Source organism: Pseudomonas sp. NFPP12, from assembly GCF_900103205.1.
Lineage (GTDB): Bacteria > Pseudomonadota > Gammaproteobacteria > Pseudomonadales > Pseudomonadaceae > Aquipseudomonas > Aquipseudomonas protegens.
This window is the reverse complement of the sequence record NZ_FMWW01000001.1, coordinates 1,586,299-1,695,424: the sequence shown is the minus strand read 5'-3', so window position 1 is coordinate 1,695,424 and position 109,126 is coordinate 1,586,299. Positions and strand designations below refer to the sequence as shown.

Annotated in this window: 115 protein-coding genes (1 of these 115 cut by a window edge); 53 read left to right on the top strand and 62 right to left on the bottom strand. The window is 64.4% G+C overall.

The genetic code is table 11. The annotated features are described in order from the left end of the window. Positions 1–128: 128 nt before the first annotated feature. The 3 genes from BLS75_RS07415 to BLS75_RS07405 all read left to right on the top strand — a co-directional run bounded on the left by BLS75_RS07415 (position 129) and on the right by BLS75_RS07405 (position 1,721). Positions 129–764, top strand: a complete 636-nt coding sequence (locus BLS75_RS07415) for a hypothetical protein (protein WP_176876722.1) — start codon at positions 129–131, stop codon at positions 762–764. After that, positions 761–1,159: a hypothetical protein gene (locus tag BLS75_RS07410; RefSeq protein WP_072452415.1), complete on the top strand. Its 399-nt coding sequence runs from the start codon at positions 761–763 to the stop codon at positions 1,157–1,159. Before BLS75_RS07415 ends, BLS75_RS07410 begins: the two co-directional genes overlap by 4 nt. A 202-nt stretch (positions 1,160–1,361) precedes the next feature. After that, complete coding sequence (locus tag BLS75_RS07405) at positions 1,362–1,721, top strand: hypothetical protein (RefSeq protein ID WP_072452414.1); 360 nt, start codon at positions 1,362–1,364, stop codon at positions 1,719–1,721. Between the two features lie 134 nt (positions 1,722–1,855). Here BLS75_RS07405 and BLS75_RS07400 read toward each other — a convergent pair whose 3' ends face one another. Further along, positions 1,856–3,376 carry a 2OG-Fe(II) oxygenase gene (locus tag BLS75_RS07400; RefSeq protein ID WP_072452413.1) on the bottom strand — a complete coding sequence of 507 codons (1,521 nt, stop codon included), beginning with the start codon at positions 3,374–3,376 and terminating at the stop codon, positions 1,856–1,858. Between the two features lie 105 nt (positions 3,377–3,481). Between BLS75_RS07400 and BLS75_RS07395 the strand changes: the two genes are divergently transcribed. Together BLS75_RS07395 and BLS75_RS07390 are read left to right on the top strand one after the other, a co-directional pair. Then, on the top strand, positions 3,482–4,090 hold the full coding sequence (locus tag BLS75_RS07395) for a TetR family transcriptional regulator (protein WP_072452412.1): 609 nt from the start codon (positions 3,482–3,484) through the stop codon (positions 4,088–4,090). Then, positions 4,087–4,773, top strand: coding sequence for an HD domain-containing protein (locus tag BLS75_RS07390; RefSeq protein ID WP_072452411.1), 687 nt, complete (start codon positions 4,087–4,089; stop codon positions 4,771–4,773). Before BLS75_RS07395 ends, BLS75_RS07390 begins: the two co-directional genes overlap by 4 nt. Before the next feature lie 102 nt (positions 4,774–4,875). Here BLS75_RS07390 and BLS75_RS07385 read toward each other — a convergent pair whose 3' ends face one another. From BLS75_RS07385 to cysD, 7 genes are all read right to left on the bottom strand, one after another. Further along, positions 4,876–5,121: a hypothetical protein gene (locus tag BLS75_RS07385; protein WP_143031421.1), complete on the bottom strand. Its 246-nt coding sequence runs from the start codon at positions 5,119–5,121 to the stop codon at positions 4,876–4,878. Positions 5,122–5,241: 120 nt separating this feature from the next. Further along, positions 5,242–6,033, bottom strand: coding sequence for an SDR family oxidoreductase (locus BLS75_RS07380; RefSeq protein WP_072452409.1), 792 nt, complete (start codon positions 6,031–6,033; stop codon positions 5,242–5,244). A gap of 40 nt (positions 6,034–6,073) precedes the next feature. Further along, complete coding sequence (locus BLS75_RS07375) at positions 6,074–6,541, bottom strand: SRPBCC domain-containing protein (protein WP_072452408.1); 468 nt, start codon at positions 6,539–6,541, stop codon at positions 6,074–6,076. Between the two features lie 16 nt (positions 6,542–6,557). Further along, positions 6,558–7,745, bottom strand: a complete 1,188-nt coding sequence (locus BLS75_RS07370; protein ID WP_072452407.1) for a sulfotransferase family protein — start codon at positions 7,743–7,745, stop codon at positions 6,558–6,560. Next, positions 7,742–8,854, bottom strand: coding sequence for a DUF1214 domain-containing protein (locus BLS75_RS07365; protein WP_072452406.1), 1,113 nt, complete (start codon positions 8,852–8,854; stop codon positions 7,742–7,744). Before BLS75_RS07365 ends, BLS75_RS07370 begins: the two co-directional genes overlap by 4 nt. 162 nt (positions 8,855–9,016) lie before the next feature. Next, complete coding sequence (cysN, locus tag BLS75_RS07360; protein WP_072452405.1) at positions 9,017–10,927, bottom strand: sulfate adenylyltransferase subunit CysN; 1,911 nt, start codon at positions 10,925–10,927, stop codon at positions 9,017–9,019. Beyond that, positions 10,927–11,913 carry a sulfate adenylyltransferase subunit CysD gene (gene cysD / locus BLS75_RS32500; RefSeq protein WP_204378520.1) on the bottom strand — a complete coding sequence of 329 codons (987 nt, stop codon included), beginning with the start codon at positions 11,911–11,913 and terminating at the stop codon, positions 10,927–10,929. Before cysD ends, cysN begins: the two co-directional genes overlap by 1 nt. A gap of 1,040 nt (positions 11,914–12,953) precedes the next feature. Between cysD and cysQ the strand changes: the two genes are divergently transcribed. Next, entirely contained in the window at positions 12,954–13,718 is a 765-nt protein-coding gene (gene cysQ / locus BLS75_RS07350) for a 3'(2'),5'-bisphosphate nucleotidase CysQ (RefSeq protein ID WP_204378518.1), read from the top strand. Between the two features lie 184 nt (positions 13,719–13,902). Here cysQ and BLS75_RS07345 read toward each other — a convergent pair whose 3' ends face one another. From BLS75_RS07345 to BLS75_RS07320, 5 genes are all read right to left on the bottom strand, one after another. Further along, complete coding sequence (locus tag BLS75_RS07345; RefSeq protein ID WP_047285775.1) at positions 13,903–14,667, bottom strand: amino acid ABC transporter ATP-binding protein; 765 nt, start codon at positions 14,665–14,667, stop codon at positions 13,903–13,905. Next, positions 14,664–15,323: an amino acid ABC transporter permease gene (locus BLS75_RS07340; RefSeq protein ID WP_011060658.1), complete on the bottom strand. Its 660-nt coding sequence runs from the start codon at positions 15,321–15,323 to the stop codon at positions 14,664–14,666. The genes BLS75_RS07345 and BLS75_RS07340 overlap by 4 nt, the downstream gene beginning before the upstream one ends. Before the next feature lie 9 nt (positions 15,324–15,332). Continuing rightward, positions 15,333–15,980 (bottom strand): amino acid ABC transporter permease, encoded by a 648-nt coding sequence (locus tag BLS75_RS07335; RefSeq protein ID WP_072452402.1) that lies wholly within the window; start codon positions 15,978–15,980, stop codon positions 15,333–15,335. Positions 15,981–16,043: 63 nt separating this feature from the next. Further along, positions 16,044–16,832: an ABC transporter substrate-binding protein gene (locus tag BLS75_RS07330; protein ID WP_011060660.1), complete on the bottom strand. Its 789-nt coding sequence runs from the start codon at positions 16,830–16,832 to the stop codon at positions 16,044–16,046. A gap of 188 nt (positions 16,833–17,020) precedes the next feature. After that, positions 17,021–20,068: an aminotransferase class III-fold pyridoxal phosphate-dependent enzyme gene (locus BLS75_RS07320; protein WP_072452401.1), complete on the bottom strand. Its 3,048-nt coding sequence runs from the start codon at positions 20,066–20,068 to the stop codon at positions 17,021–17,023. A gap of 139 nt (positions 20,069–20,207) precedes the next feature. Between BLS75_RS07320 and BLS75_RS07315 the strand changes: the two genes are divergently transcribed. The 5 genes from BLS75_RS07315 (at position 20,208) to BLS75_RS07295 (ending at position 26,344) form a co-directional block, all read left to right on the top strand. After that, positions 20,208–20,648: an Lrp/AsnC family transcriptional regulator gene (locus BLS75_RS07315; protein ID WP_072452400.1), complete on the top strand. Its 441-nt coding sequence runs from the start codon at positions 20,208–20,210 to the stop codon at positions 20,646–20,648. A gap of 68 nt (positions 20,649–20,716) precedes the next feature. Next, positions 20,717–21,223 carry a sigma-70 family RNA polymerase sigma factor gene (locus BLS75_RS07310; protein WP_011060663.1) on the top strand — a complete coding sequence of 169 codons (507 nt, stop codon included), beginning with the start codon at positions 20,717–20,719 and terminating at the stop codon, positions 21,221–21,223. Next, positions 21,220–22,185: a FecR domain-containing protein gene (locus tag BLS75_RS07305; RefSeq protein ID WP_053157719.1), complete on the top strand. Its 966-nt coding sequence runs from the start codon at positions 21,220–21,222 to the stop codon at positions 22,183–22,185. The genes BLS75_RS07310 and BLS75_RS07305 overlap by 4 nt, the downstream gene beginning before the upstream one ends. 97 nt (positions 22,186–22,282) lie before the next feature. Further along, positions 22,283–25,117: a TonB-dependent receptor gene (locus BLS75_RS07300; RefSeq protein ID WP_072452399.1), complete on the top strand. Its 2,835-nt coding sequence runs from the start codon at positions 22,283–22,285 to the stop codon at positions 25,115–25,117. 183 nt (positions 25,118–25,300) lie between these two features. After that, positions 25,301–26,344: a hypothetical protein gene (locus BLS75_RS07295; RefSeq protein ID WP_072452398.1), complete on the top strand. Its 1,044-nt coding sequence runs from the start codon at positions 25,301–25,303 to the stop codon at positions 26,342–26,344. Between the two features lie 51 nt (positions 26,345–26,395). Here BLS75_RS07295 and BLS75_RS07290 read toward each other — a convergent pair whose 3' ends face one another. The 3 genes from BLS75_RS07290 to BLS75_RS32035 are packed head-to-tail and all read right to left on the bottom strand — an operon-like array spanning position 26,396 to position 27,481. Then, complete coding sequence (locus BLS75_RS07290) at positions 26,396–26,878, bottom strand: HIT family protein (protein WP_072452467.1); 483 nt, start codon at positions 26,876–26,878, stop codon at positions 26,396–26,398. Positions 26,879–26,892: 14 nt separating this feature from the next. Next, a complete protein-coding gene (locus BLS75_RS07285; protein WP_019095014.1) occupies positions 26,893–27,108 on the bottom strand; it encodes a hypothetical protein in 216 nt (71 codons plus the stop codon). Positions 27,109–27,160: 52 nt separating this feature from the next. Then, a complete protein-coding gene (locus tag BLS75_RS32035; RefSeq protein ID WP_143031420.1) occupies positions 27,161–27,481 on the bottom strand; it encodes a hypothetical protein in 321 nt (106 codons plus the stop codon). Positions 27,482–27,669: 188 nt separating this feature from the next. Here BLS75_RS32035 and BLS75_RS07280 point away from each other — a divergent pair, with 188 nt between their 5' ends. Next, entirely contained in the window at positions 27,670–28,362 is a 693-nt protein-coding gene (locus BLS75_RS07280; protein WP_338109286.1) for a tRNA (adenine(22)-N(1))-methyltransferase, read from the top strand. A gap of 75 nt (positions 28,363–28,437) precedes the next feature. On the opposite strand, the gene BLS75_RS07275 is transcribed toward BLS75_RS07280, so the two are convergent. Beyond that, a complete protein-coding gene (locus tag BLS75_RS07275) occupies positions 28,438–28,920 on the bottom strand; it encodes a GNAT family N-acetyltransferase (RefSeq protein WP_072452397.1) in 483 nt (160 codons plus the stop codon). A gap of 213 nt (positions 28,921–29,133) precedes the next feature. On the opposite strand from BLS75_RS07275, the gene BLS75_RS07270 reads away from it, so the two are divergent. Next, on the top strand, positions 29,134–29,985 hold the full coding sequence (locus tag BLS75_RS07270) for a hypothetical protein (RefSeq protein WP_072452396.1): 852 nt from the start codon (positions 29,134–29,136) through the stop codon (positions 29,983–29,985). Between the two features lie 113 nt (positions 29,986–30,098). Next, positions 30,099–30,524 (top strand): GNAT family N-acetyltransferase, encoded by a 426-nt coding sequence (locus BLS75_RS07265; protein WP_072452395.1) that lies wholly within the window; start codon positions 30,099–30,101, stop codon positions 30,522–30,524. 63 nt (positions 30,525–30,587) lie between these two features. Here BLS75_RS07265 and BLS75_RS07260 read toward each other — a convergent pair whose 3' ends face one another. Beyond that, positions 30,588–31,019: a hypothetical protein gene (locus BLS75_RS07260; RefSeq protein WP_015635144.1), complete on the bottom strand. Its 432-nt coding sequence runs from the start codon at positions 31,017–31,019 to the stop codon at positions 30,588–30,590. A 233-nt stretch (positions 31,020–31,252) separates the two neighbouring features. Here BLS75_RS07260 and BLS75_RS07255 point away from each other — a divergent pair, with 233 nt between their 5' ends. Further along, positions 31,253–32,203: an AraC family transcriptional regulator gene (locus tag BLS75_RS07255; RefSeq protein WP_072452465.1), complete on the top strand. Its 951-nt coding sequence runs from the start codon at positions 31,253–31,255 to the stop codon at positions 32,201–32,203. 356 nt (positions 32,204–32,559) lie between these two features. Further along, on the top strand, positions 32,560–33,492 hold the full coding sequence (locus BLS75_RS07250; protein WP_072452394.1) for an alpha/beta hydrolase: 933 nt from the start codon (positions 32,560–32,562) through the stop codon (positions 33,490–33,492). 131 nt (positions 33,493–33,623) lie between these two features. Here BLS75_RS07250 and BLS75_RS32030 read toward each other — a convergent pair whose 3' ends face one another. Continuing rightward, entirely contained in the window at positions 33,624–33,770 is a 147-nt protein-coding gene (locus BLS75_RS32030) for an MFS transporter (protein WP_139187205.1), read from the bottom strand. 116 nt (positions 33,771–33,886) lie between these two features. On the opposite strand from BLS75_RS32030, the gene BLS75_RS32565 reads away from it, so the two are divergent. The 4 genes from BLS75_RS32565 (at position 33,887) to BLS75_RS07230 (ending at position 35,937) form a co-directional block, all read left to right on the top strand. Further along, positions 33,887–34,057 carry a winged helix-turn-helix transcriptional regulator gene (locus BLS75_RS32565; RefSeq protein ID WP_170866309.1) on the top strand — a complete coding sequence of 57 codons (171 nt, stop codon included), beginning with the start codon at positions 33,887–33,889 and terminating at the stop codon, positions 34,055–34,057. A 56-nt stretch (positions 34,058–34,113) separates the two neighbouring features. Then, entirely contained in the window at positions 34,114–34,413 is a 300-nt protein-coding gene (locus tag BLS75_RS07240; protein WP_011060681.1) for a barstar family protein, read from the top strand. Positions 34,414–34,497: 84 nt separating this feature from the next. Beyond that, the gene (locus BLS75_RS07235) at positions 34,498–35,349 is read left to right on the top strand and encodes an EcsC family protein (RefSeq protein WP_072452393.1); all 852 of its coding nucleotides are present in this window, start codon (positions 34,498–34,500) and stop codon (positions 35,347–35,349) included. A gap of 12 nt (positions 35,350–35,361) precedes the next feature. Continuing rightward, a complete protein-coding gene (locus BLS75_RS07230) occupies positions 35,362–35,937 on the top strand; it encodes a GNAT family N-acetyltransferase (protein ID WP_065363706.1) in 576 nt (191 codons plus the stop codon). 34 nt (positions 35,938–35,971) lie between these two features. Here BLS75_RS07230 and BLS75_RS07225 read toward each other — a convergent pair whose 3' ends face one another. The 3 genes from BLS75_RS07225 to BLS75_RS07215 are packed head-to-tail and all read right to left on the bottom strand — an operon-like array spanning position 35,972 to position 37,148. Next, positions 35,972–36,406 carry a hypothetical protein gene (locus tag BLS75_RS07225; protein ID WP_072452392.1) on the bottom strand — a complete coding sequence of 145 codons (435 nt, stop codon included), beginning with the start codon at positions 36,404–36,406 and terminating at the stop codon, positions 35,972–35,974. Positions 36,407–36,410: 4 nt separating this feature from the next. Further along, positions 36,411–36,740, bottom strand: a complete 330-nt coding sequence (locus BLS75_RS07220) for a cyclic-phosphate processing receiver domain-containing protein (RefSeq protein WP_072442378.1) — start codon at positions 36,738–36,740, stop codon at positions 36,411–36,413. 27 nt (positions 36,741–36,767) lie between these two features. Then, the gene (locus BLS75_RS07215; RefSeq protein ID WP_041752167.1) at positions 36,768–37,148 is read right to left on the bottom strand and encodes a hypothetical protein; all 381 of its coding nucleotides are present in this window, start codon (positions 37,146–37,148) and stop codon (positions 36,768–36,770) included. A gap of 434 nt (positions 37,149–37,582) precedes the next feature. Here BLS75_RS07215 and BLS75_RS07210 point away from each other — a divergent pair, with 434 nt between their 5' ends. From BLS75_RS07210 to BLS75_RS07200, 3 genes are read left to right on the top strand one after another with little or no spacing between them, the layout of a single operon-like run. Further along, positions 37,583–38,371: a hypothetical protein gene (locus BLS75_RS07210; protein ID WP_072452391.1), complete on the top strand. Its 789-nt coding sequence runs from the start codon at positions 37,583–37,585 to the stop codon at positions 38,369–38,371. Between the two features lie 26 nt (positions 38,372–38,397). After that, a complete protein-coding gene (locus BLS75_RS07205; protein WP_072452390.1) occupies positions 38,398–39,027 on the top strand; it encodes a DMP19 family protein in 630 nt (209 codons plus the stop codon). Between the two features lie 57 nt (positions 39,028–39,084). Next, positions 39,085–39,531: an NUDIX hydrolase gene (locus tag BLS75_RS07200; protein WP_176876720.1), complete on the top strand. Its 447-nt coding sequence runs from the start codon at positions 39,085–39,087 to the stop codon at positions 39,529–39,531. A 58-nt stretch (positions 39,532–39,589) separates the two neighbouring features. On the opposite strand, the gene BLS75_RS07195 is transcribed toward BLS75_RS07200, so the two are convergent. The 3 genes from BLS75_RS07195 to BLS75_RS07185 form a co-directional block, all read right to left on the bottom strand. Continuing rightward, the gene (locus tag BLS75_RS07195) at positions 39,590–42,061 is read right to left on the bottom strand and encodes a TonB-dependent siderophore receptor (protein ID WP_072452388.1); all 2,472 of its coding nucleotides are present in this window, start codon (positions 42,059–42,061) and stop codon (positions 39,590–39,592) included. A 68-nt stretch (positions 42,062–42,129) separates the two neighbouring features. Next, complete coding sequence (locus BLS75_RS07190) at positions 42,130–43,104, bottom strand: FecR family protein (protein ID WP_072452387.1); 975 nt, start codon at positions 43,102–43,104, stop codon at positions 42,130–42,132. Then, the gene (locus BLS75_RS07185; RefSeq protein ID WP_011060692.1) at positions 43,097–43,630 is read right to left on the bottom strand and encodes an RNA polymerase sigma factor; all 534 of its coding nucleotides are present in this window, start codon (positions 43,628–43,630) and stop codon (positions 43,097–43,099) included. The genes BLS75_RS07190 and BLS75_RS07185 overlap by 8 nt, the downstream gene beginning before the upstream one ends. Positions 43,631–43,932: 302 nt before the next feature. Between BLS75_RS07185 and BLS75_RS07180 the strand changes: the two genes are divergently transcribed. Further along, on the top strand, positions 43,933–44,556 hold the full coding sequence (locus BLS75_RS07180) for a cell wall hydrolase (RefSeq protein ID WP_072452386.1): 624 nt from the start codon (positions 43,933–43,935) through the stop codon (positions 44,554–44,556). On the opposite strand, the gene BLS75_RS07175 is transcribed toward BLS75_RS07180, so the two are convergent. Continuing rightward, positions 44,553–44,918 carry a hypothetical protein gene (locus tag BLS75_RS07175; protein WP_072452385.1) on the bottom strand — a complete coding sequence of 122 codons (366 nt, stop codon included), beginning with the start codon at positions 44,916–44,918 and terminating at the stop codon, positions 44,553–44,555. The genes BLS75_RS07180 and BLS75_RS07175 overlap by 4 nt on opposite strands. Positions 44,919–44,949: 31 nt before the next feature. Next, positions 44,950–45,351: a GFA family protein gene (locus tag BLS75_RS07170; RefSeq protein WP_072452384.1), complete on the bottom strand. Its 402-nt coding sequence runs from the start codon at positions 45,349–45,351 to the stop codon at positions 44,950–44,952. A gap of 117 nt (positions 45,352–45,468) precedes the next feature. On the opposite strand from BLS75_RS07170, the gene BLS75_RS07165 reads away from it, so the two are divergent. Continuing rightward, complete coding sequence (locus tag BLS75_RS07165; protein WP_072452383.1) at positions 45,469–46,026, top strand: hypothetical protein; 558 nt, start codon at positions 45,469–45,471, stop codon at positions 46,024–46,026. A gap of 38 nt (positions 46,027–46,064) precedes the next feature. Continuing rightward, on the top strand, positions 46,065–46,526 hold the full coding sequence (locus tag BLS75_RS07160) for a methyltransferase family protein (protein WP_072452382.1): 462 nt from the start codon (positions 46,065–46,067) through the stop codon (positions 46,524–46,526). A 13-nt stretch (positions 46,527–46,539) separates the two neighbouring features. Here the strand turns inward: BLS75_RS07160 and BLS75_RS07155 are convergent, their stop codons facing one another. Next, positions 46,540–46,977: a hypothetical protein gene (locus BLS75_RS07155; RefSeq protein WP_019094994.1), complete on the bottom strand. Its 438-nt coding sequence runs from the start codon at positions 46,975–46,977 to the stop codon at positions 46,540–46,542. A 187-nt stretch (positions 46,978–47,164) separates the two neighbouring features. Here BLS75_RS07155 and BLS75_RS07150 point away from each other — a divergent pair, with 187 nt between their 5' ends. Next, a complete protein-coding gene (locus BLS75_RS07150) occupies positions 47,165–47,695 on the top strand; it encodes a DUF1993 domain-containing protein (RefSeq protein ID WP_072452381.1) in 531 nt (176 codons plus the stop codon). A 73-nt stretch (positions 47,696–47,768) separates the two neighbouring features. Here BLS75_RS07150 and yfcF read toward each other — a convergent pair whose 3' ends face one another. Continuing rightward, the gene (gene yfcF / locus BLS75_RS07145; protein ID WP_072452380.1) at positions 47,769–48,401 is read right to left on the bottom strand and encodes a glutathione transferase; all 633 of its coding nucleotides are present in this window, start codon (positions 48,399–48,401) and stop codon (positions 47,769–47,771) included. 419 nt (positions 48,402–48,820) lie between these two features. Between yfcF and BLS75_RS07140 the strand changes: the two genes are divergently transcribed. Both BLS75_RS07140 and metE read left to right on the top strand, forming a co-directional pair. Further along, a complete protein-coding gene (locus tag BLS75_RS07140; RefSeq protein ID WP_015635164.1) occupies positions 48,821–49,150 on the top strand; it encodes a hypothetical protein in 330 nt (109 codons plus the stop codon). Between the two features lie 213 nt (positions 49,151–49,363). Beyond that, a complete protein-coding gene (metE, locus tag BLS75_RS07135) occupies positions 49,364–51,652 on the top strand; it encodes a 5-methyltetrahydropteroyltriglutamate--homocysteine S-methyltransferase (protein WP_072452379.1) in 2,289 nt (762 codons plus the stop codon). Between the two features lie 413 nt (positions 51,653–52,065). Here metE and BLS75_RS07130 read toward each other — a convergent pair whose 3' ends face one another. Beyond that, complete coding sequence (locus tag BLS75_RS07130; RefSeq protein WP_015635166.1) at positions 52,066–52,962, bottom strand: DMT family transporter; 897 nt, start codon at positions 52,960–52,962, stop codon at positions 52,066–52,068. Between the two features lie 107 nt (positions 52,963–53,069). Here BLS75_RS07130 and BLS75_RS07125 point away from each other — a divergent pair, with 107 nt between their 5' ends. Further along, positions 53,070–54,404, top strand: a complete 1,335-nt coding sequence (locus BLS75_RS07125) for an aminotransferase-like domain-containing protein (protein WP_072452378.1) — start codon at positions 53,070–53,072, stop codon at positions 54,402–54,404. A gap of 11 nt (positions 54,405–54,415) precedes the next feature. On the opposite strand, the gene BLS75_RS07120 is transcribed toward BLS75_RS07125, so the two are convergent. The 5 genes from BLS75_RS07120 to BLS75_RS07100 form a co-directional block, all read right to left on the bottom strand. Next, on the bottom strand, positions 54,416–56,044 hold the full coding sequence (locus BLS75_RS07120; protein ID WP_011060705.1) for a methyl-accepting chemotaxis protein: 1,629 nt from the start codon (positions 56,042–56,044) through the stop codon (positions 54,416–54,418). A 246-nt stretch (positions 56,045–56,290) separates the two neighbouring features. Continuing rightward, a complete protein-coding gene (locus BLS75_RS07115; protein WP_072452377.1) occupies positions 56,291–57,172 on the bottom strand; it encodes an alpha/beta fold hydrolase in 882 nt (293 codons plus the stop codon). Between the two features lie 87 nt (positions 57,173–57,259). After that, positions 57,260–57,781 (bottom strand): alpha-ketoglutarate-dependent dioxygenase AlkB family protein, encoded by a 522-nt coding sequence (locus BLS75_RS07110; protein WP_015635171.1) that lies wholly within the window; start codon positions 57,779–57,781, stop codon positions 57,260–57,262. A 54-nt stretch (positions 57,782–57,835) separates the two neighbouring features. Continuing rightward, on the bottom strand, positions 57,836–58,153 hold the full coding sequence (locus BLS75_RS07105) for a hypothetical protein (RefSeq protein ID WP_072452376.1): 318 nt from the start codon (positions 58,151–58,153) through the stop codon (positions 57,836–57,838). A 107-nt stretch (positions 58,154–58,260) separates the two neighbouring features. After that, positions 58,261–58,986 (bottom strand): murein L,D-transpeptidase catalytic domain family protein, encoded by a 726-nt coding sequence (locus BLS75_RS07100; protein WP_072452375.1) that lies wholly within the window; start codon positions 58,984–58,986, stop codon positions 58,261–58,263. A gap of 153 nt (positions 58,987–59,139) precedes the next feature. Here BLS75_RS07100 and BLS75_RS07095 point away from each other — a divergent pair, with 153 nt between their 5' ends. Next, the gene (locus tag BLS75_RS07095) at positions 59,140–60,708 is read left to right on the top strand and encodes a L,D-transpeptidase family protein (RefSeq protein WP_072452374.1); all 1,569 of its coding nucleotides are present in this window, start codon (positions 59,140–59,142) and stop codon (positions 60,706–60,708) included. Positions 60,709–60,746: 38 nt separating this feature from the next. Here the strand turns inward: BLS75_RS07095 and BLS75_RS07090 are convergent, their stop codons facing one another. Next, entirely contained in the window at positions 60,747–61,673 is a 927-nt protein-coding gene (locus BLS75_RS07090) for a LysR family transcriptional regulator (protein WP_072452373.1), read from the bottom strand. A gap of 153 nt (positions 61,674–61,826) precedes the next feature. On the opposite strand from BLS75_RS07090, the gene speB reads away from it, so the two are divergent. The 4 genes from speB to betA all read left to right on the top strand — a co-directional run bounded on the left by speB (position 61,827) and on the right by betA (position 67,800). Next, positions 61,827–62,804, top strand: a complete 978-nt coding sequence (gene speB / locus BLS75_RS07085; RefSeq protein WP_072452372.1) for an agmatinase — start codon at positions 61,827–61,829, stop codon at positions 62,802–62,804. Between the two features lie 86 nt (positions 62,805–62,890). After that, entirely contained in the window at positions 62,891–64,399 is a 1,509-nt protein-coding gene (locus BLS75_RS07080; RefSeq protein ID WP_072452371.1) for an aldehyde dehydrogenase family protein, read from the top strand. A gap of 138 nt (positions 64,400–64,537) precedes the next feature. Continuing rightward, positions 64,538–66,106: a purine-cytosine permease family protein gene (locus tag BLS75_RS07075; protein WP_072452370.1), complete on the top strand. Its 1,569-nt coding sequence runs from the start codon at positions 64,538–64,540 to the stop codon at positions 66,104–66,106. A 2-nt stretch (positions 66,107–66,108) separates the two neighbouring features. Beyond that, positions 66,109–67,800, top strand: a complete 1,692-nt coding sequence (betA, locus tag BLS75_RS07070) for a choline dehydrogenase (protein ID WP_065364709.1) — start codon at positions 66,109–66,111, stop codon at positions 67,798–67,800. 67 nt (positions 67,801–67,867) lie between these two features. Here the strand turns inward: betA and BLS75_RS07065 are convergent, their stop codons facing one another. Continuing rightward, a complete protein-coding gene (locus tag BLS75_RS07065) occupies positions 67,868–69,745 on the bottom strand; it encodes an amidohydrolase (RefSeq protein WP_072452369.1) in 1,878 nt (625 codons plus the stop codon). Positions 69,746–69,859: 114 nt separating this feature from the next. Here BLS75_RS07065 and BLS75_RS07060 point away from each other — a divergent pair, with 114 nt between their 5' ends. Beyond that, on the top strand, positions 69,860–70,231 hold the full coding sequence (locus tag BLS75_RS07060; RefSeq protein ID WP_072452368.1) for a hypothetical protein: 372 nt from the start codon (positions 69,860–69,862) through the stop codon (positions 70,229–70,231). 3 nt (positions 70,232–70,234) lie between these two features. Beyond that, positions 70,235–70,417 carry a DUF1289 domain-containing protein gene (locus BLS75_RS07055; RefSeq protein ID WP_072452367.1) on the top strand — a complete coding sequence of 61 codons (183 nt, stop codon included), beginning with the start codon at positions 70,235–70,237 and terminating at the stop codon, positions 70,415–70,417. A gap of 51 nt (positions 70,418–70,468) precedes the next feature. On the opposite strand, the gene BLS75_RS07050 is transcribed toward BLS75_RS07055, so the two are convergent. From BLS75_RS07050 to BLS75_RS07040, 3 genes are all read right to left on the bottom strand, one after another. Then, positions 70,469–71,110 carry a LysE family translocator gene (locus tag BLS75_RS07050; RefSeq protein WP_072452366.1) on the bottom strand — a complete coding sequence of 214 codons (642 nt, stop codon included), beginning with the start codon at positions 71,108–71,110 and terminating at the stop codon, positions 70,469–70,471. Positions 71,111–71,249: 139 nt separating this feature from the next. Beyond that, positions 71,250–71,801, bottom strand: a complete 552-nt coding sequence (locus BLS75_RS07045) for a hypothetical protein (RefSeq protein WP_072452365.1) — start codon at positions 71,799–71,801, stop codon at positions 71,250–71,252. A 67-nt stretch (positions 71,802–71,868) separates the two neighbouring features. Continuing rightward, positions 71,869–72,627 (bottom strand): hypothetical protein, encoded by a 759-nt coding sequence (locus BLS75_RS07040; protein ID WP_072452364.1) that lies wholly within the window; start codon positions 72,625–72,627, stop codon positions 71,869–71,871. 323 nt (positions 72,628–72,950) lie between these two features. Here BLS75_RS07040 and BLS75_RS07035 point away from each other — a divergent pair, with 323 nt between their 5' ends. Further along, positions 72,951–73,625, top strand: a complete 675-nt coding sequence (locus BLS75_RS07035) for an ATPase (protein ID WP_072452363.1) — start codon at positions 72,951–72,953, stop codon at positions 73,623–73,625. A gap of 89 nt (positions 73,626–73,714) precedes the next feature. Here BLS75_RS07035 and BLS75_RS07030 read toward each other — a convergent pair whose 3' ends face one another. The 5 genes from BLS75_RS07030 to BLS75_RS07010 all read right to left on the bottom strand — a co-directional run bounded on the left by BLS75_RS07030 (position 73,715) and on the right by BLS75_RS07010 (position 78,076). Next, positions 73,715–73,933 (bottom strand): hypothetical protein, encoded by a 219-nt coding sequence (locus BLS75_RS07030; protein WP_235436975.1) that lies wholly within the window; start codon positions 73,931–73,933, stop codon positions 73,715–73,717. A gap of 196 nt (positions 73,934–74,129) precedes the next feature. Beyond that, positions 74,130–75,182, bottom strand: coding sequence for an NAD(P)-dependent alcohol dehydrogenase (locus BLS75_RS07025; protein ID WP_042941187.1), 1,053 nt, complete (start codon positions 75,180–75,182; stop codon positions 74,130–74,132). A 213-nt stretch (positions 75,183–75,395) separates the two neighbouring features. Continuing rightward, positions 75,396–76,241: a CAP domain-containing protein gene (locus BLS75_RS07020; protein ID WP_169893752.1), complete on the bottom strand. Its 846-nt coding sequence runs from the start codon at positions 76,239–76,241 to the stop codon at positions 75,396–75,398. Positions 76,242–76,341: 100 nt separating this feature from the next. Beyond that, complete coding sequence (locus BLS75_RS07015; protein ID WP_072452362.1) at positions 76,342–77,037, bottom strand: YwqG family protein; 696 nt, start codon at positions 77,035–77,037, stop codon at positions 76,342–76,344. 79 nt (positions 77,038–77,116) lie between these two features. Beyond that, positions 77,117–78,076: a GlxA family transcriptional regulator gene (locus tag BLS75_RS07010; RefSeq protein ID WP_072452361.1), complete on the bottom strand. Its 960-nt coding sequence runs from the start codon at positions 78,074–78,076 to the stop codon at positions 77,117–77,119. 98 nt (positions 78,077–78,174) lie between these two features. Between BLS75_RS07010 and BLS75_RS07005 the strand changes: the two genes are divergently transcribed. Further along, on the top strand, positions 78,175–78,630 hold the full coding sequence (locus BLS75_RS07005; protein WP_176876718.1) for a tautomerase family protein: 456 nt from the start codon (positions 78,175–78,177) through the stop codon (positions 78,628–78,630). Positions 78,631–78,657: 27 nt separating this feature from the next. On the opposite strand, the gene BLS75_RS07000 is transcribed toward BLS75_RS07005, so the two are convergent. Together BLS75_RS07000 and BLS75_RS06995 are read right to left on the bottom strand one after the other, a co-directional pair. Continuing rightward, entirely contained in the window at positions 78,658–79,152 is a 495-nt protein-coding gene (locus BLS75_RS07000; protein WP_011060723.1) for a PaaI family thioesterase, read from the bottom strand. Positions 79,153–79,256: 104 nt separating this feature from the next. Next, positions 79,257–79,898 carry a hypothetical protein gene (locus tag BLS75_RS06995; RefSeq protein WP_072452359.1) on the bottom strand — a complete coding sequence of 214 codons (642 nt, stop codon included), beginning with the start codon at positions 79,896–79,898 and terminating at the stop codon, positions 79,257–79,259. A gap of 665 nt (positions 79,899–80,563) precedes the next feature. On the opposite strand from BLS75_RS06995, the gene mqo reads away from it, so the two are divergent. From mqo to BLS75_RS06980, 3 genes are all read left to right on the top strand, one after another. After that, entirely contained in the window at positions 80,564–82,201 is a 1,638-nt protein-coding gene (gene mqo, locus BLS75_RS06990) for a malate dehydrogenase (quinone) (RefSeq protein ID WP_011060725.1), read from the top strand. Positions 82,202–82,455: 254 nt separating this feature from the next. Continuing rightward, positions 82,456–83,178: a GNAT family N-acetyltransferase gene (locus BLS75_RS06985; protein ID WP_072452358.1), complete on the top strand. Its 723-nt coding sequence runs from the start codon at positions 82,456–82,458 to the stop codon at positions 83,176–83,178. A 67-nt stretch (positions 83,179–83,245) separates the two neighbouring features. Then, entirely contained in the window at positions 83,246–84,028 is a 783-nt protein-coding gene (locus BLS75_RS06980) for a DeoR/GlpR family DNA-binding transcription regulator (protein WP_072452357.1), read from the top strand. A gap of 116 nt (positions 84,029–84,144) precedes the next feature. On the opposite strand, the gene BLS75_RS06975 is transcribed toward BLS75_RS06980, so the two are convergent. The 5 genes from BLS75_RS06975 to BLS75_RS06955 form a co-directional block, all read right to left on the bottom strand. Further along, positions 84,145–84,942 carry a nucleotidyltransferase domain-containing protein gene (locus BLS75_RS06975; protein WP_072452356.1) on the bottom strand — a complete coding sequence of 266 codons (798 nt, stop codon included), beginning with the start codon at positions 84,940–84,942 and terminating at the stop codon, positions 84,145–84,147. 87 nt (positions 84,943–85,029) lie between these two features. Then, entirely contained in the window at positions 85,030–86,358 is a 1,329-nt protein-coding gene (locus BLS75_RS06970; RefSeq protein WP_072452355.1) for an MFS transporter, read from the bottom strand. 154 nt (positions 86,359–86,512) lie between these two features. Continuing rightward, positions 86,513–87,706 (bottom strand): L-2-hydroxyglutarate oxidase, encoded by a 1,194-nt coding sequence (gene lhgO / locus BLS75_RS06965; protein ID WP_072452354.1) that lies wholly within the window; start codon positions 87,704–87,706, stop codon positions 86,513–86,515. A 115-nt stretch (positions 87,707–87,821) separates the two neighbouring features. After that, a complete protein-coding gene (locus tag BLS75_RS06960) occupies positions 87,822–88,532 on the bottom strand; it encodes a FadR/GntR family transcriptional regulator (RefSeq protein ID WP_072452353.1) in 711 nt (236 codons plus the stop codon). 111 nt (positions 88,533–88,643) lie between these two features. Continuing rightward, the gene (locus BLS75_RS06955; RefSeq protein ID WP_072452352.1) at positions 88,644–89,171 is read right to left on the bottom strand and encodes a GNAT family N-acetyltransferase; all 528 of its coding nucleotides are present in this window, start codon (positions 89,169–89,171) and stop codon (positions 88,644–88,646) included. A gap of 123 nt (positions 89,172–89,294) precedes the next feature. Here BLS75_RS06955 and BLS75_RS06950 point away from each other — a divergent pair, with 123 nt between their 5' ends. Further along, a complete protein-coding gene (locus BLS75_RS06950) occupies positions 89,295–90,188 on the top strand; it encodes a LysR family transcriptional regulator (RefSeq protein WP_072452351.1) in 894 nt (297 codons plus the stop codon). Between the two features lie 4 nt (positions 90,189–90,192). On the opposite strand, the gene BLS75_RS06945 is transcribed toward BLS75_RS06950, so the two are convergent. Together BLS75_RS06945 and BLS75_RS06940 are read right to left on the bottom strand one after the other, a co-directional pair. Next, the gene (locus BLS75_RS06945) at positions 90,193–90,807 is read right to left on the bottom strand and encodes a LysE family translocator (RefSeq protein ID WP_072452350.1); all 615 of its coding nucleotides are present in this window, start codon (positions 90,805–90,807) and stop codon (positions 90,193–90,195) included. A gap of 123 nt (positions 90,808–90,930) precedes the next feature. Beyond that, positions 90,931–91,800: a LysR family transcriptional regulator gene (locus tag BLS75_RS06940; protein ID WP_072452349.1), complete on the bottom strand. Its 870-nt coding sequence runs from the start codon at positions 91,798–91,800 to the stop codon at positions 90,931–90,933. Positions 91,801–91,937: 137 nt separating this feature from the next. Here BLS75_RS06940 and BLS75_RS06935 point away from each other — a divergent pair, with 137 nt between their 5' ends. From BLS75_RS06935 to BLS75_RS06915, 5 genes are all read left to right on the top strand, one after another. Then, complete coding sequence (locus BLS75_RS06935; RefSeq protein ID WP_053150799.1) at positions 91,938–92,996, top strand: agmatine deiminase family protein; 1,059 nt, start codon at positions 91,938–91,940, stop codon at positions 92,994–92,996. After that, positions 92,993–93,901: an N-carbamoylputrescine amidase gene (gene aguB / locus BLS75_RS06930; RefSeq protein ID WP_072452463.1), complete on the top strand. Its 909-nt coding sequence runs from the start codon at positions 92,993–92,995 to the stop codon at positions 93,899–93,901. The genes BLS75_RS06935 and aguB overlap by 4 nt, the downstream gene beginning before the upstream one ends. Positions 93,902–93,944: 43 nt before the next feature. Beyond that, on the top strand, positions 93,945–95,024 hold the full coding sequence (locus BLS75_RS06925; RefSeq protein WP_072452462.1) for an extracellular solute-binding protein: 1,080 nt from the start codon (positions 93,945–93,947) through the stop codon (positions 95,022–95,024). 127 nt (positions 95,025–95,151) lie between these two features. Continuing rightward, on the top strand, positions 95,152–96,270 hold the full coding sequence (locus tag BLS75_RS06920) for an agmatine deiminase family protein (protein WP_072452348.1): 1,119 nt from the start codon (positions 95,152–95,154) through the stop codon (positions 96,268–96,270). 129 nt (positions 96,271–96,399) lie between these two features. After that, positions 96,400–96,858, top strand: coding sequence for a GNAT family N-acetyltransferase (locus BLS75_RS06915; RefSeq protein WP_072452347.1), 459 nt, complete (start codon positions 96,400–96,402; stop codon positions 96,856–96,858). Between the two features lie 55 nt (positions 96,859–96,913). On the opposite strand, the gene BLS75_RS06910 is transcribed toward BLS75_RS06915, so the two are convergent. Next, positions 96,914–97,855 carry a class I SAM-dependent methyltransferase gene (locus BLS75_RS06910; protein WP_011060737.1) on the bottom strand — a complete coding sequence of 314 codons (942 nt, stop codon included), beginning with the start codon at positions 97,853–97,855 and terminating at the stop codon, positions 96,914–96,916. 241 nt (positions 97,856–98,096) lie between these two features. Further along, positions 98,097–99,032, bottom strand: a complete 936-nt coding sequence (locus BLS75_RS06905; RefSeq protein ID WP_072452345.1) for an ankyrin repeat domain-containing protein — start codon at positions 99,030–99,032, stop codon at positions 98,097–98,099. Positions 99,033–99,317: 285 nt separating this feature from the next. Here BLS75_RS06905 and BLS75_RS06900 point away from each other — a divergent pair, with 285 nt between their 5' ends. Together BLS75_RS06900 and BLS75_RS06895 are read left to right on the top strand one after the other, a co-directional pair. After that, positions 99,318–100,301 (top strand): acrylyl-CoA reductase (NADPH), encoded by a 984-nt coding sequence (locus BLS75_RS06900; protein ID WP_072452344.1) that lies wholly within the window; start codon positions 99,318–99,320, stop codon positions 100,299–100,301. A gap of 133 nt (positions 100,302–100,434) precedes the next feature. After that, positions 100,435–101,790: an MATE family efflux transporter gene (locus BLS75_RS06895; protein ID WP_011060739.1), complete on the top strand. Its 1,356-nt coding sequence runs from the start codon at positions 100,435–100,437 to the stop codon at positions 101,788–101,790. Between the two features lie 9 nt (positions 101,791–101,799). Here BLS75_RS06895 and BLS75_RS06890 read toward each other — a convergent pair whose 3' ends face one another. Both BLS75_RS06890 and BLS75_RS06885 read right to left on the bottom strand, forming a co-directional pair. Then, a complete protein-coding gene (locus BLS75_RS06890; protein WP_011060740.1) occupies positions 101,800–102,129 on the bottom strand; it encodes a DUF2834 domain-containing protein in 330 nt (109 codons plus the stop codon). Between the two features lie 14 nt (positions 102,130–102,143). Next, on the bottom strand, positions 102,144–102,545 hold the full coding sequence (locus BLS75_RS06885; RefSeq protein WP_072452343.1) for a DUF6713 family protein: 402 nt from the start codon (positions 102,543–102,545) through the stop codon (positions 102,144–102,146). 144 nt (positions 102,546–102,689) lie between these two features. On the opposite strand from BLS75_RS06885, the gene BLS75_RS06880 reads away from it, so the two are divergent. Both BLS75_RS06880 and BLS75_RS06875 read left to right on the top strand, forming a co-directional pair. Next, positions 102,690–103,142, top strand: a complete 453-nt coding sequence (locus BLS75_RS06880) for a GNAT family N-acetyltransferase (RefSeq protein WP_072452342.1) — start codon at positions 102,690–102,692, stop codon at positions 103,140–103,142. Positions 103,143–103,148: 6 nt separating this feature from the next. After that, positions 103,149–104,000: a helix-turn-helix domain-containing protein gene (locus BLS75_RS06875; RefSeq protein ID WP_072452341.1), complete on the top strand. Its 852-nt coding sequence runs from the start codon at positions 103,149–103,151 to the stop codon at positions 103,998–104,000. On the opposite strand, the gene BLS75_RS06870 is transcribed toward BLS75_RS06875, so the two are convergent. Both BLS75_RS06870 and BLS75_RS06865 read right to left on the bottom strand, forming a co-directional pair. After that, entirely contained in the window at positions 103,997–104,665 is a 669-nt protein-coding gene (locus BLS75_RS06870) for a TetR/AcrR family transcriptional regulator (protein WP_072452340.1), read from the bottom strand. The genes BLS75_RS06875 and BLS75_RS06870 overlap by 4 nt on opposite strands. A 224-nt stretch (positions 104,666–104,889) precedes the next feature. After that, a complete protein-coding gene (locus BLS75_RS06865) occupies positions 104,890–105,264 on the bottom strand; it encodes a DUF2784 domain-containing protein (RefSeq protein WP_011060745.1) in 375 nt (124 codons plus the stop codon). A gap of 205 nt (positions 105,265–105,469) precedes the next feature. Here BLS75_RS06865 and BLS75_RS06860 point away from each other — a divergent pair, with 205 nt between their 5' ends. Further along, positions 105,470–106,498, top strand: coding sequence for a hypothetical protein (locus BLS75_RS06860; protein WP_239690645.1), 1,029 nt, complete (start codon positions 105,470–105,472; stop codon positions 106,496–106,498). A 15-nt stretch (positions 106,499–106,513) separates the two neighbouring features. Here BLS75_RS06860 and BLS75_RS06855 read toward each other — a convergent pair whose 3' ends face one another. Both BLS75_RS06855 and BLS75_RS06850 read right to left on the bottom strand, forming a co-directional pair. Further along, a complete protein-coding gene (locus tag BLS75_RS06855) occupies positions 106,514–108,277 on the bottom strand; it encodes an FAD-dependent oxidoreductase (RefSeq protein WP_065363751.1) in 1,764 nt (587 codons plus the stop codon). A gap of 119 nt (positions 108,278–108,396) precedes the next feature. Further along, positions 108,397–109,126 carry the end of an ankyrin repeat domain-containing protein gene (locus BLS75_RS06850; protein WP_072452338.1) on the bottom strand. Its footprint extends 1,481 nt past the window's final position, so 730 of the gene's 2,211 nt are visible here — the last part of the coding sequence; its start codon lies off the right edge, out of view; it ends in the stop codon at positions 108,397–108,399.

Genomic DNA, 109,126 nt, shown 5'->3' with positions numbered 1-109,126 from the left:
CCAAGGGTAAAAATGCAACTGACAGCGCGCTCATCATTGACGCCATGGACTTGCTGTAGCCCTTTGCCTCCCAGGGATCGACCGCGCTGGGCATCGGTGCCGCGATCTTCGCCAAGAACCTGGAGGACGTGAAAGCTTCGCTGCGGGATATCGAGAACCTGCATAAACGCACCTTCGAGCAACACGGGCATTTGCGTTCTGCCGAGTTTTTTGCCGAGCGCAAAAGGTTGCTGGCGCAGTTGGATGCTCGGCTGACTGCCTTTACCCGCAAGGGGATCGGCTTTCCCGAACATCCCAAGTTGAAAACCGCACTGGGGATTTCCAGTCGCAGTCTGGTGCATCACTGGAAACTGGCTGGGGCACCGGGGCAGATACCGGGGTATGCGACACACGTACAGGGCGTGGCAAGGGCATCTGCGTATGTGAAGTACGCGGGCTGGCTAGGTATTGGGTTGGGAGGTGGCGCTTCCTATATGAAGGTTCAGGACGTATGTACGGCGGGAGATAGGGAGGCTTGTGAACGGGTGACACTGACTGAAAGTGGCAGCTTCCTGGGAACCGTGGGTGGTGGGGCCGCCGCCGCCACTTTTTTATCCGGTGCGGCTGCCGGAACTTTATGTGTGGCTTTGGGAGTGCCCACAGGAGGTATGGCTACCTTTATATGTGGACTTGTAGTTGTAGGAGGTGGTTCTTTTGCGGCTGGCGCTGTCGGTGGAACTTTAGGCGAGTTTTCCGGTGAGCTGATTTATAAGGGAAGCAGATGAATTCGATTGATTTTATTGAAGCCGCTCTAGGTATCGCATCTGGATCGATTATTCTGGGGCTGTTTGTCTGGATTGGAGTGTGTCTGCAGCTGGCATATACCCGAATGGATGAGATGCTGGAGTTGCTGAAGAATTGCCCGGCAATTATGACTCACACTCCACTTATGCAGGGCGGGCCCTTTGGCAGATTATTGTTAGTAGGGCGAATATCCGGAGTTGTTACGTTTCCAAGGATCTATCTTAAATCTGGCGGGGTTAGCATTGATGATTTGAGCAAGATGCCTACGCCGCTTAAGAGAAAGCTAGCAGTATTGCAGTGGAGTGTGATCTGGTTGTTAGTGGGGATGTTGGTATGTGCTGCCGGTATAAAGCTGATAAAGCTTTGTGGCGGCTGAAGCATTGTGTCGACACCAGGGAGCGGTTGAGTAATGGCTAGAAGTGATCCGTCCCTGAGCTTGTAAGCAGATAGCTAAGAACGACTATTCATCACAGATGGCAATGACCCGCAGATGGCTGCCCCTGCGCATCGTGCAGCTCGGGCACCGTCGATGTTGGTTAGAATGGCGTGTTGAAGTCCATTGCTCGCAAGGGAGCCCAATGAGCACTGAAAAGCCAGAGCTTTTGTTCATCCTTCAAAGGTTTCTAGATAAGGTTTATGAGAAGGCTTCGAAAAACCAGAGTGGTTTACTCAGAAGAAACCATGGCCATTACACATACGCGAATGAAATGCTCTTCGTCTACGTGACCATTTTCCCTAAAGAGGTTGAGCTTGTTTTTGAGGGCAGGCAGGTAGGTAACGGGGTTTTTAGTGTTGCTTTGGATATGTGCATGTCCAGTGGAGAAGTACTGGCTGGCGACCTGCTGTCTCTGAACGGGAGATGCGAGGAGATCAGCGCGGCATTGGCCTCGCAAGAAGATTGGGTATTGACCCTGTTGTTAAAGTGCTTGGGCAACTGAGTCTTTTTTCGAGAGCGCGGACACCGCAGGCGTTCCGGTTTGCCGGTACGCGAGCGCCGAGTTTATGCAGTGACCGCTCCTGGGCGAAAACGGACCCGGCCGCTAGGCAGGTGGCCCGGATGCCGCTGCCCGCCTCAACGCTGGACCGGGTCGCCATGCACCATGATCCGGCCGTCATATCCACAGCTGATCCAGCGCCCGGCGCCGGTGGGGAGTACATCGGTTGCAAAGTTGTCGTGTGAGCCGATGCTCACCCCTTGCCGTGAGGGCAGGTTCCAGCGCTTGACGAATCCGTCCTCGCCGCAGGTCAGCAGCATGTGTCGCGCCTCGAAGCGCACGCGCCGCACAGGCCCGTCATGAGCGGCAAGGCAATCCAGGAGCGCGAGCATCGGTTCGGTCGCTAGCAGGTGCACCGCGCCGTCGAGATCACCAGCGGCCAAGGTGACGCTGCCATCGGCGTCGATCCAGCTCGCCAGCGTCCTCAGGGGGCGGCCCAGATCGAGCACTCGTACGCAGTTCCGCTCCTCGGGTTGCCACAGCCTGACGGTTCCGTCCTCCGATGCGGTGGCGAAACCACCGTTGGCCGTAGGCGCGATCGCCCAGACCCAGCAGGCGTGGGCCTGACGCTTGTCCGTGGCACCTGTCGCCAGGTTCCAGACTGTCACGCGACCGTCAGCAGCCCCGGTCACGAGGCGGTCAGCGCCTAACCTTGCCGAGGACAGGACGGCCGAATCCGATGTGCCGACCAACCTTGACTTGCCGGTCGCCAAGGACCAATGCCGGATCGTACGATCCCGCGAGTGAGAAACAAGCTCGCCAGGCGCCACGTCCACCAGACCCAGAATGGATTGTGTATGTCCGTCAAGCTGGCCCAGGCACCGGCCCTCGCGATCCCACAGCCGGATGGTTGCGTCACGCCCGGCGCTTGCCAATCCCCTGTCGCCAAGGTCGGCAAGCGCCCATACGTAACCGCGGTGGCCCGGCTGGAAGGGGCCGTCGACGTGCAAGGATTGCTGTGGCTCGTACATCAGGTCACTGCGCATGACGTATTTTTGGCCAGCGTCCACTAAGGCGCCGGCGTGCCAGAGTGTGTGGTCGAATACGATCAGGCTGCCCTTTCGCGGGCGCAGCCTGAGCGTGGAATCCCGGTTCGACATGGCTGCGGACCGTCCCTCGAAGAACACGGTCTCTCCGCCGCTGAATGCATCGTCGTTAAGATAAATCATGAAAGTCAGGCGTGACTGTTGGTGCTGGCGATGGTGTACACCATCCTGATGGGCGCGGAACTGGGTGCCGGGCCGGTAGCGGCAGAAGCGCAGCCGCTCATTGATGCCGACCGGACGCCAGCCGTCCTCATCGATCACCGTCCCGAGCCTCGGCAACCGCAAGGCGCAGTGCTTCAAGCGTTCGAATAGCCGCCCGGCCAGAGCAGGGTCGTCTGCCACGATCCGGTCATTATCGCGGTAGGAGGACGGGTAGTCAGACCCTGCGCTGGCGAACCCGCACTGCTCCGTGGCTTCTATCAACGCTTCGCACTCGCTGGCCGAAAGAAACCCGTGGACCAGGACACACCGCACCTTGTCACCCAGCGGTAGCTCGACCGAGGCTGACGTAGCAGTGGCCCCCGCCATCAGTTTTTCAGCGAAGGAATTCATCGTGATCTCCAAAGTTGGTCTGATAACCAATATTTGGAAAGCTAGGGTGTGGCGGGGTCGATGTCAATGCTAAGCTGGTCGCGCAACCAACATTGGAAAGGTGACATGGCACGGCGCTCGAACACTGATGAAAGACGCGGCCAGATCGTGGCGGCACTCCAGGCCGTCATGGCCAAGGCCGGCTACGCTGGCGCAACCGTAGCGGCCATCGCCCGGCATGCGGAGCTAGCGCCTGGCCTCGTGCACTACCACTTCAAGGACAAGCGCGAGATCTTGGTGGCACTGGTCGACTCACTGGCCGGCTACGCCCATCAGCGCTACGAGTCCCGGGCCGCTGCGGCCGAGACGGCCGAGCAAAGGCTTCAGGCCTACATTGCAGCACACCTTGCCTACGGTTCGGACGCGCAGCCCGATGCGGTCGCGGCATGGGTGATGATCGGCGAGCAGTCGGCCCACGACCCAGACGTGCGTGAGGTCTATCAGGCCGTGCTAGCGGCGCAGATGAAGCTTCTCAAGGGCCTGCTCCGGCAGCGGTTCGCCGAACGCGGACGCCGCGCCCGAGGGCTCGACGCGCTGGTGGCGGGCATTACCTGCTTTATCCAGGGGGCGTTCACGCTGTCCACTACGGCGCGGTCACTGCTGCCGACGGCTTTTGCCGCACCGACGTTGATCGCCTGGGTCGAGCGGTACATTGATGGGGAGGAGGAGCGATGAGGGGAACGCCAGAAGGGCGCAACCTCTTTCCGGCCGGCGCGCACGGCGCCCCCGAGGTGCTTGATGGTGTGGATTTCGCCGCCTGGGCTCGCCTCTGGGCGGAGCTTGGCGCCGGCTGCCCGCCGCGAGCAACCTATGAAGAGCTCCTTCGACGCTACCGCGAGCCCCATCGTGCGTACCACAACGGCCAGCATTTGCAGGAATGCCTCCAGGTGCGCCGGCTCATCAACGCAGCCTGCCATGCCCCCGCTGAGGTCGACCTCGCACTCTGGTTTCATGACGCCATATACGACCCTCTTCGCAGCGACAACGAGCTGCGCAGTGCGCAATGGCTGGACGACGTGGCACGCGATAGCGGCCTGGGCGATGAAACCCGACGCAGGCTTTACGGCCTGATCATGGTGACGCGGCACGACGGCGCTCCAGCGTCGGTAGACGAGGCCGTGTTGGTGGACACGGATCTGGCGATCCTTGGGGCATCGGCCGCGCGGTTTGAGGAGTACGACCGCCAAGTCCGTCGCGAGTACCGATATGTACCGCTGTTTGTGTACCGCCGAAAGCGGCGCCAGGTCCTGGAGGGCTTCCTGGCACGCGGGCGTATCTATACGACCGCACCCTATTTCGATGCATTTGAACAGCAAGCCCGCGTCAATCTTGCAAGCGCCATCGACCGCCTCGGCTGAGGTACGGACCCCAGTGGGAGGCGGGAATTTCGCCTTTGCAGGTGCCTGGCCATTCTGCAGTTCAAGCCGTCACCGCAAACAGATGACGGGGCATAGCGGGCCCTAAAAAAACTGGTTACAGGTCACACAGGCTGCGTCCGGGAAAAGTGCGCCATGATCGGTTGTGCCACCTTCGGGAAGCATTCCTCCTTTATCAATCCGATCCTGGACGTTCCAGATGTACCTGAGCTCATCCCGGCCGGCGCGGGAGTCGTGAACCTTCAGGCGTTGGTGCAGCGTTTTTTCGGGTTTCTTGATGATTTTTCCTGTGTGCCAGCCATAGGGGACGAGCGGGTAGGGCGCTGCCATCGTCAAATGTGCCACTCCGGACGCCAGCCATGCCGACGGCCCTGTGGATGGGCCGTGCATGGTCGCGCTGTGGCCGATCCGGCCCTTACGGAAAAAGCCCAGGCGTTCGGCCAGAGGCCCTCAGTGGGGCAGGAAGTGGCCTCCGTTGACATCCAGCTGTGCGCCGGTAATGGCCTTGGCGTAGTCGCTGGCCAGATACAGCGCCGCCATGGCGCAGTCGTGGTCCTCGGGGATTTTGCGCAACGCAATCTGCTGCGCGACCTGGTCGATCAGCGACGCTATCGGGACGCCGAGGCGCTTGGCTTCGCCCTCGAAGTAGCCGATCACCGGTGCGCCCCACATCCAGCCCATGAAGGTGGAGTTGACGCGGATGCCAAACGGGCCGAGGTCCTGGGCCAGGTACTGCACGGCGGTTTTCAATGCACCCTTGGAGACGGCATAGCCGGACTCCAGCTGGTTGGGAGTGCGGGTGGCCATGGTGTTGATCATGACGATGCTGCCCGACTTCTGTTGTTTCATCTGTGGCAGCACGGCCTGGGTCATGTGCATGGTGCCGAACAGGTTGACGTCCATGGTCTTGCGCCAGTCGTCCATTGACGACTCGGAGGAGCTGCCCCATGCGCCATGGGCGTAGGCCGAGTTGATCAATACGTCGATCTGGCCGAAGTGCTCGACCGTCAGCTCGGCGAGTGCCTGGCACTGTTCGGCCAGGGCGATGTCGGTGGGGACTTTCAGCACCGGAGTACTGTAGCCGGCGTCGCGGACGGCCTTTTCAGCCTGGTCCAGTTTGCCAGGGGTGCGGGTGGCCAACACCACGGCCTGCGCCTGATATTGCGCGGCACGCACGGCCAGTTTGATGCCCAGGCCAGGGCCAATGCCTGAAATGATGACGACTTTGTCTTTCAGCAACATGGCAACTACCTTCTTGTTGTTTTGCTCATGAATGGGGCTTTCAGGTGCGGCTGGCGTGCAGTTCTTCGGCACGTCGCTTCAGATCCAGGGCCATCTGGTCGAAGCCGACTTTTACCCAGGCTCCGTGTTCACGCATGATCGTGTCCTGGTTCAGGCCAAGGAAAATGTCAGTGGTGAAGTAGCTGCAGCGATTGGCGTCGAGTGCTTCGATGTATTGATCGCGGCGAGCGGCGTCCATGTTTTCCGGGACCGGGCGCTGCTCCCAGGACAGCAGTCGTTCCGGCTCGCAGGCCACCAGGTATTCGTTGACCGGGACGGTGCCGTCGGTACCGGGGATACGGACCTGCATATGCACTGGAGCGCCCAGCTGCAGGCTGCAGATAATGCTCGGACAAAAGCTGTTCCACTCGTGGTACTTGTCCAGGTCGATCAGCACCTCCCAGACCACACGGGCAGGGGCGTTAATTTCCACCTTGTGGGATGTCACGATGTTTGCGGCTTTGGCCATGGTTCCTCCGGCGAGGTCAGTGGTTGGCGTTCAAATGACGGGCGCGATATGCCTGATAGTCCTCGGTCATCTGTGCTTCATTCAGACCGAAACGTTCCAGGCTGTAGTCGTGGCTGGCGCGCTTTTCCCGTCGGTTCTGCGATAGCCAGGCCTGTGCGTCGGTGCGCGCCTTGTCGGTGAACGGCAGGTTGGCGAAGGCGTAGATCCGCTCCAGAACCTGCATCGGCTGGTTCACGGTGTCGGCGAAGTTGATATCGAGGAAGCGCTCGGCCGCATGTTGCTCGCGAACCTGCATGGTGTGACGGATGCCCCGCGCCATGCGGCTGTTCCACTGGTCGCCAGCGTTCTTCGGGTCCGGGTTGTCGCTGTACATCTGCCACAAGGTGTACGCCATGCTGGCCATCGAGGGAATTGTCTGCGCCGGTTCGCGGTGGGTCAGGATCACCTGCGCGTCCGGGAAGACATCCAGCAGCAGGTCCAGAGTGTGCAGGTGTTGCGGGGCCTTGAGCAGCCAGCGTTGACCGGCGGGTTCGCCGCGCTGTTCTTTTTGCCACTGCAGAAACTGCAGCATTTTTTTCAACTGGGTGTAGACCGGTCGCTGATCCTGGCGATCCAGCCAACGGGTATAGCTGGGCACGTTGACGTAGGCGTCCATGGCGCACATGAACGAGTGTTCCATGAGCATGAACTCTTCGTCGCAGAGCATCGCGTCCAGCGGGTGGATGGCGAGAATCTGGGGAATAACCCGAGCCATCAGCTCGACCTCGGCCTTGGCCCGGGCGATGCGGGTGGCCGGCTCCGCCAGGGTTTCGTCCGCCAGGGGGGCCGGAAAACGGGTCTCCCACCAGGCCGCCGAATAGAAGCGCCGATCAACCGCCAGGGTGCGTTGCAGCAGGGTGGTGCCGGTGCGCGGCAGGCCGACGATGACCAGCGGATCGTCGATCGGTATCTGGGTGATTTGCGGATAGCGGCTCAGGTAATCCTCGATCAGCAAACGGTTGACCAGTTGCCCCACCAGTCTTTCCTGGAGCAGATACTGGCCGGCCTGTGACAGCTCGGCTTCACTGGCCAGGGCATCGAGCAGCACCTGCAACGACTCGCGATAGTTGTCCTCGCCAAAATTGCGCAGGCCATGGGTGCGGGCGCTGGCGGTGCTCAGCAGGTTGTCGACGCTCAACTCTTCAATCGGCGAATGCGCGTTCATAGGGCCTCCGTGACGTCCGCCAGGTTGACTACCTGGGTGGTTGGATGGCATTGCTCTTGGGCGCCGACCCAGCGCAGGCACAGGGTGCCCTGGCGGATGCCGGCGGTTTGCAGCCAGTTGTTCACCCCCGGGTCTTGCTCGCTCAGGACCAGGGTCACGCCGCCGTCAGCGTCGTGTTGCGCCTGGTGCTTGTTGAGGCAAATCTGGTGGTAGCGGTAGTCCAGCGACTCCATCCAGTAGTTGTTGATCTGCAAGTTCCAGAAGTCGCACTCCGGAACCTTGTCGATGTGGATGACCAATGCCTGGTCCTCGGCCAGCGCCCAATGCGAGTGGTAGTAGAAAATGTTCGGGTCACCGCCCACGGACTGACACAGCGCCTGGTTGGCCGGTGGCAATTGATTGCTGTGCGGCAGGTAGCTTTGGCTCCAGTCGGCGAACAACCGGGCGGTGTTCTCGACGAAACTGGAGACCCGCGCCAGGCCTTGCTGGAAGGTCGCCGGGTCGAGGGCTTGCGGCTTGGCATCGCTGCCGATGCGCTCGACGCTCAGTTTGGCCGGCACTTCGCTGCGGCGGTCGAGAAAAGTCTGGCGCACGATCAGCGCGTTGCTGGCGTCTTCCATTTTTAGCCAGTTACCCGGTTGTGGCTCACGGCTGAGGATGATTTCGAAGTGCCCCTGGGCATCGATCTCTAGCTGGCTGGCGTCGATGAAACCGGTCTGGATCAGGGTGCCATCGGTTTCATAACCGCCTTTCTGGGTACCGAAGCTCAGGTAGGCGACACTGCCGCGCTGACCCTTGATGCGGTATTCCAGCGTGCCGTCCAGGCGCGAATATTCGTAGAGATTATCGGGGTTGTCGGCGCCGATCTTCGCGGTCTCGTGGGAGGTCTTGAAGAAACTCGGGAACGCCGGGTCGGCAAACTCGATGTGCATTTCCAGGCCGATACGCAGCAGGCGAGTGAGGTAGCGGAAACCTTCGGCGCGGGTAGCCGCATCGGCGGGCGCTTCAGGGCGCAGGATCTGTTCGCCGCAACGCTTGAGATGGTCGCAGAAGGTGGCCCAGGTCTGGCCAGTTAGCAGGTGTTGTTCGTCAATCGAGCTGATGGTCATTGTTAGACTCTCTTGAGCAGGTGGAACCCGGACCGTGGGCGCCCTCGCAGGGCGCTCGCGACGGATTCATCGGCCCCCGACAGGGGCTCGGCTTTACTCGTCCCGGGCTCTGTGGGAGTACCCGAGGCGATCGTTAAACGCCCGGCGAGCCGGGCGCCATGGCTATTGCTCAGCGATGATGCCGCGCTCGGTCAGTACCCTGATGATGCGATCCACGGCCTTCTCCGGCGTCAGCGTGCAGGTCTCGATATGGATGTCCGGCTTATCCGGCACTTCGTAGGGTGAGTCGATGCCGGTGAAGTTCTTCAGTTCGCCACGGCGGACTTTCTTGTACAGGCCCTTCGGGTCGCGCTCCTCGGCCACCGACAACGGCGTGTCGACGAAGATCTCGATGAACTCGCCCTCCTGCAGCAGGCCGCGCGCCATTTCGCGCTCGGAACGAAATGGCGAAATGAACGCGGTCAACACGATCAGCCCGGCGTCGACCAACAGCTTCGAGACCTCGGCCACCCGGCGGATGTTTTCCACACGATCGGCATCGGTGAAGCCCAGGTCGCGATTGAGCCCGTGACGCACGTTGTCGCCGTCGAGCAGATAAGTGCTGCGACCGCGAGCATAGAGACGGGTTTCCAACAGGTTGGCGATGGCCGACTTGCCGGCGCCGGACAAGCCGGTGAACCACAGCAGCACCGGTTGCTGGCCCAACTGTTCGGCGCGGGATTTCTTGTTCACGTCCACGTGCTGCATGTGGATGTTCTGCGAGCGGCGCAGAGAGAACTCGATCAGGCCCGCGCCTACGGTGGCATTGGTCAGGCGGTTGATGAGGATGAAACTGCCGGTCTCGCGGTTGTCCTTGTAGGCATCGAAAGCGATCGGCTGGCTGGTGAACAGGTTGCACACGCCGATTTCGTTCAGCGCCAGTTCCTTGGCAGCCAAGTGCTCCATGGTGTTGACGTTGACCTTGTACTTGGGCGCCGACAAGGTCACCGGCAACGTCTTGCCACCGATCTTCATCAGGTAGGGCCGACCGGCGAGCATGGGCTGCTCGTGCATCCAGATCAGGCTGACCTGGAACTGGTCGGCGACGCTGGTCGGATCTTCGGCGCTCGATAGCACATCGCCGCGGCTGCAATCGACTTCGTCGCTCAGGGTCAGGGTGATCGACTGTCCGGCCACGGCTTGTTGCAAGTCACCGTCGAGGGTGACGATGCGCGAGATATGGCTCTGTTGTCCGCCCGGCAACACACGCACGCGGTCGCCGGGACGAATCACGCCGCTGGCGATGGTCCCGGTGAAACCCCGGAAATCCAGATTGGGCCGGTTGACCCACTGCACCGGCATGCGGAAGGCCAGCTTCTGTTGGCGCGCCTCGTCGATCTCGACGGTTTCCAGGAAGCCCATCAACGTGGTGCCGCGGTACCACGGCATGTGCTCACTCTTTTCGGTGATGTTGTCACCGCGCAGCGCCGACATCGGAATCGCGGTGAAGTCCTGCAGATCGATCTGCCTGGCGAAGGCGCGATAGTCATCGACGATGCTGTTGAAGACTTTCTCCGAGTAGTCCATCAAGTCCATCTTGTTGACGGCCAGCACCACTTTGCGAATGCCGATCAGCGAGGCCAGAAAGCTGTGGCGCCGGGACTGGGTCAGCACGCCGCGCCGGGCATCGATCATCACCACGGCGACATCGGCGGTGGAGGCGCCGGTCACCATGTTGCGGGTGTACTGCTCATGGCCAGGGGTGTCGGCGACAATGAATTTGCGTCGCCCGGTGGAGAAGAAACGATAGGCCACGTCGATGGTGATGCCTTGTTCGCGTTCGGCGGCCAGGCCATCCACCAACAGGGCGAAGTCCAGTTCGCCACCCTGGGTGCCGTCTTTTTTCGAGTCGGCTTCCAGGGCTTCCATCTGGTCTTCGAACAGCATCTTCGAATCAAAGAGCAGGCGCCCGATCAGCGTGCTCTTGCCATCGTCGACACTGCCGCAGGTGATGAAACGCAGCAGGCTCTTGTGCTCGTGGGCCTTGAGGTACTGCTCGATATCCTCGGCGATCAGCTCGGATACATGTGCCATCAGAAATACCCCTCTTGTTTTTTCTTCTCCATCGATGCAGACGCGTCGTGGTCGATCATTCGCCCCTGACGCTCGGATGTGCGGGTCAGCAGCATTTCCTGAATGATCTTGGGCAGGGTGTCGGCATCGGACTCGACGGCGCCGGTGAGGGGGTAGCAGCCCAGGGTACGGAAGCGCACGTTGCGGATCATCGGCACTTCGCCGGGGTTGAGCGGCATGCGCTCGTCGTCGACCATGATCAGCATGCCGTCGCGCTCGACCACCGGGCGCGGCGCGGCGAAGTACAGGGGCACGATCGGAATGTTTTCCAGGTGGATGTACTGCCAGATGTCCAGCTCGGTCCAGTTGGACAGTGGGAACACGCGGATCGACTCGCCTTTGTGCTTGCGCGTGTTGTACAGGTGCCAGAGTTCCGGGCGCTGGTTCTTCGGGTCCCAGCGATGCTGGTCGGAGCGGAAGGAAAAGATCCGCTCCTTGGCCCGGGATTTCTCCTCGTCACGGCGGGCGCCGCCAAAGGCCGCGTCGAAGCCGTAATGGTCCAGTGCCTGTTTCAGACCTTCGGTCTTCATGATGTCGGTGTGGATCTGTGACCCGTGCTTGAACGGGCTGATCCCCATTTCAATGCCCTCGGGGTTAATGTGGGTCATCAGCTCGACCTTGAGTTTGGCCACCATCTGATCGCGGAAGCGATACATCTCCTGGAACTTCCAGGTGGTGTCCACATGCAACAAAGGGAAGGGCGGCCTGGCCGGGTAGAAGGCTTTCATCGCCAGGTGCAGCATGACCGCGCTGTCCTTGCCGACGGAGTAAAGCATCACCGGGTTGTCGGATTCGGCGACGACTTCACGCATCGCCTGGATGCTTTCGGCTTCCAGCCTCTGTAAGTGGGTAAGCGTCATGGAGGTGTCCTTCGCTTTTTGTTGTTGTCGTTTATCAACGTACAACTGGCGCGGTTCGGACTTATGCGCGACTTGATGTTTTAACATCAGGCGCAACATCTGCAGCATGGGGTCGCTGGGGCGGGCGAGTGGGGCGGCGGTCGGGAGGGCCAGAGCACCGCGCGCGGCCTGCCGGTTGACGTGGGCTGCCAGCTCGCGGGCGCCCTTGAGCATGTCGTTGGCTTCAGGCAGATGGAACAGATGAAAGCATTCGTTGCGTTCGCCGGCCCAGCTGATGAAGGTCGCGGCACGCTGCCAGTGCATGCCCGAGAGCAGGGCGAAGACCTTGCGCTTGGCGCTGCGGTAGAGGCGGTCGAAGAACTCTTCCAGATGGGGGGCGCGTAGCTTGCCCTCATAGGGCAGCCAGAGCACCTTGCCGCGATTGCTCACCGCTCGCAGCAGGCCATGACGGAGTTTGCCCGGGTCGTTGCGTGCACCGTAGTCGTCGATCCAGTAGATCTCGCCGTTCTGCGCGCGGGCCTGATCGAGGATGTGGCGGTAAGTGTCGCGGTACCAGCGCTGCACCGCTGCCGGGGCATTGGCGACACGTTTGGCCGGACGCTCGGCATTCAACTGCCAGCGTTGCAGGTAATGGGCGGTGGTTCGGTCTGGCAGATCGATCCCGTGCAGGCGCCTTACCAGCGCCTGCGTGGCCTCCAGTTGCCACAGCAGGCACGGCAAGTCGTGGCGTTCCGGCGGCGTGCTGACCAACAGCCGGTAGATGCTTTTCTCCTGCTCCGCCGAAAGGCTCCGGCCTTCGCCCTCCTTGCGCCCGCGCTTACGCACGGGCACGGCATCCCAGCCGCCGGCCTGCCACGCCTTGTAAGCGGCGATGATGGTCGGTGAAGACAGGCCGGTGTCCTGACGGATGACCTTGAGCGTACTGCCGGCAATGCGCAGTTGCACGGCACGCAGGCGCAGGCGGTTGATCTGGAGAACGGACAACTGATTGCCGCGGGACACGGGAACTCCTGTCAAACATCCATTTGCTGAGTGGCGATGAAGCGGACGTCTGTACTGTTCCCTGATTCGAAAAGCGGCGCATAGGCCGAACGGACCATACGTAGAGTAAAAACAGGAGCACTCCCATGAACGCGTCAATGACCGTCCTGCTCGAAGATGTCATCGACATTGCTCGCGAAGCGGGCGAGCTGGTGATGCAGGTGTATCGCTCGGATTTCGAGGTGCGCGGCAAGCTCGATGCTTCCCCGGTGACCGAGGCCGATGAGCGCGCCGAAGCCTTGATTCTGCGGGCGCTGGCAGCGCTTACACCGCACATTCCGGTGATCTCCGAAGAGGCCGCCACGGCCGGCCAGGTGCCTGAAATCGGTCAACGTTTCTGGCTGGTGGACCCACTCGACGGGACCCGGGAATTCATTCATCGCAACGGCGAGTTCACCGTCAATATCGCGCTGATCGACAATGGCGAGCCGGTGCTGGGCGTGGTTTTGGCGCCTGCGTTGGAGCGATTGTTCGCCGGGGGGAGGGGGTGCGGCGCCTTTGTCGAACAGGCCGGGCGGCGTCAACCTATCGAATGCCGGGCTGTCTCGGAAGACGGCCTGGACATTGTCGCCAGCCGCTCCCATGGCGATGCCGAGGCGCTGGAAAAATTTCTCGAGCGACGCAAAGTACGCTCACTGAAAAATGCCGGCTCATCCCTGAAGATTTGCCTGGTGGCCGCCGGCGAGGCAGACCTTTATCCACGCCTGGGACGCACCATGGAGTGGGATATCGCCGCGGGTCATGCGGTGCTGCTGGCCGCCGGTGGAGAGATCTGCACCTTGGCCGGCGATGTGCTGCGTTATGGCAAGGCGGGTCTGGACAACCCGCATTTCTACGCTCGCGGGCTGTAGCGCCAAGAGCCCGGTATCGGTCCGACTTGCCACTCCAGGCGCTGGGCCTCGATGCCCTGATTGGCCTGGGCCAGGGCGTCGAGGCCTGATGGTGCCTGGCGGCCAGCAACTCGTTCATCTGCGCCAGTTTGAACCCCACCGACTGGGTGCAGGACAATCTCCGACAGGGATAAGCGCCACCTCTCTATGCGTGCAAATGCTTTTTCAGGAACGACCGGGTTCGTTCGTGAGTGGGGTTTTGCAGGATCTCTTGTGGCGCGCCTTCCTCGACCACCACGCCACCGTCCATGAAGATGATCCGGTCCGCCACTTCGCCGGCAAAGCGCATTTCATGGGTGACGATCAACATGGTCATGTGTTCGGCGGCGAGTTGCTTCATGACCTGGTTGACCTCTTCCACCAGCTCGGGGTCCAGCGCCGAGGTGGCTTCATCGAACAGCATGACCTTGGGGCGCATCGCCAGGGCCCTGGCAATGGCCACGCGCTGTTTCTGCCCGCCGGACAGGCGAGAAGGGTACTCGTCGAACTTGTTGGCCAGGCCGACTTTCGACAGGTACTCCATGGCCAGCTCGCGAGCGGCTGGCCGGGTCAGCCCTTTGAGCTTGATCGGGCCGAGGGCGATGTTTTCATGCACGGTCAGGTGCGGGAACAGGTTGAAGTGCTGGAACACCATGCCCATCTGCTGGCGCACGCTGTTGATGTGCTGTTCGAAGGCTCGACCTTTCAAGGGCCGGTTGACGTGTTCGCCTTCCAGCCAGATCTCCCCCTCGTTCAGCACTTCCAGGTGGTTGATCGAGCGCAGCAGGGTGCTTTTGCCCGAACCACTGGGGCCGATGATGGCGATGATCTGCCCGCGCGAGACAGACAGATCGATGCCTTTGAGCACTTCAAGTGCGCCATACGCCTTGCGCGCGCCCTTGACTTCAACCATGAGCTTTTCGGTGGTCATCGTGACATCTCTACCTTGGTTTCAAGAAGGTGCAGGCCGGCTTCCAGGACAAGATTGACCGCGTAATAAATCACCGCGACGGCCAGATAGAACTCGAACGGGCTGTAGGTCTCGCTCACGGCGCGCTGGGCGCTGTAGACCAGTTCGGCAATGCCGATGATCGACACCAGGGAGGTGTCCTTGAGCAGCACGATCAGGTTGTTGCCCAGGGGCGCCAGGGTACTGCGCAGGGCTTGCGGCACAATCACGTAGCGCTGAGCCTGGCTGCGGCTCAGGCCAATGGAGCGCGCGCCTTCAATCTGCCCCGGATCGACCGACAGGACCCCGGCACGAATGACGTCGGCGTTGTAGACGGCGAAGTGCAGGCTCAGGCCGATGATGCCAGCCATCAATGCCGGGATATCGATCCCCACTTGCACCAGGCCGTAATAGATCAGGTACAGCTGAAGCAGCAGGGGCGTGCCCATCAGCAGCCAGGTCATGAAGCGTATGGGAAGGGATACCAGTTTGGGGGTGTAGAGCACGATAAGGGCGAAGGCTATGCCCGCCATCAGGCTCAATACGCTGGAGCAGAGGAACAAGACGATGGTCCACCAGAGTCCGGTTGCCAGCAGCTCGGAATAGGGGGTGAGGATACTGAGATCGAGGCTTTGCATTGACGCGTCTCACTTTGCCGCGAAGCGTTTGTCGAGGTGGTCAACCAGCAATCTGACCGTATAGACCATGGCGATATACAAAATGGCCGACACCATGAAGATCTCGAATGGCTTGTAGGTGGAGCTGATAAAGCGCTGCGCTGTATAGGAGAGTTCCACCACCGAGATGGTCGACACCAGGGCCGAGCCCTTGAACAGCGCGACCGCATTGACCCCCAGTGGCCTGATCATCAGCTTGGCGGTTTGCGGCAGGGTGATCAGCCACAGGGTCTGGCCCTTGCCGAAACCGATTGAGCGGGCCGCTTCGACCTGGCCGGGATCGACGTTGCTGATGGCGCCGCGAATGGATTCGGCCATATAGGCCGCGATGTTCAGGCCCAGGCCGATGACGCCAGCGGAAAACGGCTCCAGCTCAAGGCCGATCTGCGGGCCGCCAAAGTAGAGGAGGAAGAGTTGGACCAGGCAGGGCGTGCCGCGAAAAACGCTGATGTAGACCCTGGCCAGGCAGCGAAGCAGGAAAAAGCCGGACAGCCGGGCCGCCACCAGCACGATGGCGACCAGCAGGCCCAGCAGCAGTGCCAGTAGCGAAACGTGCACCGTGACCCAGGCCGCCTCCAGAAAAAACGGCAGGGTGCGCTGTATGAGTGTCAGATCCATGGGCAGGCTCGAAAAGGTCAGGTTGACCGGCCCGACCCCAGGTCGAGCCAGGCTGAAGAGGAGTCAGCGAATGTCCTTGCCGATCCACTTCATCGAGATCTTTTCGTAGCTGCCATCGGCGAGCATGTCGTTCAGTGCCTGCTGCATCGCCGCCTTGAGCTCGGGGTTGTTCTTGCGCAGCGCAATGCCCATGCCTTCAACCCCACCGTCACTGTCGGGTGGCGTGATGATGCGCACTTTCTGCCCGGTTTCCTTGACGGCCACCAGTACCGGAACGCTGTCCATCACCAGCGCGTCGAGGCGCCCGGCTTCCAGGTCGACCAGCATCTCGGGAAGCCCTTTGTAGGTCTTGACCTTCAGGTTGCCGCGCGCCCTGGCCCATTTGTCGTGGGCATCGCCGAGGGTGACGCCCACCGTCACATCCTTCAGGTCAGCCAGGCTGTTGATCGGCGAGTCCTCCTTCACCACGATGGTGCGGCCGGCGTGGTAGTAGGGGCCGACGAAATCCACGGCCCTCAGGCGTTCAGGGGTGATGGTCATGGAGGCGATGATGGCGTCGTATTTTTTGGCCAGGAGCCCGGCAATGATCCCGTCGAAGGGCGTGGTGACAATGCTGACCTTCACCCCAAGCCGCTGGGCCAGGGCTTCGCTGATGGAGGCGTCGAAGCCGACGATCTGGTTCTGCTCGTTGGCAAAGCTGAAGGGCGAGTATTGCCCGCTCATGGCGATGCGGATTTCTCTGGATTCCCGGATCGATTGCAAGTCATCAGCCTGAGCGGCTGCGGGGCAGAGGAGCGCCGCGGCGGCGACGGTGGATGCGGCAAGCAGACCCTTGAGCGTTCTGGTTAGCATGGGATGGCACCTTTGAAGAATTATTATTTTTTGTTGTGGGCTCTTCACCCTGGCCTCGGGAAAAGCTTTGCACAGGTCATTGCGCAAAGCACCCGGCAAGGTGTCCGCGTGCCGGACACATTGCCGGAGTTGGCCGACACTATGTCGGCCAGCCCGGTTTGGGGCGCTGCGGCCTCGATCCTGATGCTCTAGCGCAGTGCCGCCTTGAAGCTTTCGTCCAGGACCTCAAGCAGGAAGTCGGCGTTCTTCTGGCTGAAAATCATCGAGGGGCGCATTTTCAGTACGTTGTCGTAGGGGCCTTCGGTGCCGATCAGAATGCCGCGCTCCCGGGCACCATCGGCGACCTTCCTGGCCAGTTGCGTAGCCGGAGCCTTGCTCTGGCGATCGGTGACCAGTTCAATCCCGAGGAACAGCCCCAGGCCGCGTACGTCGCCAATGGCATCGTAGCGCTGCTGCAGCGTGCGAAAGCCATCGAGCAAGTAGTTGCCCACCGTCAGTGCGTTGAGTTTCAGGTTGTCGCGTTCAATCACATCGAGAACGCTGAGCCCCACGGCACAGGAAACCGGGTTGCCGGCGAAGGTGTTGAAGTACTCCATGCCATTGTTGAAGCTGTCGGCGATCTCGCGGGTGGTCACCACTGCCGACATCGGGTGCCCGTTGCCAATGGGTTTGCCCATGGACACCGCATCGGGCACCACGCCCTGGGTTTCAAAGGCCCACCAGTGGCTGCCCACTCGACCAAAGCCGACCTGGACTTCATCGGCCAGGCACAGGCCGCCCTCGGCACGCACCATTGCATAGACTTCCTGCAAGTAGTTTTCCGGGAAAAACAGTTGCCCGGCGACGCTGGGAATGGACTCCGCGAGAAAGAACGCCGGGGCCCGGCCCTGCTTGCGCATGCTATCGATCTGCTCGGCGACACTTTGCGCGAAACGCTTGCCCAGCTCCTCGAACGGCCAGTGATCCGCAGCGCGGTAGGTATCCGGCACCGCCGCCTCGAATACGTGTTCTGCACGGCCTTTGCCGGCCTTGCGCTTGTACTTGTAGGGGCTGAGGTCGATCAGCTCCTGGGTGGTGCCGTGGTAGGCCCAGTCCAGCACGATGGCATCGTTGCGCCCGGTGTGATTGCGCGCCATGCGCAGCATCAGGCTATTGGCTTCGCTGCCCGAACAGCCGAAGGAGGCCACCGCCAGGCCTTCGGGCAAGGTCGCGGTGAGCCGCTCGGCGTACTCCACGATGTTGTCGTGCAGGTAGCGGGTGTTGGTGTTCAGGCGTGAAGCCTGGCGCGCCAGGGCCTGCACCACGTCGGGATGGGAGTGGCCCAGGTGGCAGACGTTGTTGAAGCAGTCCAGGTAGGCCCGGCCAAAGTTGTCTATCAACCAGACCCCATCACCGCGTACGAACTTGATCGGGTCCGAGTAGGAAATCGACAAGTTGGGCAGCAGCAGTTGTTTACGCTTGGCCACGATCTCTGCTTTGCTTCTGCCTTCCTGGTTGTAGGTTTCCGCAGGGATTCCGGCCAGGGTCGATGCATCCGGGAACAGGTCGGCCCACACCTCAAGGTAGGCGCGCTCACCGACGCCGATGAACTCGCTCGCTTGCAGCTGGGTATCGGTGGACATCTGGAAGTGCACATGGGGCAGCCAGCCGCCGTTTTCCGTGTCCTCGCCCATGTGGCCCACCAGGGCACCCGCCTCAAGACGGTCCCCGGGCTTGAGGCGGGTCAGCGCTTCGTGGGCCATGTGCCCCCACAGGGTCAGGAACGGCGGGCAGCCCTCAGGCGAATGCTCAAGCATGATCAAGCCGCCATAGCCCAGCGGTTCACGCTCGACCTCGACGCTGCGCACTACGCCGGCAAGCGGTGTGTACAGCGGCGTTCCGGCCGGCATGATCAAGTCGACGCCCAGGTGAATGATCCGACGTTGCCCTGCAATGAAGCGCGATTCAAATGCCGCATCGGTGTAGATGGTCCGTTCTTCGCCCCAGGGGCCGATGCCCAGTGGCACTTGATGTTCAGCCGCAAAATCGTTCCACCATTTCGCCGCCTCTGCCGGACGCTGCTCGGCGGAGGCGACCGTCAGCACATGGGCGGCATCGGCGAACGGCACAATGGCCTTGTTCAGGGTCGCCGCCGCCGGATGCACGATGTCCGCGAAGGCGTGGCGGTTTTCATCCACCCAGCGGCGAACCGCCCCGGCACCTTCTATCGCGTCATAGCCGCAGGCCTTGCGCAGGATCGCCGTCGCCAGGCGCGGGTTCATGCGGTCCATTTTTTCCAGCAGGCGCCAGGCCGGGGCTTCGCTGATGGCCAGGTAAGGATTGTCCTGGGTCTGCTCGTGGCGCGAGGCCGACAAGGTGACGCTGATGACCAGGCGCATGGCGATCAGGTTGAACAGCACGTCCAGTTCTTGCGGCTGCAGCGGGTAGCGCTCGTGGAAGCCGGCGGTGAGGGCGGCGGCCGCGCCGATGGGGTCCTCCATGTCGAGAATGGAGTAGGCGCAGGTGATGGCGACTTCGGCAATCAGCACCGTATGCACGGCATCGCCAAAGTCGATGATGCCCGAGACCTGCTGATGAGTCTGCGGGTCGACGAGGATGTTCCAGTCATTGCCGTCATTGTGAATGACCTGCGTGCGCAACCGCGCAAGCCTGGGTTGCACGGTGTTTTCGAACGCGGAAATGAAGCGCTCCAGAATGGCTCGTCGGCCAGGGTCCTTGACGAAATGCAGGCGCGATCTGGAGCGCGCGGCGTGCCGCAGGTCCCAGTCCAGGTCGCGCACCGCACCGGGATGCATGAAGCCCTGCAACGCACGATCCATGTCGGCGAACGATTGGCCCAGGCTGCGCATGAGGGCGAAGGTGCGCTTGACCTCGGCCAGGGGAGTGCCGTGCAGCCAACTCACCAGGCGCACCGCATGGGTTTCACCGGAGGGCGCCACGGCCGAGGCGAGGAAGCCACCGGCAAGGCTCTTCTTCAGCTGCGGCACGGCAAGCTCGGGGTTGTAGCTGGCGAGGTGGCTGAGGATGGCCGTCTGCAGCTCGCTTTCAGCACGCGGTTCACTCGAATTGACCACCTTCAGAATCCATCCCGCATCGCTTGCAGTGTTCAACCGGTAGTTGCAGTCGCGCTCGCCATCCAGGGGCGAGGCCGTGGCGACGACATTGAAAAGCTGCTCGGCCAGTTGTTCGGCATCGCGGGGCGAGAACTGCGGGGCGGGATGGGAAAGGTTGGTCATGGTAATGGTTTTCCAAGTTATTGTTTTCAGTTAGCTTGGCATGCGAAATCCTTGACGGCAGTAGGTATGCGGTCGGTGTTGGCCTGCATATTGTCGGAATCGACCGGCACAAATTCGGTAGTCAAAGTGAGGAGTCTTGATGCGCGACCTGGACGTGAAAGATCGCGAAATACTGGACATTCTGTCTAAAGAAGCGCGGATTGCCCTGAAGGCCCTGGCCGCGAGAATCGGGCTGTCCAGAAGCGCCACCAGCGAGCGTGTCCTCAACCTTGAGCGCAATGGCGTGATCAGGGGCTACCGGGCGGATATTGGCGAAATCGACGCCAACGTGATTCGCGCCATGTTTCTGGTGTGCCTGAAACGCACGCCGGCCATCAGCCTGCTGGACATGCTGGCCCAGCACTCGCAGGTGCGACGCATCTCTTCGGTCAGTGGCCAGCTCGATCTGGTGATCGAGATCGAATCCCGCACCATTGATGACCTGAACCGAGTCCGGGATGCCGTAGCCAGTCATGAGTCCGTCGAGGACATCACCACGGCGGTGGTTCTTCGCCGTGATATCGATCGACAGGCATCCTGATTCGCCGCTGTACAACTCCCGCACTGAAACAATAAAATGAGAAGCATTATCATTAATGCGAATCTCCCATGCACAACCACAGCCTCTCTTCGCCCGTCGCCCAGTTGTATGCGAACCATCACGGCTGGCTGCGGGGCTGGCTGCACCGGCGCCTGGGGCACAGTGCCGATGCCGAGGACCTGGCCCATGACACCTTTATCCGGGTGCTGCGCTCCCAGGAGGATGTGCGTGAGTTGCGCCAGCCCATGGCGTTCCTGGCCACCATCGCCAACGGCCTGCTGATCAATCGCTGGCGCCGCCAGGCGATCGAGCGGGCTTATCTGGAAGCCCTGGCGGCGCGGCCGGTGGGGGAGGAGCCTTCGCCGGAGGAGCGGCACCTGATGATCGAGACCCTGTTGCAGCTGGATTCGCTGCTGGTGGGGTTGTCGTCGCGGGTGCGGCAGATCTTCTTTCTGTCCCAGCTCGATGGCCTGACCTATCCGCAGATCGCTGCGCAGTTGGGCCTGACCGTGGCCCAGGTGCAGCGGGCCATGGGCAAGGCGTTCAGTGTCTGTTACGCGAGCCGTTTTGAATGAGTGGCGCTGCGGTCGATCCCCGAGTGCGGGACAACGCCATCGATTGGCTGGTGCGGATGCAGTCCGGGCTGATGAGCGCCGCGGACCATCAGGCCCTGCAGCAGTGGCGGCAAGCCAGCGTCGAGCATGAATACGCGTGGCAGCGGGTCAGCAGCCTGCCGCTGATGTTGCAGCCAGGGGCCAATCTGTTGGCCGATGCCACGGCGCGCCGGGCATTGCAAGCGGCGGGCGCCGATCCGCAGCGACGGCGACAGGTGCTCAAGTGCCTGCTGGCCCTGGGGCTGTTGGGGGGCATTTCCTGGCAGGGGGCGGATTCCACCCTGGTGCGCTCAGCCCTGGCCAGTTATCGCACCGGCGTCGGCGAGCGACGCCATTGGGCCCTGGCCGACGGTGGCTCGCTATGGCTGAACACCGCCAGTGCGGTGAACCTGGACCTGAGCGCCCGGCAGCGCAGCCTGCAATTGATCGAGGGCGAACTGGCCCTGGACACCCCGGCGGGCTCTGCATCCCTGCAACTGTCGACCCCGGATGCGGTGCTCTATAGCCGTGGTGCCAACCTGCTGGTGCGTCACGATCGCCTGGGCACCCAGGTGACGGTGTTGCGCGGGCTGGTGCAGGTGAGCGCACGGCAGCACCCAGCACCGCTGGCGTTGCAGGCCGGCTGGCAAACCCGAGTCGATGGCCGGGGAGCAGGGCGGCCAAGCCCCATCGATACGTTTCTGGCCCAGGCCTGGATGCGCGGCATCCTGCCCGCCGAGCGCATGCGCCTGGATCAGTTGCTGGCGGAGCTGTCGCGCTATCGCCCGGGCTTCTTGCGTTGCAGCGAAGCCGTGGCGGGCCTGCGCGTAACCGGCAGTTTCCAGTTGGACGACACCGATGCCGCCCTGGCCCTGGTAGCCAATACCTTGCCGGTGCGCATTGAGCGAAGAACCCGTTACTGGGTGACCGTGGTGCCGGCCTGAAACTTTTTTTTCACCGGCGCGATAGTTTTTTCGATCTGGCTTGGCCTTCAGGTATTACCCACCGGCACAGGTGGGTTTCGATCCCTAGGAGCCCTGCATGATTTTCCCTGCTCGTGTCTTGCGTACCCATACCTTCGGCCTGCTGTTGCTCGGTTTGCAGCCGCTCTGTAGTGAAGTGGTGTTGGCTGCCGGCGAGCGCCACTACAGCATCGGCGCCGGTCCCCTGGACCAGGTGCTGTCGCGCTTTGGCGCCGAGGCGGGCATCAGCATGGCCGGCAGTGCGCTGCTCACGGCGGGCAAGACCAGCCAGGGCCTGCAAGGGGATTTCAATACCGAAGCGGGCTTGAACCAGCTGCTGGCGGGCACCGGCCTGGGCTACGTGCGCCAGGCCGACGGCGGCTATGCCTTGCGCCTGCGCCTTGATGCGGTGTCGCTGCCGACCCAGAAGGTCAAGGGCGAAAATCCTGACGAGGAAGAGGTGTACCGGGCACCGCGTTCATCGGTTTACATCTCTGCCGACGACATGCAGCGCTTTGGCGTGGTGTCGGTGGGCGACATGCTCAAGGGCCAGCCCGGGGTCCAGGTCGGTGACAGCCGCAATGGCGGCGGCCTGGATGTGAACATCCGCGGCATCCAGGGCCAGAGCCGGGTGGCGGTGACGGTGGACGGTTCGCAGCAGGCGCTGGATGTCTATCGCGGTTATGCCGGGACCCAGCAACGCAGCTACATCGACCCGGACATGATCAGCGACATCGCCATCGACAAGGGCCCGAGCCTGACCTCCAGTGCCATAGGCGGCACGGTGAAGATGCGCACCCTCGGGGTCGGCGACATCCTCAAGGACGGTCAGAATATCGGCCTGCGGCTCAAGGGTGATGTCTGGAACAACGGTGTGGCCCCGGCCTCCCGCGATCCGCACTCCAAGACCCAGGACCTGTACTCCGAGCCGCATCAGAGCCGCGGCGGGCTGTTCGGCTCGGAGGCCGAGGCCGGCAGTGCCGCGTTCGCCTATTCCCATGAATACTTCGATGTGGTGGCGGCCTACGCCCATCGCAACCAGGGCAACTATTTCGCCGGCAAGAAGGGCCAGGATCGCTACCGCACCTATGACCGTTACGGCGATGAAGAGACCAGCGTCGCCACCACCTACAACGCCGGGGAAGAGGTGCTGAACTCCTCGTCGAAGACCGAATCCTGGCTGCTCAAGACCACCCTGCGCCCGGCGGACGGCCACACCTTCGACCTGGGCTACCGGCGCTACGACGGACGCATCGGCGAGATCATGCCCTCGGACATCTTCCGTTTCGGCACTGGCGGCATCTACCAGTACCCCCTGGGCCACACCCAGATCGACACCTACACCGCGCGCTACAACTACCTGCCTGCAGGCAACCCGCTGGTGGACCTGAGCGCCGACCTGTGGATGACCGATGCGCAGACCAGCCAGTTGACCGCCGTCTCGGCGCCGGCATCCCAGGCCTACCGTTCGGACCGCAACTGGAGCCGCCAGGCCGATCGCCGGGTGGGCGGTGGCCTGGCCAATACCTCGCGTTTCGAGACCGGCTACGGCGACTTGAAGCTGGACCTGGGCAGCTCGTTCCAGCTGGAGGAACTGCGCCCGCAGAAAAGCGTGGCCACCACCCAGGACGATATCAACGCCAACCGCATGCTGCGCGAAGGTTCGCGGCAGGAGTTCAGTTTCAACGGCAAGCTGGAGTACAAGCCGGTGGACAGCCTCACCCTGTGGGGCGGCGGGCGCTACACCCACTATCGCAGCAAGGATCACGTGCCCACGGCCACGGCGCGTCGCGAGGAACGTGACCTGCGCTACCTGCGGGTTTCCAACGGCGACAATTCCGGCAACATGATGTGGTTCCCCGACCAGAACGGCCAGTACACCGACGCCACCGACCCGCGCCTGAACAACGGCATCGTCTTCCAGAACACCAACTTCCCCTTCGAGGGCGTGCGCTACAACGACTTTGGCGCCACCGACTCCACGGTCTATCCGTCCCAGGTCGGCGAGGTGGTCACCGGCTACAACTACTCCGGCAAGAACAGCAACAGCGGTGGCGCCTTTGCCCCGGCCTTCGGTATCAATATCGAAGTGCTGCCGGACACCTTCGTGTATGCCTCGTACACCCAGGGCTTTCGCATGCCGTCGCTGTTCGAAACCAGCCAGGGCGTACAGCAGACGATGCCCGGCAAGGGCCTCAAGCCCGAGCGTTCGAGCAACTGGGAGATCGGCGCCAGCACCCTGCAAAAGGGCCTGCTGGTGGATGACGACTCGGCGGCGTTCAAGCTGGCCTACTTCAACAACACCATCAAGAACTACATCACCCGCTACTACGACCCGAGCCCGGGCCTGTGGGGCCTGATGCGCTTCAGCAACACCGACAGCTACAAAACCAGCGGCCTGGAACTGCAGACCCGCTACGATGCCGGGCGGGTGTTTGCCGACCTGTCGTCCACCTACTACCTGAAGACCGAAACCTGCGACGCGGCTTTCGCGGCCACCCTGCGCGCCACCAGCAATCCCTACCAGAAAACCGCCGACACCCCGGACTGCACCCCGGGCAGCTTCATGGGCTCCTACACCAACACCCAGAACCCGCCACGCTTTGCCGGCAACCTGACCACTGGCCTGCGCTTCTTTGACCAGAGCCTGACCCTCGGTACGCGCATCACCTACACCTCCGGCCCCACGGTTACCGCCGACAAGCCCTGGCAGACCGGCGCCACCACGCCGCAACTGAACTACCGCGAAGTGGCACTGTTCGATCTGTTCCTCAACTACAAACTGAAGGAAGACGCCAGCCTCAACGTGTCGCTGCAGAACCTCACCGACCGTTACTACCTGGACCCCCTGGCGCAGAGCTTCATGCCGGCACCGGGGCGCACGCTGCGGGTGGGGATGCAGGCGAAGTTCTAGGATGCGGGCGGCCTTCTCCGGACCAGGCAGCAAGGTGCGGCCTTGCTGCGCCGGCCTTTTACTGCGGCGGGTCGACGCAGTAAAATAGGCCGCTTTCGCCCCCATTGGCCGGCACTCGCCCCTGACCTGAGCGGTATTGCCAAAGGGATCTGGCCCTCGCTGCGTTACAGATAAGGATATCCAATGAAGACCCTGGTAAAGCGTCTCCGCCCCCTGGCTGTTCTGGTTTCAGTCACGCTCTTGAGCGCCTGTGCCCCGCTGGGCAGTTCCGACCTCAATGGCAGCGCCACGCAGAACCCGACCAACCAGCTCCTGGAGATCATCGATGGCGCGACCCGGGACGGTATGTCCGTGGTGCTGGTGCCGGCGCTCATGCCCAACAAGAGCGTGACCGACCTCTCCAGCTATTCCCATCGTGTGATCTTCAGCAACAAGGACCAGCCGGGCCAGGGCTACATGCAGTCCTTCGCCAATAACGACCTGGAGAAAATCAAGGAAACCGTATTTCTCTGGGACTTCCTTGAAGTGCACATCGTCCCGCCGGGAACCTACCTGATGTCCGGCGGCATTGATTACAGGATCGACAGCAGCCTGGCCCAGGTAGGCGCCGCGAAGGGCCAGCCGGCCAGCAGTGCCCGTGGTTCGGTGGACATGTCTGCGGTGCTGTATCGCCAGTTCGTCAAGGAACAATACTGGCGCGACGCTTCCTACGCGGATACCACCCACACCCAGAATGTCTGCAGTACCGTGCATGTCGCCTCCGGCCAGTGCGTGGCCTGGCAAGAGCAGCAATACAACACGCGCCGGCAGGTGTCGGAAGGCGGTTGGACCGAAGGCACCAAGATCCGTGATGTCCAGTCCGTCAAGTTGAAGGCACAGATCCCCGACGCCTACGCGCCCCTGGCCTTCAGTATCCAGCCCGGCCAGATACTGCTCAGCGACCGCTTCCACCTGAAAACCCCGGCCGTGAGCTACGACAAGAAGACTTGCAAGGCTATCGACCCGCAGAACATCAAATGCGCACTGCGGGATATCCAGGTCTACGTGAGGCCGGCCCCCGTGGAACTGGTCAAGAAGTTCAGCGACAAGGAGCTGGCGAATGTCAACGACACAGGACGCCGGGTGCTGGCGCGTATCGAACCGATGAAAACCCGCCTGCAAGGGGACACCGGCATGGAAGACCTGGTATGGGGCATCCCGGTTTCCCTGAAGAAAACCGCCAGGTAAGGGGGCTTGCCTTAGGGCGCGGAGAACAGCGCGCAGCGCCACGGGCCATTGCTAGTTGAAGGCGCTGCGCAAGCCTTTGATGACCTGTTCGATGGAGGGCCCTTGAATGGCCGGCGGTTGCGGGTTTTCGCCGAATTCGCGCCAGATGAACAGGGTCAGTTCCGCCCCGTCAGTCAGTGACAGGGCGTTTTCCTCATGGGCGAAAGTTTCAAGCAGCCGGTAGCGCTGATCACTCCAGAACAGCTCCTCGACCCAGGGGTACACCGGAATAAAGTGGAAATGGATGGGGTAGCCGGGGGCATGGCCGAACCGGCTGATGTACAGCCACTTGGGTTTGAGCTGCAGCTCCAGGTTTTTCTGCACCCTGGCGAGCAGGCCGCCCAACTCCGCCAGGGCGCTCTCGGGCAGCTCGGCCAGTGAATTGACCCGGGATCGCGAGCCCAGCATCAGGTAGCCGGGCAGGGCGGACGACAGGTGATGATTGAGCACCCAATGATCGGTTTGCAGAATGATGAACTCGGGGGCTATGCCCACCTGCTGTGCGGTGTTCAAGGCATGGGCTCCTGTTCGGGAAGGTCGCTCTTGTATTCGCCCCACTGCATGTACGCGTAGTACCGGGTCATTGCTTCGAAGTGGCTGGGGGCTTCCACTTCCCACACAAGCCGGGCGTCGGGGTGAAGCAGTTTGCGTGCGGTGTTTCCCTGTGGGCCGCTCAGACAGAAGGTCTGGCAGTCATCCGGTTCCATCCAGAGTTGGTAGTTCATCTCTTGCGCTTCTGAGTGTGGGGGAGGCTATCGTCGTTGTGGCTCGAGCAACCTAGATCGAGCCGACCGAACGCAGGTATTTCCGTGCCTGAGGGCTGGTGATCTTTTCGGGTTCAAGCACATACAGCGAGCTCCAGAGCGGCGGTAAACCCAGTTCCTCCATGTAGGACGTGAAGCTGTTGAAAGGCTCGGTACCAATGACCTCGGCGCTGAGCCAGAGCAACTCGCACTCCTGGCAAAGGTGCAGGATTTCCTGCGTTGCCCGCACTTGAACCTGGGTTACTTCGCCTTGTTCACACTCCGGACACAGCATTTTTTCACCTCCCAAATGGGCGCGCAGTCTATCACTGACCAGGTTGCACGCGGCCAGCAACGAAGGTCTGCCTGCGCTCAGAACCCGCCATGGAGGACGCTGCCTTCGACCCTGTCCGGAGCGGGCCTTTGCGGCACCCGCATCCCCGGCCCCGGTCGCATAAATTTGAAATGCCCGGCATTGCTCGCCAGAATCGCCCCCCGATCCGGCACAAGGTGCCGGACCTTGGTGGTGAAAAGGGGCAGCAGTTGAATCAGCAGACATTGTCCATGCGCCTGGCGCGCGTGGCGGCGCATGTACCAACCGGCGCACGCCTGGCCGATATCGGCTCGGATCACGGCTATCTGCCGGTGGCCTTGCTGCTGCGCGGCAGCATCAGCGCGGCGGTGGCCGGAGAGGTGGCGTTGACGCCGTTCCACGCGGCCCGGCGCACGGTGCGCGACAACGGCCTGGAGCAGCAGGTCAGCGTGCGCCTGGCCGATGGCCTGGCGGCGATCGAACCGGGCGACGCCATCAGCGCCATCAGCCTGTGCGGCATGGGTGGCGAGACCATCCGCGACCTGCTGCAAGCCGGCAAGGCGCGCCTCAATGGCCAGGAGCGGTTGATCCTGCAGCCCAACGGTGGCGAGCAGCCCCTGCGCCAATGGCTGATGGACAACGGCTACCGCATCCTGTGCGAAGAGGTGCTGCGGGAAAACCGTTTCGACTACGAAATCATCGTCGCCGAGCGCACAGGGCCGGTGAGCTACAGCCCCCGGGAGCTGTACTTCGGCCCTCTGCAACTGCAGGCCCGCAGCCCGGCGTTCCTGGCCAAATGGCAGCGTCTGCTGCGCCTGAAACAGCGCACCCTGGAAAACTTCAGCCGGGCACAGGCTGTGCCCGCAGAGAAGGTGCAGGACATGGCCCGGCAGGTGCGCTGGATCAGCGAGTTGCTGGGCTGAATCGAAGTTCAAGGCTGTTTTTCGGGTGCAAAACGCGTCATGCCGGCTTGCCTGATGCCGAAGGGGGCGTTGCAGTCAGCCCTGCACTGTCCAGAGCATGGTCTGCACCTGGATGTGGGGGGGGCTTTGCAGAGGCTCCCACTCATCAATGAACGCGAACCCCTGGCGCAGATAGAAACTCGCGGCCCTGGCATTGGCGGGGGAGACGTCGAGGAACACCCGCTCATGGCCTTGTTCCCGTGCGCGCGACTTCACCGCTTCCACCAGCCGGGCCGCCACGCCGGAGCCACGGGCCGCGGGTGCGACCCACATGCCGATCAGGTTGTAGCGGTTTGCCTCACTGACTGCGGCGCCGATCATTCCCAGGGGCTGGCCATCCTCGATGGCCAGCCAGAATGCGCTGGTCGCGCCCGAGGCACGTTCCTGCCACTGCTGATCACTGTACCGGGCGGCACTCTGGTAGCTGACCCCGAACGCGGTCGGGGCGTCCTGCAGCGCGGCGAGACGAACTTGCTTCAACAGCCTCCAGTCCTTGGTTTGCGTCGGTCGAATATCCATGGTGGTCTTCAGGTCGAGTGAGGCAGCAACCTCTCACAAGGCTGGCGCAGGAACAAGCGCGCCTTGCCCGGTGCTGCGCTTGCCGGCGGCCTGCGCTTGCCATTTGCCAGCATCTTGTCGCTGATGAAACGCTGGCTATATGATCGCGCGTCATGCCATTGGCCACTTGCGTGGCCGGCGTTTTCTCATCGGTTCTACAGGGATGTTCCAGGGATGAAAATCAAGAGCAATACAGGTCTGCACAAGGAAGGCCGGCTGGCTGCGCGACTGGCCGGCTGGTTGCTGGCGCCGTGCATGCTGGCGGCTTCGATGCTGGCCCAGGCCGGTGCGCCGATCCCTCCCGGCGCAGTGCTGGCGGTGATGCAGAACGTCGAGGTGCCGGACCAGGATGAAGAGGTGGAGCTGGAAGACGGCGTTACCGCTACCTTCTGGTACGGCCAGGAGCTGGACTTCGACGGCAAGCACTATTACGCCACCTTTGTCTGGCACACCCGGGACCGCGCCGCCCGCGAGGGCGAGGATTTTGCCGCGCCGGAGGTTCAGGTCCGGCTGGCCGATGCCACCTTCGAACTCACCAACCCGGGCCAGAAGCAGGCCTATTCCATCCGCAGCATCGAACGCAAGATCGGCTTCTTCGGCGGCGGCGAGAAGCCCGAGGAAGTGGACACCAAGCGCAAGGCCGTTGAGCACCGTACCGCTGACGGCCGCCTGCTGCTGGCGGTGCCCACGGCCACTTTCGACAATGGGGTGATCACCAGGGGCTACACCATGCTGGTGTTCAATCCGAACAAGAAACCCGAAGACGATGGCTGGGTCTGGTCCTACGTTGGCCAGGTGCGCACCGGCGAGGACAACTCCGCGGCCTGCGACGACGGCGCGGTCATGCCCTGCATCGGCAGCGACGGGGAGCTGAGCTTCGTCGCCGGCCAGGAGCCGCTGCCGCAGGTGCAGGTCAAGGTCAGCGGCACTACCTTCGAGGGCCCGGGAAAGGTCCGTTCGCTGGCGACCGCGGATAACCTCACCTATGTCTACGACAGCAAGACCGAGCAGTACGTCAGCCGCTAGTTGCGGCAGCGACGGCCAGGTAGCGCAGCCTTGCCAAACCCACGATCCTCCAGGGAGGATCGTGGAGCGCTTTCACCCCGGTCCGGCACAGCCATCATCCAAGGAAACGGCGAATGAGTACGCGTATCGACATGCTGATGAACCCGGGGCCGGAGGTGCGCGCTGCGATCCTCGAGCCCTTGCGGGCTCACAACCGGGCCCAGGCGGGCGATCCCAAGCCCGAGGCCATCGCCCTGGTGGTTCGCGACGAGCACAGCGGTGAGATTCTCGGTGGCCTGCAGGCGGAGATTTTCTATCGCTGGATGTTCATCGAGCTGCTGGCGGTCCCCGAGCAGACACGGGGCCAGGGCACGGGCTCGCAATTGCTGAACATGGTCGAGGAGCTGGCCCGGGAAAAGGGCTGTATCGGCATCTGGCTCGATACCTTCGACTTTCAGGCGCCGCAGTTCTATCAGCGGCACGGCTTCAGCGAATTCGGCCGGCTGGAGGAATTCCCGCCGCAGCACCGGCGTTTCTTCCTGCACAAACGCCTGGTCTGAACCCTCGAGCCCTGGCTGGCGAACCCGCATGCAGCGCGTTCCCGCAGCCTGGGCCGCGGCTACTCAGGCGTGGGCATCGACGCCGATCCGCGCCAGCAGCCAGTCCTGATAGAGCGCGGGGCTGTCGGTGGTCTGGCCGCCGTTTTTGGCAACGACCGTCTTGCCGTCCAGGCGCCCGATTTCCATCAGGTATTGCAGGCCCTTGAGCACATGGGTGGCGTCGTCCTTGCCCAGGGACTGCACATCGGGCAGTTGGACGGAGTTGCTCTTGTCGTCGAATGTCGCCCAGGTGGGGTTGGCTCTGTATTGGGCTATCAGTTTGGCGTCCGAGATTTGCGATTCATGAAAACTGGCGTCGATCTTCGCCTGCATTTGTGGCGTCGCATTCTCTACCTGGATTTTCATGGACTTCAGCGTGCCATTCTCCAGCGCCCTGGTGATTCCCTTGAGGCCCATGGCTACGAGGGATGTCGAGTTTGAGATGCTTCCTGTCATGAGACTGCTCCTGGGTGGGTTCTGGCCAAGCAGAGCAAAACCCGGGCCATGGGCCCTGAACATGATGCAGCGTGGCGTTGGCAGCGGCGCCAGCAGCGATGGCGGGCAGAAGTTGGCCGTAGTGGGCAAGGGATTGCCATTGGATCGCCTGCTTTTGCCAGCCACTACTGCCCCGAGGCGGATATCGACCCGTGTCCGCCGCCCTGGTGGCCGTGAAGAAAAACTCGATCTGCATGGCCAATCGGCGCACAGTGGCCGCCTGTACTGTTGCCACTTCCGATTGCCCGCCCATGACCCAGCCCCGAACCCCCACCGCACTCGCGGCCCTGATTGCCCGGCACACCCCGCACTCCGGCGACTTTCCCAGCGCCGTGCCCAACCTGACCTTGCACCGCCGTTCCACGCCGACCTCGGCCATTCCCTGCATCTACAGCCTGGGCCTGGGGGTGATTGCCCAGGGCGGCAAGCAGGTGCTGCTGCAGGAGGCGGTGATCAATTACCGGGCCGGGCAGGGCATGCTGACCAGCATCGACCAGCCGGTGGTGGCCCGGGTAACCGAGGGCTCGGCGGCCGAACCTTTCCTGGGCATGATGCTGACCCTGGACATGCACCAGATCCTGCAAACCGCCGCACAGATGCAGCCGCCACCGCCTTCGCGGGCCAGCGATTATCGGACGGTGGTGGTGGATGAACTGGAGCCGGGGCTGGCCAGCGCTCTGGAGCGGCTGGTGGGCTTGCTCGACGAGCCGGCGCTGATTCCCCAGCTGGCGCCATTGATCCAGCAGGAAATCATCGTCCGGCTGTTGGCCGGGCCCTACAGCCTGGCGTTGCAGCAGTTGCTGGCGGTGGGTTCGCCGACCCAGCAGATCTTCAAGACCGTGGCCTGGCTCAAACAGAACTTCACCCAGCCGTTGCGCGTCGATGATCTGGCGCAGCGCGCCCATATGAGCCCGTCCACCTTCCGCCAGCATTTTCGCGCCATCATCGGCGTCAGCCCGCTGCAGTTCCACAAGCAGTTGCGCCTGCAGGAAGCCCGGCAGTTGATGCTCAGCCAGAACATCGATGCCGGGCGCGCCGCGGGGCTGGTGGGCTATGAAAGTGCTTCGCAGTTCAGCCGGGAATACAGCCGGGTGTTCGGCGCGCCGCCGCAGCGGGATATCCGCAGGATGCGCGAGGCCGGGTAAGGGCCAGGTTGCAGTGCAGGGTTCAGCGAAATAGGCAAACAGGCTGTGGCGCGGCTCTAGGCGCCTAACCATTCGATCCGCCACGGATAGGCTTGTTTCTAGCTGTTTGTGTTGCAGCGAAACGCCCTTTGGGGTGAGCCGGCAGAATCCGCAAAACAGGCAAACTTGCCGTCAGAATAGGCAAGGTTTCGCCGCGAGCCATTTCTATACTGGTGCCCAACGACGCAGCAGCCCCAAGGCCTGCCGTGTCCCGGGCGCTTTCGGTAACGCCCGACTCCGCACTCCCGCACACGGGAGCGAGCGGTCCGCCTATCGATCCAGACGAGCCTGCCCAGGGCGGCTCAAGGAGTACGGTCATGAGCAACAGCATCGAACACGTCAGCTTCCCCAACTTCGGCTGGGACAACGCCGCGGACATCTATCTGCCGGCGGATTTCCACCCGGGCAAGCGCTACCCGGCCATCGTCAGCACCCATCCCATCGGCAGTTGCAAGGAGCAGACCTCCGGCAACATCTACGCCGCCGGGCTGGCCCGGGCCGGGTTTGTGGTCATCGCCTTCGACGCCAGTTTCCAGGGCGCCAGCGGCGGCCAGCCACGCTTTATCGAAGACCCGGCCACTCGCGTGTCGGACATCCGTTTCGCCATCGACTACCTGGTGACCCTGCCTTATGTCGACCCCGAGCGCATCGGTGCCATCGGTGTCTGTGGTGGCGGTGGCTACACCATTCAGGCGGCAATGACCGACTACCGGATCAAGGCCCTGGCCTCCATTACCGGGGTCAACTTCGGCCGCCTGATCCGCGAAGGTTTCAGCAACTTCGATCCGGTCAGCGCCTTGCACGCCATGGCGAAGCAGCGCACCGCCGAGGCCCGGGGCGAGGCGCGTCATGTGATCGACTACCTGCCAGCATCGGTAGCCGAGGCGCAGCAGAACGGCATCAGCGACATCGACGTACTGGAAGCCACCGAGTACTACAAGACCGCCCGGGGCCAGCAGCCAAACGGCGCCACCAGCGGTCTGTTTTCCTTCAATAGCGCGGCCTTTGGCTGGGATGCCTTCCTGCAGGCCGAGGTGCTGCTGACCCAGCCACTGATGGTGGTGGTCGGCGACAAGCCCGGCGGCTTCGGTGCCTACCGCGACGGCCTGGAAATCCATGGCCGCGCGGCCTCCCGGGACAAGCATCTGGTGGTCGCTGAAGGCGGGTCCCACTACGACCTGTACGACCGCGCCGAAACGGTGGCGCTGGCCATGGCGCAATTGGTGCCGTTCTTCCAGCAGCACCTGTAAGGGGAGAGGCAGCCGCCGCTGTCGCCTGGCCGGCGACGGCGGCTTTGTCGCGCCCGGGCACCAAACCGCTCCCCCGGCAGGCCGCCGGTGAGCAGCAGGCTGGCGAAGCTCAGGGGGTAGGCATTGATGACTCACTGCAGGGCCGTGATGCCGGCATCCATGTCCCGAGCAATGGATTCCAGGGCGACATTGACGATCGAGGTGTCGAGGATCACCACCCCATAGCTCCGGCAGGGGGCGATCAGTACTTGGCGTTGCAGGCGGTGCTTGAGGTCCATGGGGGCGTATTTCCTTTGCCGCAGTGCGGTGCGACTATACGAACCTTTTTGCACACCATGCTTTGGGCTGGATCGAAGTGTGCGGCGAAACCTTCGCCGAGCCGGTGCGGGGGGGCATGCTCATCATCCTGTCCGATGGCAGCTCGCTGTCCGCCAGCGCCCTGGCCGAAGCGGCGGGGATGTCACCGCAGACCGCCAGTTCGCATCTGGCCAAGCTGCTGGAGAGCTATTGCAAGCTGGGCTGGGAGCAGTTGCAGCGCCAGCTGGGTGTCCAGCCGCTGGCCTGAAGCCCTTGTGGCCAGCCAGCGAAAGCCCCTTCAAGCCATTACCCAAGGAATGACGAATGAGCCGCCTGCCCCTGCAACACATCGACCTGAGCCAGGTGACGAGCACCGCTGAATTGCACCTGGTGCTGCGCGATGCCCTGGGCTTTCCCCATTGGTACGGCTGTAACTGGGATGCCTTCTGGGACGCCATTACCGGGCTGGTGGAAATGCCCGAACAGTTGCATATCAGCGGCTGGCAAGCATTGTCCCGGCGCCTGCCCCGGGACGCGCAACTGCTGCTGCAATGCCTGGAGCGGATGAAGGTCCAATACCCGACGCTGGCTGCGGACCTGCTGTTGGAGCCAGCCAAGCCTTAGTCCTGCCTATCGCCGGACGCGCAATTGAGCCACGACGCCGCCTGGCAACGGTTTATTCTTTCCCGAGGCAGTGAACAGCCACCCATGGAGACGCCTGTGAGCATCAAAGACCATCCCGCGGATTACCAGGACCTCAAGCGCGCCGTCGCCTTGCTGGAGTCGCCTTCACTGACGGCGCGCCTGTCCGCGCTGCTGGGTTCGCCCATCGAAAGTGCGGTCAAGGCGCTGCCGGCGGTGGTGGCGAAAAAGATCAACGGCGCGGTGGTGGCGGCCCTGCACAGCTCCGCCGATGCGGCGCTGTGGAGCCTGGACAACGCGCCCAAAAAGCCGGCATCGACCTTGCTGCACAAGATGTACGCGGCCACTTCCGGCGCTGTGGGCGGGGCCTTCGGTTTTGCCGCGCTGTTTGTCGAGTTGCCCATTTCCACCACCATCATGATGCGCTCGGTGGCCGATGTGGCCCGCAGCGAAGGCTTCGATCTGGCGGATTTTGCCACCAAGCAGGCCTGCATCGAAGTCTTCGCCATGGGCGGCAACAGCCAGGCCGACGACGCCACGGAAACCGGCTACTACATCACCCGCAGCTTCACCACCCAGGCCATGCAGCAACTGTCCAAGGAACTGGCGGCCATTGCCGCCAAGCGCGGTGCCGGGGCGGTGGGCAGCTTGTCGCCGGGGCAGGTCGGCAAGTGGCTGGCGCTGCTGATCGAGAAAGTCGCCAGCCGTTACGGCGTGACCATCTCCAGCAAGTTCGCGGCCCAGGCGGTGCCGGTGATCGGCGCCTTTACCGGCGCCACCATCAATGCGCTGTTCACCGACTTCTACCAGGACATGGCCCGTGGGCACTTCACCGTCAAGCGCCTGGAGCACAAGTACGGTTTTGAGCAGATCAAGGACGAGTATGCGCAGATCCTGCGCAAGCAGCTGGCAGGCTAGGGCGGTATACCCATGAGCGACTTTCCCGTTATCCGCACCCCGCGCCTGATCCTCAGGGAACTGTGCCCGGCCGATGTCCCGGCACTGTTCGCGATCCACAGCGACGCCGATGCCATGCAGTGGTTCGGCACCGACCCCATTACCGACTACCCGCAGGCCGAGCAACTGCTGGCACAGTTCTCCAGTTGGCGGACCTTGCCCAACCCAGGGGTTCGCTGGTGCATCGAGCGCCAGTCCGAACCCGGCCTGTTGGGCACCTGCGGCCTGTTCAAATGGAACCGGCAGTGGCGCAGCTGCGCCGTCGGTTTCGAGCTGGGGCGTGCGGCGCAAGGGCAGGGGCTGATGACCGAGGCGCTGGAGGCCGTGGTTGGCTGGGGCTTCGAGCATATGGCGCTCAACCGTATCGAGGCCCAGGTGCATCCGCGAAACCTGGCGTCCCTCAGATTGCTGGAGCGGGCGGGCTTTGTCCGCGAAGGACTTTCACGTCAGGCGGGATACTGGCTGGGGACTCATCATGATCTGGTGCAGTACGGGTTGTTGAGGGCCGACTGGCTCAGTCTGGCGCCGCTCGCCGCAGGTTCTGCGTAGCCCATAGCGCGAATATCAAGCGGGCGCTGGCAGCTCAGCTGTTGCCCGGCGTCGGCGCATCGCTGTCCTCGACGGGCTCCAGGTCGTGGTAGGAGGGGAAGACCTTCCTGTTACTGATCTTCAAGCCTGTCGGTTGCTCGAGCCCGTGGGTCTTACTGGAGTCCCAGGTGCGCCGTTCGCCGCAGTAGGTATGCACCACTTCCGAGTTGTCCCAGAACAGGCGCTCCAGCAGGGCTTCGTACTCGGCCAGCCACGAATCATCGAAGATGTAACTGCCTTTGGGGGAGGTGGCGAAGTGCACCATATGCCCGAAGTAGCAGTGCCCCCGGCTGTTTGGCAGCACGCTGAAAAGCGCCCTGGTGATCTGCGCCCCCGTCACTGGCAGGCTTTGCAGCACTGCACGATTGTGCGCTTCGGCAGCCGGCGAAGGGTCAAAGCAATGGATGTATCCATACAGGTTGCCGCTCATGGGGTCAGTTGCCTGCGTTATGGGTTGATTGGCGGCATCCGTTGTTGCGGGCGAGCCGATCGATCGCTTGCACACCCGCACGCATCTTTTCCACGGCGCTGGCATTGGCCGAGTGGATGTGAATACGCGGCGGATGAAAACCATTGAGGGCCACGGCCTCTTCGATCCACAGGATCACGTCGTAACCGGTGCCGCGCTGATCATCTCCGAGGTCGTGGTCGAGGCTGACTTCCTCGACGCCACCGGCTTTCAGCAGCGCGATGACTTCGTCCGGCCAGTAGGTGCGAACCCAGCCTTGCGGGGTTTGGCGTTCGTCGTCGAGGTAGATTTTCATGGGCCTGTTTACTCTTGCAGATGCAGTTCAAGCATCGGCGTCGTTCGCGATGACATGCAGCACAAGGCTTAGCGAGTCGTCGGTGAGCAGCGGTGGGTGATCCTGATGCCGCTTGTCGATGAAAAAAAGCGCACCCGGCGCTGTTTCAGCGGGCATGGAGAGGCAAGGGTAGAGTCGGTTTTTACTGGCCTCGGCATACTGGATATGAACCTCGCTGTGCTCAATCCAGATCCTGCTCGATTGACCGGAGCAACTCAGGAACAAGGTGCTGAAACTGGATTGCTCCTGCTCCAGCGGCATTGATTGAGACTCGCCGTGCCGGCCTTTGCGAATGGCTCGTGCCATGGCATTGAATGCTTTGGGTGTGCCAAAGAAATGCAGTTCCTGCCCGTTCAGTCTTGCCAGCACGTCAAGTTTCCTTTCATATCGCGTCGGTCAACGCTGGGTCATTGCAACCTGCGCCGGAGCGCTGACAGGACCGCGTCAGCGTGGCAGAGTGGCCTGCCCAGAGGAATGGCGCCGGCTGTTTCAGGTGCCAAGGTGATCGTGCTGGGCACGCCCTGGTCGCAGAGCTGCTGTTGAGCTTGCAACAGGACTCGGCGGCTGCCTGTAAGCCAATGCTTGTTCTGCTCTGACAGCAGTGCAGCGACTTGCGGTGGATGGTCTTTTACGGTGGATGTCTGGATGAATTTTCGCCCAGCTATATACCCCGATATTGAGCAATAAGCCATTGCCGGGCTCAAGGTTGCATTGTTTCTCCGGCACTGGATTAGTCCGCCGCACTTGTGTAGAAACGCTCCTTCCTTCAACCCGGCACCCGTTGCCACCCCAGGTAGAGCCCCATGCGGCCCAACGCCGAACTGCGATTGTTTGCACTGCCCCTGTGCGCTGGCCTGGTCTACGCCGTGATCAAGGGCCTGATCAAGGGCTGGAATGGCACGGAGCTGTTTTCCGGGTTTCTGTTTGGCAGTGTGATCGCCATGGTCCTGGGCATTCCCCTGTTGCTGTGGACTGAGCGGCGCTGCCCGCAGGCCAGGGCGCGCTACCTGTGGATCAGCCTGATACTGAGCCTGGTGGCCACGGTGCTGGTGCGTACTTCATGGATGCAGCTGTTGCTGCTGCCGCTGGCGGGCGGGCTGGCCCTGGCTGGCCTGTACAGCCTGCTGAGCCGTGGAATTGATCAGCTGTCGGTGCCGCCCCATGGGCGAGGGCCGGGCTTGCGGCGGCTGCTGGCGGTGCCGCTGTCGGGGGCGCTGACCCTGGGGGGCGTTGCGGTAACGCTCTATCCCAAGGGCGCGGAAAGCCTGCCGGTATTCTTGCTGGGGGCCATGATCGGTGCCTGGATCAGCATGCTGGTCAGTTGGCCGGTGCTGTGGCTGGTGGAGCGCTTTCTCGCCACTGGCTGGCGCTATGTGATCGGCGGTGGCCTCAGTGGCGTGCTGATCTGGCTGCTGTCCGGCGCCCCGGGGCTGTTCGCCGGGTCCCTGAAGGGGGCTTCGGGGCTGGACTACTGGATCCCCTTGCTCAACCGTGGGATCTTTCCGTTCCTGCTGCTGGGGCTGCTGGGCGGTGGGCTGTTCACGGTGCTCCACGGCATCGGCCCGCGCCGCCGTCCGGCCGCTTGCGACTGAATTACATTGCCCAAAGGTCCTGCCTGATGAACCTCAGCCCCATCACCCACGTCGCCTTCGAGGATGAAATGCTCTGCCTGAGTTGGGCCGACGGCTTGCGGCTGCGCCAGCCCCTGAGCCGTTACAGCCGGCTGCGGGAGGCCACGCCCGAGCAGCGGGCGGATTTTGTCATCGCACATCGGGGCTGGTCCGTGTCCTGGCCGCACCTGGGCGAGCCGGTGCTCAGTCTCAACGCCATCGACTGGATCTGGGAATGCCTGTGCGATGAGTCCATGGCTCGCCTGAAGGCCCTGGACTGGCAACTGCAGCAACTGCCGGCGGACGACCAGGCCATCGTCGCGCTGTGGCGGCTGGAGGCGGACGGCTACAACGGCGGCTTCCTGCAGTTCTTCTGCAACTGGGGGCAGCAGACCTGCGAGCTGGCGCTCAGCACCCTGGCCGCGATCGGCGCGCGCAACACTCGGGCCCTGGTCAGCCGCCAGCGCCAACTGATCGCGCACCTGGAAGACCACCCGCAACTGGAGCAACTGTGGGACATTCCCGGGCTGCTGAGCGACGAGGAACATGAGCTGATCAGTGGCGAACTGGACGAGCAACTGTGGTCGGCGATGGAGGAGGTCCCGGCCTTGGCGGTGAAGTATTTTTACGTTGGCTGAGGGGCCTGGCGCCATGGTCTAATGCGGCGCCTCGTCTCGGCAAATGGACTTCACCCCATGTCTGAACCCCGCATCCGCGCGCTCGCGCTGTGCATCTTCCATCACCAGGGCAAGATCCTGGTCAATCAGTTCTTTGATGCCGACAAGCAACAGAGGCTGTTTCGCCCCCTGGGTGGCGGCATCGACTTTGGCGAGCACAGTGCCCAGGCAATCGTTCGGGAAATACAGGAAGAGCTGGGGCTGTCGATCAACAGCCTGCGCCTGATCGGCACCCTGGAAAGCCTGTTCACCTATGCCGGCAAGCCCGGCCATGAGTTCGTCCAGGTCTACGACGCCCGCTTCGACGACCCGAGTGTCTACCTGCGTGCCCAGCTCGATGCCCGGGAAAGCGATGGCGCGCCCTTCGTGGCCCGCTGGCAGGGCAGCGCCAGCTTCACCGAGCAGACGCCGCTGGTTCCCGCGGGCTTGGCGGACCAGCTCAAGCAGGCGGGCCTGCTTGGCTGACGGGCACTGATGCTGCTTGGTGCCCTGCCGGGCGGGGTGGCCCGGCAAGGCCGCCGGCTCAGAAGTCCCAGCGGGTGCTGAGCATGAAGTTGCGGGGTTCGCCGTAGGCCGCCGAATTATAGAAACCGACGTTGGTGTAGTAGGACTTGTCGAAGATGTTGTTGACGTTGAGGGTCGCCGACAGGTTCTGGGTGATCTGGTAGCGGGTCATCAGGTCCACCAGCCAGTAGGCCTCCTGGGAAATGTCTTCGTTGATCTTGCGCGGTGCGTTGTAGACCGAATACCAGCCCTCGCTCTGCCAGCGCAGGCCGCCACCGACGGTCAGCTTGTCCAGGTCGCCCTTGAGCTTGTAGCTGGTGTAGAGGTTGACCTGGTCCTGCGGCTCGAAGGTGGAGATCTTGTCGCCCTCGTCATCACGCACGATCTTGTGGGTGTAGCCGGCCTGCACTTGCCAGCCCGGGCTCAGTTCGCCGGAAATCTCCAGTTCGTAGCCCTTGGTCACGGCCTTGGCGCCCTTGAACGCGTAGTTGTCGGGTGTGGGCGACTGGTTGTTGTAGGCATCGTCCGGCACCGAGCGGTTGGTCTCGTGCACTTCGAAGTAGGCCAGGCTGCTGTTCAGGCGGCCTTCGAAGAACTCGCCCTTGAGCCCCAGCTCGTAGTTCTGGCCTTCGTCCGGGTTGAGCAGCTTGCTGTCCTTGTCCTTGTTCCAGCTTTCCTGGGGCATGAAGATATCGGTGTAGCTGGCGTAGACCGAGAAGTGGTCATCGAGGTCGTAGACCGCGCCGACGTAGGGCACGAAGCGTCCGCTTTCCTTGTAGGACGGGGTCAGGCCGGTGAGGTGATAGTTGACCACGCGCCCGCCCAGAAACAGGTTCAGGTCGTCCATCAGGTTGAGGCGGGTGGTCATGTAGGTGCCGGTCTGGCGCACGGTGTCGTCGGTGCGCTGGGCCGGCAGCCCCCAGATGGGCCGTTCGATCTTGCCGTGCCAGTTGTAGAAGTCCACCACGTTACCCTTGCCCCCGGGGAAGTCCGGGGACCAGTAGCCCTTGCCGGTCCAGCGCGAGTTGGCGATGGAGCCGCCCAGCACCAGTTCATGCTCGCGGCCGAATAGACTGAAGGGGCCGCTCAGGTACAGGTCGGCGGAATCGCTGGTGGTGTCGCCGGTGTACTTCTGTGCGTTGACCTTGGCCGTGCCATCGGTCTGCGGTTCGTCGAACTGGATCGAGCCGAGTTCGGCGTGGTAGCTGTTGATCTTGTGGTCCAGTTGCAGCTTGGTGACCCAGCCATCCCCCAGGTCGTGTTCGAGCATGGCAAAAGCGGTGCGGGTGTATTGCTCCCAGCCGCTCCAGGTCGCGCCGTTGTTGTAGGAGCGCGACATGCTGTTGTGCCCGCCGGTGGCGTTGATCAACGGGAAGGTGCCGGACCAGCTGGAGCCCTTGGGGATGTTGTCCTGGTAGTCGCCGCCCACGGTCAGCAGGGTGTCGGGGGACAGGTCGAATTCGAGGATGCCGTAGTAGGTCGAGGTCTTGCGCGAATAGTGGTCGAGGAACGACTGCTTGTCCTGGTAGGCCGCCACTGCGCGGCCGCGAACATTGCCGGTTTCGGTCAGCGGCCCGCTGACGTCCAGTTCGCTGCGGTAGTTGTCCCAGGAGCCCATGCCCAGGGAGGCGTGGCCCTGGAACTGGGCGGTGGGCTTCTTGCGCACCAGGTTGATGGTGGCGCCCAGGGAGCCGGCGCCGGTCAGCAGGCCGGTGGCACCCTTGAGCACTTCCACCCGGTCGTAGATGGCCATGTCGCTGAGGGTGTTGCCAGCCGAATAGGCGACGTTGCGCACGGTGGAGGGGATACCGTCGTACTGGAAATTGTTGATCGAGAAACCGCGGGCGTAGTAGTTGGTGCGGTCGGTGTCGTAGGCCGAGACGGTGATGCCCGGGGTGTGGCGCATCACGTCGTCGACGTTGTTGAGGCCGAAGTCTTCCATGTGCTGCCGGGTGACCACGGTGATCGACTGCGGGGTCTGCCGCGGGGTCAGCACCATGCGGGTCGCCGTGGCGATGGTGCCTGGGGTGTAGGAGCCGCTGCCTTCGGTGACGGTGCCCAACTGGTTGCTGACGATCTGGGTGGCCTCCAGCTCCACTGCCTGGCTGCTCTGGGGCAGGCGGGTCAGCAGCACCGCGTTGGCGCCGTTGCGTTCAAAACCCAGGCCGGTGCCGGCCAGCAGCTTGCCCAGTGCCTGTTCCGCGCTCATGCGCCCGCTGACCCCCGCCGACTCGATCCCCTGGGCCAGTGCCGCGGAGTAGGCGATCTGCAAACCGCTCTGGGTACTCAGTTGGTCCAGGGCATTGGCCAGGGACTGGCGGGCGATGGCAAAACTGTAGGTGGCGGTTGCCTGGTTGCCGGTAGCGGTGGTGGGCTCGACCGCCATCACGGGGTTGCAGGCCAGGCAGATGGCCAGTGCGAGGATGCTGCGGGCCGGGGTGAGTGTTGGAAGGTGCATGGAAGTCCCGTACGAAATAGGAATGATTTGCATAAGCAAACACCCTGACGGGTTGGCCTCGGCAAAGCCGTAAAACTTTTTTCAGCCCCCCGGGCAGTGTTTCAGCGCAGTACCAGGATGCCGCCCGGCAGGCGGGTGAGCTCGGTGGCGGTGACTTTGCTCAGGGCCCGGACAATGGCCTGCGGGTCATCGAGCTGGTAGTTGCCGCTGACTTTCTGCTGCGCCGCGTCGGCGTTGAACAGCAGGATCGGTGCGCGATGGTACCGCCGCAGCTCCTGCAGAACCTGGGCCAGGGGTGCGTTCTGGAAGGACAGGCGGCCGTTGATCCAGGCCAGTTGCCGTTCGCTGCCCTCGGGGTTCAGGGGCAGCAACCGGTGGCCCTGCAACTGTTGCCAGTTGCCGGCTTGCAGCAGGCTCTGCTGGCCGTTTTCGTCGGCCAGGCGTACCCGGCCTTCGCGTACGGCCACGGTCACCCCGTCGGCCTGGCGGCTGACGCTGAAGCGGGTGCCGACCACGGTCACCGTGGCGCTGCCGGCCTCGATGGTCAGCGGCCGGGACGGGTCGTGGAAGGCCTCGACATAGAGCTCGCCGCGCAGCAGCTGGATGCGCCGCCGGGCGTTGCTGAAGTCGCTGCTGATGGCGCTGCCGCTGCCCAGCACGATGTGCGAACCATCGGCCAGGTCGAAGCGCTGGAGCTCGCCGACCGCGCTCAGGTGATCGGCCTGCAGGCGCAGCGGCAGGTCGCCGAACCAGCCGGCACCGAGCATCACCAGCACCGTGGCCGCGGCGGCCAGCCAGCGAGTGCGGTGGCGTTTTCTGCGCGGCGTGGCGGGGGCCGGGGCGGCCGGCAGGTCCAGGCCCAGTGCCAGTTGTTCCAGGGCCTGTTCGAAGGCGCTGGCCTGCCACAGGTCTTCCAGGGCGCGGTAGGCCTCGGCGTGCTGCGCATGGCTGTTGCGCCACTGTTCAAAGCGCTGGCGCAGCGGCAGGTTGTGGGTCATGGCCTCACGCTGGGTGAACCAGTAGCTCGCCTGCTCGCGAATGGCGTCGCCGGGAAGGGCGCTGAGGTGTTCAGTCATCGGGGTTCTGCCGGTCGGTGGCTTTGATGCAGGCATTGAGTGCATGGCGCAGGTCCTTTTCCACCGTGCTCAGGGAAACCTGCAAGCGCTGGGCAATCTGGCTTTGCGAAAGATCGTGCAGTTTATGCAAAACCAGGATTTGTTGCTGGCGCTTGGGCAGGGTGGCCAGTACCTGTTGCAGCAAGTGCAACTGCTGCTGGCCCTGGACATGGCTTTCCGGCCCGGGGGCAGCGGTGGGCACTTCGCTGAGCTGGCTGGCGTCGGTGGGCTGGTACTCGAAGCGGCGTTTGCTGCGTTGGCTGCGCAGGTGATCGAAGGCCAGGTACTGGGCGGTCTGATAGAGGAACGGCTGCAAGTGCTCGATGGGGCGGGCGTTGAGCGCCTTGGCCACCCGCAGGTAGGTCTCCTGGGCCAGGTCCTCGGCCAGGTTGGCGCACCCCACCACCCGCGCAAGCATGCGGATCAGCCCCCCGCGCTGCGCAATGAACAGCGCGCTGAGTTGTTGCTGGTCGTCTCCGGTTTCCATCGCCCACTGCTCCCACTACCTGATACGGCTCAGCGTGAATGGCTGGGCATTCTAATGAGAATTCTTATCATTACCAGCGAATTTCCACGGAAGCCTTGTCCTGGGCTTTGTGCAGGGCTTGCGGCACCAGGGAATGATTCGCGCGGCCCATGGTCGATTCAACATGGCCCCCGGTGACCCGTTCGCTCCCCCTCGACGCGCCATCGTGCCGGCCATGCTGTAACCGGTTGCGCCGCTCTGCCGCGAGGTACGTTCAGGGGCGGCGCTGGCAGGGGGTAAAGATTTTTCGGGAAGGATCGATCATGCGCTGGATTGTCAGGACCCTGTGTTTTGCCTTGTTGTTGCCCGCAGCCCAGCTCTGGGCCGCCGACCCGCAGCCGGCGGTCCAGGCCGCTGCCCAGGACAAGGCCCAGGCGCTGGAGCAGAAAGCCGCGGACAAGGAGAGCCCGAAGGCCGAGCCCCAGGCCGCACCCATCACCAAGAACGAAGTGCAGGCCGTGGACCCGGCCGGCCAGGCCCCGGTGGACGACGCCATCACGTGCCTGTCGCGGACCATCTACTGGGAAGCCAAGGGCGGTGAAAGCGCCGATATGGAGGCCGTGGCCAATGTGGTGCTGAACCGCCTGGGCCATGAGGGTTTTCCCGGGACGGTGTGCGAAGTGGTCAAGCAGGGTTCGGAAAAAAGCCCCTGCCAGTTCTCCTGGTGGTGCGATGGCCGGCCCGACCAGGTGGAAGAGGAGGGCCGCTATACCATCGCCAAGGAAATTGCCCGCAAGGCGCTGAACCAGCAGCTCAAGGACCGTACCGGCGGCGCTCTGTTCTTTCACGACCGCAGTGTTTCGCCGGACTGGTCCCGGGCCTATATCAAGACCACCGAGATCGGCAGCTTCAGCTTCTACAAACCCAAGGACGTCGCGGCGCGCTAGTGGCGTGGGTTTGAGTCGTGGGTACGGACCTGGTCGTCCTGGCGCAGCCAGCGTTTGCCGAGGGTGGTCAGCCGATGGCGGATGGGCTGGCTGAACATTTTTTGCGAGACCTGGTGCAGCAGGCTTTCGCACAGCTCGCGATCCAGCGGGAAGCCGGCTTCCAGCCATGCCACAGCACAGTGCTCCCAGTGTTCGGAGCCGGACCCCAGGGCGCTCAGCAGCAACTGGCGCAGGCACAGCGGTTCACCCGGCGGGGGCTCTATCCTGAGCCCGGCGAGGGCGCCAGGCAGGTCGGCCGCGACCGATTCGTAGGGGCGTTCAAGCAACGGTAGGAGCCAGACGTAGCTGAAGTGCCGGGTCATGACAGGGGCATTCCTCTGGGTGCGGCGTGGCTTATTGCACTTGGTCGAACTGATCGGTGATTGCATACCAGTCGGCCTTCATGGCCACGCAGTAATGCTGTTGCCTGGGGGCTGCGAAGGGCGTGTCCAGGGTGGCAATGGCGATGGAAATCCACTGGTGATATTCGCCCTGGGTGTCCTGCCAGAATAACGAAGAGCCGCAGTGGCAGCAGAACTGGCGCAGCACGCCAGGGGAGGATTCGTACACCTTGAGCGCCGATCTCTGGTCGTGGATTTCCAGATTCGCACGCGGCGTACTGGCGTAGGAAGCAAAGGCCGCGCCGTGGCCCTTCTGGCACTTGTGGCAATGGCAGTGGGTGACGGCTTTCAGCGCGCCGCACACTTGGTAAGTCACCGCGCCGCACAGGCAACTGCCTTGATGCTGGTTTTGCATGGTCAGGGTTTCCGAAGTTTCAGGGCCAGCATTGCCGCGAGTGGGTGAACCCTTTATAAAACGCCGGCTGCTGATCGCAGCAGCTGCCCAGGAACCCGACCCGCAAGGAGCGACATAGTGAGTCAATCGCCTCACCCCCTCAACACCTGCATAGGGCGCGTGCGCCTGCCGGGTCTCGCCGGCCTGCTGCTGGCGCTGGCCGGCTGCGGCGCCCTGACCGATGTGCGGTCCTTTTCCACGCCCTATTCCACGCCGCCGGGTGGCGAAACCGTGCGCCTGCGGGTGATCAGCGACGGCATGGTGCGCGGTGTGCCCAGGTCCGACTGCGTGGATTTCCGCCTGCCCGGTGCCGGGGTCGTGGTGGCTGCCCGGGACGGCTACGCCAACCGTAACGGTGAAAGCCTGGGCATGGCGGCGCCGCAGACTCCCGCAGTGCCCGGTACCCGGACCGAAGTGCTGGTGCCGGCCGGGCAGCCCATGGCGTTCCACTACCTGGGCAACCAGTGCTACAACCTGTTCAGCTTCGTGCCCAAGGCAGGCATGGACTACCAGCTGGAAGCCTCGGGGATGTACAAGTGCGCGGTGATGCTCAAGCAGGCGCCGCATGGCTCGAAGGAATATGCTGCGGCCCCGTTGAAAGACAGCAAGCTGTGCCGGGTGACGGACAACCTGTAACGCCCCGGACCTGAACCCGGGCAGAGGAGAGAGGCACCATGCAGGCCTTGGAAAACCGCATTCCACCCCCCCTTGTCGCGGTCCTGTTTGCCGTGTTGATGGGGCTGTTCGCGCGCGGCTTGCCGGGCCTGGATCCGGGCTTGGGCACACGCCTGTTGCTGGCGCTGCCGCTGGTGATGGCCGGGCTGCTGTTTGTCCTGGCCGGAGGGCTTGCCTTTCGCCGGGCCAAGACCACGGTCAACCCGCTGAAACCCGTCAGCGCCTCGGCTCTGGTCACCTCGGGGATCTACCAGTACACACGCAACCCGATGTATGTCGGCTTTGCCCTGTGGCTGCTGGCCTGGGGGCTGTACCTGGCCTCGCCCCTGGTGCTGCTCGGCGTGCTGGGGTTCGTCCTGTACATGAACCGCTTTCAGATCTACCCCGAAGAACGGGCGCTCGGGCATTTGTTCGGGGCTGATTTTGCGGCGTATCGCCAGCGTGTGCGGCGCTGGCTTTAGGCGGTACGGCTGTTCAAGCCGCCACTTGCGCCTGCAGTTGCAACTGGCCATCCACTTCGCGGGTCAGGCCGCTGGCGACGAACAGCGGTACCAGCAATTTGTGCAGTTGGGGGTCGACGAATTCCTTGACCGTTGCCAGGTCCAGATCGCCGCTCGCCGGCAGTTCGGCCTTGGTGAAGGACAGCCAGGCTTTCTTCAGGGCCTGCAGCACATCGCTGCCGGCGGTGGAGGCGAAGCGCCGGTTGGCCACCCGGCCGGCGAAGTTGAAGGTGTGCTGGTAGTCGTAGCCGCTCTCGTCACCCTGGCTGGCGACGCAGCGACCACAGGAGCAGGGGCCATCGGCGAAGGCCGCGCGCAGGTAGCTGTTGAAATCGACGATGGGCTTGAGGGCCAGGCGCTTGTCGACTTCGAACAGGTCCCCGGTCATTTTTGCTTCACTGCTCAAGGTCATTTTCCTCACTGTCAGGCGGTGTATTTCTCAAGGGGCGCACCATACCAGCCGGATCGGCCCAGGGGTACTTTTCTGGCATTGTCCGCGGCTTGAGAGAGGGGGGACATCTGCTAGGATCCATCGGCTTTTATGGCGGGGCGACGGGCAGCACCCGGCCCCTGTGTCTTGATCTCATCGAGGAACACCCATGTCGATCTACGCAATCACCGTTCCCTGTTTTGCCCAGATGCTGCGCGCCCTGGAGGGCTTTCTCGCCAAGGGCGAAGAGCAGGCCCGGGAGCGGGGGTTCGAACCCCAGGTGCTGTTGCAGTCGCGGCTGGCACCGGACATGTATGACCTGGCGGCCCAGGTGCGTTTTGCCTGCACCCAGGCCCGGGAAGCGGTACAGCGCCTGAGCGGGCAGCCTGTGACTGCATTGCAGGCGCCGGCCGGTATGGCCGAGGCCAGGGCACTGATCGAAGACACCCTGGCGTTCCTGGCGGCGGCGGACCGCGAGCTGATCGACAGCAGTGGCCAGCGGGCCATCGCCATCGAGCTGCACAACGGTATTGCCTTCGACATGACCGGCGAGGAGTTCGCGCGCAACTGGGCGACGCCGCAGTTCTATTTCCACCTGGTCACGGCCTACAACATCCTGCGGCACAACGGTGTGCCCCTGGGCAAGGCCGATTATGCCCAGCACATGTTCGCCTACCTGCGCCAACCGCAAGAAGCCTAGCCGCGCCGGCCGCAGACTCCCCGGCCAGCGTCAGGTCAACGGCCGATGGCCGCATCACCCGGCGCTCCAGGCCCTACGGCGCCGGTCGCGGCAACTGCACCCATTCCTGCACTGCCGGCCGTTGCCACTGGCGCCGGGCATAGTCCACCAGGTTCGCCGGCACCGGGTCACCGTTGAGGATCAGCCGGTTGAGCATCAGCGCCAGGTCGACATCGGCGATCGACCACTGGCCGCACAGGAAGTCGCGGCCATCCGCCAATAGCTCCTGCGCGGCCTCCACCAGGGTGTTAGCCGCCGCTTGGGCCTGGGGCGACAGCGGTTCGCCCTTGCAGCCGTAGAACACCACCAGGGTCGTGCGCTCCTGGCGGATCGGCAGCAGGTCGCTGCGCAGCCAGGCCTGGACCTGGCGGGCCTTGGCACGCTGGCGCAGGTCCTGGGGATAGACCGGGTTGTGCGGGAACAGCTGTTCCAGGTATTCAGCGATGGCCGAGGATTCGGACAGGGCAAAATCGTCCAGCACCAGGGTCGGCACGCGCTGGGTCAGGGACAGGCGGGTGTAGGCCGGCTCGCGGTTCTGCGCGGCGTCCAGGTCCAGGGGCAGCAGGTCGAAGTCGATACCCTTTTCCCGCAGCACCACGAACACGGACAGGGCATAGGGGCTGGTGAACTGGGCATCGACGTACAGGCGCGGGCGGGAAGCGGTCACGGCGGTCTCTCCAAGGGGGGAGCGCCCACGCTAGGAGATCCGGGTCGATAAATAAAATGCAGGTTTTTTATCCGTGCATTCCTCGTAGGAATACTGGCGTTTCGGCCTCCGTGCGCGATGCAGCCGTGGCGATGCGGTTCTGGAGTCGCGGGCGGGCGTCGGAGGCGGACCGGGGCGCGCAGCAGTGGCTAGCGTCGGTTATCGAGTCGGCCCACGGCGGGCCCACCCGGGGTGCGGAAAAACCCGGCTTCAGCGTGTTGCAGTTGATCGACTGGCGTCAGCGGCGGGTGCGCCTGTGCCGCGCGAGTGGCCAGCATTGGCAGGCACATTGCCTTGATCGAGAAGGCAAAGTACTGGCCCCGGGCAGTCTGAAGTGTCGCCAAAATCACTTTATTTTCAGGTGGTTAGGTGACCGCAAAATGCGCCATGTGTTGATTACGCTGACTTCGTTTGCCCTGTTGGGCGGGGCTTCTGCGGCCCAGGCCCGGGAGCTGGCGGCCAATGACCGGTATGTCTGCAGCTGGGGGGCGGGCACTGCCGCCAGGGCCCAGGAATTGAAGTTGTCCGGGGTGTCGCTGTATGCGGCGCGGCAGAAGATCCAGACCTACAAGTTCAGCAAGGGCTGGATGCGCATGATGGCCCTGGGCATTACCGAGCAGACCTACGACAGCCCCTCGCGGATCAAGCCCGAGGCATTGCGCAAAAGCTTTAACGAGGATTGCCTGAGGTATAAGTTGGCTCGCCGCTGACGGGGGCGCAGATCTGCACCGGGTCGCAGGCCTGTAGCTGGCCCGGGCCACCCCGGGCAGCAGCCTGAAGGGCGCGCGGCCTCCTGCGGCAGTGTCTGATCTGCCTGTTTGATCATGAATGGAACTTGTGATCATCGCGATTAAAATGAGTTTGTCTCACCAAGTGCCGAGTGCCGACAATGGCTTCCATCAAACACAGGGGAGTTGCATGTCATGGCTTTGGCCCATTCTCTAGGATTTCCGCGCATTGGCCGCGACCGTGAACTGAAGAAAGCGCAAGAGGCGTTCTGGAAGGGCGAACTCGACGAAGCCGGCCTGCGCGCCGTGGGCCGTGATCTGCGCAAGACTCACTGGGAGCTGCAGAAAAACGCCGGGATCGACCTGCTGCCCGTGGGCGATTTCGCCTGGTACGACCAGGTTCTGACCCATTCCCTGATGTTCGGCGTGATTCCCCAGCGTTTCCGTCCGCAGCATGGCCCAGCCACCCTGCAGACCCTGTTCGGCATGGCGCGTGGCGTCAGCGACGGCTGCTGCGGCGGTGCCCACGCCCAGGAAATGACCAAGTGGTTCGACACCAACTACCACTACCTGGTGCCTGAATTCGGCGCCGGCCAGCAATTCCAGCTGGGCTGGGAGCAGCTCTTCGAAGAGGTCGAGGAGGCCCGGGCCCTGGGGCACGCCGTCAAGCCGGTGCTGATCGGCCCGCTGACCTACCTGTGGCTGGGCAAGGCCAAGGGCGCCGAGTTCGACAAGCTGGAGCTGCTGGACCGCCTGCTACCGCTGTACGGCCAGATCTTCCAGCGCCTGGCGGCCCAGGGCGTGGAGTGGGTGCAGATCGACGAGCCGATCCTGGTGCTGGACCTGCCCCAGGATTGGAAAAACGCGTTCGAACGCGCCTACAACCAGATCCAGCGCGAGCCGCTGAAAAAACTCCTGGCGACCTATTTCGGTGGCCTGGAAGAGAATCTCGGCCTGGCCGCGAACCTGCCGGTGGATGGCCTGCACATCGACCTGGTACGTGCTCCCGAGCAGTACCCGACCATCCTCGATCGCCTGCCGGCCTACAAGGTGCTGTCACTGGGCCTGGTCAATGGGCGTAACGTCTGGCGCTGCGACCTGGAAAAAGCCCTGGCCACCCTGCAGCACGCCCATGAGCGCCTGGGTGAGCGCCTGTGGGTGGCGCCTTCCTGCTCGCTGTTGCACAGCCCGGTGGACCTGGACCGTGAAGACCAGCTGGACGCCGAGCTCAAGAGCTGGCTGGCCTTCGCCGTGCAGAAATGCCAGGAAGTGGCGGTACTGGCCCAGGCGGTGAACCAGCCGCAGGCCCAGACGGTGCTCAAGGCCCTGGAGCAGAGCCGCGCCGTACAGGCCAGCCGCGCGGCCTCGCCACGCATCCACAAACCGGCGGTACAGGCTCGGGTGGCGGCCATCACCCCCAAGGACAGCCAGCGGCGCTCAGCCTTCACCCAGCGCATCGCCAAGCAGCGCGCCGGCCTCGACCTGCCGCTGTTCCCCACCACCACCATCGGTTCGTTTCCGCAGACCGCCTCGATCCGCCTGGCGCGCCAGTCGTTCAAGCAGGGCAAGCTGAGCGTGGCCGAATACACCGAAGCCATGCACAGCGAAATCCGCCACGCGGTGCTGGTACAGGAACGCCTGGGCCTGGACGTGCTGGTGCACGGCGAGGCCGAGCGCAACGACATGGTCGAGTACTTCGCCGAGCAGTTGGACGGCTATGTGTTCACTCGTTTCGGCTGGGTGCAGAGCTACGGTTCCCGGTGCGTCAAGCCGGCGGTGATCTTCGGTGACCTGAGCCGCCCCAAAGCCATGACCGTGGATTGGATCCGCTACGCCCAGGGCCTGACCGACAAGGTGATGAAGGGCATGCTCACCGGCCCGGTGACCATGCTGATGTGGTCTTTCCCGCGCGAAGATGTGAGCCGCGAAGTGCAGGCCCGGCAACTGGCCCTGGCGATGCGCGACGAAGTGCTGGACCTGGAAGCCGCCGGCATCAGGATCGTGCAGATCGACGAAGCCGCGTTCCGTGAAGGCTTGCCGCTGCGCCGGGCGCAGTGGCAGCACTACCTGGACTGGGCCACCGAAGTGTTCCGCCTGTGCGCCTCTGGCGTGCGTGATGAAACCCAGGTCCACACCCATATGTGCTACAGCGAATTCAACGATGTGATCGAGTCCATCGCCGCCATGGATGCGGACGTCATCACCATCGAGACCTCGCGTTCGGACATGGAGCTGCTGGACGCCTTCGAAGCCTTCGCCTACCCGAACGAGATCGGCCCGGGCGTCTATGACATCCACTCGCCACGGGTGCCGGATGCCTCGGAAATGGCCAACCTGCTGCGCAAGGCCGCCCAGCGCATTCCTGCCGAGCGCCTGTGGGTCAACCCGGACTGCGGCCTGAAGACCCGCGGCTGGCCGGAAACCGAAGCAGCCCTGGTGCACATGGTCAACGCGGCCCGTCAGTTGCGTAAAGAACTGGCCTGATCGGCCAACCCCGCCACCGGAGCACGTCGGCGTGCTCCGGTTTTCTGCTTCCAGCATGGCATCGGGGGCAAGTGGCGCGAGGGCGAGCAAGCAGGTAGCGGAGGCCGGTGCGGCGCATCTGATCCGTATTTTTCTTGCGCATCTGCGTCTGTTATCAGAACAGCCATGGTTTGAAAATGGCGCGCCCGGCCGGCTTTACGGCTGGAGACCGGGCCCGCTGCACCGCATACCTACTGTTCAGGAGGCCTGATGACTAAGATGGCGTTTTTCTTGTTTGGATTTTTAGCCTTGACCATCGCGCTCGGTGCGCTCGCGACTATCTCTCCGACCTGACCCCCGAGCCCTTTGCGGTTCTTGCTTCATATCCCCGCGCAATCAGTGGCAGCCCGGCAAGCGCCGCCACTGCCTTGTACTTATTTGGAACACTTTCGTGCCCCGACCACGCAGAGGATCACCGCCACGGTGACCCCGAGCATGCCCAGGCTGACGTGCTCGTGGAGCAGGCCGGCGGCCAGGGCCAGGCCGAAAAAGGGTTGCAGCAACTGCAACTGGCCGACAGCGGCGATCCCGCCCTGGGCCAGCCCGCGGTACCAGAAGACAAAACCGATCAGCATGCTGAACAGCGATACGTAGCCCAGGCTGACCCAGGCCGGCAGGCTGATGCCGCTAAAGGAGGCGGGCATGCTGAACAGGGTCAGTGCGGCCATCAGTGGCAGCGACAGCACCAGGGCCCAGGAGATCACCTGCCAGCCGCCCAGGGTGCGCGACAGCTTGGCGCCTTCGGCATAACCCAGGCCGCATACCAGTACGGCCAGGAGCATGAGCAGGTCACCCTCGGGTGAAGCCGTGAGGCCCTGGGACAGGGCATAGCCCACCACCAACAGGCTGCCGAGCACCGAGAACAGCCAGAACACAGGGCGCGGCCGCTCGCCGCCGCGCAGCACGCCGAACACCGCGGTGGCCAGGGGCAACAGGCCAAGGAACACGATGGAATGGGCCGAGGTCACGTACTGCAGGGCCAGGGCCGTGAGCAGCGGAAAGCCCAGCACCACGCCCAGGGCAACGATGGTCAGGGGCAGGAGCTGGGCGCGGCTCGGACGGCGCTGCTTGAACAGCAGCAGGATGCACAACGCCAGGAGCCCGGCGATGGTGGCCCGGGCCACGGTGAGGAATAGCGGGTCGAACTCCAGCACCGCGACCCGGGTGGCCGGCAGTGAGCCGCTGAAGATCAGCACGCCGATAAAGCCGTTGAGCCAGCCACTGGCGGTTTTTTCCAGGGCTGGGGATTGCAGGGTCGATGTCCGTTCCATTCGGGGAGTGCTCAAGAAGTGGGAGGCCGCAGCGGCGGGGCTTGTGTCGAGCCCATCCTAGGATTGAAAATCAGCACAATCAAAAAATTGTCATGGATACAGCGCCTATGGCCCGTGCCCGCTACAAACAACTGGTGGACACCTTTGCCGCCGATATCCGTACCGGCATCCTTGCCCCCGGCACCCGCCTGCCCACCCATCGCGAGCTGGCGGCGCGGGAAGGGCTGGCCCTGGTCACTGCATCGCGGGTCTATGCCGAGCTGGAAGCCATGGGCCTGGTCAGCGGCGAAACCGGGCGTGGGACCTATGTCCGGGAAACCGCCTTGCCGCCAGGGCAGGGCGTGGACCAGCCCGCTACGGCACCGGGCACCCTGGACCTGAACTTCAACTACCCGGCGTTGCCCGGCCAGGCCGAACTGCTGCGTAGCGCCTTGCGCCAGTTGGCGGCGACCGGCGACCTGGAAGCCTTGCTGCGCTACCAGCCCCACGCCGGGCGCAGTCATGAGCGGGCCACGGTAGCGCGCTACCTGGCAGGCCATGGGCTGGTGGTGGAGGGCGAGCAGGTGCTGCTGGTCAGCGGCGCCCAGCACGGCCTGTCGACCACCCTGATGGCGTTGCTCAGGCCCGGTGATGTGGTGGCGGTGGATGCCTTGACCTACCCCGGGTTCAAGGTGGTGGCCGAGGCCCACGGGCTGGAACTGCTGGCCATTCCCCTGGGCGAGCAGGGGCCGGACCTGGAGGCCTTCGAGCGCCTGTGCCAACGGCGGCGGGTGCGCGCGGTATACGCCATGCCGACCCTGCACAACCCCATGGGCTGGGTGCTGGACCTGGCCTGGCGCCAGCGCCTGGTGGCGATTGCCCGGGCCCACGGGCTGCTGATCATCGAAGACGCCGCCTACGCCTTCCTGGCCCAGGATCCTCCCGCGCCGCTGGCTGCCCTGGCACCAGAGACCACGGTCTACATCTCGGGGTTCTCGAAGAATGTGGCCACCGGCCTGCGGGTCGGTTATGTGGTGGCGCCGCCGGCCTGGGTGGCGCTGATCGAGCGTGCGATCCGCACCAGCACCTGGAACACCCCGGGGGTGATGACCGCCATGGCCTGTGCCTGGATCGAGGACGGCACGGTGGCGCGCCTGGAGCACCAGAAGCGCGAGGATGCCCAGGCCCGCCAGGCCCTGGCCCGGGAAGCCCTGGCCGGGCTGGCCTATGTCAGCCATCCGAACTCCTACTTCCTCTGGCTGCCCTTGCCCGAGGAAGTCCGGGCCGATCAGGTGGCCATGGCGCTGCTGCGGGAGAAGGTCTCGGTGTCCACCGCCGAGCCCTTTGTCGGCGCCGGCCCGGTGCCCCACGCCATTCGCCTGGCGTTGGGCTCGGTGGCCATGGCCGATCTGGGCGTGGCGCTAGCCAGGGTCCGGCAGGTGATCGGCCGCTACGCCTTCTGAAGCGGCAAGCGTCAAAGCTTGAACTGGGTCACCAGGGCATTGAGGTCCACCGCCAGGCGTGACAGCTCCTGGCTGGCGGCATTGCTCTGGTTGGCCCCGGCCGAGGTCTGGGTCGACAGGTCGCGGATATTGATCAGGTTGCGGTCCACCTCGCGGGCGACCTGGGCCTGTTCCTCGCTGGCGCTGGCGATCACCAGGTTGCGCTCGTTGATGGTGGTGATGGCCTGGGTGATCTGGTCCAGGGCCAGCCCCGAAGCGCGGGCGGCTTCCAGGGTCAGGTGGGCGCGCTCGTTGCTGTTGCGCATGGCACTGACCGCACCTTCGGTGCCTTCCTCGATGGTGTTGATCATGCTCTCGATTTCCTGGGTCGACTGCTGGGTGCGATGGGCCAGGGCCCGCACTTCGTCGGCGACCACGGCGAAGCCGCGTCCGGCGTCCCCGGCCCGCGCGGCCTCGATGGCGGCATTGAGCGCCAGCAGGTTGGTCTGTTCGGCAATCGAGCGGATCACTTCCAGCACCTGGCCGATATTGCGCACGTCCACCGCCAGGTTTTCCACCCGCTGGCAGGTCTGAGTCACGTCTTCGGCCAGTTGGCCGATGGAGTCGACGGTGTGCTGTACCTGCTCGCGGCCGTGATGGGCCGTGCGGTCGGTTTCCTGCGAGGCTTCGGAGGTGCTCACCGCATTGCGCGCCACTTCCTCCACGGCGACGGTCATTTCATTGACCGCGGTGGCCGCCTGTTCCACTTCGTTGCTTTGCTGGTGCAGGGTCTGGCTGGAATGCTCGGTGACCGCGTGCAGTTCCTCGGCGGCGGAGGCCAGCTGGTTGGACGAATCGGCGATCCGCTGCAGGGTGCCGCGCAGGCTGGCCTGCATGGTCTGCAGGGCGTGCAGCAGGCGCGCCGGTTCGTCCTTGCCGCTGACTGCGATGCTCTGGCCGAGATCACCGCGGGCGATGGTTTCCGCTACCTCCACGGCCTGGCCCAGGGGGCGCACGATGCTGCGGGTCAGGAACAGGGCCAGGACGACGGTCAGGGCCACCACGACCAGCATGATCAGCAGGACCATGCCCACCGCACCTTTGAACACCTGGTTGCTTTGCGCCGCCGCGGCGATACCGCCCCGGGTGTTGACGTCGATGATGGTCAGCAATTCCTTGAGCATGGCGTCGGCATTGGCCAGGAACGGGCCGCCGTCGACGATGTCGATCGCCGCTTCCTTGTGGCCCTGGCGCATCAGGTCGGTGATCCGGTGCTGGTCCTTGAGGTACAGCGCCTCGGCTTCGACAAAACGCTCGTAGGCGGCGCGTTCGTCGTCGACGTTGATCAGTTTTTCATAAGCCTGCTGTTGCCGATCCTGCTGTTGCTCCAGTTCGTTGAGGCGCGACAGCAAGGCCTGCACGTCACCGCTGTCGCGCACCACCAGCATGCGCAGGGTCAGGGTTCGGATCTGGGTGCTGGTCAGGGCCAGGGCATTGGCGGCAACGATGGATGGCTGCCAGTTCTGGTCGACCTCAAGGGATTGCTGGTTCATGCGTTGCATTTCCAGCAGGGAGAAACCTCCCAGGGCCAGGGCCAGCAGGGCGATCAGGGCGAAGCTGAACCCTGCGCGGCGGGAAATGTTCATCGTTCTCAAGAGCATGACTGTGTTCCTTGTGGCGGCAAAAAGTACAACCGGCGAGGCGAGTCGCGGTTTGCATCGGTGCGGTGCGCGGTGGGGCCAGGCCCCACGGCACCGTCGGCTTTTTGCACACAAGGCAGGCGGCAGGCGCATCTGATCGGCGCCTTTGTCCAGTGCTTTCCAGGATCGACAGGTTGCACGGCCTGCCTGGAAAACCCGCCAATGATAGCACGGTGACATCTGTCGCGGGCGCCTGGCCCGCGGCTTTCACCGGCCTTCGGTCTGGAGAAAGCCCTGGATGGAGCGGGCGCTGGTGGCCGGGTCGACCTGCATGAAGCAGTGCTGGCCATCGATCACCTGAGTGCTCAGGTGCCGGTTGATGGCCGCCCAGCGCTTGATCGAACGAGCCACGTAGGGGTAGCTGTCGCGGCCATGGATCACCAGGCTTGGGGTCTTCACCTGGCGCAGCGAGCGCCACAGGCGGCGGGGAAAGGAGCTGTAGATATCCACTTCGCGCTCGGGGGCGCATTTGAGGGCCACGCCTTGTTCGTCGTCCTTCAGGCCGTGTTCGACATAGGCGGCCAGGGCCGCGTCGCTCCAGCCCTTGAAGATGCCCCGGTTGGCCAGCGCGGCCTTGGCGGCGGCGCGGTCCGGCCAGCGCCGGCGGCGGGCGGCGGCCTTGCGCGCGAGGCTGTGGCGGCGGTTCAGGCCCAGGGCCGACAGCACGCCCAGGGAGCCGATCATGGAGGGGGTGAAGATCACCGGGTCCAGCATCACCGCCTTGCGAAACAGTTGCGGGCGTTCGGCGATGATCAGGCAGGTGAGCACCCCGCCAAAACTGTGGCCCAGCGCATAGCGCGGTACCTCGCCATAGGCATCGAGCCCGGCTTCGAAGGCTTCGGCTGCCAGTTCGGCGGTGCGGTTCCAGCCCAGGAACGGGCCGCCGTGGTCGGTATCGCCGTGGCCCTGGACGTCACTGAGCCACAGGTCGAAGGACTCGGCCAGCAGCGCCAGCATCGGCTGATAGGCCATGGAGCAGAAACCGTTGCCGTGCAGGAAGTGCAGCAGCGGCTTGCCCGAAGGCGCTGAGCGCAGGCCGCGCAGGGTGAAGCCTTCGGGACAGGGGTAGGACCAGGGAAGCAACTGCATGGGGCCTCGGGGCAAACGCTGAATACAGCCGGGCATTGTCGATGGCCCGGCCCTTGAGTCAAGGGCCGATCCTGACCGAGTCCAGCACTACCCGGTCTTGAGCTGGCGAAACGACAGGCTGATGCGCTCGCCGGCGTCCGGCGCCTTGGGGATCGCGTGCAGCCAGTGTTTCTGCAGTTCGTCCGACATGTGCAGCAGCGAGCCGCTGGCCAGGCTGTAGTCGAAGGTGGCGCCGCTTTCCTTGTGGCGAAAGACCATGGCCCGGGCGTGGCCCAGGGAGACGATCACCACCCCGGTGCCTGTCACCAACTGTTCATTGGCGTCGGAATGAAAGCCCATGGAGGATTGGCCGTCGGGGTAGCAGTTGAGCAGGCAGTTGTTGGGGCGAAAGCCCAGCAGTTGCTCGATGGGCCCGCACAACTGCTCCAGCGCTTCGGGCATCGGCACGGCGGGGTAGGTGATTTGCGAGTAGTCGTAGGGCGCGCCGAAACTGGCGGTCTTGCGCGCACGCATGCGCTCGTCCCACAGCACGGAGTCCTTGAGGTGGTTGAACAGCCGATGCGGGTCGGCGATGAAGTCGGGGAAAAAGTCGATTTCGGGTGGAGTCATGGGAGTACTGCCTGTCGTGAAGGACAGCGCCTGCGGGGGGGCAGGGCGTGATCCTTATCGGTCCTTGATGGGTGCCTGGAGTGTGCCGCCTGCCACCGACTGGATAAACTGTGCGGCCTTTTGCCCCAGGTCCGCCTGGGAAGCGCGGATCAGCAGGACCAGGGGCGCCAGGGACAGTGGCTCGATGTCCAGCCGTTGCTGGCTGGAATTGCGCAGTATCAGGGTCAGCTCGGTCCACTGGTCATCGTCGGTGGTCCGGCTGTCGCCATCGGAATCCACATTGCAGCCAGCGCCCCACAGGCGTTCGGCCACCCGGTAGAACGCCGGGCGTGGTCCGGGCTGTTGCAGAAGCAGGGCATGTGGCGAAGGCATGGCGTGGAGCTCGGGCGAGGTGGCGTTCCAGGTCGGTAACGGTATCTCGCCGCCAGCGTGCGGCGCAACTGCGAAGAGGGCAGGCGCCGAGCATCCGGCCGGCTTGCTCAGCCGCCGTTGGCGCTGAGGATGCTCGCCACCTGGCGTGGCTGGCAGTTGAGGTAGGGCGAGGTTTTCAACCAGCGCTGGTCCGGGTACCAGGAGAACATGAACTGGCCATCCTTGAGCTTGTCTATCACCTGGCGCGCCACTTGCGGGCGCACCGCGGGGCAGCCCTGGCTACGGCCGATGCGGCCCTGGCGCTGGCTCCACAAGGGGTTCACGTAGTCGGCGGCATGGATCACGATGTCGCGGTCCCGGGCCCGGTCGTTGAAGCCCGGTTCCAGGCCGTCCATGCGCAGCGAGTAGCCATGGCTGCCTTCATAGCTTTCCTGGGTGCGGAACAGGCCCAGGCTGGATTGGTAGCTGCCCAGGCGATTGGAGAACTGGGTAGCGAAGTTTTCCCCGGATTTCTGCCCGTGGGCCACCAGGTCGCGCAGCACCAGTTTTTTGGTCCGCAGGTCGAAGATCCACAGGCGCCGTTCGGTGGAGGGCTGCGAGTAGTCGATCACCGCCAGGTGGCGGGCTTGTCGGGCGCCGCTGCCTACCGCGCATTGCATGGCGCTCAGGGCACTTTTCAGGGCCTGGGGATTGAGTTGCGGGGCGGCGTGGGCGAGGCTGGCGTACAGCGTGGGGCTGGCGACGGGCTGGACTTTACTGGCGGCGAAGGACGAAATGGAAAAGGCGCCCAGGGCAATGGCCACCAGGCAGAACCGGCACAAGAAATTCAACATGTATAGAGCGTCCCCATGGTCACTTTGGCTCCTGACGTCCTGTCGTTCCCCCGGCAGTCTGGTCTATATGTTTAACGCCCAGGCCCGATTGTTTTCCGCATCTGCCGTAATGGTTGGCCGCCCGCTGGGCGCCCACGGATTGGAGTAAAGCAGTTGTTCAAAAAAACCGCATGTTACTTGACCCTGTGCCTGCTCGCTGCGCCATTGGTCGCGCTGGCCGATGAGCTGCCACAGCTGTCGGCGAGCCCGATGCAAACGGCGCTGACGCAACTGGCCGTGGCCTGCCCGGCCCTGGCGCCGCGGCTCAATACCCCGGCCCAGCAGCTGTTGCAGGGCTTCTACCAGCAACAGGGCGAACAGCAAGTGTGGTCCGTGGCGGGCCGCCTGGCCAGCTTGCAGGCGCAGTTGGCGCAACTGGTGGACGACGGGCTGGACCCGGGCCACTACCGCCTGCCGCAGGCGAGCTCGGCGGGAGATGGCCTGTGCAGCGATATCGATATCACCCATCAGTACCTGCAAGCCCTGCAGGACCTGCATTACGGTCGCCTGGCGCAAAGCCGCTTCGAGCCTATGTGGCGGGCCCAGCCGCTGCCGGACGATCGCCAGAGCGCGCTGCTGGCGATTGCCGTGCCGGGCATTGCCCACATCGCCACGGCCTTCGAGCAGGCGCGCCCCAGCCTCGCGCAATACCGCAACCTGCGCCAGGCCTATGCCCATGAGCGCCAGCAACCCTTGCCCCAGTGGCAGGCCGTGGCCGGCGGCCCGTTGCTGCGCCCGGACATGCAGGACAAGCGGGTGCCGGACCTGGCCCTGCGCCTGTACCACGGCGGCTACCTGCAAAGCCCGGTGGTCAACCCGGACAACGCCTACAGCGGCGAGCTGGTCAGCGCGGTGAAGAACTTCCAGCTTGGCCATTCGCTGCAGGCCGACGGTGTGGTCGGCGCGGGCACCCTGAAAGAGATGAACATCAGCCCGGCCGAGCGCCGCGAACAGCTGCGCATCAACCTCGAACGCCTGCGCTGGCTGGCCCAGGATTACGAGCCGAACCTGGTGCTGGTGAACGTTGCCGCCGCCCAGCTGACCTTCTATCAGCACGACGCGGTGGTCTGGCAGACCCGCACCCAGGTCGGCCGCGCGGAGCGCCAGACGCCCTTGCTCAAATCCCAGGTCACCCGGCTGACCCTGAACCCCACCTGGACCGTGCCGCCGACCATCCTCAAGGAAGACAAGCTGCCGGAAATCCGCCGCGACCAGGGTTTCCTCAACCGCCAGAACCTGCAGGTGCTGGATGCCAACGGCCAGCCCCTGGCGGCCGAGGACATCGACTGGGACCGCCCCGGCAACATCCTCCTGCGCCAGGGCGCCGGCCCGCGCAACCCCTTGGGGCGCATCGCCATCCGCTTCCCCAACCCGTTCTCGGTGTACCTGCACGACACCCCGAGCCAGGCGCTGTTCAGCAAGGGGCCGCGGGCCTTCAGCTCCGGCTGCGTGCGGGTCGAGCAGGCCCTGCAACTGCGCGACTGGCTGCTCAGCCCGGCGGAGCGGTTGCGCACCAACGAGCTGTTGGCCACCGGCCTGACCCACGAGTTCCGCCTGGCCAAGCCGGTGCCGATCCTGCTCAGCTACTGGACGGTGCAGGCCGACAGCCACGGGCAACTGCTGTATGCCCCGGATATCTACGGGCGGGATATGCCCCTGGCACTGGCCCTTGGCTCGCGCTGATGGCGTGCGACCGCAAGGGCCAGGGGCAGGGCGGTGCGTCAGCTTCCTGGGTATGAGGGCCCGGGTTGACGCGAACAGGCGGCGAGGTCTTCCAGAAAGACCTCGAGGATCGGCGGCGGTGTGCTGCCGCGTCGGGTGATCACATCAAAGGGTGACATCAACCGCAGGCGCTCGGGCGCCAGTTGGCGCATGTCGCCGCAGGTGACCCACTGAGCGGCGAAATGGGTGGGCAGAAAGCCCAGGTAGGCGCCGGAGATGATCAGGATTGCCAGGGCCTCGATGTTGTCCACCGTGGCGGCGGCCTTGCTGACACCCAGGCATTGCAGGTCGTGTTGCTGCATGTAGCCGCGCGCGACAACCCGGCTCGCGGCCACTTCCTCAAGCAGTTCGACGGTCTCGGCCTGGCTGGCGAACAACGGGTGGTAGCGGCCGCAGTACAGCCCCAGGGCCTCCTGGTACAAGGCGCTGTGCAACAGGCCCGGTACGTGGATCGGGAAGTGCCCGATGGCCAGGTGCAGGCGCCCGTCCAGCACCCGCTCTTCCAGCTCCGCCGGGGTGCCCACGTAGACATTCAGGTGCACGTCATGCCCCCTGGAGACAAAGCGCTGGGTGGCCCGCGGCAGCGGTGAGTCGGGGTCGCTGATGGTGGTATCGATGATCCCCAGGTTGAGCTGGCCGCTGATGTGCTGCTTGAGCACATCGGCATCCATGCAGAAGTTCTCCACCGCCGACAGCAGGCGCTGGGTCGCCTCATGAATCGCTACCCCCTGCTCGGTCAAGCGGAACCCGCCGCGTCCGCGCTGGCAGAGTTTGACCCCGAGCCGGGTCTCCAGATGAGTCATTTGTTCGCTGATGGTCGACTGGCCGGTATTGAGCGCCGCCTGCGCCGCGGAAAAACCGCCGCAACGGACGATGGTGGCAAATACCCTGAGCAGCTTGAGATCGACATCGTGCAGTTGAATCACTGGACACCTCCCGCCTGTGGACACATCGGCAATGCCGATATGAGTATCTGATGTTCAGCATTTTCTCCATATAAACCAGCGCTCATAGTCGATTCAACGGCGGCGGCCGCACCCGCCCGCCCCAGCGAATAACAAGAAATGGAGACGCTGAACATGTCGAAGCACGGTTATGAGTCCGGCCGCCTGAATCTGCCTTTCGTGGGCCATTGCACCTTTGCCAAATCTCCGGTGTGCACCGACTGGGACACCCTGGATGCCGATGTGGCGATTCTCGGGGTGCCCAACGACATGGGTACCCAATGGCGTTCCGGTGCGCGCTTCGGGCCGCGGGGGATCCGTGAGGCCTCGACCCTGTTTTCCTTCGGCCACGCCGGAGCCTACGACCACGAAGACGATGTGATGTACCTGACCGCGGACGATGTGCGCATGGTGGACGTGGGCGATGCGGATATCGTTCATACCGACATGGCCACCAGCAATGCCAACACCGAGTTCGCCGTGGGCAAGATCCTGCAGGCTGGGGCCATGCCGGTGGTGCTCGGGGGCGATCACTCGGTGCACGCTCCGGTGATCAAGGCGTTCGAGGGGCGCGGGCCGATCCACATCATTCACTTCGATGCCCACCTGGATTTTGTCGATGAGCGTCACGGCGTGCGCTACGGCCACGGCAACCCACTGCGCCGGGCTTCGGAGATGCAGCACATTGTCGGCATGACCCAGATGGGGATCCGCAACGTGTCCTCATCCAACCGCGACGACTACGAGGCGGCCCATGCCGCAGGGTCGAAGATCCTCTCGGTCCGCGAGGTCCGGCGCCTGGGCACTGAAGGCGTGCTCGCGCTGATCCCCGAGGGCATCGACTACTACATCACCATCGACATTGACGGTTTCGATCCCTCGATCGCCCCCGGCACCGGCACGCCCAGCCATGGCGGGTTCCTCTACTACGAAGTGCTGGAGATCATCCAGGCCCTGGCCAGGCGCAGCCAGGGGCGGATCGTCGGCATGGACCTGGTGGAGGTGGCGCCGGTCTACGACCCCTCGGGCATCACCTCGATTCTGGCGGCGCAGCTGCTGCTCAACAGCCTCGGTTTCATCTTCCATGAGCGCGCCCAGGCTCGCTCCCGGTAATGAGACACACCTGCCTCCGGCACCGACCCGGGGCGATCAGCGAAGCACAGTGACTCGACGCCCAGCGTCGGGCAGAGGGCATGAACATGGACACGATCGTCAAGCAGTACCTGCAACAGTTCGCAATCAGCGAGGCCACCCAGCGCTTTCTCGGCAAGGCGCAGAAGATGTTCATCGGTGGCGCCTGGGTCGATGCCAGCGACGGCCAGATCGCGCAGGTCCGCGAGCCGTCCACCGAGGGCCTGCTCACCCATATTCCCATGGGCACCGTGGAGGACCTGGAGCGTGCCGTGAGCGCGGCCCGCAAGCAGTTCGACGGCGGTGAATGGAGCCTGCTCAAGCCGCTGGAGCGCGAGGCGATGATTCACCGCCTGGCGCAACTGATTGCGGACAACGCTACGCAACTGGCGGAAATCGAATCGATCGACATGGGCAAATCGGTGGCCAGTGCCCGGGATGTCGATATCCAGGGTACGGTCGACACTTTGCGCTATTTCGCCGGCTGGGCCAGCAAGCTCCACGGACGCACCGTCGAGCCCTCGTTGCCGGGCAATTACCTGGCGTACACGCGCAAGGAGCCGGTGGGCGTGGTCGGGGTGATAGTGCCCTGGAACTTCCCGTTGCAGACCCTGGCCTGGAAGCTGGGTGCGGCCCTGGCCACCGGTTGCACGGTGGTGGTCAAGCCCGCCGAGCTGACGTCGCTCTCGGCCTTGCGCTTCGCCGAGCTGGTGGAAGAGGCGGGTATCCCCGCCGGGGTGATCAATATTGTCAGCGGGCGTGGCAGCGTGATCGGCGCGGCCATGGCCGCGCACCCGGGGATCGACAAACTGAGCTTCACCGGGTCGACCCCGGTGGGCCGTACCGTGGGGCGCGCGGCGTTGGACGACATGAAGCGCCTGACCCTGGAACTGGGGGGCAAGTCGGCGGTGCTCGTGCTGGCCGACGCCGACTTGCGTGCGGCCGCCGAGGCCGTGGCCAACGGTGTGTTCTTCAACTCGGGGCAGGTCTGCGACGCCGGTACCCGTGCCTATATCCACCACAGCATCTATGACGCGTTTCTCGATGAGCTGATCGCCTACACCCGGACCTTGAAGGTGGCCCCGGGGCTGGACCCGGCCTGCTTCATCAGCCCCCTGGTATCGGCCCAGCAGAAACAGCGGGTCAGCGAGTACATCGAGATCGGCAAGGGCGAGGGCGCCCAGCTGGTCTACGGCGGCCAGCCGCTCGAGGGGCCGGGGTACTTTGTCGAGCCGACCATTTTTGCCCATTGCCGCAATGACATGCGCATCGTCCAGGAAGAGATCTTCGGGCCGGTTCTGGTGACCGCGCCTTTCGACGATGACGAGCAGGCGCTGGCACTGGCCAATGACTCGCTCTATGGCCTGGCGGCGGCGATCTACTCCAACGACCTGGGCCGGGTTCACAACCTGATTCCGCGTCTGCGGGCCGGCTCGGTGTACGTCAATGCCCACAGCACCATCGACCCTGCGATGCCTTTTGGTGGCTACAAGCTGTCGGGGTTCGGCAAGGACCTGGGGCCGGAGCAGCTCGACCACCTGATGGAAACCAAGGCGGTCTGGATCACCCTGCCTTGACAGGCGAGCCTGCCTTTACCGACTTCGGGCGTCCTTGGGGCGCCCGCACATCCCCCGTCAGAGCCTGCAGGAGGTGCCCAGGCATCGAGTACCGCACCAGTGCCCCGTCATGATATCGACCAACAATAAGAGCCCATCATGAACACTAATGCCCAGCCTGCCCCGAGTGTCTCCAGTGCCGACAACGGCTCCGTTGTCGAAGTCCATTCGATCGATTACATCCCGGAAAACGAGCGCACCGACAAGCTCTCCAGCCAGGGGCCGTTCTGGTTTCTGGGCAACTTCACCTTCTTCACCATGACCATCGGCTTTGTCGGGCCCAGCGTCGGCCTCACGGCGTTCTGGACCACGGTGACCGGCACGCTGGGCATCATGTTCGGCACCTTGTTCATGGCCTTCCATGGTTCCCAGGGGCCGCACCTGGGCTTGCCGCAGATGATTCAGTCCCGGGCGCAGTTCGGCTATCGCGGGGTGGTCCTGGTGCTGCTGGCGACCCTGTTCGTGTTCGCCGGTTTCAACATCGTCAACCTGGTGCTGATGATGCAGGGGCTGCAGACGTTGTTCGGCTTCGATCCGCTGCTGGTGGCCCTGGCGGTGACCGTGCCGGGGGCGACCCTGGCGATTCTTGGCCACGACTGGATGCACCGCAGTTTCAAGTGGGCGCTGTACCTGTCGCTGCCGCTCTATGGCCTGGTGAGCCTGGCGGTACTGATGCACTGGGTGCCCGATGCCCAACCGCTGGCCGTGGCGGCAGGCGGCGTGGCTCCGCAGCCCCTGGGCTTCAACTGGTCCGGCGGCGTCGCCCAGTTCGCCGCCGCGGCCAGCTACAACATCGCCTATGCGCCTTATGTGTCCGACTACTCGCGCTACCTGCCCAAGCACACCCACAGCGGCAAACTGATCGCCGTGGTGTTCCTCGGGGCTTCGTTGTCCGGCGCCTGGATGATCGCCGTGGGCGGCTGGCTGGCCGACCACCTGCATTCCACCGATGTGCTGGTGGCACTGGGGCAGGTGGGCAACACCTTGTCACCGCTGGTGGGCACGGCGGTGGTGCTGGTGACCATCCTGGCGTTCCTGCCGGTGATCGCGATGAACATCTACAGCGCCAAGCTGACCACCCTGACCTGTGTCGATTCGATCATCAGCATCAAGCCGACGCGCAAGGCTCGGATCCTGGCGATTCTCTTCGTGATCCTGTTGCAACTGGGCGTGGCCCTGAGCATCCAGCGCTCGAACCAGGGGCTGTCGGTGCTGAGCATCTACCTGGTGGTGATGCTGTATTTCCTGGTGCCCTGGACTGCAGTCAACCTCACCGACTACTTCTTCGTGCGCAAGGGGCGCTACGCCATCACGCACTTCTTCATGCCCCGGGGCAACCTCTACGGCAGCTGGGGCCTGCGCGGGATCGTCGCCTACGCCATCGGCTTCGCGAGCATGATCCCCTTCTTCTACATCTACGACGGCGTGGAGCAGCGCGAGGTCTATGTCGGCCCGCTGGCCAGGGCCCTGGGCAGTATCGACGTTGCCTGGCTGGTGGGGCTGCTGGTGTCCGGGGTGGCCTACTACGGCCTGAGCCGTTCGCTGGACCTGGCGCACGAAGAGGCGGTGATCCTGCGCCTTGAGGACGCCGCGGGGGCGTGCGCCGAAGGGCTCGCGCAACCCCGCGAGGCGCTGCCGATTCTCAATCAATTGACGGTCGGGAGATGACCATGAGCAGGCAAACATTCGACTACATCATCATTGGTGCCGGATCGGCCGGCTGCGTGCTGGCCAACCGCTTGAGCGAGGACCCGGGCACCTCGGTGCTGGTCCTGGAGTTCGGTGGCAGCGACCGTAGCGTGCTGATCCAGATGCCCAGCGCCTTTTCCATGCCGATGAACACCAGCAAGTACAACTGGCGCTACCAGACCGAGCCTGAGCCCTACCTCGACGGCCGGCGTATCCATTGCCCGCGGGGCAAGGTACTGGGGGGCTCGTCCTCGATCAACGGCCTGGTCTACATCCGCGGCCACGCCCATGACTTCGATGAGTGGCAAGCCCTGGGGGCGCGGGACTGGGGCTATCGGCACTGCCTGCCGTATTTCAAGCGGGCGGAAGACTACGAGGCCGGCGGTGACAGCTACCGCGGGCAGGGCGGGCCGTTGCACACCAACAATGGCAACAACATGCACAACCCCCTGTACCGGGCCTGGATCGATGCCGGTGTCGAGGCGGGCTACATCAGGACCGAAGACTGCAACGGTTTCATGCAGGAGGGCTTCGGCGCCATGCACATGACGGTGAAGAACGGCGTGCGCTGCTCGACCGCCAATGCCTACCTGCGACCGGCCATGGGGCGCCCCAACCTGACGGTGCTGACTCAGGCGATGACGCGCCGAATCCTCTTCGAGGGCAAGCGCGCGGTGGGCGTCGCCTATGACCGTCAGGGGCAGGTCCATGAAGTGCGGTGCAACCGCGAGGTGCTGGTTGCCGCCGGCCCCATCGGTTCGCCGCACCTGCTGCAACGCTCCGGGGTCGGGCCGGCCGAGGTGTTGCGCAAAGCGTCGATCGAGCCTCGGCACGTGCTGCCGGGAGTGGGGGAAAACCTCCAGGATCACGCCGAGGTCTACATCCAGTTCGGCTGCAAGGAGCCGCTGACCCTCAACAGCAAGATGGACCCGCTGAGCAAGCTGCTGATCGGTCTGCGCTGGTTGCTGTTCAAGGACGGCCTGGGGGCCAGCAACCACTTCGAGGCCGGTGGCTTCATTCGTTCCGAGCAGGGCTTGGGTTGGCCGGATATCCAGTTTCACTTCCTGCCCGCGGCCATGCGCTATGACGGCAACAAACCCATCAAGGGGCATGGCTTCATGGTGCTCACGGGCCCCAACAAACCCAAGAGCCGCGGCCATGTGCGGGCCCGTTCCGGCGACCCGTACGAGCACCCGGAAATTCTCTTCAACTACCTGCAGCGCGAGGAGGATCGCGAGGGTTTCCGCCGTTGTGTGCGCCTGACCCGGGAAATCATCGGCCAGCCGGCGATGGACCGTTACCGCGACGGCGAGATTGCGCCGGGGCCGCAGGTCAACACGGATGCACAGATCGACGAGTTCGTGCGGGCGAACCTGGAGAGCACCTATCACCCCTGCGGCACCTGTCGCATGGGCGAGGACGAGATGGCCGTGGTGGATTCCGAACTGTGTGTCCACGGTCTTGAAGGCCTGCGAGTGATCGACTCGTCGGTGTTTCCCAGCGAGCCCAACGGCAACCTCAATGCGCCGACGATCATGCTCGCTGAGCGTGCCGCCGACCTGGTGCGCGGGCGTAAGCTGCTGGTGGCTGACGAGGTTGCGGTGGGGTTGGCCCCGGATTGGGAAAGTCGCCAGCGTCCGGGGTCGCCGGTACGCAAGGTGAGGGTTGAATGACCGCGAGGAGGAAAACCCTGCGCCGGCTGCCGTCTAGAGAACACGACAGCCGGCGTTGGGTTTTACCTTACTGGGCGGGCGCCAGCCGGTCGTAGATCACATCCAGGGCCGGGCCCAGGTCGCCGTCGCCCTGGGCCACGGCCTTGATGCCCTGGGGCACCGGCAATGACGGATCGCCATGCATCCCGAATGGCGGCGGCAAGCCTGCCACCTTTGCCGGACGCTCATAGATCACCCGGCCTTCCTTGACGGTCTTGAGCACTTGGATCTCGCTCAGGGTCTCGGGTTTGACGGTCAGCGGGTTGGCCGAGAGCACCGCGAAATCTGCCAGCTTGCCTGGGGTGATCGAGCCTTTGCGGTCTTCTTCGAAATGCTGGTAGGCCGACCACAGGGTCATGGCCTTCAGCGCCTGCAAGGGCGTCACCCGCTGGTCCGGGCCGAGTACGTAGCCGCTGCGGGTGGTGCGGTTGACCGTGGCTGCCAGCACTCGCATGGAGTCCGGCAGGGCCACCGGTGCATCGTGGTGGGTGGTGAATTTCATCCCGGCCTGGAGCACCCACTGGGTCGGCGAGATGTTTTCCGCGCGTTCGGGCCCCAGCACCGACTGGCGATGCCAGTCGCCCCAGTAGTAGGTGTGCATGGGGAACAGGGAAGGGAAGATCTTCAGTTGCTTGAGTTCGGCCACCTGGTCCTTGCGCAGGGTCTGGCCGTGGATCATTACCGGCCGCACATCGACCCCGGGGTAGGCCTGTTCCGCGGCACGCATGGAACCGAGCAACTGGTCGATGGCGCGGTCGCCGTTGGTGTGGGAAAGGATCTGCCAGCGGTTGGCCAGGGCCTCTTTATAGATGGCCAGGGCGTCGGCGTCCTTGACCACGCCGTAGCCGGCATAGCTGGCGTCCTGGCCCTGGGGCGGCTTGAAGTAGGGCTGGCTCAGCCAGGCCGTCTTGCCCTGGGGCGAACCGTCCAGGGTCAGCTTGACCCCACCGATGCGAAAGTGCTGGTTGTACACCACCGGCTGGTTGCTCGGGTGATACCAGGGGGCGACCATCAGTTGCTTGACGCCGGGGGTGAGGATATCCGGGTAGGAGACGATGTCCGCCAGCAACTTGCCATCGCCCGCGGCCTTGATCGCGGTCATGACCTGGTCCGGGGAAGAGCGGCCGTCCTGGATCGTGGTGTAGCCATAGCTGACATACAGCTTCTGCCCGGCGCTGAGCATGTCCACCGCCTGGTCGGCGGTGAGCTTGGGGAAGATCTTGATCAGGGCGTTGAAGAAGGCGTTTTCCTCCAGCACTCCGTTGGGCTCCTGGCTGCCGTCGACGCGGCGGATCACCCCGCCTTCCGGGTTGGGGGTCGACGCGTCGATCCCCGCCAGTTCCAGCGCCTTGCTGTTGAGCACCCCCAGATGCGAGGACTGGTGGACGATGGCGATGGGCAGGTCGCGGGTCACGGCGTCCAGGTCGGCCTTGGTGGGGTGGCGCTGTTCCTGCAGCTGGGAATCGTCATAGCCAAAGCCGAACAGCACGCCGAACTGCTTGGGGATCGGCGACTGCTGCTCAAAGCTGCGCAGGGTTTCCTGGAGCCCGGGGATGCTGTTGTTGGTTCCATCCGGTGGCGGCAGCAGGTTGGCGCTGGCAGCCTGGAAACCCACCATCGACACATGGCCGTGGGGGTCGACGAAGCCCGGTAGCAGGGTCGCGCCCTTGAGGTCGAGCATCTGCGTGGCCGGGCCCTTGTTCTTGAGTACGTGTTGCCGGTCACCCACGGCGAGGATCTTGCCGTCCTTCACCGCCACTGCCTGGGCCTTGGGGTGCTGGTCATCGATGGTGATGATCGGGCCGTTGAACCAGATGGCGTCGGCCACCGGCGGCGTGGCCGCCAGGGCGCTGGCACTGGCGAGCTGGAGCGCTGCCACGAGCAGCGCGAAGGAGGTCTTTTGCATGTGCGTTCTTCCTTGAAGCGGGCAGGAGCGCACTAGCCTAGCCGCAAAGCGCCGCCGCGGGCGAGTGGCTTGAGGTATGGTGTGCGGCCTTTTAGCTGCGACTCAAGGCTTGTCATGCCATTCAACAAACGCCAGCAGGCGGCCACGGAGCGCCTGCTGGCCGCCACCCTGACCGAAGCCTGCGAAGCCGCCAAGGCCGAAATCGTCGGTTTTTCCTGGCTGACCCACGAAGTGGACTACGCCGCCTTTGCGGCGAGCCTGGTGGTGGTCTGGGTCTTCGACACCCAGGCCCACAAGGAGCAGGCCCTGGCGGCCGGGCAGGGCGCGCGGATGCTCGAACTGACGACCCGGGCCCTGGAAGAGGCCGATGTTCACCTCGACGCCCTGGAAACCCGTGTGTTCTTCGACAGCGAAGAGCAATGCCGGCGGATCAATGCTGGCGATTGGGCGCAACGCCTGAAGCGCCTGTGCCCGGGCCGGGGTTGAGCCATGGCCAAGGAAATCGACAACCCCTGCATCGCCCTGTGCCGCCTCAGTGGCGACCTGTGCGTGAGTTGCGGACGGACCAAAGAGGACATCCGTCAATGGAAGCGCATGAAGCGCCCGGAAAAGATGGCCGCGGTGCAGCGCGCCAGTGCGCGGCTCAAGGCCTTGCAGAAAAAGAAGGGTTGAAGGCTGCTTCACTCTCCGCAAGGCAGATCAGGTTCCTGGTCAGGCGCCTGATCAAACCGTCTGGCGCCGCATGGCCAGGATGCTGGTGCCGAAGAAGATAAAGGTCGACCCCACCACCCGATTGACCCACTTGGACAGCGCCGGGCGGGTCAACACGCCCTTGGCCCGGGAGGCCAGCACCGCGTAGACGCTGAGAGAGACCAGCGACAGCGCCATGAAGATCAGGGTCAGGATGAAGAACTGCGGCAGCAGCGCGGCGTGCTGGTCGATGAATTGCGGGAACAGGGCGGTGAAGAAAATGGTCGCCTTGGGGTTGGTGGCGGCGGTCAGGAAGGCCGACTTGAACAACTTCAGACGCGGCGGGAGCGCGAGCTTGCCGTTGTCGGCGCTGCTGGCGCTCAGTAGCTGGCTTTTACTGAACAGCTGCTTGGCGCCGAGGTAGAACAGGTAGCCGGCACCGACGATCTTCACCGCGTTGAAAACCCATTCGGAACTGGCGATCAGCGCGCCCAGGCCGAGCATGGCCGCGGCAGACATGCAGAACAGCCCGCTGACATTGCCCAACGATGACCAGATAGTGGACTTGGCCCCGTAGGCCACGCTGTTGTGCAGCGCCACCAGGGTAGCGGGGCCGGGGCTGGCAATGGCGATGGCCGCCACCAGGGTGTAGGTCAATATCGAGTGAGCATCCATGGTTCGGACTCGTCTTGCGGAAAAAGGGGGCTTGATTCTATCGGGGGCAGCACCAGGCTGTAAGCCAAAAACTTCCAGGCTGCGTCTGGGCGGTTTTGGACTGCAAGTGCCGCGCTCGGTTGGCAATTGTCAGTAGCGCCTAGAGGGCATTGCGGTGATACACCGTCAGATCGCAGGACGACGCAATGATCAGCGTACGGCCGCTGTAGGAAAAGCCAAAAGCTCTGTATCCGGCTTCAATGGCCAGCTTGTGGAAAACCGCCGGTCGATTGATCTGGGCGCCATACAGCCAAGATCCAGGCTCCACCAGCAGCAGGTGATGTTCGGGCCATGCCAGGGAAACACTCTCGACCTTCCAGCCGTCGTTGCTACCCAGGGGCAGACTGCCGCCATTGATACCCGACATGGCGATGGTCTTGCCCGCTAGAGGCCCAATCCTCTGGGCCTCGAGGTAACGGTTGCTTTCGACGTCCTGCGTATAGTCCCGGGCAATTTTTTCACCCGTCAGACAGTCGATGACACTTCGTCCTGAACTGGAGGTCACCAGCAACAGCTCAGACTCACAATCGAAACCGACTTCCAGCAGGCTGCCTGCGGCTCGTTCAGTGACCAGCTTCCAAGGTTCCGGAGGCGGGCTGATGGGGCATTGAGCGATGGTGCGACGCAAGGTGTCCAGGTGCGAGGTATTCATCCGGGGCTCCGCTGACGGTTCCTGATTTATCGAGTGTTCAGGCACCGGCTGGTTGGTCGAGGTCGATTTACTGCATGGCCACGTCGCTGAACTTGAGGGTCAGCGGGTCATTGTTGCCATCACGAAATACCAGCTTGATGGCCGGGGTTTTGCTCATTTTGTTGTTACTTTGCTGAAAGATCAGGGTGACCCGGGTCGGTACATTGCGAATCAGCTGGAAGTCCAGCCAGGAATGGGACTCGACCTGACCCACCCGAATGGAGTTGAAGGTCAGTGGTCCGCCGGATTCGTCGAACAGACGAGTGCCATTGTCGAAACTGAAATTGCGATCAAGGTTGAGGTTGGTCAGCTCGAATGAGCAGGTCGGCAAACGGCCGATGTTTTCACAGCCTTCCAGTTCGAAACGTACGTTATCCAACACTTCAATGCGTCGGCCCAGGAGGTTGTTGCCTTCGTTTTCGACAATCTTGGCCTGCAGCTTGGCGAATTCGAACGAGGGTTTGGCGTACTCGGTGCCAAGGATGAAAAAACCGAAGGAGAGGATGCAGGCCAGGCCGAACTGCAGCACGCCTCTCAGCAGGGGCGTGAGGTTGCGCATCTGCCAGCCCAGGGATACCGCCCCCAGGAACAGGAAGGTGCTGACCAGCAACACTACATTTTTCCAGCTGATGAAGCTGAAGCCGAAGACGCTGGGATCGGGGACCGCATAAGTAATCAGGGCCCACAGACCGCTCAGTACGACCCCGAGGCCCGCCATTCCACGAGTGATCAATGAGGTGAGTTTCTGGGTGCGGGTCGACGGTGCGATTGAATCTTGAGATGACATCAACGGTACTGGCTCCTTGTTCCGTAGTCGGATCATGCGTTCTTGCAGGCGTTTGTCAGGCAGTTTTTCCAGTGGACCTCATGGCAGAGGAATACTGTCCGGTTATGGCGAGTTGCCATTATCCAGTATCGACGGGAACGGTAAAGCAGAGTCTGTTTTTGCAGTCCTGGGCGCGGGCGATCAATGCAAAAGCAGCTCGAGTGTCCAGGCCTTTTACATCATTGCTGCAATCGATAGTTATCATCAAAAAGTGCAGGTTCCGTTTTTCCAGCAAAGGAGGAAGATGGCGCTTACACCGTGCTGGCTGCAGAAGGAAACACCCGATGAGAATCTCGACTCTATTGACCCTTGTGGTTGTCTTGATCGCGGGAACCGGTGCTTCTGCGACAGCCTTCGCCGCCGATGACATGTCCTGCCACTTCTTGCCCATGGCCGACAGCGGCGCCGATCTGCGGCACGCCCAGTCGGTCGGGGTGCTGTACAGCGAAAACACCCTCAATACCCTGCAATACCTGGAGCACTACCACTCGGTGGCGCTGAACGGGGCGAAAAATGCCGGGCTCGACCCGCGCATCAGTGCGGCCTTTGTCGACAGCTCTGATCCGCAGCGGGCGATCAACTGGTTGATGGCGTCGTTGCAGAAACACTTCGCCAGCGTGACGCTGTATGACAGCCTCGATGCGCTGGTCCAGGCCCGCCCCGATGCGGTGGTGATGCTCGACACCTACAACCAGCTGGTGACCAAGGGCAACAGCAAGGTGGAAGCGCGGTTTATCGCCAAGTTCTATGACGCCAACCTGCAATACATCGGCCAGGCCGAAGGCATCCAGGCCAAGGTCCTGCCGTCGGTCTGGGTACGGGGCAAGGCGGCGCCGGAGATCGCTGCGCAGATCAACCAGCAGACCGAGTTGCAGGTCGATGCCCTGAAGCAGTTCGACGCATCGCTCAAGGCCCTGGTGAGCCAGAGCGAAGCGGGGCAGATGGCGGCCAACAAATGATGAGTTGCAGGCAGGCCTGATGAAAAAAAGCCCCGAATGTTCGGGGCTTTTGCTTTGTGCCTGGCCGGGGGCAGCCTGTGGCGCGGCGCCTAGGCCGAGGCCAGCACCCCCGCGACCAGCAGCGCTATGCCCAGGTACCAGCCCCAGAGAAAGGGCCGGGCTTGCGGGTCTTTCCTGGCGTAGACGTACACATAGAAGGGAATGAACAGGCTGAGGATGGCATTGCCCAAAGAATTCTTCAGGGCCACGCAGAAAATCGCGAACTGCATCGCCACCGTAAGTGCCAGCCCTGACAGGATCAGCAACATAACCATTGAATCGTCTCGCTATCGAATGAAGGTCGGTCGCCCCCTCTGGTGCGTCGCGGCCCGGATGCGGGCAGCGGCGCGCCAGAGGGAGCGGTGTGACGGGTTATCGACACGGCGGTGCAAAGCAATAGGCAAGGGTGCCGTCATCGACCCTTCATTCACTTGCGAGCGTTTACTGCTGGTGCCAGGCCGGGTTTCAGGCGCCGCTGCCCAGGGACGCCATGTCGATCACGAAGCGGTAGCGCACATCGGCCCGTTCCATGCGTTCGAAGGCCTGGTTGATGTCCTGCATGGCGATCATTTCGCAGTCCGGGAGGATGTTCTTGCGCGCGCAGAAGTCGAGCATTTCCTGGGTCTGGGCAATGCCGCCGATGGGTGAACCGGCCAGCCGGCGCCGTCCCAGGAGCATGGGCAGGGTCAGTTGTTCGTCGATCGGCCCGACCTGGCCGACGATCACCAGGGTGCAGTCGATGTCCAGCAGGGGCATGTAGGGCGAGACGTCGTGGCGCACCGGAATGGTGTCGATGATCAGGTCGAAGCTCGACTGGGCGCGGGCCATGGCCTGCGGGTCGCTGGACACCAGCAGTGCATCGGCGCCCAGGGCCAGGGCGTCGGCGCGCTTGTCGGCGCTGCGGCTGAGGACCGTGACCTTGGCTCCCATGCCCACCGCCAGCTTGACCGCCATGTGCCCCAGGCCACCGAGGCCGATGACCCCGACCCGGCTGCCGGGCCCGACATTCCAGGTGCGCAGCGGCGAATAGGTGGTGATGCCGGCGCACAGCAGCGGCGCGGCCTTGGCTAGGTCCAGGCCCTCGGGCACCCGCAGGACGAATTCTTCGCGCACCACCAGGTGCTTGGAGTAGCCGCCGTAGGTCACCTCGCGGGTGATGCGGTCCAGGCCGTTGTAGGTCTGGGTATTGTGCTCGCGGCACATCTGTTCTTCGCCCTTGCGGCACTGGTCGCACACCTGGCAGGAGTCCACCATGCAGCCGACGGCGACGCTGTCGCCGACCTTGTACTGCTTGACCTCGGGGCCGACGGCGGTGACCCGGCCGACGATCTCGTGGCCCGGGACCATGGGGTAGCGGCTGGCGCCCCAGTCGTTGCGCGCCTGGTGCAGGTCGGAGTGGCAGACCCCGCAATAGAGGATTTCCATCGCCACATCGTTGGCGCGCAGGGCGCGACGCTGGAAGGTGAAAGGCGCCAGGGGAACCCCGGCGGACTGCGCTGCGTAACCGAAGGTTTGCATGATCAGCGTTCCTGTGTGAGGGAGAGCGAATGATCCGAAGGCAGGGCTACAAGCATAGAAGCCCCGGGCGCACCGTGAGGACGGCCGACCGATGGTTGTGCGGGCCAACCGGCCGCGCACCGCGCAGGCCGGGGCGAGTGAGTGTCGCTCCTTCGTTGTCCTGGGGCCCCGGTTGCTGCTTCAGGGCGTGGCAGCCACGCCCAGGCACTGGGCTCAGGGCGCGCCGAACATCGCGGTCCAGTAAATGCCGGCATCGCTTTTCGGGTCCACCGCGTAGGCCGCGCCCAGCTCGCTGTAGGCCGGGTTCATCAGGTTGGCGCAATGCCCGGGGCTGGCCAGCCAGCCGTCCACCACCTTGCGCACCGTGTCCTGGCCGGCGGCGATATTCTCGCCCACCTGCTGGCCGGCATAGCCTGCCAGTTCCGCGCGGTCACCCGGGGTGCGGCCGTCGTGGTCCTTGTGGTCGAAGTAGTTCTGGTTGGCCATGGCCCGGCTGTGTTCCTCGGCGGTGGTGCCCAGGGTGGCGTTCCAGGCCAGGGGCGCGGTGGCGGCAAAATCCTGGCCACCGCATTGCCGGGGCTGGCCGCGGGCACTGTTGATCTGCGCGAGCAGTTGCTGGCCCTCGGCCTGCCAGTCCCCCAGGCGCGCGGACAGCAGTGGTCGCGCGAGCACGATGCGCCACTGGTTGGCCTGGCGATTGACACCGATATCGACGAACTGCGGGTCCAGCACCACCTGGCAGAAGCTCTCGCGTACCGCCTGCATCGCTGCCTGGGCATCCCGGGGGCCGGAGAGGCTGATGGCCTGCACGTTGACCATGGGGTAGGCCGCCCGGGCCAGGGCCTGCTGCAGGTCACCGACGTTGTCCACCGGCAGGATCAGCCGTGGGTCGCCGGTCAGCGGCGGCAGCTCAGAGGAGGCCTGGTTGGCGCAGCGTTGCGGCTGGCTGCGGTAGGCGTTGATCGATTCGATCAGTTGCGACTGGTCGTCGGCGACGGCGCCGGTGGCCGCCAGCAAGCCCAGGGCCAGGGCTGTGGCGGGCAAGAACAGTGAGCGCATGGGCATGCAAGTCTCCCGGGAAATGGACAGCGCCCATGATGCACCCGGCGCCGGGGCATTTCATCCGCCGGTGGATGAAATCGGTGTTAGCCGCTGCGCCTCAATGGAAGTCGTAGTACAGCGCCCATTCGCCGCTGCCGGGGTGTTTCCAGAACATCAGGCTGCCGCCGTGCACCACGTTGAGTCCGATCTTGGCGTCGGAGGAAATCTGCATCACGAATTCGAAGCCGTCCCCGACATCGATTCCCGACTGGCAGAACGAGGGGTAGCCCCCGAGCTTGTGCTGGTAGCAATGGTTCACCAGGTCGTAGTAGCACTCGATCTGCCCGGAGTTTTCCAGTTCGAGGATTTCCCGCTCCAGGTCCTCCGGCACGCCACCGCCGTCCCACAGCGGAAAGTCCGCGGGCACTGCCTCGGGCTTGAGCGGGAAGGGCTTGAGAAAGGCCCCGGGGGCAGTCAGGTCCTTGCGCACCAGCACATCCTCGGCACGGTATTCGCGGATCAGCCAGCGCTCGCCCATGGGTTCCAGGGGCTCGGGAAAGGGGTTGGCGACGAACACCGTGAGCACCCGCACGCCTTCCAGCAGCGGGCTGTGGAAGGGCAGCGCCGGCAGATAGAACTGGGCGAACGGCAGCAGGGTTTCCCCGGCGCTGTTGCGCGGCAACTCTTCATCCTCGCGAAACAGAAAGACCCGGCCCAGCCAGCTTTCCTCGTCGCTGCCGGAGGGGCGAAAACCACCGGGAATCAATTGCAGCGCCGGCTTGGCCAGGCGGCGCTGGATTTCCTGAATGTCCATGGTCAGGGCAGGTGTCCTGTTCGAAAGAAAGGGAGCGGCAATGTATCAAAAGTCCTCTTGCCTGGGGACCGTGGTGGGCTCAACGCAATTGCCTTGGAGTGGCGTTGAGCAACTTGCGCATCAGCCGGCGCAGGGCCGTGGCGTCCTGGTATCCCACCTGTTCGGCCACGCGCTCCACCGAATATTTGCTGCTTTGCAACAGAGCCCTCGCCCGGTTCAGTTGCACATTCTGGATCAGGCGCAAGCTGCTGTGGCCGGTGACCTTGCGTATCTGGCGACCCAGGGTCCGTTCGGACATGCTGAACTGTGCAGCCAGTTCGCCGACGCTGGGCAGGTTTGGCAAGCCGGCTTCGATATGGGCAGTAAGCCGGCTGATCAGGGTGTTGCCCTGGGCCATCATTGCCGGTACCCGAAACGGCGCCTGCAATTGCCGCCGATCAATCAGCAGCGTCTGCCCCACCGCGTCTGCCAAGCTCGTGCCGAAACGGCTGCGCAGCAGATGCAGCATCAAATCCGATTGGCCAAATGCTGCTCCGGCGGTGGTTAGCGGAGGGTCGACCACAACCATCTGGTCCGGATCCACCTTGGTGTCGACGGCCCACTCTTGCAGCAGTGGCGCCAACCACCAGGAGGTCGTAACCCGGCGCCCGGGCAGGAGCCCGGCGGCCTGCAACAGGAAAACGGCGGAACAGGATGCCGCTACTTCGCCTCCGAGTTCCAGATGATCGCGCAATGCATCCAGCAACGGGGCAATGTCTGCTTGCAGCAGGCGCTGGGCGATGGCCTCGGGGGTGTCGATGCCCAGCCCCGGCACTATCCAGCAGGACCGATCATCGCCCCTGGCATCCAGGGCCTCGACCTCGAGCAGCAGGCCCTGGCCCAGGGCTACCTGGCCAGCCTGCAAGGCACAAACCCGCCAGCGCGGAGCCCCGAGCCCCAGGCGTGGGGCCAGCAGCGCGGCGCTGGAAAGCATGTCCAGGGTCAGGGCGACGCTGGAGGCAAAGGAACCGGGTAGGAGCAAGACGGTGAAATCGTTCATTGGCGGATTATGCATGAAAGATGTCGAATCGGTCGCTGTTGGCCAGGGATGAGCACAGGCTCAATAGCCGCTCCTTTTCTGTGTAAGTGGTGATGCCGATGCCTAATATTCTGATCAAGATCCCCCAGGGCGCTTTCGATGCCCGGCAGCGTGCCAAGGTCCTGCAAGAGGTTACCCAAGTGGCCCTGACGGTGGAGCAAATAGGTGATGACCCCCGTCAGCGGGCGTTGTGCTGGGTACTGCTGGAAGAGCTGGCGCCGGGCTTCTGGAGTTGTGGCGGTGCCGACTCCAGTGCCCAGGCGGTTCCTTGCATGGTCCGGGTCAAGGTCCCGGCGGGCGTGCTCGATGCTGCCCAGCGCCAGGCCTATGTCGAGGGCTTGCATCAGGCGCTGGCCGCCTGTCTGGCAGAGGACGATCCGCGAATGCTGATGACCTCGATCCTGCTGGATGACGTGGCTGATGGCACCTGGGGGGCCAACGGTTCGTTGTGGCGGCTGGCGGATTTTGCCCGAGCGGCGGGCTATCGGCACCTGCCCCACCTGCATGGGCGATAGTTCCGACCGCCTTCCCAGGCCCCCGGCTCAGGCGTCTCTACCGTGAGCCGCTGCCGCGAGCTGGCTGGTATCGACCCGCACGAAGACCGAATCGCCAATGGCGGTCAGCACATCGCCGGCATACACCTCGCAGATCACCTGGCTCTTGCGGCCTACTTCACCCTCGACCCTGGCACGCAGGGTCAGGGGCACGCCCATGGGGGTGGGCTTGATGAACTTGATGCCCAGGTTGCCGGTGACGCAGTCGATGCGTGGCAGGCTGCCGGGCTCGCGCTGTTCGTTGCGGTAGTGGTAGGCCATGGCGGTCCAGTTGGAGTGGCAGTCCACCAGCATGGCGATCAGGCCGCCGTAGACCAGGTCCGGCCAGCCGCAGTACTTGGCGTCGGGCAGGTGCTCGGCCACCACGTGCACACCGTCCTCGTGCCAGTGGCTCTTGATGTGCAGGCCGTGATGGTTGCTGCTGCCGCAGCCGAAGCACACGCCTTCGGGGGCGGTGGTGTCTTGCAGTGAGGTCGGGTGCATGGTCGTTCCTTGTTGTTCTTGGGGGTGCGGCGCCGGGTGCTTTCCCGGCGTTGCAGCGCAGCATCCTATCCAATTTGCCTGAACGATCGAAGGCCGGATTGCAGCTAGCTGGGGTAGTGCATGGTCAGCACGGCCCAGCGCAGGTTCTCGACCCCGGGTACTTCGCCAATATCGCGGGAGGCGTGTTCGACCCAGCCGGTGTATTCCTCGACCGCTTTCAGATGCTTTGTCCATTTATCCTCTGTGAAGCCGACGCCGAAGATGATCACGCTGCCGCTGGCGACCTTTTCTTCCTTGGCCTTCAGGCGTGTCATGTACCAGTAGTCGTCCGATGCCGAGACGAACAACTTGCCTTGGTTGGCGTTGGCAAAGGGCGCCTTGAGTTCGATGAAGTGGAAGCGCCGCTTGTCTGCATCGCGGATCCACAGGTCACATTGCTTATGGTGAATGTCCATGTCGGACCAGCGCTGGTCCAGGGCGACCTTGTATTCCACGCCAACGTCGCCGAGCCAGCCGTCGCGTGGCCCGGCCAACCCCCGGTGCTGGATCAGCCAGAAATAGAATTCGAACTTCAGCCAGCCCTCGAAACCATTGCCGAGCACGCTGAGGGCCGAGGGAAGGTGCGGGCGCTCCTGTTCCCAGGACTTCAGGAACGCGCGGAACTCTGTTGCAACACTGTCGATACCTTGCATGGCCGTCCTTTGCAGTAAATGGGTGAAGGTGGTGTTGTGGCGCGGTGCCATCATGCATCAAGGTCGCCTCTTGGCGAAGGCGCATTTGCCGCTGTGAATGAGGGGCGGCCAGCGTCGTTGTGACGCATTGATTGCGGCAGGTGTCGTACAGCGTCGAGGTTTTCCCGGGCGGGCGGCTCGTGGCTCCGGCCAAGACAGGCTGATGCCGTAATGATATTCTTGCGCTGAATCGGTTCATCGTTTGTGCAGAAATACCTTACCCGTGCTTAGCTTCAAGTGGCCTGTTCGGGTCCCTTGCAAGGCTGTGGGAGTGTCTGCACGACCCCGCCGAATGTAATGCCAGGCAGTGTTCGTTTACCTCTTTGGTTGAACCCGACCCCTAATTTCCTGTTGGCCCCCGCAGTTGCGGGCGTCATTCTTGTTCGTCCGGCAGTTTGCGGCGCGCAAGGTCGGGCAGGGGGAAACTGCCTGTTGGTTGCGTCCCGTGACGTGCCCTGAGAAACACTGTCACTCAAGTAGCTGAAGCCAAGAACGACAAGAAGTCAGCGCCGGAGCGATATAAAACTGAGGTCGAGCCTGTCTCGTCGGCCTTGTGTGCCCACCCTCCAGTTCTTTTGAATGTGTTGGTCCAGGACCTGCGAAATGACTGTTTCGCAATCACCGGAGTACGCAGGATCGAGGATGGGGCGGCGGATGGCGTTCTATCGTAGGTACTCAGAATGTTTAAGAAAGTGAACACGGCCCTGATCGGGCTGGCGATGTCGATAGGCCTCACGACCGCGCACGCGGCTGAGCCGAAGAAAGTGGATGTGCTGCTGATCGGTGGCGGCATCATGAGTTCGACCCTCGGGGTCTGGCTCAATGAGCTGCAGCCGGATTGGTCGATGGAGATGGTCGAGCGCCTGGACGGCGTCGCAGAAGAAAGCTCCAACGGCTGGAACAACGCCGGTACCGGCCACTCCGCTTTGGCCGAGCTGAACTACACGCCGGAAGGCAAGGACGGCAAGATCGAGATCGCCAAGGCCATCGAGATCAACGAAGCGTTCCAGATTTCCCGGCAGTTCTGGTCCTGGCAGGTCAAGAACGGCGTCCTGAAGAACCCGCGTTCGTTCATCAACTCCACCCCGCACATGAGCTTCGTCTGGGGCGATGACAACATCAAGTTCCTCAAGGCCCGCTACGAGGCCCTGCAGGCCAGCCCGCTGTTCAGCGGCATGCAGTACTCCGAAGACGCCGAGCAGATCAAGAAGTGGGTTCCACTGATGATGGAAGGTCGTGACCCGGCGCAGAAGATCGCTGCGACCTGGACCCCGATCGGCACCGACGTCAACTTCGGCGAGATCACTCGCCAGTTCGTTGCCCACCTGCAGGCTCAGCCCAACTTCGCGCTGAAACTGTCCAGCGAAGTGCAGGAAATCGAGCGCAATAAAGACGGCTCGTGGCGCGTGACCTACAAGAACCTCAAGGACGGTTCGAAAACCGAGACCGACGCCAAGTTCGTGTTCATCGGCGCCGGCGGCGGTGCCCTGCACCTGCTGCAGAAGTCGGGCATTCCTGAAGCCAACGAATACGCCGGCTTCCCGGTGGGTGGCTCGTTCCTGGTGACCGACAACGCCAGCGTGGCCGAGCAGCACCTGGCCAAGGCCTACGGCAAGGCTTCGGTCGGCGCGCCACCGATGTCGGTTCCGCACCTGGACACTCGTGTGCTGGACGGCAAGCGGGTGATCCTGTTTGGCCCATTCGCTACCTTCTCCACCAAGTTCCTCAAGGAAGGTTCGTACTTCGACCTGCTGACCAGCACCACCACCCACAACTTCTGGCCGATGACCAAGGTGGGCATCGAGCAGTACCCGCTGGTGGAATACCTGGCCGGCCAGCTGATGCTGTCGGATGACGACCGCTTCGCCGCGCTGAAGGAATACTTCCCCAACGCCAAGCAGGAAGACTGGCGCCTGTGGCAGGCCGGCCAGCGCGTGCAGATCATCAAGCGTGACGAAGAGAAGGGCGGCGTGCTGAAACTGGGCACCGAGATCGTGGCCTCCGAAGACGGCAGCATCGCCGGCCTGCTGGGCGCGTCCCCAGGTGCTTCGACCGCCGCGCCGATCATGCTCAGCGTGCTGCAGAAAGTCTTCAAGGACCAGGTCGCGACCCCGGCCTGGCAGGAGAAGCTCAAGCAGATCGTGCCGAGCTACGGTACGGCCCTGAACGACAGCCCTGAGCGTGTGGCCAAAGAATGGGCCTACACCGCTGAAGTGCTGCAACTGACCCCGCCACCGCCGGTCAAGGGCGCGGCGCCTCAAGCTCCGGCCAGCCTGGCCAAGCCAGAGAGCAACCCAGCGGCCGACATGGCGCTGTAAGCCCTCGCCCCGCCCGCGTTCGTCGGGCGGGGTACCGCGGATGCCCCGGTGCATCCGCATCCTGTGCCGGTTGCGGACATGGCCCCGCCATAGCCGCAGCCCGCCAGTCTCTTGCTCCCGATCCCATTCGCGCTCTTTCGCCGATGCACGCGCCCGATGCGCTGCCCGGTTGTGCGCCTGTGTCACCCGCGCCGGGTTATCATGGCGCGCCCGCCGTAGCCGGGCATGCCCCAATCCTCGGAGTCACCGCCTCGATGTCCAGCATCACCCTGTTCCAAGCCCCGCCGCCCGAAGCCATCCAGAGCCAGATCCAGCAGATGGTGGTGGACTACATCACCGACGTCAGCGCGGTGGCCATCGCCCCGAGCAACCCGCTGTACAACCTGTACCAGTACGGCGTCGGCTATGAGGTGCACCTGTACCTGCAGGCCATGGACGGTTCCCGGGGGATTGCGGTGGAGCTGGTGGTGGCCACCGATCCGCAGGCCCCGGACCAGGTGCTGGGTTTCACCCTGTACCTGCCGGTCAAGGACGATCCCCAGGCCTGCGCCGTGGCGTACATGGCGGTGCTGCAAGGCCACCGGCGCCAGGGCATTGCCCGGCAGATGCTGCAAGCCATGCTGGCGCGTTACCCCCATGCGGAACTTGCCTGCAACATGGCCAAGGTGGGGTGTTTCGAGGCCCTGGGCTTCCAGCTGCTGGGCGCCCGCGGCCCGCAGGTGCTGATGAACACCCGGGACCACGGCAGCGACGGCCTGCTGGCGGTGCTGGATGTGGCGCCGATCTACCAGTCGGTGGAAGTGCGGCAGATCCACACCTACCTGCTGGCCCAGCACGGGCGCAAGGCCATGCTGGAAGCGGAGAAAAAGCGCGACCGGCAACTGGACCAGATGACCCGCCAGGCCCAGGCGCTGGTGCGCGAGCGCCTCGGGGAAGCAGCCTTGTACCGCTCACGGGCGCCGCAGCTGATCAACTGATCGGGTTGCTTGTTTTTGCCCGAGTGTCTGTGTAGCTTGGCGAAAACACGTAATAACGGGCATAAACATGCAAAGTCAACACCCGCCAGCCGAGCTGCCATCCTTGCGTCGGCAAAAAATCCTTCTGCTGCTGGAGCGCGACGGCAAGGTCATGGCCGCCGAACTGAGCCGGCATTTCGCGGTGTCCGAAGACACCATCCGTCGCGACCTGGCGGAGCTGGATGCCGTCGGCCTGGTGCAGCGGGTCCATGGTGGCGCGCTGCCGCGGCCCAAGGACAGCGGCAAGGACTACTTCACCCGAGTCGGCGAAACCAGTGAGGCGAAACTGCGCCTGGCGCAATATGCCGTGCAATGGGTGCAGGACGGCCAGACGGTGCTGTTCGATTCCGGCTCCACCACCCTGCACATCGCCCAGTCGCTGCCGGCGGGCATCAGCCTGACCGCGGTCACCGCCTCGCCGATGATTGCCGTGGCCCTGGCCGAGCACCCCAAGGTCAGGGTGATTCTCGCCGGTGGCCAGCTCAACCCGGCAACCCTGTCCGCCAGCGGCCATGAAGCACTGCGCATGATCCAGGGGATCAAGGCCGACCTGATGTTCACCGGGGTCTGCGCGATCCACCCGGAGATCGGCATCAGCTCCCTGCATTTCGACGAGGTGCCGATCAAGCAGGCAATGTTCGACAGTGCCAGCGAGGTCATCGCGGTGACCACCGCCGACAAGCTCGGCGCCATGGAACCCTTCGTCGTGGTGCCATGCAACCGCTTGCACCGGCTGGTGACCGAGCAGGAGGCGCCGGGTGTGGACATCGAAGGTTATCGGCAGTTGGGGATCGAGGTGCTGCAGGTCTGATCCGGCAGCGACCCCCGTTCCGGCGCCGTTTGCAGTAGATGGGGCAGCGCCTCGTGGGGTTGAGCCGTTTAGAAGCCCTGGTGCAGCCGTTGCCGGGGGCGGTGCAATTGCAAGGGTCAATTCCTGGATGGCGGCGGGGCCAGTGCCTGGCTCATCCACTGCGCCATCTGCCGCAAGCGGTCGCTGAAACCGGCGCCGGCGGGGGCCGTTGCCTCGGCGGCCTGGCGAAACACGTCGATGGGGCCTGCCATTTCCGGGTAGTGCTGCACAAACAGCCGCACATGCTCATCCAGGCTCTGGGGCCAGCTCGGCTCCTGCTCCTGGCGCAGCAGGTTGGTGGCGCGAACGAGTTTGCGCGAGGCCTGCCGTTGCAGCCGGAGGACTTCGGCGGGCATCTGTTCGCGGTCGATGCGCTCGGCGTAGTCGTCCAGCACTGCGAGAAAGTCACCGTTCACCGCCAGGGCAATCTCCCGGCTGGGCCTGAAAGGTGCAAAGCGCGAGCGCAGGTCTTCGCCCCAGAGGCAGCGGCAATGGTGCTTGAGCCAATAGCCCCAGCTGTCGAGGTTCCGCGTTTCCAGCACCTGGTTGAGGTCGCCGATATCGAAATCGATCTTCGACACCAGCGGGTGGCGCGCTTGCAGGGCCTGGCGCAGGTTTTCCAGATGCAGGCACGCGGCCGGGGCGGCGGGATCTCGCAGGATCAGGCACAGGTCCAGGTCGGAAGCTCCAGGCCGGGCGGCGCCACGGGCGACGCTGCCGTACAGGTACAGGCTATGCAGCGGCGGGCTGGCGGGAGTGGTGAGGGCGGCGCACAGCTCGTCGAGCAGGGCTCGGTACTCGGGCTGCAGGGGTGGTTCGGCAGGAAGGGCGATCAAGCCGTCGGCATCGACGCCGAATGCGCTATCGGTTGACATGGGGTGGCCTGTGATGCGGGTTCAGCGGCCACCTTAGCAAAGTCTGCCAGGGCCGTTGGAGCGGCCCGGGCAGGGTTGGGTCCAGCCTCAGTTCTTGAAGGCCGAGTGCTTGCGGCCCTGGTCAAGGAGGGCGAACACCACCACCAGCACCGCGGCGACGGCGAGAATGATCACCACGCCGTCGGTGGAGTGGGTGGCCGAGGCCGTCACCAGGGACAGAGCGCCCAGCGGCGCCAGGCCACCGGCGATGGCGGTGCCAATCTCGCGCCCGGTGCCGAAACCCGAAGAGCGGGTCGCGGTGGGGAACTGGCGGCTGAGGAAGGAGCCCTGGGGGGCGAACATCATCGGCGCCAGAATACCGGTACCGACGCCGATGGCGATGTAGATCATCAGGCTCTCACCGGTGTTGAGCAGGGCCAGGAAGGGGTAGGCGAACAGCACCGAGAACAGCCCGCCGAGGATCAGCACGGTCTTGCTGCTCCACTTGTCGCAGAGCCAGCCGAAGAACGGCACGGCGACGATGGCGATCAGGCTGGCGATGGTCACTGACAGCGAAGTGACGTGCACATCGACGTTCTTGTACTGGGTCAGGTAGGCCAGGGAGAAGGTCTTGAAGATGTAGCTCAGGGCGTTGTAGCCCACCGCCACGAAGAACACCACGGCCAGGCCCTTGAGGTCGTTCTTGAACAGCGCCTTGAGCGGCGAGGCCTTGGCTTTCTGGCTTTCCTTGCTCAGTTCCTTGAACTCCGGGGTTTCCGGAATGCTGTTGCGCACCCACAGGCCGACGGCCACCAGGACGATGCTGCAGACGAACGGAATGCGCCAGCCGCCGGCCAGCAGGAACTCGTTGCCGTTGATGGTCAGCAGGTAGATGGTCAGCGACGACAGCAGCAGGCCCAGGTTCAGCCCCAGCGCCGGCCAGGCGCCCTGGCTGCCGCGCTTGCCCTCGCTGGCGTGTTCATAGGAGGTGACCGCCGCGCCGGACAGTTCGGCGCCGGCGCCCAGGCCCTGGATGATGCGGATTGCCACCAGCAGGATCGGCGCCCAGATGCCGATCGATGCGTAGCTGGGGATCAGGCCGATCAGCGCGGTGCACACGCCCATCAGGCAGAAGGTCAGCACCAGTACCTGCTTGCGGCCGAACTTGTCCCCCAGGTAGCCGAACAGGATGCCGCCGAAGGGGCGGGCGATAAAGCCGATGGCAAAGGTCGAGAAGGCCATCAGGGTGGCGCTTTTCGGGTTGCTGTTATCGAAGAAGATCTTCGAGAAGACGATGGCCGCCATGGTGGCGTAGAGGTAGAAGTCGTACCACTCCAGCATCGAACCGAAGATGGTGGCCGCCGCGACCTTGCGCAGGCGTTTCTTGGTTTGCTGTGGGGTTTCCGCTGCAGTAATGCTGGTTTCAACTGCGGTCATATCCGTACATCCTCATGAATCATTGTATTTATTGTCGAGTTGACGCGAGCCTTGCGCGCCGCACCCTAAAGGGCGGCCGAGGGGTATTGCGGCGACACGCGGCCCGCTTGGCAGTGCCGGGGCACTGCGCTGCAAGGCGATGGCGCGGGGTGTTTCAGGCGGCCTGGAAAATCCGGTCGGCAATCATCGAGCCAATGGGAATCGCCGAGGTGGCGGCGGGCGAGGGCGCGTTGCACACGTGCAACATGCGCGGGGTTTCGGCGAACAGGAAATCGTGCACCAGGCTGCCGTCGCGCATCACCGCCTGGGCGCGGATCCCCGCCTCATAAGGCAGCAGGTCTTCCACTTGCAGGGAAGGGCAGTACTTGCGGCACTGCTCCAGGTAGCCGGACTTGAACAGCGAGTTCTTCATCTCGGTGGTGCCGGAGCCGAGGTTCTGCCAGATGGTTTTCCAGAAGCCGGGGAAGCTGGCGTACTGCGCCACGTCGCGCCAGTTGATGGAGAACTTCCTGTAGTTCTCCCGACCCAGGCCCAGGACCGCGTTGGGGCCGACGGTAACGCTGCCGTCGATCATGCGGGTCAGGTGCACCCCGAGGAACGGCAGCTCCGGATCGGGGATCGGGTAGATCAAGTGATTGACGATGTTGTTCTTCGACGCCGGCAGGCGGAAGTACTCTCCGCGGAAGGGGATGATCTGGTGGTCGATCTTCACCCCGGCCATCACCGCCAGGCGATCCGATTGCAGGCCGGCGCAGGCCACCAGCTTCTTCGCCCGCCAGCTGCCGCCATGGCTGCTGACGGTGACACTGTCGGCGTGCTCCTGGATCGCGGTGACGGTCTGGCTCAGGCAGATCTCGCCGCCCTCGCGGCGAATCACCCGGGCCATGGTGTCGCAGACTTCGCGGTAGTCGACGATGCCGGTGGCGTCGAGGAACAGCCCGCCAAGGCCCACGATATTCGGTTCGCGCTGGCGCAGTTGCTCGGCGTCCAGGCGCTCCACCTTCAGGCCGTTCTGTTGCGAGCGCTGATACAGGGCCTCCATGCGCTGCACTTCCAGGGCGTTGGACGCCACCAGCACCTTGCCGCAGACCTCGAACTTGATCCCGTGCTCGCTGCAGAACTGCTTGGTGGCCTCGGCGCCACGCTTGCACAGGTCGGCCTTGAGGCTGCCCGGGGCGTAGTAGATGCCGGCGTGGATCACCCCGCTGTTGTGACCGGTCTGGTGCTTGGCCAGGACGTTTTCCTTTTCCAGGATGACCAGCGAAGCGCCGGGCTGACGCTTGAGGATCTCCATCGCCGTAGCCAGGCCGACGATGCCGCCGCCGATGATGCAAAAGTCGTAAATCATTGTTCTTGGGTACCTTGGATTCAATGCGTTTCGGTCTGGTTATCAGGTTGTCAGACTAACTAATCCGACAAAAAACCGCAGGCCGTGGCATGCGGCTCAAAGCGTGAAGCTGGGGTCAATCGATAGTCGGCAGTTCCAGGCCCAGGCGCTGGGCCGAAGCCCGTAAGTGGGCGTCGGCGCAACCGGCGGCGGCTTGGCGATCGCCAGCGGCAATCGCCTGGTACAGCGCCTGGTGTTCCTGGGTGGCATCGGCGGAACCGCCTGCCATGCGCAGCGCCGAGTTCTCCCAGGCGGCCTTGCGGGCGCTGGTCAGCTGGCTGCGCAGAAAATCATGGAAGGCCACGAAATAGTCGTTCTTGCTGGCCTCGGCGATGGCCCGATGGAACTCCACATCGGCCAGCCCCGCGGCTTCGAAATCACTGCGCTTGTCGTGCATTTCCTGCAACGCGCCCTGCATCCGTTGCAGGTCGGCGGCGTCGCGGCGCTGGGCGGCGATCGACGCGGCCTGGGTTTCGATCCACAAACGCATCTCGAACATCTGCGCCAGGTCCGGCAGGCGGCCATCGCCCTGGGGGAAACGGAACACGGTGCCGGCGGGGGTCTTGGAAATGTACGAACCCAGGCCACGCCGGGCGATCAGTACGCCGTCGGCCTTGAGCTGGGCGATGGCCTCGCGAATCACCGAGCGGCTGACGTTCAACTGCTCGGCCAGTTGCTGCTCGGTCGGCAGGCGCGATTCGGGGGCCAGGCGGCCGGAGTCAATCTCGGTGCGGATCGCATTGACCACGCGCACAACGAGAGAGTCGGGTCGCTGGAGTTCAAGCATGGGAGGGTAAAGCCTTGGTAGTCAGGTTGTCAGACAATAGCCGTTGGGAATTTTCGCTGTCAAGAAAAACCCACGCCAGGCAGGCGTAGGCGGGGTCCCACAAAGCCGCACTCAGGCCGTCAGGGGGCAGCTGAAAATCAGGTCGTCGAAGTCTTCGCCACCCCTGCGGAAGGCCCCTTCGTCACGTTGCTGGAAGACGAAACCGCATCGCTCCAGAACCTGGCAGGACGCAGCATTGCCGTCGGTGACCGTGGCCACCAGGCGCTTGATCCCCAGGCTGTGGCGGGCGTATTGCATCAGCGTGCGCAGGGATTCCGTGGCCAGGCCCTTGCCTTGATGACCGGGGGCCAGCAGGTAGCCGACCTCGGCTTCGGCGCCGGGCCGGTCGCTGACTCGCAGGCCGGTGAAGCCCAGCTCCTCGCCGCTGTGGCGATCGCGGATCACCAGGCACAGCCAGTGGTCGCAATCCATGTCCCAATGGGGCAGGCGCGATGTGAAACGCTCCTCGATCTGCATCCGGGAGAGCGGATCGCAGACATAGCGCAGGTTTTCCGGGTCGCTGTGCAGGGCCAGGAACAGCTCCCAGTCACGGGCGTTCAGGGGGCGCAGGTTCAGGCGAGGGGTGTGCAATTCCAGCATGGGGGATCCCGATCCGTGGGCAGGAAAGATTTTGGGCACTTTACAGGAGAAAAGTCTGACCGCTGCGCTGCTTATTTCGCCTAAGATCCCGGGCCTGGGTTTTCAGGGATAGGGCAGGTAAGCGTGAACTGGGACGATCTGCGGTTTTTCATTGCCGTCGCCAATGCCAGCAACATCACCGACGCCGGGCAGGCGCTGAAGGTGTCGGCCTCGACGGTCTCGCGCAAGATCCTGGTGCTGGAGCAGGCCTTGAGCAGCGTGCTGTTCCTCAAGACCACCCAGGGCTATTTCCTCACCGAAGCCGGCCAGGCCCTACTGCCCATGGCCCTGGAGATCGAGGAGCGCTTGCGCCTGATGGAACGCCAGTTGTCCCGGCCAGGCGCGCGCATGGCCGGGGTGGTGCGCATCGAATGCCCGGAGTTGATGGGCAGCCACCTGATCATTCCCGCACTGGCGCAGTTTCGCTTGCAGCATCCGCAGATCAGCTTCGATTTCGTCAATGCGGCGCGCTCGGTCAAGCTCACCCAGAGCCACAGCGACCTGCTGCTGCGCCTGCAACGACCGGAAGCCGGCAACTTCACCCTGCGCCGGGTCGGCGAGTTGACCCAGGCGCTGTTCTGTTCCCCAGGTTATGCCGCGGCCCATGGCTGCCCCGAGAAGCCTTCGGAGCTGCGCCAGCATTCGCTGATCGGCTGGAACCAGACCCTGGCCCACATGCCCCTGGCCCGCTGGCTGGACCAGCTCAGCGGCGATCAGCCGTTGTGGATGCGCACCGGCAACCTGGAGGCGCAGCTCAAGGCGGTGCAGGCGGGCCTGGGGATTGCCGCCTTGCCGGCCTATATCGCAGAACCCCTGGGCCTGCACCGGGTGTTGCCCCAGGCTCCGGCCCACCGCGCGGATATCTGGCTGCTGCGCAACCTGGCGACCCAGGGCCAGGAGCGGGTCGAGCGGGTGGCGGAATTTCTCTGCGATCTGCTGGCGCGCCAGGGCTTGCAAGGTGAGGGCCAGGCCGGCTGACGCGTTAGGCGCCACGCAGCAATAGCCACCCGGCCACCGCCATCAGCAGCAAGCCGAACAGCGCATTCTGTGCCAGCAGCAGGCGCGGGCGGTCGCGCATCAGCCGCTGCAGGCTTGAGCCCAGGCTGGCCCACAGCAGGTGGCCGAGCAGGTTCACCGCGACCAGCGCGGCGCTGAGTGCCAGCACCACGGCACTGCCCGCATCGGCGCCCGAGCTGAAGGTGGAGAACATGACCAGCAGCATCACCAGACCTTGCACATTGCCCAGTTGCAGCATCACACCATCACGAAACTGCAGGGCTTCACTCTGCTCGCCAGGCTTGCGCAATGGCCGCAGCAGCAGGCGCAGGCCCAGCCAGAAAATGTACAGGCTGCCCGCTACCCGCAGCCCCCCGAGCAACCCTGGGTACGCCGCCAGGCTGTGATACAGCCCCAACCCCACCAGTAGCGCCAGGAGCAGGTAGGTCAGGTCCAGCCCGCAGATGAAGCGCAGGGAACGCCGCACGCCGCTGCGGGCGCCGGAGCTGGCCACCATCAGGTTGCCGGGGCCGGCGCTCAGGGCCATGGGCAGCATGGTGGACAGCCACAGCGGCCAGTTGATGTCGTGGATCGGGGGCACGGGCGGCTCCTGGAAGGCAGTGCGGATTGCACCGGCGCCAGCTTAAGGCGCCGCCATGCGTGGGGTTAGGGGCAGAAATGGAAAGCGGTTTTGCATCGCTCCAGTCCTTGTCGGGCGGGCGCCTCAAGCTTCGGCCGAACCCTTCAGCGCAGCCTGTAGCCACTGCGAGAAACTGCGGGTCAGCGGGCTGCTTTCACTGTCGCGGTGAATCAGCCAGGCCCAGGTCGGGCCGCGCACGCTCTGTTCGCACAAAGGGCTCAGCAAGCCCTGGCTCCGGGCCTGCTGGCTCAGCAGCTGGCTGACCAGGGCAATGCCGTGGCCGGCGCAGGCGGCGTCCAGCAGCAGGCTCGGGTCGGAAAAGTTCAGGCCGTTGCTGCGTTGACCAATGTCGCTGCCGCCTTCCACCAGCCAGTGGCTCCAGTCCATTTCCCGCTCGCCATGCAAGGTGGTGCGCAGTGCTTCGGGTTGCGCCAGCACGCTGGGGTGGCAGGCGGGGTAGAGGCGGTCGCTGTACAGCTCCAGGTAGCTGCATTCGGCCTGGGCGCTGAGGTCGTCGCGCAAGGTCAGGTCGATGGTCTGGGTGCTCATGTCCGGTGGCTCGAAGCTGGTGAACAGCCACAGGTCCACCTCCGGGTGCAGGCGATGGAATTCCCCCAGCCGCGGCAACAGCCAGTGGCGGGCAAAGGCCGGGCTGGTATTGACCACCAGCTGGTTGGGCTTGCGGTACTGCTCCAGGCGTCGGACGCCCACCGCCAGTTGCTGCAATAGCGACTGGGTGGTGCTGCGCAGGTCGTGCCCGGCGTCGGTGAGGGTCACACTGCGGCCGCTGCGATGGAACAGCGGCTGTTCGAGGAAGGTTTCCAGGCTGCGGATCTGCTGGCTGATGGCCGATTGGGTGAGGTGCAGTTCCTGCGCCGCCTGGTGAAAACTGCCCAGGCGCGCGGCGGCTTCGAAGCCTCGCAGGGCATTCAGGGGTGGCCAGTGTTTGAGCATGATTGATAAGCCTGGCTAATCAGATGTGCGCTAAATCTATCGTTTGTTGGCGGTTTTTCAAAGCCATAGCATGGGCGCTGTGTTTCAACCTTGTTGGTTGATTGATAACAAAACCTTACTTGAGAGGTGCAGGGCCCATGCAAGGCAATGACAGGCAGGACAGTGGCTGGCGGATGCCCGCCGAGTGGGCGCCCCACGCGGCGACCTGGATGGTCTGGCCCCACAACCGGGGGTTGTGGGAATCGGTATGGGGCGTGACCCTGGCCGAGGTGCAGGCAGACTTCGCCCGGGTGGCCAATGCCATCGCCGGTTTCGAACCGGTGAAACTGGTGGTCGATCCCGCTGCCCTGGACAGTGCCCGACGCCTGTGTGGCGCCAATGTCGAGCTGGTCCCCCAGGCGGTGGACGACAGCTGGTGCCGGGATTCCGGCCCGAGTTTCATCTGCCATCCGCAGCAGGGGCTGGCCGGGGTCAGCTGGCGCTTCAACGCCTGGGGCGACAAGTCCGAGCACAGCCTGGACCGCAGCCTGGCCCGGCGCCTACTGGACCAGTTGGGGCTGCCTTGCTTCGGCACGCCCCTGGCCAACGAAGGCGGGGCCATCCATGTGGACGGCGAGGGCACCCTGATCACCACCGAATCAGTGCTGCTCAACCCCAACCGCAATCCGGGCCTGGGCAAGGCCGAGATCGAGGCGATCTTCCAGCGCCTGCTGGGTGTGCAGAAGATCATCTGGCTGCCGGGGGATCCGGACCACGTGACCGGGGACATGACCGACGGCCATGTCGACGGGGTCTGTGCCTTTGCCCGCCCCGGGGTGCTGCTGGTGGATGCCACCCATGACCGGGGCTCGGTGTACGCCGAAGTGGTGCGCGAGAACCGTCGTGCCCTGGAGCTGGCGCGGGATGCCCGCGGGCGCGCCTTCGAGCTGATCGAGCTGTTCGAGGCCAGTGCCGCGGTGGACCACCGGGCCGAGGTGTTCTGCGCCTCCTACACCAACTTCTACCTGGCCAATGGCGCGGTGATCATGCCGGCCTACGGCATCGCCGCCGACCAGCAAGCGGCCCAGGTGCTGGCTCGGGCCTTCCCCGACCGGCAGGTGGTGCCGGTGCGGATCAACCATCTGGCCCACGGCGGCGGTGGCGTGCATTGCATCACCCAGCAGCAACCTCAATGGCCAACGAGGGCCCAGGCATGAACCCATTGACCGTCGCAACCACCCAGATGCCCTGCACCTGGGACCTGCCGGGCAACCTCGAGCGCGCCGAACAGCTGGTGCGCGAAGCGGCAGCCCGGGGCGCCCAGGTGATCCTCCTGCAAGAGCTGTTCGCCACCCCGTACTTCTGCATCGAACAGCAGCACCGGCACCTGGCCCTGGCCGAGGACTACCCCGCGAGCCGGGTGCTCCAGCGTTTCGCCGCCCTGGCCCGGGAGCTGGGTGTGGTGCTGCCCCTGAGCTGGTTCGAAAGGGCCGGTACGGCCTATTTCAATTCCCTGAGCGTCGCCGATGCCGACGGCCGCTTGCTGGGGGTGTACCGCAAGACCCACATTCCCAACGCCGTGGGTTATCAGGAGAAGGAGTACTTCAGCCCCGGCGATACCGGTTTCAAGGTCTGGGACAGCGCTTTCGGCCGCCTGGGCATCGGCATCTGCTGGGACCAGTGGTTCCCCGAGACCGCCCGCTGCCTGGCGCTGCAAGGCGCCGAGGTCTTGCTGTTTCCCACCGCCATCGGCAGCGAACCGGGCAGCGCCGGGCTGGATTCCCGGGATCACTGGCAGATGACCATGCGCGGGCACGCGGCGGCCAACCTGCTGCCGGTAGTGGCGGCCAACCGGGTCGGCCGTGAAGTGGCTACCGGTGACCCGGCGTTGCACATGGATTTCTACGGCTCATCGTTCATCTGCGACCACAAGGGCCGGCTGCTGGCCGAGGCCGATCGTGACAGCACAGGGGTCTTGCTGCAGCGCCTGGACCTGGCCGCCATGGCCGAGGAGCGTCGCACCTGGGGCATCTTCCGCGACCGTCGCCCGGAGATGTACGGGCCGCTGCTGAGCCTGGACGGCCAACACCTTCACCCACGCTGGACCCCCCGGGAGGCATGACATGCAGACCACAGGCAAACGCTGGAAACGCCGCTGCGCGGGCATGCTGGCCCTGACCCTGGTAGCGCTCCAGGCCCAGGCCGAACCCGAGGACAAGCCCCTGCGCCTGTACAACTGGGCCGACTACTTCGCCGCCGATACCCTGGCGCGCTTCACCGCCGAAACCGGGATCAGGGTGATCTACGACGTGATGGAGGGCAGCGAAGTGCTGGAAGCCAAGCTGATGACCGGCGGCAGCGGCTACGACCTGATCTTTCCCGGTGACACCGTGGCCGAGCGCCTGATGCGCGCCGGCAGCCTGCAGGCCCTGGATCCGGCCCGGCTGACCGGCCAGGACGACATCGAGCCCGGCCTGCAGAAGTTGCGCGCCCAGTACCCCGGGGCCCGCCAGGCCACGGTGCCCTACACCTGGGGCACCATCGGCCTGACCTACAACGCCCGGCAGATTGCCGAGCGTCTGCCCGACGCCCCGGTCAACAGCCTGGACCTGTTGTTCAGGCCGGAGCTGGCGGCGCGCTTCGCCGATTGCGGAATTTCCCTGATCGACTCGCCGGACGAGGTGCTGGCGGTGGCGCTTCACTACCTGGGGCGCGACCCGCGCAGTGCCCGGCCCGAGGATCTGCGGGCCGCCGGCGAGCTGCTGGGCAAGCTGCGGCCCTATATCCGCAAGTTCCAGTCGCAGCCGGTGACCGACCTGGTTAATGGCAACCTGTGCCTGTCCCTGGGCTACAGCGGCGACATGACCCAGGCCCAGCGCGCCGCCGACGCCGCAGGCAAAGCGGTCGAGTTCCAGTACCGCATTCCCCGGGAAGGCACCACGGTGTGGATGGACACCATGGCGATCCCCAAGGATGCGCGGCACCCGGAATATGCCTATGCCTTCATCAACTTCGTGACCCGACCAGAGAACATGGCGGCCATCAGCAACTTCACTGGCTACCCCACGGCCAATGCCCGGGCGCGGCCAAGTGTCGACCCGCAGATGGGCAACAACCCGGATATCTACCCGGATGCCGCCACCTTCGAACGCTTGATTCCCGGCCGCGACATTCCCCAGGCCGATATGCGGGCTCGAATGCGCACCTGGACCCAGTTCAAGACGGCCACCGCTGCCCGCCACTGACCGGGCGCCATGCGGTTCGCCGGCAAACCGGCTCCTACACTCCCGGGTAGGAGCCGGCGTGTCGGCGAGGGCCCGCGCCGCACCCCCGAACCTTTTCATGCAATACCTTCGACAAGAGAACCGTCCAATGCCCACCCGACGTCAACTGATCAAACAGGCCTCCTTGCTGGCCGCTGTCGCCGCCATGCCGGCCTTCGGCCTGGGGCCGCGCAGTGCCCGGGCCGGGGAGCAGGGCCACTGGTACCTGCCCGATGAAGGCGACCGGCAGCAGCGGGCCTTCATGGCCTTTGGTGCCCAGGAGGCCATCTGGGAAGACTTTACCGGCGACGTGCAACAGGCCCAGGGGCGGATCGCCCGGGCAATTGCCGCCTATCAACCCCTGACCCTGTTCTGCCGGGCAGAGGAGCGCGGCCTGGCCGAGCAGTTGTGCGGCTCGCACAACATCACTTTTGTCAGCACCGAACTGGACGACATCTGGATGCGCGACATCGGTGCCAACTTTGTCGTCGATGGGGAAGGCGGATTGGGCGCGGTGGACTTCAACTTCAATGGCTGGGGCAACAAACAGCGCCACGCCAGGGACGCCCGGCTGGCGCGGCAGATGGCCGACGCTGCAGGCGCCCGTTATCTGCGCAGCGAACTGGTGGGCGAGGGCGGCGGCATCGAGGTGGACGGCCACGGCACCGGGATCATGACCCAAAGCAGCTGGATCAACGGCAACCGCAACCCGGGCTGGAGCCAGGCCGAGGTCGAAGAGGAACTCAAGGCTTGCCTCGGCCTGCGCAAGATCATCTGGCTACCGGGGATCAAGGGCCGGGACATCACCGATGCCCATGTCGACTTCTATGCGCGTTTCGTCAGGCCGGGGGTGGTGGTGGCCAACCTCGACAACGATCCCGACTCCTATGATCACTCGGTAACCCTCGAGCACCTGGAGATCCTGCGAGCCGCCAGTGACGCCGATGGTCGCAAGCTGCAGGTGCATACCCTGTCGCCGCCGATGAATCCCCGGCAGAACCGCTTCAGTCGGGGCAACCCGGAGTTCGCCGCCGGCTACATCAACTATTTCGTGATCAATGGGGCGGTGATCTCACCGCAGTTCGGTGACCGGCAGGCCGACGCCAAGGCCCATAGCCTGCTCGCCAGCCTGTATCCCGGGCGGCAGGTGATCCAGCTGGATATCGACGCTATCGCCGCAGGGGGCGGCGGCATTCACTGCGTGACCCATCAGCAGCCCGGGCTGTGAGGGTTTGGGCAAAGTGGTCTGTTACAGATGGCAGAATTGGCCTGATAAAATCCGCCACTCACGCACTAACCTGCGCACTCTTCAATAACCGGGGCTGATCCCGGTGTGGATGATCAAGAGGAGCGCGCAATGAGCGATCAACAACCCGCGGTGACGGTACGGGCGATTCAGCCTGGGGATTACGAACAATGGCTGCCGCTGTGGCTGGCCTATCAGGATTTCTATCAGGTGACGCTGAGCGAAGAGGTCAGCCGCCGCACGTTCGAGCGTTTCCTCGATTCGCGGGAACCGATGTATTCGGCGGTGGCGGTGCAGGACGATGAAGTCATCGGCTTCGTCAACCTGTTGTTGCACCGTTCGACCTGGGCCGTCGGCGACTTCTGCTATCTGGAAGACCTGTACGTGGCCCCGTCGATTCGCGGCAGCGGGGCGGGGAAACTGTTGATCGAGTGGGTGCAGGCCTTTGCCCGGCAACACCAGTGCGCTCGTTTGTACTGGCATACCCAGGAGAGCAACAAGCGGGCGCAACGGTTGTATGACTGGGTGGCGCACAAGCCGGGGGTGATCGAGTATCGGATGGAGTTGTAAGGGCCTGGCTGGATGCCCGTTGCTGCAGCAACGGCTATCCAGCCAGGATCAAGGCCTATGCCCCATGCCGAAATACCAGTGCCTTGAGCCCGCACTGCGGATCCGCATCCGGAAACTCCGGCGGGTTCTCCAGCCGCTGTTCAAAGCGCAACCCTGGCGCCGCTTCGGCCATCCCCTCCAGAAGAAAATCCACGCTAAACGCCGGATCATTCATGCATGCCAGGACGCAACCATCGGCCGTGAGCAACTCCGGCAGGCGCCGCAGCACCCGCGCATAGTCCTTGCCGAGGACAAAGCTGCCTTTCTGGAACGACGGCGGGTCGATGATCACCAGGTCATAGGGCCCGCCCTGCTTGACCTTGCTCCAGGACTTGAACAGGTCATGGCCGAGGAAGCTCACCCGGCTGGTGTCGTGGCCGTTGAGCCGGTGGTTGTCGCGGCCGCGGCTCAAGGCCGCCCGGGACATGTCGAGGTTGACCACCCGCTCGGCGCCGCCGGCAATCGCCGCCACCGAGAAGCCGCAGGTATAGGCAAACAGGTTCAGGACATTCTTGCCCCGGGCATTGGCCCGCACCCAGTTGCGCCCGTAGCGCATGTCGAGGAACAGCCCGTTGTTCTGCTTGCTGCCCAGGTCCACCTGGTAGCGCAGGCCTTCCTCGGTGATGGTGCAACTGTCGATGGCCTCGCCCAGCAGCCACTCGCCACGGCTGTCGGGCAGGTAGCGGTGTTGCAGCATCAGGCTGCGGGCGCCGCTGGCCACCCATTGCGGGGTCGAGCCCAGGTCCGCCAGCAACTGCTGCAGGGCTTCGAGTTGCCCGGCTTCGGGTTCCTTGAACAAGGACACCAGCACTACCCCCTGCAGCCAGTCCACGGTCAGCTGTTCCAGCCCCGGCCAGCAGCGGCCGCGGCCATGGAACAGGCGCCGGGTTTCGCCGGGCGCGGCGGCCAGGGCGGTCAACAGATGCTGGTTGAGGGTGGCGAGGGCGAGAGGGGTCATCAGCGGGGCCGGTCATTTTTTCGGGGCGGCATTTAACCACGGGCAGCAGCCCGCCCGCCAACCAGCAATTGCTGCTGGCTGGCGGCCGCCTGCTGTCGGGCCAGGGGCTTATCGGCACGTGTTTCAACGCGAATCTCGACAGCGGTGGTGATGGCGGGCGACTGCACGCCAAGGGCGACGGGTTTGAACCGTGCCGCACGTCGAGCAGGCTGCGCCCGTTCGCTCTTGCCCCTTGCCCCCGCTAGAGAATGGCGTTTGCCCATTTCTGGGTGCCGGCCAGGCGGCGCTTGACGCTGTCGATGCGCCATTGGCCGGCAACCCGCTTGACCACGAAGCGATGCTCGTAGCACAGCGCCCGGGACGCCGGGTCGCGCACCAGCACTTCGGCCTGGGCGGGCTTGAGCAACTGGCAGTCCAGTAGCTCGTCGGCCTCGGCGTGGGTCGTGGGGTAACCATAGGAGGCTCGCGGATAGGCCCGCGGTCGCAGGGTACAAAAACGTTCGAGCAACTGTTGCGGTTCGGCCCAGAAGGCGGCGTCGAGCGCCTCGTGGCCCAGGGCATTGCCGCGCTGTTCCCAGGCGTACAAAGCCAGGGTATAGGCCCGCACCTGGGTGACCGGATCTGCGCTGCTGTCAGTGCCAGGCACCAGCGGCGGCCAGGGCAGGGAAGGGGCCGGTGCAGGCGCTGGCGGTGCCCCGGTACCGGCCTGCTCCAGCTGTTGCATGACCTGGGCATGGCCATTTTCTTCGGCCAGGGACCAGGCGTTGCGTTGCTGGAAATCCACGGGCGAGGGGTTGGCGCCGGCCTCGAGCAGCAAGGCAACCATTGCCTCGTGGCCAGCCTGGGCGGCGTTCATCAGGGCGGTGCGTTGCAGTTCGGGGCTGGCCTGTTCGAGCGCTGCGCCATGGGCGATCAGCAACTCGGCCAGGGCGGTGTCGCCGTGGCTGGCGGCCCAGGCCAGGGGGCTGTAGCCCAGGGCCTTGCACGGCTGCAGGACATTCGCGCCGCGCGCCAGCAGCAGCGCCACGGCCGGCCGGTGCCCGGCGATAGTGGCGGCCAGCAAGGCCGTGCGGCCGGTGCCCTTGTGCTGCCATTCAAGGTCCGCACCCGCATCCAGCAGGCGCTCGAGAGCAGCAAGGTCGCCGCGCGCAGCGGCTTTTTCCAGGAGATGGGACAAGGTCGGAAATCCGTTCGGTCAGGGGGCAGTTGCCGCCGCATGGTAGCGCTCTGGGGCCAGGTTCTGCCACGCCCGGGCTACTCCACGCCCCGGTTCCGGCAGGCCGGGCGCGCCGGGCTCTACTGCGATACGCGACGCCGGCGTGGGCAGGGGCTGTTTCGAGCGTCGCGGGTGGGGAGGGGGGAGGCTCATGGACGCCTTGCGGGGGCTTGCGTAGGATGGCGCGTTCGCGCTCTACGTCGTTGCAGCCAGCGCTGCAGCCTCCCTTGCCAACAGGAGTCCATGATGTTCAAGGCCATTGTGATCGACAAAGACACTGCAGGTTATCGCGCCCATCTGCGCGAGCTGGAGGAGGCGCAACTGCCTGAGGGCGATGTCACGGTCCGGGTGGCCTACAGCACTCTGAACTACAAGGACGGCCTGGCAATCACCGGCAAGAGCCCGGTGGTGCGGCAGTTTCCCATGGTCCCCGGTATCGACTTGGCAGGCACCGTCGAAGCCAGCAGCCATCCGCGCTTTCGCCCGGGTGAGCAGGTGCTGCTCAATGGCTGGGGCGTGGGCGAGAGCCACTGGGGCGGGCTGGCGCAGAAGGCCCGGTTGCAGGGCGACTGGCTGATCCACCTGCCTGAAGCCTTCAGCGCGCGCCAGGCCATGGCCATCGGCACCGCCGGCTACACCGCCATGCTCTGCCTGATCGCCCTGGAGCGCAGCGGCCTGACCCCCGAACACGGCGAGGTGCTGGTCACCGGTGCCAGCGGCGGGGTCGGCAGTTTTGCCATCAGCCTGCTGTCGCGCCTGGGCTACTCGGTGATCGCCGCCACCGGGCGTTCGGAGGAGGCCGACTACCTCAAGGCGCTGGGCGCCAGCCGCATCATCGAGCGCGCCGAGCTGTCCCAGGCGGGGCGTCCGCTGGCCAAGGAACGCTGGGCGGCGGCCATCGACTCGGTGGGCAGCCATACGCTGGCCAACGTCTGTGCCGGCACCGCCGCCGATGGCCTGGTGGCCGCCTGCGGGTTGGCCCAGGGCATGGATTTCCCGGCCTCGGTGGCGCCCTTTATCCTGCGTGGGGTGAGCCTCTTGGGGATCAACAGCGTGACCCGTCCCTATCACGAGCGGGTGCATGCCTGGGAACGCCTGGCCGCCGAGGTGGACCAGCAGCACCTGCAGCGGATCACCCGCGAAGTGGGCCTGGAAGAGGCCCTGACCGTCGCCCACGAGTTGCTTGAAGGCAAGGTTCGCGGGCGGGTGGTGGTCGACGTCAACCACTGATATAAACCCCGGGCCGCGCTGTCGGAACGCCGTGCACGGCCTGGGTTGCTACATGTTTCAGGTCCGACGCGAGCCCCGTGCCACGGGGCTTCTTCGCGGCCCTTCGTCCTCTTGATCCGAGGTTGCCTGTTTCATGTCCATTTCCCCTCAGCGCCCCCTCTGGCAGGTGTACCTGGTCTTCCTCCTGCCCATGGTGCTGTCGAATTTCCTGCAGTCGTTTTCCGGCACCCTCAACGGTATCTACATTGGCCAGTTGCTGGGCACCCAGGCGTTGGCGGCGGTGTCGGGGATGTTCCCCATCGTGTTCTTTTTCATTGCCCTGGTGATCGGCCTGGGGGCCGGCGCCTCGGTGCTGATCGGCCAGGCCTGGGGTGCTCGGGAGCTGGATGCGGTGAAGTCGGTGGCCGGCAGTACCCTGATGCTGGGGGCCTTGATCGGCCTGCTGGGGGCGGTGCTGGGCATGCTCTTCGCCCGCCCGGCCCTGCAGGGCCTGGGCACACCGGCCGATGTACTGGACGACGCAGTGGGCTATGCCCGGGTGATGATGCTGATCATGCCGCTGCTGCTGGTGTTCGTGCTCTACACCCAGTTGCTGCGGGGTGTCAGCGATACCCTGTCGCCCCTGCTGGCCTTGATGGTCTCGACCCTGGCGGGGCTGCTGCTGACCCCGGCGTTGATCCGTGGCTGGCTGGGCCTGCCGCCCATGGGTATCCAGAGCGCGGCCTTCGCCGGGCTGGCGGGAAATATCCTGGCCATGGGGTTTCTGGTCTGGCGCCTGAGTGGCCGCGACCACCCCCTGGCCCCGGACCGGGCGCTGTTCGCGGCGCTGCGGCTGAACCGGGCGATACTCGGCAAGGTGCTGCGCATCGGCCTGCCCACCGGCGTGCAGATGGTGGTCATCTCGCTTTCCGAACTGGTGATCCTGGCCCTGGTCAACCGCCACGGTTCCCAGGCCACGGCGGCCTATGGCGCGGTGACCCAGATCGTCAACTACGTGCAGTTCCCGGCGCTGTCGATCGCTATCACCGCCTCGATCCTCGGCGCCCAGGCCATCGGCGCCGGGCGCCTGGAGCGCATCACCCCGATCCTGCGTACCGGGCTTGCGATCAACCTGTGCCTCACCGGCGCCCTGGTGCTGCTCGGCTACCTGATTTCCCACTGGCTGCTGGGCCTGTTCATCATCGACCCGGCAGCCCTGGTGCAGGCCCAGCACCTGCTGCACATCATGCTCTGGAGCATCCTGGTGTTCGGTTTCCAGGCGGTGGTCGGCGGCATCATGCGCGCCAGCGGCACGGTGCTGGTGCCGGTGGCGATCTCGATCTTCTGCATCCTTGGGGTGCAGGTGCCGGCGGCCTATGTGCTGGACGCGCATTTCGGCCTGCAAGGGGTGTGGATGGCGTTCCCGGTGGCCTACCTGACCATGCTGGTGCTGCAGGTCTGCTACTTCAAGCTGGTGTGGCGCCACAAGGAGATCCAGCGCCTGATCTGAAGCCCGCGCTCAAGCGCCGCCGGCCAGTGGCTGCCGGGGCGGGCGCAGGTCGCGAACCACCAGGTACAGCAAGGGCCCGATGGAGACGAAGACCGCCGTCAGCAGCAGATAGGGCAGCACCGAACGCCAGGAGCGCCCACGGGCGCGGGCGTCTCCCAGCATCCACGCAGCCGCCAGCAGCGCCATCAGGTACAGGTCGATCACCACTTGTGCGGTGTCCGGGCGCGACAGCAGTTGCAGGCCGAATTGCAGCAGCGACTGTTCGGCCTGGAACAGGCAGTACAGGGTGTAGGCACTGAAGCCCAGTAGAGCCAGCAGGGCGGGGTAAGGGTGGCGCATGGCGCAGTCCTCGATCAGGGATGGGCTGGGTGTACGGCGCGGCGGTTGCGGGTGGCCAGGCCCAGCAGCAGATACAGCAGGCCGGCTGCGCCACAGCCAAAGATCAGGCTTTGCGACAGCAGGGAGTCGAACAGGTACAGCTGGTCGTCGCGCAGGCGTTGATGCAACCCGGCATGCACCAGGGCGAGCGCCGCCAGCCACTGGCGGGCAAGCTCGCGCACGCGACGGCGCCGATGGCCGCACAGCTGGACCAGCCCGGCACACAGGGGGACGTGCAGGGCAATGAACAGGTGCTGCCCGAGCAGGGGGTCGAGGTCGCGCAGGCCATACAGCAGGCGCCATTCACGCTGCGCCACGGCATCCAGCTCATGGCCGGCGAACAGCCCGATGCAGAGTCGCCATAGTGTGTTTTTCACGGTGAAAATCCTTGAACAAGCGGGAGCGAACAGGCTAAGTGGCAAGCCTGTTGTCACTCAATGACCCCCCAGGTCATAGACAGCGGGGCGCTTCAGGCTGTCAGCTGGGGCGGCGCGACTTTCACTTTCAAGGATTGAACAGCGATGACTTCCAACCAGCAGGCTCCCGGCGCAGGCCGGGTGCTCCGCGTGGCCGGGCCCGATGATGTGCCGGCCATGCTCGAGTGCGACACCTATGCCCAGGCCCACGCCAGCCGGGGCGATGCCGTACGCGTGGCGGTGGGCCGTGGCCAGGGTTGGGTGGAGGTGGCGGCCGGCCGGGTCGTCGGCTACCTGCTGCTGAACCATGACTTCTTCGACCATGGCTTCGTGTCCCTGGTGGTGGTGGCTCCGGGGCAGCAACGCCAGGGCGTGGCTCGGCGCTTGCTCGGCGCCGCCGAGCAGGCTTGTCGCACGCCCCGGCTGTTCATCTCCACCAACCAGTCGAACCTGGCGGCCCGGGGCCTGATTGCCAAGGCCGGTTTCCAGCCCAGTGGGGTGATCGAGAACCTCGACGAGCAGGACCCCGAGCTGATCTTCTGCAAGCGTGTGGGCTGAGCCGGGATGCCTGTGCCCGACAGCGGTCGCGCCGCCATGCCATGCACCCTTGAAGCTCCCCGCGCCGGGCCCTTGCCAGTGGGCGCACAGTTGCGCCAGTTACGGCGCCAGGCGCGCTTGAGCCAGTTGGACCTGGCGTTGCAGGCGGGGATTTCCCAGCGCCACCTGAGCTGCGTCGAGACCGGCCGCGCCCAGCCCAGCCCGGCCTTGCTGGATGCGCTGCTGACCACCCTGGACACCCCCTTGCCCCAGCGCAACCGGGTGTTCCTCGCCGCGGGCTATGCGCCGCGCTATGCCGCCTTGCCCCTGGCCGACCCCGGCCTGGCGCCGGTGCGCGCAGCGCTGATGCACCTGCTCAAGGCCAACAACCCGGCGCCAGCGATCGTCATCGACAGTGGCTGGCAGGTGCTGGCGGCCAATCAGGCTACCGCGGCGCTGTTCCAACTGCTGGGGTTGTCGCAACACGCCATGGAACAGGGCTTCAACCTGTTGACGGCCCTGCTGGAGCCCGGTGGTTTCGGTGACTGCCTGATCAATGCCGAGGAGGTGCGCCAGGTGGCCTGGCAGCGGGCCTCCCGGGAAGCCATGGGCGACCCCGGCTTGGCGGCGCTGTTGGCCGGCCTGCCGTTCCCCGGAGAGTCGCCGGCGACCCCGAGCCCGGCCGAGCCGTTGCTGCTGACCCGGGTGCGCGGGCCCGGGGGCGAGCTGCGTTTTCTGTCCACCTTCACCACCTTCGGCATGCCCCAGGACATTACCGTGGCGTCGCTGCGCATCGAACACCTGATTCCCGCTGACGAGCCGACCTGGCAGGCCCTGACCCTGGCCTGCGAATGCCTGGGCGAACTGGAACCGGGTTAGATCGCCAGGGCCCGGGCCGGCAGCCCCTGGGCGCTCGCCAGCGCCGGCAATGCCCCGGCGAGCACCATGCGGGTCAGGGTGGCCGCGACGCTCTGGAAGTCCCTGCTGGAGGGCTGGGCTACGCCGCTCATCAGGGCGATCTGCCAGCCCAGGGTAGGGTAGGTCTGGGTCGCCGCTCCTATGAACAGCAGCAGGTGCTCCGGGGCGATGGTACGGATCTGGCCGCGTTCGGCCCAATTGCGCAGGCAAGCGATTTCGCTGCGGTTCTGCGCCTCCAGGCTTTCACGCCAGGCCTCTGGCAACTGCTGCGCGCCGTGCAGCAACTCGCTGCAGAGAATCTTCGAACGCAGGGGGAAATCCTCGACGATCTGCATCCGCGCCTCGATGTATGCCTGCAACGCCTGCGCCGGATCGGCCTCCGGGTGCAGCAGCCGCGACGCCTGGTGCAAGGGTTCCAGCAGGGGCTGCAGGACTTCGGCGTAGAGGTTTTCCTTGGTGTGGAAGTAGTAGTACAGGTTGGCCTTGGGCACCCCGGCGCGCAGCGCGATATCCAGGGTCTGGCAGGCACTGAAGCCCTTGGCGGCGAACTCGTTGCGGGCGGCATCGAGGATCAGTTGCCGATGCCGCAGGCGCGAGCGGCGTTCCTGGCGGGCTGGCGCTGGCACCCGGGGCGCTGCCGAGTCGGCCTCAAGCGCCTGCGGGGGCGGGCAAAACGGGGTGGATGAGGGGCAGTGCATGGGCAAATCTCGGGGGTGTGAAATCGCAATATACAAAAGTATATAGCGAAACACCTGCCTCAGGCGCCGGCGCTGCTGTCTCGGCTGTTTCGTAGAGGAGCGAACAGAGGAGGCAAGGCCGGAACGGTGCGCCGTTCCGGCTGGCGGCAGGCTCAGGCGCGGCGCTTGCGCAGCCAGCGTCGGGCCAGGTAGCCGTAGACCCAGAGGTTGATCAGCAGCACCAGGCTGCCCAGCCACAGCTGAATGCCCGGGGTCAGCCCGGCGGGGTAGATCAGCGGGATCAGGTAATGCTCGATGAAGCCGGCGCCGTAGCCGTCCTGGCCGGCGGCGTGGCGCAGCAGGTTTTCCCAGCGGGTCAGCGGGCACTCCAGGTGCAGCACTTCCACTGCCACGCCCCAGGCCGCGGCGGGCAGGTGCAGCAGCATCAGCCGCGGGTGGCGCAGCACCAGCAGGCCGCCCAGCAGCACGAAGACGATAAAGGACAGGTGAAACAGCACCAGGCTGTCGGCGGCAATACGGTAGAGCATGGGGGTTCCTTGTAGGGGGCAAATCCGTGGCGCAGGCGCCGGGGCGCAATATACCGAGGGCCGGTGGGCGGTGGCAGTGTTTCTTCGTGGTGCAGGAAAAAAGCCCGGCTCGCAATCGATCGGGCCCGCCTTTGCGCTACCTATACTGCTGGAACGCCAGGGCGACCTGTCGAGCCTGGCGCGGCCTTTGCGGGAGGTACATGCCTTGCGGCCAACGATGCTCTGCTGCCGCCACGGGGTCCTGGTGCTGATGCTGGTGCTCGCCGGCTGCGCCCATCGGGTTCCCGAGCCGGTGGCCGCGATGCCGGTCAGCCCGGCCACCTGGCGCCAGGTCAACCATGAACTGCTGGAAGCCTCCCGCAGCGCCACTGAACAGGCCGAGGTCTATGCCCAGGGCTCCATGGAGCACTGGCGGGCCCGGGTCTACCAGCAGACCGAGGAAAACTTCATTCCCTGGTTCAGTGGCTACTGGACCCAGGAATGGCTGTCGCTCAAGGTCGGCTGGTATTCCCTGAACGATAAAGGCGACGCCGGGCAAGCTTCCCGGCGCCTGGCGGCCTACTTGCAGGAGCAGTACCAGGAACGGGTGCTGGCACCGGTGGCGCTGGAAGTCGATGCCGATGCGATCACCGGTGAGGCCATGGAGTTCTATGTGCAGTTGCTGCGCCAGCAGCTGGCGCAGATCCGCAGCCGTTACCCACTGCCGGCACCGCAACTGGAACTCCATCTGGACCAGGTGCTGGCCATCGACCTGGGGCCGGCCCCCGAGCAGCGCGCCTCCTTGAACCAGTTGATACGGGCCGAGCCCATTGCCCGCTTGCCCGCCTATGGGCCCTTGCTGCAGCAGATCCATGGCGCCCCGACCGGCGAACAGGGAGCGCCGGCCCCGGGGGTGTCCCAGGTGGCGCAGGTGACCAGTGACAAGCTCCAGGCCCAGTTCGCCAGCCGCAGTGTGGCCGGTGCGGTGGCGGCGGCGGTGGGGCGGGTGGCCGGCGCGCTGATTTCGGTGGGAGTGGCCGGGGTCCGGGCGCTGGTCCAGGACCATGACCGGGAAGACCTGCAGGCCCAGACCCGACGGGACCTGGGCGCGGCCTTTGATCAGGCCTGGTCCAGGCAGTTGCATGACCCCGAGCATGGGGTCATGGCCGGGGTGTATTACCTCGGCCAGCAGCTCGAACGCCAGTTGCAGGCGCCGCTGGTCAATGAGGACGCCGGCGATGGCCGGGGCCCCTGAGCCCGTCCCGGCGGTTCAGCCGCGGGTGGCCTCGGCACCAGGATCCAGCGGCACTTCGTAGTCACTGACCCCGGCCGCATGGCGCCCGGCGATGTAGCCGAAGGTCATGGCCGGCCCCAGGTTGATACCGCCGGAGGGATAAAAGCCGCCCATCACGCTGGCCATGTCGGTGCCTGCGGCATACAGCCCGGGGATCGCCGTGCCGTGCGAATCCAGCACCTGGGCCTGGGCGTTGGTCTTGAGCCCGGCAAAGGTGCCGAAGCTGCCGGGCAGCACTTTCACCGCATAGAACGGCCCCTGTTCGATGGGCGCCACGCAGGGGTTGGGCCCGGGATACAGGGCGTCGCCCTGCTTGCGATTGTAGGGCGTCGAGCCGCGGCCGAACTCGGGGTCCTGGCCGTTGCGGGCATGCTGGTTGAATGCCTGCACCGTGGCCGCAAGGCCCTGGGGGTCGATGCCGCACTGGCTGGCCAGGGCCTGGATGGAGTCGGCCCGTACCAGGTAGCCGCTGCGCACCAGCGGCCCCACCGGCAGGGGGAAGGGCCGGGCATAACCCAGGCCGTAACGGCGCTGGAAGCGGTGGTCGCAGATCAGCCAGGACGCCACTTCCTCGCCCGCGGGAACCGCCTCCAGCATGGCCGCGGTGTAGTCGTAGTAGCCGTCCGCCTCGTTGACGAAACGCTTGCCGTTGGCCAGCACGCCGATCAGCCCGGGTTTGGCCCGGTCGATGATGTGGGGAAAGTGGCCGATGCTGCCGTCGGCATGCCGCACCCGAGAGACGGGGGCCCAGGCCACCGGGCTGGCAAGGTCCGTGGCCAGCACGGCACCGGCCTGTTCGCCGAGGCGGATGCCGTCGCCGCAGCAACTGCGCGGCGGCAGGGCCAGGTGCTCGTCCGGCCCCGGGGCACGGGGAAACAACGCCTGGCGCCGGGGCAGGTCATTGGCGAAGCCGCCGGCGGCCAGCAGCACTCCACGCCGGGCGCGGATTTCCCGCGGCCCCTCAGGCGTGTCCACCAGGGCGCCCTGCACGCCCTGGCTATCGCGCAGCAGCGAGCGGGCCGGGGTGGACTCCAGCAGGTTGACCCCCAGGTCCTCGGCGGACTTGCCCAGCCGGCCGATCAGCGCCACGCCGTTGACCAGGTGCATGGCCCGGCCGTGTAGCGCCAGGTCCCGCAGGTGGCGGGCAAAGCGCCCGGCCACATGCAGCAGCGACCTGAAGGAACGGGTCATGCTGAGAAAGGCCCCGAGGTCGGCCCCGGCCATGATCGGCATGCCCAGGAACGAGGTTTCCCGCAGGGTCTTGCGCAGCCGTTTGAGCAGTGGGCCGATGGCCCGGGCGTCATACGGCGCGGCGATCACCTGATGGCCCTCGATCCCGGCCCCGGGCACCTGGCCGTGGATATCCGGGATGCCATTGCCGTCGACGAATTGCAGGGCCGTGTGCTGTTCGAAGAAGGCCACCATCTGCGGCCCGTTATCCAGAAAGGCGTCGATGCGTGCGGCATCGTAGCGCTCCCCCAGCTCATGCTTGAGGTAGGTGCGCGGTTGCTGAGGGTTTTCATGGATGCCGGCGCGGCGTGCCAGGGGATTGCCCGGCACCCACATCCAGCCGCCGGACCAGGCGCTGGCACCGCCAAAAGTGGAATCCTTTTCCACAACTATCACCTTCAGGCCATGCCACGCGGCGGTCACCGCACAGGCCAGGCCGGCGGCGCCGGAGCCGATCACCAACAAGTCACAATCCAGGGGCGGGAGGGTTGCAGCGGGAACGTCGCTCACAATGACAGGGCCTTTTTCGATCAGTGAGATAAAATGGAACTATGTTCCATTTTTATGGAAAACTATTCCACACTGCTCAGGACGCTGTCAAACCGTCCCGGAGTTTCAGGCTACGGTTCTCAGGACGGCATCGAGCGCAGCCACGCCAGAACCCGATGGGCGCCATGGGCCAGGGCGATCTGCCAGCAATCGGCGCCTTCGCGATCCTGGCGCTGTGGCTCGCCGCCGGCTGCGAGCATGGCCTTGAACAGCTCCAACTGGTCGTCTTCGGCCGCCAGCATCAGTGGGGTCCGGCCGGCGCAGGGGTAGTCGTGGACAGCGTTGGGGTCGGCACCGTGGTGCAGCAGCAGGTGCGCGATATGCATCAGTTGCCCGGGGTCGCAGCGTTCACTCTGCAGTTCCAGGAGAATTTCTAGCACCTGTTGATACAGCGGGTGTCCGGGTGGTATGGGCATCCGTTGCCCGAAGGTTCCGGCGCTGCTGCCCAGGGTCCGGCGCAGGACTTCGCGGCTGACCGGGTCCTGTTGCCCGATCCTTTCGAGTACCAACTCCAGTGTCTTGTCCGGGCGTTGCACCTGGCACAGCTTTCCGAGGCAGTGATACAGCGGGGTCAGCAGCGGATACAGCCCTCGCGCGTCGGCCGAGGCGCCCATCTGCAGAAGTCGGGCCGCCAGTTCGGCATCCCCCATGTCGATGGCCTGTATCAGGGGCGTCAGTTGTTTTCTGCGGGTGCGGCGGTCGAGGGTAGCGACGGCATGAGGCCGGGCCAGGAGCAGGTCGAGGGCGCCACGCTGGTTTCTATCGTGGGCGTATTGCAGGGCGCACAGCAGCGCCGAGCCAGCGGCCTCG

Excerpts from the sequence above, each read along its gene's own strand:
- BLS75_RS07275 (WP_072452397.1), bottom strand. The coding sequence starts at position 28,920 with ATGGATATTCGACCGACGCAAACCAAGGACTGGAGGCTGTTGAAGCAA.
- BLS75_RS07370 (WP_072452407.1), bottom strand. The coding sequence starts at position 7,745 with ATGAACGCGCATTCGCCGATTGAAGAGTTGAGCGTCGACAACCTGCTG.
- BLS75_RS07055 (WP_072452367.1), top strand. The coding sequence starts at position 70,235 with ATGGCCAAGGAAATCGACAACCCCTGCATCGCCCTGTGCCGCCTCAGT.
- BLS75_RS07065 (WP_072452369.1), bottom strand. The coding sequence starts at position 69,745 with ATGCAAAAGACCTCCTTCGCGCTGCTCGTGGCAGCGCTCCAGCTCGCC.
- BLS75_RS07030 (WP_235436975.1), bottom strand. The coding sequence starts at position 73,933 with ATGTTGCTGATCCTGTCAGGGCTGGCACTTACGGTGGCGATGCAGTTC.
- BLS75_RS06975 (WP_072452356.1), bottom strand. The coding sequence starts at position 84,942 with ATGTCAACCGATAGCGCATTCGGCGTCGATGCCGACGGCTTGATCGCC.
- BLS75_RS06895 (WP_011060739.1), top strand. The coding sequence starts at position 100,435 with ATGTCCATTTCCCCTCAGCGCCCCCTCTGGCAGGTGTACCTGGTCTTC.
- BLS75_RS07010 (WP_072452361.1), bottom strand. The coding sequence starts at position 78,076 with ATGAACGATTTCACCGTCTTGCTCCTACCCGGTTCCTTTGCCTCCAGC.
- BLS75_RS07000 (WP_011060723.1), bottom strand. The coding sequence starts at position 79,152 with ATGCACCCGACCTCACTGCAAGACACCACCGCCCCCGAAGGCGTGTGC.
- BLS75_RS07330 (WP_011060660.1), bottom strand. The coding sequence starts at position 16,832 with ATGCTAACCAGAACGCTCAAGGGTCTGCTTGCCGCATCCACCGTCGCC.
- BLS75_RS06985 (WP_072452358.1), top strand. The coding sequence starts at position 82,456 with ATGTCCAGCATCACCCTGTTCCAAGCCCCGCCGCCCGAAGCCATCCAG.
- BLS75_RS07220 (WP_072442378.1), bottom strand. The coding sequence starts at position 36,740 with ATGAAAATCTACCTCGACGACGAACGCCAAACCCCGCAAGGCTGGGTT.
- BLS75_RS07295 (WP_072452398.1), top strand. The coding sequence starts at position 25,301 with ATGAAGACCCTGGTAAAGCGTCTCCGCCCCCTGGCTGTTCTGGTTTCA.
- BLS75_RS06900 (WP_072452344.1), top strand. The coding sequence starts at position 99,318 with ATGTTCAAGGCCATTGTGATCGACAAAGACACTGCAGGTTATCGCGCC.
- BLS75_RS07230 (WP_065363706.1), top strand. The coding sequence starts at position 35,362 with ATGAGCGACTTTCCCGTTATCCGCACCCCGCGCCTGATCCTCAGGGAA.
- cysD (WP_204378520.1), bottom strand. The coding sequence starts at position 11,913 with ATGTTAAAACATCAAGTCGCGCATAAGTCCGAACCGCGCCAGTTGTAC.
- BLS75_RS07270 (WP_072452396.1), top strand. The coding sequence starts at position 29,134 with ATGAAAATCAAGAGCAATACAGGTCTGCACAAGGAAGGCCGGCTGGCT.
- BLS75_RS07205 (WP_072452390.1), top strand. The coding sequence starts at position 38,398 with ATGAACCTCAGCCCCATCACCCACGTCGCCTTCGAGGATGAAATGCTC.
- BLS75_RS07110 (WP_015635171.1), bottom strand. The coding sequence starts at position 57,781 with ATGACTCCACCCGAAATCGACTTTTTCCCCGACTTCATCGCCGACCCG.
- BLS75_RS07015 (WP_072452362.1), bottom strand. The coding sequence starts at position 77,037 with ATGGACATTCAGGAAATCCAGCGCCGCCTGGCCAAGCCGGCGCTGCAA.
- BLS75_RS07265 (WP_072452395.1), top strand. The coding sequence starts at position 30,099 with ATGAGTACGCGTATCGACATGCTGATGAACCCGGGGCCGGAGGTGCGC.
- metE (WP_072452379.1), top strand. The coding sequence starts at position 49,364 with ATGGCTTTGGCCCATTCTCTAGGATTTCCGCGCATTGGCCGCGACCGT.
- BLS75_RS07340 (WP_011060658.1), bottom strand. The coding sequence starts at position 15,323 with ATGCAAAGCCTCGATCTCAGTATCCTCACCCCCTATTCCGAGCTGCTG.
- BLS75_RS07125 (WP_072452378.1), top strand. The coding sequence starts at position 53,070 with ATGGCCCGTGCCCGCTACAAACAACTGGTGGACACCTTTGCCGCCGAT.
- BLS75_RS07120 (WP_011060705.1), bottom strand. The coding sequence starts at position 56,044 with ATGCTCTTGAGAACGATGAACATTTCCCGCCGCGCAGGGTTCAGCTTC.
- BLS75_RS07140 (WP_015635164.1), top strand. The coding sequence starts at position 48,821 with ATGCGCCATGTGTTGATTACGCTGACTTCGTTTGCCCTGTTGGGCGGG.
- BLS75_RS06865 (WP_011060745.1), bottom strand. The coding sequence starts at position 105,264 with ATGCTCTACCGTATTGCCGCCGACAGCCTGGTGCTGTTTCACCTGTCC.
- BLS75_RS06935 (WP_053150799.1), top strand. The coding sequence starts at position 91,938 with ATGCAAGGCAATGACAGGCAGGACAGTGGCTGGCGGATGCCCGCCGAG.
- BLS75_RS07060 (WP_072452368.1), top strand. The coding sequence starts at position 69,860 with ATGCCATTCAACAAACGCCAGCAGGCGGCCACGGAGCGCCTGCTGGCC.
- BLS75_RS07255 (WP_072452465.1), top strand. The coding sequence starts at position 31,253 with ATGGCCAATCGGCGCACAGTGGCCGCCTGTACTGTTGCCACTTCCGAT.
- speB (WP_072452372.1), top strand. The coding sequence starts at position 61,827 with ATGTCGAAGCACGGTTATGAGTCCGGCCGCCTGAATCTGCCTTTCGTG.
- BLS75_RS07400 (WP_072452413.1), bottom strand. The coding sequence starts at position 3,376 with ATGAATTCCTTCGCTGAAAAACTGATGGCGGGGGCCACTGCTACGTCA.
- BLS75_RS07180 (WP_072452386.1), top strand. The coding sequence starts at position 43,933 with ATGCGCTGGATTGTCAGGACCCTGTGTTTTGCCTTGTTGTTGCCCGCA.
- BLS75_RS07385 (WP_143031421.1), bottom strand. The coding sequence starts at position 5,121 with ATGGCAGCGCCCTACCCGCTCGTCCCCTATGGCTGGCACACAGGAAAA.
- BLS75_RS07025 (WP_042941187.1), bottom strand. The coding sequence starts at position 75,182 with ATGCAAACCTTCGGTTACGCAGCGCAGTCCGCCGGGGTTCCCCTGGCG.
- BLS75_RS07075 (WP_072452370.1), top strand. The coding sequence starts at position 64,538 with ATGAACACTAATGCCCAGCCTGCCCCGAGTGTCTCCAGTGCCGACAAC.
- BLS75_RS06915 (WP_072452347.1), top strand. The coding sequence starts at position 96,400 with ATGAGCGATCAACAACCCGCGGTGACGGTACGGGCGATTCAGCCTGGG.
- BLS75_RS07260 (WP_015635144.1), bottom strand. The coding sequence starts at position 31,019 with ATGACAGGAAGCATCTCAAACTCGACATCCCTCGTAGCCATGGGCCTC.
- BLS75_RS06890 (WP_011060740.1), bottom strand. The coding sequence starts at position 102,129 with ATGCGCCACCCTTACCCCGCCCTGCTGGCTCTACTGGGCTTCAGTGCC.
- BLS75_RS07050 (WP_072452366.1), bottom strand. The coding sequence starts at position 71,110 with ATGGATGCTCACTCGATATTGACCTACACCCTGGTGGCGGCCATCGCC.
- BLS75_RS07160 (WP_072452382.1), top strand. The coding sequence starts at position 46,065 with ATGCAGGCCTTGGAAAACCGCATTCCACCCCCCCTTGTCGCGGTCCTG.
- lhgO (WP_072452354.1), bottom strand. The coding sequence starts at position 87,706 with ATGATTTACGACTTTTGCATCATCGGCGGCGGCATCGTCGGCCTGGCT.
- BLS75_RS07105 (WP_072452376.1), bottom strand. The coding sequence starts at position 58,153 with ATGCCTTCGCCACATGCCCTGCTTCTGCAACAGCCCGGACCACGCCCG.
- BLS75_RS07240 (WP_011060681.1), top strand. The coding sequence starts at position 34,114 with ATGAGCCGCCTGCCCCTGCAACACATCGACCTGAGCCAGGTGACGAGC.
- BLS75_RS07310 (WP_011060663.1), top strand. The coding sequence starts at position 20,717 with ATGCACAACCACAGCCTCTCTTCGCCCGTCGCCCAGTTGTATGCGAAC.
- BLS75_RS06940 (WP_072452349.1), bottom strand. The coding sequence starts at position 91,800 with ATGCTCAAACACTGGCCACCCCTGAATGCCCTGCGAGGCTTCGAAGCC.
- BLS75_RS07150 (WP_072452381.1), top strand. The coding sequence starts at position 47,165 with ATGTCGATCTACGCAATCACCGTTCCCTGTTTTGCCCAGATGCTGCGC.
- BLS75_RS07195 (WP_072452388.1), bottom strand. The coding sequence starts at position 42,061 with ATGCAAATCATTCCTATTTCGTACGGGACTTCCATGCACCTTCCAACA.
- BLS75_RS07080 (WP_072452371.1), top strand. The coding sequence starts at position 62,891 with ATGGACACGATCGTCAAGCAGTACCTGCAACAGTTCGCAATCAGCGAG.
- BLS75_RS06955 (WP_072452352.1), bottom strand. The coding sequence starts at position 89,171 with ATGCTGGAATTGCACACCCCTCGCCTGAACCTGCGCCCCCTGAACGCC.
- BLS75_RS07410 (WP_072452415.1), top strand. The coding sequence starts at position 761 with ATGAATTCGATTGATTTTATTGAAGCCGCTCTAGGTATCGCATCTGGA.
- BLS75_RS06995 (WP_072452359.1), bottom strand. The coding sequence starts at position 79,898 with ATGATGGCACCGCGCCACAACACCACCTTCACCCATTTACTGCAAAGG.
- BLS75_RS07390 (WP_072452411.1), top strand. The coding sequence starts at position 4,087 with ATGAGGGGAACGCCAGAAGGGCGCAACCTCTTTCCGGCCGGCGCGCAC.
- BLS75_RS07395 (WP_072452412.1), top strand. The coding sequence starts at position 3,482 with ATGGCACGGCGCTCGAACACTGATGAAAGACGCGGCCAGATCGTGGCG.
- BLS75_RS32030 (WP_139187205.1), bottom strand. The coding sequence starts at position 33,770 with ATGGACCTCAAGCACCGCCTGCAACGCCAAGTACTGATCGCCCCCTGC.
- BLS75_RS07175 (WP_072452385.1), bottom strand. The coding sequence starts at position 44,918 with ATGACCCGGCACTTCAGCTACGTCTGGCTCCTACCGTTGCTTGAACGC.
- betA (WP_065364709.1), top strand. The coding sequence starts at position 66,109 with ATGAGCAGGCAAACATTCGACTACATCATCATTGGTGCCGGATCGGCC.
- BLS75_RS07200 (WP_176876720.1), top strand. The coding sequence starts at position 39,085 with ATGTCTGAACCCCGCATCCGCGCGCTCGCGCTGTGCATCTTCCATCAC.
- BLS75_RS07375 (WP_072452408.1), bottom strand. The coding sequence starts at position 6,541 with ATGGCCAAAGCCGCAAACATCGTGACATCCCACAAGGTGGAAATTAAC.
- BLS75_RS07005 (WP_176876718.1), top strand. The coding sequence starts at position 78,175 with ATGCCTAATATTCTGATCAAGATCCCCCAGGGCGCTTTCGATGCCCGG.
- BLS75_RS07045 (WP_072452365.1), bottom strand. The coding sequence starts at position 71,801 with ATGAATACCTCGCACCTGGACACCTTGCGTCGCACCATCGCTCAATGC.
- BLS75_RS07335 (WP_072452402.1), bottom strand. The coding sequence starts at position 15,980 with ATGGATCTGACACTCATACAGCGCACCCTGCCGTTTTTTCTGGAGGCG.
- BLS75_RS06970 (WP_072452355.1), bottom strand. The coding sequence starts at position 86,358 with ATGACCGCAGTTGAAACCAGCATTACTGCAGCGGAAACCCCACAGCAA.
- BLS75_RS07190 (WP_072452387.1), bottom strand. The coding sequence starts at position 43,104 with ATGACTGAACACCTCAGCGCCCTTCCCGGCGACGCCATTCGCGAGCAG.
- cysQ (WP_204378518.1), top strand. The coding sequence starts at position 12,954 with ATGAACGCGTCAATGACCGTCCTGCTCGAAGATGTCATCGACATTGCT.
- BLS75_RS06875 (WP_072452341.1), top strand. The coding sequence starts at position 103,149 with ATGCCTGTGCCCGACAGCGGTCGCGCCGCCATGCCATGCACCCTTGAA.
- BLS75_RS07235 (WP_072452393.1), top strand. The coding sequence starts at position 34,498 with ATGGAGACGCCTGTGAGCATCAAAGACCATCCCGCGGATTACCAGGAC.
- BLS75_RS07040 (WP_072452364.1), bottom strand. The coding sequence starts at position 72,627 with ATGTCATCTCAAGATTCAATCGCACCGTCGACCCGCACCCAGAAACTC.
- BLS75_RS07285 (WP_019095014.1), bottom strand. The coding sequence starts at position 27,108 with ATGAACTACCAACTCTGGATGGAACCGGATGACTGCCAGACCTTCTGT.
- BLS75_RS07155 (WP_019094994.1), bottom strand. The coding sequence starts at position 46,977 with ATGACCTTGAGCAGTGAAGCAAAAATGACCGGGGACCTGTTCGAAGTC.
- BLS75_RS07130 (WP_015635166.1), bottom strand. The coding sequence starts at position 52,962 with ATGGAACGGACATCGACCCTGCAATCCCCAGCCCTGGAAAAAACCGCC.
- BLS75_RS07210 (WP_072452391.1), top strand. The coding sequence starts at position 37,583 with ATGCGGCCCAACGCCGAACTGCGATTGTTTGCACTGCCCCTGTGCGCT.
- BLS75_RS06880 (WP_072452342.1), top strand. The coding sequence starts at position 102,690 with ATGACTTCCAACCAGCAGGCTCCCGGCGCAGGCCGGGTGCTCCGCGTG.
- BLS75_RS07365 (WP_072452406.1), bottom strand. The coding sequence starts at position 8,854 with ATGACCATCAGCTCGATTGACGAACAACACCTGCTAACTGGCCAGACC.
- BLS75_RS06925 (WP_072452462.1), top strand. The coding sequence starts at position 93,945 with ATGCTGGCCCTGACCCTGGTAGCGCTCCAGGCCCAGGCCGAACCCGAG.
- BLS75_RS06980 (WP_072452357.1), top strand. The coding sequence starts at position 83,246 with ATGCAAAGTCAACACCCGCCAGCCGAGCTGCCATCCTTGCGTCGGCAA.
- BLS75_RS07315 (WP_072452400.1), top strand. The coding sequence starts at position 20,208 with ATGCGCGACCTGGACGTGAAAGATCGCGAAATACTGGACATTCTGTCT.
- BLS75_RS07185 (WP_011060692.1), bottom strand. The coding sequence starts at position 43,630 with ATGGAAACCGGAGACGACCAGCAACAACTCAGCGCGCTGTTCATTGCG.
- BLS75_RS07345 (WP_047285775.1), bottom strand. The coding sequence starts at position 14,667 with ATGACCACCGAAAAGCTCATGGTTGAAGTCAAGGGCGCGCGCAAGGCG.
- BLS75_RS07405 (WP_072452414.1), top strand. The coding sequence starts at position 1,362 with ATGAGCACTGAAAAGCCAGAGCTTTTGTTCATCCTTCAAAGGTTTCTA.
- cysN (WP_072452405.1), bottom strand. The coding sequence starts at position 10,927 with ATGGCACATGTATCCGAGCTGATCGCCGAGGATATCGAGCAGTACCTC.
- BLS75_RS07305 (WP_053157719.1), top strand. The coding sequence starts at position 21,220 with ATGAGTGGCGCTGCGGTCGATCCCCGAGTGCGGGACAACGCCATCGAT.
- mqo (WP_011060725.1), top strand. The coding sequence starts at position 80,564 with ATGTTTAAGAAAGTGAACACGGCCCTGATCGGGCTGGCGATGTCGATA.
- BLS75_RS06960 (WP_072452353.1), bottom strand. The coding sequence starts at position 88,532 with ATGCTTGAACTCCAGCGACCCGACTCTCTCGTTGTGCGCGTGGTCAAT.
- aguB (WP_072452463.1), top strand. The coding sequence starts at position 92,993 with ATGAACCCATTGACCGTCGCAACCACCCAGATGCCCTGCACCTGGGAC.
- BLS75_RS07170 (WP_072452384.1), bottom strand. The coding sequence starts at position 45,351 with ATGCAAAACCAGCATCAAGGCAGTTGCCTGTGCGGCGCGGTGACTTAC.
- BLS75_RS07225 (WP_072452392.1), bottom strand. The coding sequence starts at position 36,406 with ATGAGCGGCAACCTGTATGGATACATCCATTGCTTTGACCCTTCGCCG.
- BLS75_RS07020 (WP_169893752.1), bottom strand. The coding sequence starts at position 76,241 with ATGCGCTCACTGTTCTTGCCCGCCACAGCCCTGGCCCTGGGCTTGCTG.
- BLS75_RS06910 (WP_011060737.1), bottom strand. The coding sequence starts at position 97,855 with ATGACCCCTCTCGCCCTCGCCACCCTCAACCAGCATCTGTTGACCGCC.
- BLS75_RS07100 (WP_072452375.1), bottom strand. The coding sequence starts at position 58,986 with ATGTTGAATTTCTTGTGCCGGTTCTGCCTGGTGGCCATTGCCCTGGGC.
- BLS75_RS07300 (WP_072452399.1), top strand. The coding sequence starts at position 22,283 with ATGATTTTCCCTGCTCGTGTCTTGCGTACCCATACCTTCGGCCTGCTG.
- BLS75_RS07035 (WP_072452363.1), top strand. The coding sequence starts at position 72,951 with ATGAGAATCTCGACTCTATTGACCCTTGTGGTTGTCTTGATCGCGGGA.
- BLS75_RS32565 (WP_170866309.1), top strand. The coding sequence starts at position 33,887 with ATGCTCATCATCCTGTCCGATGGCAGCTCGCTGTCCGCCAGCGCCCTG.
- BLS75_RS06920 (WP_072452348.1), top strand. The coding sequence starts at position 95,152 with ATGCCCACCCGACGTCAACTGATCAAACAGGCCTCCTTGCTGGCCGCT.
- BLS75_RS07320 (WP_072452401.1), bottom strand. The coding sequence starts at position 20,068 with ATGACCAACCTTTCCCATCCCGCCCCGCAGTTCTCGCCCCGCGATGCC.
- BLS75_RS07250 (WP_072452394.1), top strand. The coding sequence starts at position 32,560 with ATGAGCAACAGCATCGAACACGTCAGCTTCCCCAACTTCGGCTGGGAC.
- BLS75_RS07115 (WP_072452377.1), bottom strand. The coding sequence starts at position 57,172 with ATGCAGTTGCTTCCCTGGTCCTACCCCTGTCCCGAAGGCTTCACCCTG.
- BLS75_RS07380 (WP_072452409.1), bottom strand. The coding sequence starts at position 6,033 with ATGTTGCTGAAAGACAAAGTCGTCATCATTTCAGGCATTGGCCCTGGC.